The sequence below is a fragment of the Streptomyces sp. NPDC005017 genome (genome assembly GCF_042873115.1).
In the GTDB taxonomy this organism is placed as follows: Bacteria; Actinomycetota; Actinomycetes; order Streptomycetales; family Streptomycetaceae; genus Streptomyces.
In genome coordinates this window covers 1-115,343 of record NZ_JBIALD010000015.1, presented here as the reverse complement: position 1 = coordinate 115,343, position 115,343 = coordinate 1, and the positions used below count along the sequence as shown (strand labels likewise).

Below are 115,343 nucleotides of genomic sequence, written 5' to 3'. Positions count from 1 at the left end.
GGCGGCCAGCGCCATCGCCAGCATGAGCGCGGCGACCACGGGCCCGCGCCGCCCCGGCGGCCCGTCCTGGTGCGCTGTGTCGGTGGTCGCGGGTCTCTCGGTGCCCACGTGTCGTCCTCCCGGTTCGCCTCGCGGCGGTCGTTGCCCCTTGCACTCATCTGTTGGCCGACAGCTTCCCACTCGAGCCCGACGCGGCGGCAGGGCGGAGGCCGAGGGCGACCGGAGGACTACTCCGGCCCCCAGGAGAACTCCGCCGTGCGGCGGACTCCCCTAGGGGTATCTCCGTACTTCGGTGCGGGGAGGGTTCGTCCCGCCGGAGGACGAGACGGCGCGGGCCCCGTCCTTAACCTGGTCCTACGTCGACAGGGGCGGCCCACCACACCTTCGGGGGTGGGGTTTTCCCCCGGTGAAGACGGGGCCCGGCACCAGCGCGCCGGACCCCTCCCGGGGGCCAGACTCATCGGCGTAAGAGCGATTCCGGCCGGCCACCTCGGCACCGAGGGACCCGGACGACCGGCCAATGACCGACTTAGGAGACATACCGTGACTTCGGCTGTGACCATTCCCGGGCACAAGAGCACTGGAGGGCGTACGGCCGTCGCCGCGCGGGCGCGACAGGTCGTCAAGGCGTACGGGTCCGGCGAGACCCGGGTCGTCGCCCTGGACCACGTCGACGTGGACATCGCACGCGGGCAGTTCACCGCGATCATGGGCCCCTCGGGCTCCGGCAAGTCCACCCTGATGCACTGCCTGGCCGGGCTCGACACCGTGACGAGCGGTCAGATCTACGTGGACGACACGGAGATCACCGCCCTGAAGGACAAGAAGCTCACCCAGCTGCGCCGGGACCGGATCGGCTTCATCTTCCAGGCCTTCAACCTGCTGCCCACCCTGAACGCCCTCGAGAACATCACGCTCCCGATGGACATCGCCGGCCGCAGGCCCGACAAGGCCTGGCTGGACCGTGTGGTGGAGACCGTCGGCCTCGCGGGCCGGCTCAAGCACCGCCCCACCCAGCTCTCCGGCGGTCAGCAGCAGCGGGTCGCCGTGGCCCGCGCGCTCGCCGCCCGGCCCGAGATCATCTTCGGCGACGAGCCGACCGGAAACCTCGACTCGCGCGCCGGCGCCGAGGTCCTCGGCTTCCTGCGCCGCTCGGTCGACGAACTCGGCCAGACCATCGTCATGGTCACCCACGACCCCGTCGCCGCCTCCTACGCCGACCGCGTGCTCTACCTCGCCGACGGCCGGATCGTCGACGAGATGCACAACCCCACCGCCGACCAGGTGCTGGACCGCATGAAGGACTTCGACGCCCGGGGGCGTACGTCATGACCGTGCTCAGGACCTCGATGCGCAACTTCTTCGCGCACAAGGGAAGAATGGCCCTGTCCGCGGTGGCGGTCATGCTGTCGGTGGCGTTCGTGTGCGGCACGCTCGTGTTCACCGACACCATGAACACGACGTTCGACAAGCTGTTCGCCGCCACCTCCTCCGACGTCAGCGTCACCCCGAAGGGCGCCTCCGACACCGGCGAGACCACCGCCGACAACGGCAAGCCGCCGGTCATGCCGGCCTCCGTGGCCGACAAGGTCCGCACGGTCGACGGGGTGAAGTCGGCCGAGGGTGCCGTCTTCTCCACCTCCGTCACCGTCGTCGACGCCGGAAAGGACAGCCTCTCGCCGTCCAGCGGCGCCCCCACCATCGTCGGCAGCTGGAACGCCAACGAGGCCCGCACCATGAAGATCTCCTCCGGCACCGCGCCGGAGGGCGCCGGCCAGGTCATGGTCGACGCGGACACCGCCGACAAGCACGGCCTCGCGCTCGGCGACCCGATCTCCGTGATCACGGCCGTCGGCACGCACAGGGCGAAGATCTCCGGCATCGCCGACTTCACCGTCACCAACCCCGGCGCCGCGATCTTCTACCTCGACACCCCGACCGCCCAGCGGGCCCTCGTCGGCGAGAGGGACGTCTACACCAACATCAACGTCACCGCCGCGGCCGGCCTGAGCGACGAGCAGGTCAAGAAGAACATCGCGGCCGCCCTCGACGGTGACTACAAGGTGCAGACCGCCGAGGAGGTCGCCGACGCCAACGCCGCGGACGTCGGCGAGTTCATGAACGTCATCAAGTACGCCATGCTCGGTTTCGCCGGGATCGCGTTCCTGGTCGGCGTCTTCCTGATCATCAACACCTTCTCCATGCTGGTCGCCCAGCGCACCCGTGAGATCGGCCTGATGCGGGCCATCGGATCGAGCCGCAGGCAGGTCAACCGGTCCGTGCTCGTCGAGGCGCTGCTGCTCGGCGTCGTCGGCTCCGTCCTCGGCGCCGCCGCCGGTGTCGGACTCGCCATCGGGCTGATGAAGCTCATGGGCCTCATGGACATGAACCTGTCCACGGACGACCTGACCATCGCCTGGACCACCCCCGCGATCGGTCTCGCCCTCGGCGTCGTCGTCACCGTCCTCGCCGCCTACCTGCCGGCCCGCCGCGCGGGCAGGATCTCCCCGATGGCCGCCCTGCGCGACGCGGGCACCCCCGCCGACGGCAAGGCCGGCCTCGTCCGCGCCCTCATCGGTCTCGTCCTGACCGGCGCCGGCGCATTCGCCCTCTACCTCACCACCACCGTCGACAAGGCCGCCGAGGGCGCCCAGTTCCTCGGCCTCGGCATCGTCCTCAGCCTCATCGGCTTCGTGGTGATCGGCCCCGTCCTCGCCGGCGGCGTCGTACGGGTCCTCAGCGCCGTACTGCTGCGGATGTTCGGACCCGTCGGCCGCATGGCCGAGCGCAACGCCCTGCGCAACCCGCGCCGCACCGGCGCCACCGGCGCGGCCCTGATGATCGGTCTGGCCCTGGTCGCCTGTCTGTCCGTCGTCGGCTCCTCGATGGTCGCCTCCGCGACCGACGAGCTCGACAAGAGCGTCGGCACCGACTTCATCATCGGCAACGACAGGGGCCAGCTCCTCACCCCGCAGGCCGTGCAGGCCGTCAAGGACACACCGGGTCTGGCACACGTCACCGAGTACCGGACGCTGCAGGCCGACCTGCGCACACCGGACGGCAAGACCCTGAAGGACACCGGCCTCACCGCCGCCGACCCCACCTACGCCAAGGACCTGCGCGTCGAGACGGTCCAGGGCGACCTGGCCGACGCCTACCGGCCCGACTCGATGTCGGTCCACGAGAAGTTCGCGGAGGACCACGGCGTCCGCCTCGGCTCGAAGATCGCCGTCTCCTTCGGCGACGGCGACACCGCGCAGCTCACCGTCCGGGCCATCACCAGCTACGACGCCGTGATCGACAAGGGCTCCATGTACATGGCGATCACGACGGCCGCCGAGTACGTGCCGGCCGAGAGGATGCCGCTGGACCAGATCGTCTTCGCCGCGGCGAAGGACGGCCAGGAAGCCGCTGCCTACAAGGCGCTCAAGGCCTCCCTGGAGAACTACCCGCAATACCAGGTCCGAGACCAGACCGACTACAAGGAAGCCCTCAAGAACCAGGTCGGCCAGCTGCTCAACATGATCTACGGCCTGCTCGCCCTGGCGATCGTCGTCGCGATCCTCGGTGTCGTGAACACCCTCGCCCTGTCGGTGGTCGAGCGGACCCGGGAGATCGGCCTGATGCGAGCCATCGGCCTCTCGCGGCGCCAGCTGCGCCGGATGATCCGCCTGGAGTCGGTCGTCATCGCCCTCTTCGGCGCGCTGCTCGGCCTCGGCCTGGGCATGGGCTGGGGCGCCACCGCCCAGCAGCTCCTCGAACTGGAGGGCCTGAAGGTCCTGGAGATCCCGTGGCCGACGATCACGGCCGTCTTCATCGGCTCGGCCTTCGTCGGACTCTTCGCCGCCCTGGTCCCGGCCTTCCGTGCAGGCCGGATGAACGTCCTGAACGCCATCGCCACGGACTAGCCGCCCGCCGGCCACGAGCCACCGCACACGGGGGTTGCGGGGGAAGGGGCCCGGCCCGGAGTCACCTCGACTCCGGGCCGGGCCCTCGCCCCGTCGCACGCCGTCCAGGTGGGCGGGGAACTGCGTGAACCTCGCAACGGGCCCGCAGCCGCGGAGGTGCCCTTCAGGGGCGCGGGGAACTGCGCAAGAACGACACCGGACCCGCAGCCGCAGCCAACGCCCGGCCACCGCGGACGCACGCTTCAGGGGCGCGGGGAACTGCGCGAAACCCGCAACGGGCCCGCAGCCGCGGAGGTGCCCTTCAGGGGCGCGGGGAACTGCGCAAGAACGACACCGGACCCGCAGCCGCAGACAACGCCCGGCCACCGCGGACGCATGCTTCAGGGGCGCGGGGAACTGCGCGAACCCCCCAACGGACCCGCAGCCGCAGACGAAGCCCAGCCACCCACGGCGCCCGGCGACCTCAACACAAGGTGGGCCCGCCCCCGTCGACGTACTCTGGGAACCCCGGCCCGCCCCGCGCGTCGGGCCCTTCGTGTTGCCCACCCCGGACGGAAAGCCCCTCCATGAGCCTGCACGGTCTGCTCGACGCCGTCGTCAAGGACACCGCCCTCGCGGAAGCGATCAGCGCCGCCGCGGACGGCAACCGCATGCACACCGACCTCGTCGGCCCCCCGGCCACCCGCCCCTTCGCGGTGGCCGCCCTGGCCCGCGAGAGCGGCCGCACGGTCCTCGCCGTCACCGCCACCGGCCGCGAGGCGGAGGACCTCGCGGCGGCCCTGCGCTCGCTGCTGCCGCCGGACGGCGTCGTGGAGTACCCCTCCTGGGAGACGCTGCCGCACGAGCGGCTCAGCCCGCGCAGCGACACCGTCGGCCGCCGCCTGGCCGTGCTGCGCCGCCTCGCCCACCCCCGCGCCGACGACCCCGAGACCGGCCCGGTCTCCGTCGTCGTCGCCCCCGTGCGATCCGTGCTCCAGCCACAGGTCAAGGGGCTGGGCGACCTGGAGCCCGTCGCCCTGCGGACCGGGCAGAGCGCCGACCTGAACCAGGTCGTCGAGGCCCTCGCCGCAGCCGCCTACGCGCGCGTGGAACTCGTGGAGAAGCGCGGCGAGTTCGCCGTACGAGGCGGCATCCTCGACGTGTTCCCGCCCACCGAGGAACACCCCCTGCGCATCGAGTTCTGGGGCGACGACGTCGAGGAGGTCCGCTACTTCAAGGTCGCCGACCAGCGCTCCCTGGAGGTCGCCGAGCACGGCCTGTGGGCGCCGCCGTGCCGCGAACTGCTGCTGACCGACGACGTCCGCGCCCGCGCGCAGGCCCTCGCCGAACAGCACCCCGAACTCGGCGAACTGCTCGGCAGGATCGCCGAGGGCATCGCGGTGGAGGGCATGGAGTCCCTCGCGCCCGTCCTGGTCGACGACATGGAACTGCTGATCGACGTCCTGCCCAAGGGCGCCATGGCCGTCGTCTGCGACCCGGAGCGGGTGCGCACCCGGGCCGCTGACCTCGTGGCGACCAGCCAGGAGTTCCTCCAGGCGTCCTGGGCCGCCACCGCGGGCGGCGGCGAGGCGCCCATCGACGTGGGCGCGGCCTCCCTGTGGTCCATCGCGGACGTCCGCGACCGGGCCCGCGAGCTGGACATGATGTGGTGGTCGGTGTCGCCGTTCGCGGCGGACGTCGAGCTGGAGGCCGACACCCTCAAGCTCGGCATGCACGCCCCCGAGACCTACCGCGGCGACACCGCCAAGGCGCTCGCCGACACCAAGGGCTGGCTCGCCGACGGCTGGCGCACCGTCTTCGTCACCGAGGCCCACGGCCCGGCCGCCCGTACCGTCGAGGTGCTCGGCGGCGAGGGCGTCGCCGCCCGCCTGGAGACGGACCTCGGCGAGATCGAGCCGTCGGTCGTGCACGTGGCCTGCGGGTCCATCGACTACGGCTTCGTCCACCCCGCGCTGAAGGTCGCCGTCCTCACAGAGACCGACCTGTCCGGGCAGAAGGCCGCCGGCAAGGACGGCACCCGCATGCCCGCGCGGCGCCGCAAGACCATCGACCCGCTCACCCTGGAGCCGGGCGACCACATCGTCCACGAGCAGCACGGCGTCGGCCGCTACATCGAGATGGTCCAGCGCACCGTGCAGGGCGCCACCCGCGAGTACCTCGTCGTCGAGTACGCCCCCGCCAAGCGCGGCCAGCCCGGCGACCGCCTCTACATCCCCACCGACCAGCTGGAGCAGATCACCAAGTACGTCGGCGGCGAGGCCCCCACCCTGCACCGGCTCGGCGGCGCCGACTGGACCAAGACCAAGGCGCGCGCCAAGAAGGCGGTCAAAGAGATCGCCGCCGACCTGATCAAGCTCTACAGCGCCCGGATGGCCGCCCCCGGCCACGCCTTCGCCGGCGACTCGCCCTGGCAGCGGGAACTGGAGGACGCCTTCCCCTACGCGGAGACGCCCGACCAGCTGACCACGATCGCCGAGGTCAAGGAGGACATGGAGAAGTCGGTCCCGATGGACCGCCTGATCTGCGGCGACGTCGGCTACGGCAAGACCGAGATCGCGGTCCGCGCCGCCTTCAAGGCCGTCCAGGACGGCAAGCAGGTCGCCGTGCTGGTGCCGACCACGCTGCTGGTGCAGCAGCACTTCGGCACGTTCAGCGAGCGGTACGCGCAGTTCCCGGTGAGCGTGAAGGCGCTGTCCCGGTTCCAGACGGACAGCGAGGCGAAGGCCGTCCTGGAGGGCCTTCGCGAGGGCTCGGTGGACGTCGTCATCGGCACCCACCGGCTGTTCTCCTCCGAGACCAAGTTCAAGGACCTCGGCCTGGTCATCGTCGACGAGGAGCAGCGCTTCGGCGTCGAGCACAAGGAGCAGCTGAAGAAGCTGCGCGCCAACGTCGACGTCCTGACGATGTCCGCGACCCCCATCCCGCGCACCCTCGAGATGGCCGTGACCGGCATCCGTGAGATGTCCACGATCACCACGCCGCCGGAGGAACGGCACCCGGTGCTGACCTTCGTCGGGCCGTACGAGGAGAAGCAGATCGGTGCCGCTATCCGCCGCGAACTGCTGCGCGAGGGCCAGGTCTTCTACATCCACAACCGGGTGGAGTCCATCGACCGGGCGGCGGCGAGACTGCGCGAGATCGTCCCCGAGGCGCGGATCGCGACCGCCCACGGCCAGATGTCGGAGTCGGTGCTGGAGCAGGTCGTCGTCGACTTCTGGGAGAAGAAGTTCGACGTCCTCGTCTCCACGACGATCGTCGAGTCCGGCATCGACATCTCCAACGCCAACACCCTGATCGTGGAGCGCGGCGACACCTTCGGCCTGTCCCAGCTGCACCAGCTGCGCGGCCGTGTCGGCCGTGGCCGTGAGCGCGGCTACTCGTACTTCCTCTACCCGCCGGAGAAGCCGCTGACGGAGACCGCCCACGAGCGGCTCGCCACCATCGCCCAGCACACGGAGATGGGCGCGGGCATGTACGTGGCGATGAAGGACCTGGAGATCCGCGGCGCGGGCAACCTCCTCGGCGGCGAACAGTCGGGCCACATCGCGGGCGTCGGCTTCGACCTGTACGTCCGGATGGTCGGCGAGGCCGTCGCGGACTACCGGCGGCAGCTGGAGACGGGGGAGATCGAGGAGGAGCCGCCGCTGGAGGTCAAGATCGAGCTTCCCGTCGACGCGCACGTCCCCCACGACTACGCGCCCGGCGAGCGGCTGCGCCTCCAGGCCTACCGGGCCATCGCCTCCGCCAACTCGGAGGAGGACATCAAGGCCGTCCGCGAGGAACTCGTCGACCGCTACGGCAAGTTGCCCGAGCCGGTGGAGAACCTGCTGCTGGTGGCCGGGCTGCGGATGCTCGCACGGGCCTGCGGGGTCGGCGAGATCGTCCTTCAGGGCGCCAACATCCGTTTCGCGCCGGTGGAGTTGCGCGAGTCCCAGGAGCTGCGGCTGAAGCGGCTGTACCCCGGGTCCGTCATCAAGCCGGCCGCGCACCAGGTGCTGGTGCCGCGTCCGAAGACGGCGAAGGTGGGCGGGAAGCCGCTGGTCGGGCGGGAGTTGCTGGGCTGGGTGGGGGAGTTCCTGGCGGCGGTGCTGGGGTCGTAGGCGCGGGGCATGCGGGGCGGCGCGCCGGGCGGTGAGGGCGGTTGCCGGCCCGGGTGAGGCCGGGCCGCCGGGCCTCGCCGTGCTGTCCCCCGGCCCGCGGCGCACCGGCCGCCTCGCCGGGCCTCCGCCGTGCCGTCCCTCGGCCCCCGGCGCACCGGCCACCTCGCCGGCCTCCCCGGCGACCCGTGGATGGGTCGCGGTGCTGTCGTCCGGGCTGCTGCCGTCGGGGACGACGTCGGTGATCGGCAAGGCGGAGGGCCTGTCGGCAGGCCCGGGGGTCTGCCGGCCAGGCCCTGGTGCGCGCCGGGGGCGCGAGGGCGGCGGGGCGGCCGGGACCCGGGGCCGGGCCGTCCGGGCGCCGCCGGATGTGATCCGTGAGGCTCAGCCCCTACGGCTGCTGCCGCTGGTCGGGCGGGTTGTCGCGGTCCATGCCGAGCCTCTGCTCCATCTGCTGCTGAGCGGAGTCGATCTGGCTCTCGTGCTTGTTGCCCGTCCTCTCGTTGGCCTTGCGCTCGGCCATGTCGGACATGTCCTGGGCCTTGTCCTGGGCCGCCTTGTGGTGCTTGAACCTGTCGAAGATGCCCATCCAGAGCTCCTTCCGAGGGTGACTCAGAACCGACGATACGCTCGACTTGTCTGATATGTGCACTTAGGCCCTATATGGTCTGGACCTCTCGCCCGCTACCGTGGCGTGCAGACAAGGGTGTTCCAGGAGAGGGCGCGGAGTGGCACGTCCAAGGGGTGGTGTCGTCGGTGCGGCGGCGGTGGCGACGGCCGCCGTGCTGCTCGTCTCGGGGTGCGAGGGCCTCGGAGAGGGCGGGTCCTCCGCCGGATCAGGACCGGCAGCGCCGGACGGACGGGCCGTCACCCCGCTCAGGAACCCGGACGGCACGAAGGCCGGACTCGCGCCCGTGACCACCGGGCAGGACAAGACCGCCGCCCGCGAGCTCATCGAGGAGCTGCGCACCAAGGGGCGGGGGCCGAGGACGGGATACGAGCGCGACAGGTTCGGCTACGCGTGGATGGACACCGCGGAGGGGGTGCCACTGGCGAGGAACGGCTGCGACACCCGCAACGACCTGCTGCAACTCCACGGACGCAACGTCCGGTTCCGGTCCGGCTCCGACTGCGTGGTCGTCTCGATGGACCTGTACGACCCCTACACCGGCAAGGACATCGCCTGGAAGAAGGCGAGGGCCACCGAGGTGCAGATAGACCACGTGGTGCCGCTGTCGTACGCCTGGCAGATGGGCGCGGCCCGCTGGGACAAGGACAAGCGGGAGCAGTTGGCCAACGACGCACTGAACCTGCTCCCGGTCTCGGGGCGCACGAACTCCGCCAAGGGCGACTCGGGCCCGGCGTCCTGGCTGCCCCCGAACAAGGCGATCCGCTGCTCCTACGCCGTCCGCTTCGCGCAGGTGGCCCTCAAGTACGACCTCGCGGTGACGGCGGCCGACAGGACCATGATGCTCGAGCAGTGCGGGGCCTGAACCCCTAGGCCCGGCAGGCGGGTTCGGGGCGACAGCAAGCACCTCGACCCCCGCACGCCCATGGAGGAGTACGCGTTCCGGGTGCGCGCCGACGGTCTGCCGCACGACCCCCGGCTGCGGACGCCCGCCCGCGCGGGCGCCGCCGTGGAGTCGGTGGCGCCCGCGTCGATGACCGTGGCGGCCTCGCTGGAGGAGCGGCGCGGCCGGACCGGCCTGCCCTTCGGCACGGAGGGCGAGGTCCGGGTGCCGGACGCGCCGGCCCCGGTGCGCTGCTCGCCGGCACACGGGCACGCGGTGTACGTCGAGCCGAACGTCTGGACGCGGCGGGTGTTCTGACCCCTGCGCCGGACCTCAGCCCAGGTCGTCGAGGTCGAGGATCTCGCCCGCGGGCCTCTCGGCCGCGACCGGCTCGTCGTAGTCGCTGAAGAGGAGGCTGCCGGCCTCGTCGGCGGACCGGTTGTCGATCCGCAGGACGTACGGCGTGCCCTCGGTGGCGACGTAGAGGGTGGCGGTCTCCTTGCCGTCCTTCTCCTGGAGGGCCAGGGCCGGGCTGCCGCCGACGGTGGTGGTGGCGCCCCGGGTGGCGGAGGAGGTCTCGCCGCCCGTCCCGGTGTCGTCGCCCAGCAGGGTGTCGAGGTCGCAGAGGCCGCCGATCTCCGAGGCCTCGGAGTCCTCGGCCGTCGTCGTCCAGGTCCCGGCGAGCATGTCCACGGCCGCCTCGACGTCCTCCGCCGGCTCGCCCTTCATCTGGGCGCGCAGGAACGCCTCGTCGTAGCGCATGTAGACCGTGCCGCCGGTCTTGATCAGGTCGGTCCTCCCGCCGTCGGCGCTGAGCGTGCCGACGCAGTCGCCCTTCTTGTCCAGGGCGAGGTCGATGGTGAGCGGGCCGCCGGTGGTGTCGTCCCGCATGTCGCCCTTCACCCGTACCGACCGGGCGGCGGTGGTCGCCTCGAAGGCCTTGTCCACGATCTCGCCCGCGGAGAGCCCGGGGAACGGCTCCCTCGCGCGGGGCGCGGCCGTGGCGGACGACGGGGCGGCCTTGTCCGACTTGCCGGCCTGGTCGGTGTCGTCGCCGGAACAGCCGGTCAGGACGACGGCGGTCGTCGCGGCGAGGCAGAGAGCGGTGAGTGTGGTGCGGCGCATGGCTGTTCCTCGGGGGTGGTGGTGCGGGTGTGGGGTGGGGGTGAAGCGAGGGTGGGGTGGGGCGTGCGGTGCGGGGGTCGGGCGTGCGGGGTGGCGCGCGGTCTCGCCGTGCCCCGGGGTGAGGGCCGTGTGCACGGTCCGGCCGGGCGGGTCGGGGACGCTCCCGGACCCGCCCGGCCGGGTCAGGCCTTCTTCCAGTCCTGGCAGCCGGAGGTCTTGAAGTAGGCGTCCGAGGCGCTGATCGTCACGACGGCGCTGCCGGAGACGTTGTCGTTCGCGAGGATCGAGTCGATGGAGTGCTCGGCGTCCTTGGTGCGCTCCCAGTAGCACATGTCGTCCGTGTTGCCGGTGGACTTGTAGGTGCCCGGGGCGATGTCGACGCCGACCTTGAACATGCCGCCGTCGCCGGCCATCGACGTCGCCGCACTGCCGCCCTTCGCCTTCGGGTCGACGGCCTCCCAGTCGCCGCAGTCGCTGGACGTGAACAGCTTGTCGGTCGGCTTGACGGTGACATAGCTGGTACCGCTGACGTTGTCGTTCGCCAGCAGGGAGTCCACCTCGCCGGAGGCGTCCTTGGCGCGCTCCCAGTAGCACATGGCGTCGGTGTTGCCGGTGCTGCGGTAGGTGCCGGGCTTGATGTCGCCGCCGACCTGGTACTCGCCGTCGCCGTCGAGGGAGGGCTTCTTCTGCTCGGCGGCCCCGGCGCCGCCCGGCTTCTTGCCGGCGGAGACGGAGGTGCCCTTGTCGTCGCCCTTGGTGGACGAGCCGCCGGTGCCGCTCCCGTTGTCACCGGCGTTCGCCGAGACCGCGCCGATGACGACGACACCGACGACCGCACCCAGCGCGATCTTGCCCTTCATGCCCATGGCAGTTCCCCTCCCCGTAGCAGTGACCGCCTCTGATCGGGCAGCCGCTTGTTCGCTGGGTCAATAAGAGCATGCATTGTGAACCGAGTCAACATGGTTCACGGTGTTGAGTGTGTACACGTGCGTGAATGCGGCACTCTCGCTTATGGCTCGTGAATCGGTGGGTCTTGCCTACGTCGGTATGCTCGACGCCACACACGGGACGAGGAGAGCGCATGCCGGTGCAGGACAACGCGACCGAGGTGACCGCCGCCGGAATCGCACGGCTCGCCGGTGTCGGCCGCGCGGCCGTGAGCAACTGGCGCCGCCGCCACGCCGACTTCCCCAAGCCCGTCGGCGGCACCGAGACCAGCCCGTCCTTCGCCCTCGCCGAGGTCGAGGCCTGGCTGCGCCGCCAGGGCAAACTCGCCGAAGTGCCCCTGCGGGAACGCGTCTGGCAGCAGCTCGCCGGCCACCCCGAGGGCCCGGTCGCCGCACTCGCGCACGCGGGCTGCGCCCTGCTCCTCATCCACGACCGGCCCACCGTCTGGCTGGAGGTGAGCGCGGGCTCCGACGAACGCCTGGCGGCCATGCTGCCGGAGGCGCTGCGGCAGGTCCTGGTGGCGCGGTTCGGGGCGGGAGCGGGCAACGCGGGAGGCGGCGGCGCCGGTGGCAGCAGCTCAGGTGGCGGCGCTGTTGGCGGCGGCGCCGGTGGCGCGGAGGCGAACCCTCCCGGAGGCACACCCGGCGGCACCCCCGGGAGCGCGACAGGCGGCGTCGCTGTGAACACCCCGCCCTCCCGAGGAAGCGCGACAGGTGTTCACACCGGAGGAGCGACCGCATCGGGCGGCGACGACGCCCCGGCAGCCGGTGTGAACAGCGCCCGGCCTGTGAACAGCGGCCGACCCGTCAACACCGCGGGCGCCGTTCACATCCCCACCGGCCCCGAGATCCTCCCCTCCGCCCCACTCCTGCGCGGTGCGGCCGAACTGGCCGCCGAACTGGGCGCCCGGCAGACCTTCGAGTTCCTGCTCGGCCGCCACCTCGACGCCAACCCGCGCCAGTACACCCTCACCCCCGCCGAACTCGCCCGCCTCATGGCCGATCTGGCCGGCCCCGCCCGCACCGTCCTCGACCCGGCCTGCGGCACCGGCGCCCTGCTGCGCGCCGTGGCGGACCGCCCGGACCAGGAGCTGTACGCCCAGGACAGCGCACCCGAACTGGCGGCGCTCACCGCCCTGCGGCTCGCCCTGCACACCCACGCCGCCGTGCGCGGCGCCACGGGCGACACCCTGCGCGCCGACGCCTTCGCCGGGCTGCGCGCCGACGCCGTCGTCTGCCACCCGCCGTTCAACGAACGCAACTGGGGCCATGACGAACTCGCCTACGACCCGCGCTGGGAGTACGGCTTCCCCGCCCGCACCGAGTCCGAGCTGGCATGGGTCCAGCACGCGCTCGCCCGGCTGCGCGAGGGCGGCACCGCCGTGCTGCTGATGCCGCCCGCCGCCGCCTCCCGCCGTTCCGGCCGCCGGATCCGGGCCGACCTGCTGCGGCGCGGCGCGCTGCGCGCGGTCCTCGCCCTGCCCGTCGGCGCCGCGCCGCCCTACAACATCCCCCTGCACCTGTGGGTGCTGCACCGGCCCGGCCGCACGCCCGCGCAGCCCGAGGTGCTGCTCGCGGACGCCGGGCAGTTCGCCGGCGAGGGGCGGGGCGGCCCCGACTGGCGCGCGGTGCAGGACGCGGTGCTCGGCGCCTGGCGCGAGTTCGACCGCGACGGCACCGTCGAGGGCCGGCCCGGCGTGGCCCGTTCGGTGCCCGTCATCGAACTCCTCGACGACGACGTCGACCTGGCCCCCGCCCGCCACCTGCCGCCCCCGGCGGCGGCCGACGGCGCCGAGCAGCTCACCGCCGTACGCGAGCGCCTGGACGAGACCCTGCGCCTGACGGCCGACCTCACCCCCGCGGCGTCGGGCGCCGCGCAGTCCGCGCGCTGGCCGCTGACGACCGTCGGCGAACTCGCGCGCGGCGGCGCCGTCGCCCTGCGCACGGGCGGAAACGGCGGCCACGCGCGCGTGCCCGTCCTCACCGACCACGACGTGCTGGCCGGAACCGCGCCCTCCGGCACCCTGCCCGAGAGCGACGAGGAGGCCGTGCTGACCGAGCCCGGCGACGTGGTCGTGCCCGTGCTCGGGGGCGGCTCGGTGGCGCGCGTCGTCGACGAGGCGACCGCTGGCGCCGCCCTCGGGCGCAACCTTGCCCTGCTGCGCCCCGACCCCACGGCACTGGACCCCTGGTTCCTGGCCGGCTTCCTGCGCGGCACCGCCAACAACCGCCAGGCCAGCAGCTACGCCTCCACCGCCACCCGGCTCGACGTACGGCGGCTGCAGCTGCCCCGGCTCCCGCTGGACGAACAGCGGCGTTACGGCGCGCGGTTCCGCGCCCTGGACGAGTTCGAACGGGCGCTGCGGCTCGCCGGCCGACTCGGGGAACAGCTCGTGCGCGGGATGTACGACGGCCTGACGGACGGTTCGGTGACACCGGACTGAGACGCCGCGTCCCGGCGGACTCGATACGCCTGCGGCCGGCCCCCCACCCGGCCCCCGGCGGCCCCCGCGCGCACCACCCGCCCCACCCCGCCGCCGTACGACGTGATCAGCACGACAACGGTTCGGTACAACCCGGGACCGGTTGTCCTTGTCGGCCTATACGCTCGAAGCGACAATCACCGGACCGGCGTTGCCCGACGCCGGCCGCTTTCCGTAGGCCCGTCCCAGGGCACAGGCAAGGAGCTGTCATGCATGGCCACGGCTACACGCAGCCGTCGAGGCAGCCGCCCCCGACCGGGTGGCTGGTCTTTCTGCGCGTGCTGTTCGTGGCGATCTCGGTCCTCAGTCTCGGGTTCCTCACGTGGACGATGCTGCTGCGGCTGGCGATCGTCACGCGCAAGTCGCTGGACTGGGGCCTGTTCGTGGCCGTGCTGGCCGTCGACATCCTGGCGGTCGTGCTGCTCGGCACGGAGCCCGGCGAGGAGATCCACACGGCCGGCGGCTGGACCGGACTCGCCCTGCTGCTGGGCACGCTCGTGGTGGTGATCGCGTACTACCTCGCCGCGGACGTACGCCACTTCCACCAGCTGCGCTACGGCACCTACGGCACCCAGCCGTCGTACGGCTACCCGCCCGCGCCCGGGGGATACGCCCCGGGTACGGCCACCACCGTGCAGCACCCGCCCGTCACCCCGAGGACGCCGGGCCCGCAGCACACGCCGGTACCGAACCAGGGCCCGGTCCCGAACACCCACGGCGGCCCGCACACCCCGCCGCCGATGCCCGCCGCCCCGGCGCCCCCGGCGCACACCCCGCCGCCGATGCCCGCCGCCCCGGCGCCCCCGGCGCACACCCCGCCGGCCCAGCGCCCCGGACCGGCCCGGATCGACCAGGTGCGCGCCGAGCTCGACGAGCTCAGCAACTACCTGCGCAACCATGACGGCCAGGACGGCCGGCCCGAGGGCGGAAGGTGAACGTCACGGCAGGGCGAGTCGTCGCCGACCGCTATCAGCTGGCCACGCTCATCGGGCAGGGCGGCATGGGCCAGGTGTGGACGGCGTACGACCAGAGGCTCGACCGGCGCGTCGCGGTGAAGCTGCTGCGCCCCGACAAGGTGGCCGGCCAGGAGGCCGACGAGCTGCGCCGCCGCTTCGTGCGCGAGTGCCGGGTGACCGCCCAGGTCGACCACCCCGGCCTGGTGACGGTGCACGACGCGGGCAGCGAGGGCGAGGAGCTGTTCCTCGTCATGCAGTACGTCGACGGGGCCGACCTCTCCGACCATCTCGCCGAGCACGACCCCTATCCGTGGCGGTGGGCGGTGGCGGTCGCCGCGCAGTTGTGCGCCGTGCTGAGCGCCGTGCACGCCGTGCCGATCGTCCACCGCGACCTCAAGCCGCGCAACGTGATGGTGAAGCAGGACGGCACGGTCACCGTCCTCGACCTCGGCGTCGCCTCCGTCATGGACACCGACACCACGCGCCTCACGCACACCGGCTCGCCCATCGGATCACCCGCCTACATGGCGCCGGAGCAGGCGATGGGCGGAGCGGTCGGCCCGTACACGGACCTGTACGCGCTCGGTGTGCTGATGCACGAACTGCTCAGCGGGAACGTTCCGTTCGCCGGCTCCACCGCGCTCGGCGTGCTGCACCGCCACCTCTACGAGCCCCCGCTGCCGGTACGCCGGCTGCGCCCGGAGGTGCCCGAGGCGCTGGAGTCCCTCGTCCTGCGCCTGCTCGCGAAGGACCCGCAGCACCGGCCCGGCTCCGCGCAGGAGGTGTACGAGGAGCTCTCCTCGCTGCTGCCCCCGCGCGGCACGCCCACGGGCGCGCCCCTCGACCCCACACGCCCCTTCCTGCGCCCGCACGCCCCCTGGCCGGACCGTGCGCGCACGCCCGCGCCCCAGCCCGCCCCGGTCGCCCCCGTCGAGGAGCGGCCCGACGTCGCCCGCGCGGTCGACGAGGTCAAGCGGCTGCTCGGCGAGGGACGCATCACCCAGGCCGTCGACATCCTCGGCGCGATCCTGCCGGCCGCCGCCGAGCAGCACGGCGAGCACTCCCCGGTCGTCCGCACCCTGCGCAAGCAGTACGCCGCCACGCTGATGGACGACGGCCAGTACCGGCGCGCCCTGCCCGAGCTGCGCAGGCTCGCCGACGAACGCGCCGCCGAGGCCGGCCAGGCCGACCCGCAGTCCCTGCGCTACCGCTACGACGCCGCCCAGTGCCTGGAACAGCTCGGCGAACCGGCCGCCGCGCTCGCCGCCTACCGCGAGCTGCTGCCGTACTACGAGAACCAGTACGTCTCCGGCGACCCCGAGCTCGCCCACGACGTCCGCCGCCGCATCGGCCATCTGCTGCTCGCCCTCGGCGACCGGGGCGCCGCGCACGACACCCTCGTACGGCTGCTGCACGACGTGGAGCGGCTGCGCGGGCCCGGGCATCCGCTGGCCGCGGACGTCCGACGCACCCTCCAGTGGCTGGGGCAGGTGCGCGGCTGACGCGCACCCTCCGGGGGCCGGCACGGGCAACGGGGGCGCACCTCGCGTCCCTCGGAACACTCCCGTCCCGCACGCGCGCGTGCGGGACGGTGCCCGAAGTCCCGGTGAATCGTTGGTCGAATGGGTTGGCCAGAGCTGTGCCGCTGCCTACCATCGATCATCGCAAGACTTTGTGCACCGTCGCACAATCTCCTCGGGAGGTCTCCTTGCACCGCCGCCGTCGCACCGCGCTCGTCCTCACCGCAGCGATCGCCGCCGCGGCTCCTCTGCTCACCGCCTGCGGAAACGATGCGCACCCCGGCGCGGCCGCCGTCGTCGGAGGCCAGCGGATCACCGTCTCGCAGCTGGAGAACCGGGTCGAGGAGGTCCGTGACGCCCAGCGTGCGGCGGTGCCGGACGACGCGCAGTACGCCCAGGTCGTCGCCAGGACCGGCACGCTCACCCGCGACACCCTCCACGGCATGGTCCTCGACCAGGTCCTGCACCACGCCGCCGAGGACGCCGGCATCACCATCAGCCGCAAGGAGGTCCAGCAGATGCGGGCCGGCCTCGAACAACAGGCCGGCGGCGCCGACGCCCTGCGGACGGCCTGGCTGCAGCAGTACTCCGTCGCGCCGCAGCGCCTCGACGAGAACCTCCGGCTCCAGCTGGAGGCCCAGAAGCTCGCCGAGAAACTCGAAACGGACACCAGCCAGCCCGCCTTCTGGAAGGCCCTCTCCGAGGCCTCCGAGGAACTCGACATCGACCTGAACCCGCGCTACGGCACCTGGGACACCCAGAAGGTGGGCCGCGTCGACGCGAAGACACCGTGGGTGCGGGACGTCACGACCGGGGCCCAGCAGCCCGCGTGACCATGCCGGTGCCGGTGCCGGTGCCGGTGCCGGTGCCGGTGCCGGTGCCGGTGTGGGTGTGGGTGTGGGTGTGGGTGTCGAGGTCGATGCCGGTGTGGGTGTCGGTGGTGGCGGGCCGGGGTGTGGGCCCGCCGCCTGCCTGTCCGCCGGACCTCGGGCCCACACCCCGGCGTGATCGCCGCTCCACGCGGGCAGGCGGATGATGTGATGATCGCCCCCACCCTGTGGACAACGCCCGACACCGTCTCGACGGCTTGGGTTACGTTCGGATCGTGAACGCAACCAGCATCGAAGCCACCCCGGACCCCCGGGAGCCGCAGGAGTCCGAGGAGTACCCGAAGCCCGACGACGCCCCCGGCCGCATCGTCCTGCTCACCACCAGCCACCGGGTCGCCCCCGGCCTGCTGTCCTGGCCCGCCTGGCAGGCACTGCACTCCGCCGACGAGGTGCTGTGCGCGGACGGCGCCCATCCGCAGCTGCCGTATCTGCGCGAGGCGGGGATAGCCGTGGCCGAGGCGTCCCCGACCGCCGGGGAACTGGTGGACGCGTGCGTGGGCGGGCACACCGTGGTGGTCGTGGCGACCGGCGAGGGCGAACCGGCCCTCACCGACGGCCTCGCCCGCCTCGCCGGCTCCGGCCGGGTACGGATGCCCGAGCTGGAACTGCTCCCCGCCTCCTACGACCTGCCCGGAGCCCGGCTCCTCGACCTCGTGCAGGTCATGGACCGCATCCGCGCCGAGTGCCCCTGGTCGTCCCGGCAGACCCACGAGGGCCTGACGAAGTACGGCATAGAAGAGGCGTACGAGCTGGTCGAGGCGATCGAGGAGGGCGACCGCGACGAACTGCGCGAGGAACTCGGCGACGTCCTGCTCCAGGTCGTCTTCCACGCGCGGATCGCGGAGGAGCACCCCGAGGCCCCGTTCTCCATCGACGACGTGGCCGGCGGCATCGTCGCCAAGCTCATCCACCGCCACCCGCACGTCTTCGGCGACGAGACGGCCAGCACGCCCGAGGAGGTCAAGGAGCACTGGCTGCGCACCAAGGCCGTCGAGAAGCGCCGCACCTCCGTCACCGAGGGCATCCCGCTTCATCAGCCGGGCCTCGCCCTCGCCGCGAAGCTGTCCTCCCGGGCCCGCACCGCCGGACTGGACGTCCCCCTGCCCGGCACCGGCGCCATCGGTTACGAGCTGCTGGCTCTCGCGGTGCGCGCCGAGTCCGAGGGAGTCGACCCGGAGGCGGCCCTGAGAGCGGCGGCCCGCGCCTACCGTGACGCGATACGCGAGGCGGAGACGGTCGGCACACCGGCCGAGGGGGAGGACGGGCTCGAAGGGGAGGACTGACCACCCCACGGGAGCCCGGGCGTCGTGGGGGAGGACCGACGACCCGACGGGTGGGCCGGTCCGAGGGGAGGACCGACCCGATACCGTCGGTCGGTGACCAACCAGCCCCACCCCACCAGCCCCACACCCGACGGCACGGCCCCCGCCGCCCCCGAACTCTTCAGCTGGGAGTTCGCGGCCAACCCCTACCCCGCCTACGCCTGGCTCCGCGAGCACGCGCCCGTGCACCGCACGCGGCTGCCCAGCGGGGTGGAGGCCTGGCTGGTCACGCGGTACGCCGATGCCAAGCAGGCGCTGGCGGACGCGCGGCTGTCGAAGAACCCGGAGCATCACGACGAACCGGCGCACGCCAAGGGGAAGACCGGTATCCCCGGCGAGCGCAAGGCCGAGCTGATGACGCATCTGCTCAACATCGACCCACCGGACCACACCAGGCTCCGGCGGCTGGTGAGCAAGGCGTTCACACCGCGCCGGGTCGCGGAGTTCGCGCCGCGGGTGCAGGAACTGACCGACCAGCTGATCGACCGGTTCGCGGCGCGCGGCTCGGCCGACCTCATCCACGAGTTCGCCTTCCCCCTGCCCATCTACGCCATTTGCGACATGCTGGGCGTTCCGCGCGAGGACCAGGACGACTTCCGGGACTGGGCGGGCATGATGATCCGCCACGGCGGCGGGCCGCGCGGCGGGGTCGCGCGGTCGGTGAAGAAGATGCGCGGCTATCTCGCCGAGCTGATCCACCGCAAGCGGGAGGCGCTGCCGGAGACCGCGGAGGCGGGGGAGGACCTCATCTCCGGCCTCATCCGCGCCTCCGACCACGGGGAGCACCTCACCGAGAACGAGGCGGCGGCGATGGCGTTCATCCTGTTGTTCGCCGGGTTCGAGACCACCGTGAACCTCATCGGGAACGGGACGTACGCGCTGCTCACCCACCCCGGTGAGCGGGAGCGGCTGCAGCGGTCCCTCGCGGCGGGGGAGAGCGGTCTGCTCGCGACCGGGGTGGAGGAACTGCTGCGCTACGACGGCCCGGTGGAGCTGGCGACCTGGCGGTTCGCCACCCGGCCGCTGACGATCGGGGGGCAGGACATCGCGGCCGGCGACCCGGTGCTGGTGGTGCTGGCGGCGGCGGACCGCGACCCGGAGCGGTTCACCGACCCGGATCTGCTGGACCTCGCGCGCCGCGACAACCAGCACCTGGGATACGGGCACGGCATCCACTACTGCCTCGGCGCCCCGCTCGCCCGGCTGGAGGGGCAGACCGCGCTGGCCACCCTGCTCACCCGGCTGCCGGATCTGCGACTGGCCGCGGATCCGGAGGAGTTGCGCTGGCGCGGCGGCCTCATCATGCGGGGCCTGCGCACGCTGCCGGTCGAGTTCACGCCCGTGGACCCGCCGGAACCGGCAGACCAGATGCGCCAATCCCTATAGACCGGGGCAACCCGACCGTGCCGTTCTCCGTGTGGAACTGACGCGGGCAAAGGTGACACACCATCAACACTGTGATCTTCACGTGATCTGCGCGGCATGAACTTGTGACAAGTGATCGTCTGCCTATACGTTCACCCATCAGCGCGGCGCCTCGCAGTACCCGCCGCGCCGGTCGTTGCTGTCGCCCGAAAGGTCTCCGCATGCTCTCCGGGAACGGTCGTCACCGTCGCCCCCGTCAGGCTCCGGCTCTTGTCGTCGCGGCAGGAGTGACCGGCTCTGCCATCGCCATCCCGTTGCTGGGCGCCTCCGGCGCGAGCGCGGCGGACGCTTCCACCTGGGACCGGGTCGCGGAGTGCGAGACGGGAGGGGCCTGGAGCGCGAACGACGGGTACGGGCAGTACGGCGGGCTGAGGCTGAGCCAGCTCGACTGGGACAGCTACGGCGGGCTGGAGTACGCCCCGGGTCCCGACCAGGCGAGCCGGCGCCAGCAGATAGCCGTCGCCGAGCGCGTTCTCGCGGACCAGGGTGTCGCGGCGTGGCCGACGTGCGGTCCGCTCGTGGGACTCACGGCCGACTCGGGCGAGGCGGACGCCGGCACCGGTGCCGACGGGGACGATTCGGGACTTTCGGGATTGACCGACACTTCTGACTCGTCCGGTGCGTCGGGATCGGACTCGGACGGTGGCTCGGACGGTGACTCCGGCTCCTCGGAGGCCGGTTCGGGCAATTCCAGCAACTCGACCAAGTCGGACAGTTCCACCACTTCGGACTCCGACTCCGAGGCCGACGGGACCGCCTCCGCGTCCCCGAGCCCGTCTCGGGAGGCCGACGGCTCCGGGGCGGGTGACGCCGAGGATTCGGACAAGTCCGGCGAGAACGGTGGCTCTTCGGACAGTTCGGCCGGGGACGGTACCGGCCGGCATCGCGGCGCGAGCGCCGAGGAGGGCGCGGGCGCCGACGGCGAGGCGGCCGCCGAGGACGGCCGCGACGGCGACACGGCGGGCCGTCACGCCTCGCGCAGCGGCGCCGCCGCGCGTGACGCCGCCGACGGCGAGTACACCGTCCGGGAGGGCGACAGTCTCTGGGGCATCGCCGACTCCCTTGAGCTCCAGGGCGGATGGTCGGAGCTGTACGCCGGTAACCGCGAGACGGTCGGTGTCGATCCGAACCTCATCGTGCCCGGTCAGAAGCTTGCGGTAGGTATCGAACCGGGCGAAAAGTAGCGGGAGTTCACGTCACGGTTCGATGGCTAATGTCCGTTTTGGCGAAAGTGTGGGATGAGTCTCAGACGCCCTGATCGTCTTTGAAATTCCGCCAATCGCGTGTCTACGGTCGTGACCGCTCGCCAACGTGAGCCCCGGTCGCCGCAACGCCGAATCCTGCCAGTGGCGCCATCCGGGAACAGTCGTCGCGTAAGCGCCGTAGGCAGGAGCGGGGGACCCAAGGTAAGTGCCGGGCCCGGCAGTCGAGGTGACTCGACGCCGGAACCGGCTTGGGGTGAAGCCGCGCACCGAGGAGTGCGCGGCCGGGCAACTCAACCGGCCCGAACCCGACAGCTCACCTCGCAGGCGTCGGTGAGGGGATCCTCCATGCTGTTTTCCGGCAAGGGCAAGCACCGTCGTCCGTCCAAGGCCACTCGCGCCATCGCCATCGCCGGTGTGACCGGCGCCGCGGTCGCCGCCCCGCTGATCGCGGCCGGCGGCGCCTCCGCCGCCACGTCCTCCGAGTGGGACGCCGTCGCCCAGTGCGAGTCCGGCGGCAACTGGTCCATCAACACCGGCAACGGCTACTACGGCGGTCTCCAGTTCTCGGCCTCCACCTGGGCCGCCTACGGCGGCACGCAGTACGCCGCCACCGCCGACCAGGCGAGCAAGTCCCAGCAGATCCAGATCGCCGAGAAGGTCCTCGCGGGCCAGGGCAAGGGTGCCTGGCCGGTCTGCGGCGTCGGCCTGTCGAGCGCCGCGTACGACGGTGGCTCCGCCGCCCCGGCCGCCCCCGCGCAGCCGGAGTCGCAGCCGAGCACCAGCACCGACACTCGCTCGACCGAGCAGCAGAGCGCCTCCCGTTCGCAGGAGCGCCCCGCCGTCAAGAAGTCGGCCGCGAAGAAGACCGTCACCACCCCGACCGGCAAGAAGGTCAAGAAGGGTGACGGCGAGTACAAGGTCGTCAAGGGCGACAGCCTCAGCACCATCGCCGAGAAGCACAAGGTCAAGGGCGGCTGGCAGAAGCTGTTCAAGCTGAACCAGGACATCGTCGACGACGCGGACTTCATCTACCCGGGTCAGCAGCTGCACCTGAAGTAGTCCGCCGCGCGGCCGCCGCGGCCCGGCTCCCACCGGGCCCCGGCCGCACCCGGCCCCGGGCTGTCCCGGCCCCCACCGGACAGCCCGGACCGCCCCGGACCACTTTCGATCCCCCAGGGCCGCTCAAGCCCCCGGGCCTCCGGCCCCGGGACGTCCTCGGCGTCACGAGGTCACCCCGCCCCCACGGACCCGCCCCCCACGGACCCCCGGTCCGCGGAGTCGCCTCCGCCTCGCCTCCCCTCACCGGCCGTTCCGGCCCACGGGGTCGCCCGTCCCCACAGGCTTCCCGGCCTCACGGTGCCGCCCCCGTCCCCCATGCCCCCGCCCCGGCGCGTCTTCCCCCGTACGCGCCGGGGCGGAGTCATGTCCGGACACCTGTCCCGCCCGCAGGGCTCCCGTCCCCGACCCGCCCCACCACCCGCAACACCGCGCCCTCGCAGACCCACCTGGCAGACCCATGCCACCGACCCGCCCCACCACCCGCAACACCGCGCCCCCGCAGACCCACCCGGCAGACCCACGCCACCGACCCACCCCACCGCCACCAGCGACGGCCCCGAGCCACCCCTCGGTCGCCCACCTCCGCGGCCAGCCCCGTTTCCGCCAAGTTCGGAGACGTATCCGGGAACGCTTTTGTTCCGTTCAGAAACAATTTACTCTCGGTTCCGTCCACGTGATGAGCCATCGGCTGGCCGATCGGCCGGAGCCGGTTAGGCTCGTCTCGCAGAGCCACACCCGCGGCCTGCCCACCGCGTCACATCCATGAAGGAGATGCTCGTGCCGTCCATCGACGTCGTCGTAGCCCGGGAAATCCTGGACTCCCGAGGCAACCCCACGGTCGAGGTCGAGGTCGGCCTCGACGACGGCAGCACGGGTCGTGCCGCCGTTCCGTCCGGTGCCTCCACCGGTGCCTTCGAGGCCATCGAGCTCCGTGACGGCGACCCCAACCGCTACCTCGGCAAGGGCGTCGAGAAGGCCGTCCTCGCCGTGATCGAGCAGATCGGCCCGGAGCTCGTCGGCTACGACGCCACCGAGCAGCGCCTGATCGACCAGGCGATGTTCGACCTGGACGCCACCGACAACAAGGGCTCGCTCGGCGCCAACGCCATCCTCGGCGTCTCCCTCGCCGTCGCCCACGCCGCCTCCGAGGCCAGCGACCTGCCCCTCTTCCGCTACCTGGGCGGCCCGAACGCGCACCTGCTGCCCGTTCCGATGATGAACATCCTGAACGGCGGCTCGCACGCCGACTCCAACGTGGACATCCAGGAGTTCATGATCGCCCCCATCGGCGCGGAGTCCTTCTCCGAGGCCCTGCGCTGGGGCGCCGAGGTCTACCACACCCTCAAGAAGGTGCTGAAGACCAAGGGCCTGTCCACCGGCCTCGGCGACGAGGGCGGCTTCGCCCCGAACCTGGAGTCCAACCGCGCCGCCCTGGACCTCATCCTCGAGGCCATCAAGGAGGCCGGTTACACCCCCGGCGAGCAGATCGCCCTCGCCCTCGACGTGGCCGCGTCCGAGTTCTACAAGGACGGCGTCTACACCTTCGAGGGCAAGGAGCGCTCCGCCGCCGAGATGACCGAGTACTACGCCGAGCTCGTCGAGGCGTACCCGCTCGTCTCCATCGAGGACCCGCTGTTCGAGGACGACTGGGCCGGCTGGAAGATCATCACCGACAAGCTGGGCGACAAGGTCCAGATCGTCGGCGACGACCTCTTCGTCACCAACCCCGAGCGTCTCGCCCGCGGCATCGAGGAGGGCACCGCCAACGCCCTGCTCGTCAAGGTGAACCAGATCGGCTCGCTGACCGAGACCCTGGACGCCGTCGAGATGGCCCAGCGCAACGGCTTCAAGTGCATGATGTCCCACCGCTCCGGCGAGACCGAGGACGTCACCATCGCCGACCTCGCCGTCGCCGTGAACTGCGGACAGATCAAGACCGGCGCCCCGGCCCGCTCGGACCGCGTCGCCAAGTACAACCAGCTGCTGCGCATCGAGGAGATCCTCGACGACGCCGCGGTCTACGCCGGCCGCAGCGCCTTCCCGCGCTTCAAGGGCTGAGGCCCGCCCGGGCCGGCAGGCCCGACGCACGGCTGAGCCACCGCCTCCTGCGAGGCGTCGTACGTACGTCCCCGTACTCGGTCCCGTACCGTGTGCGGGGACGTACGCGCGTGAACGGGAGGCGGGCAAACATGGCCGTGAAGGACCGGGACCGGTTCTCCACCGCGACCCGGCTGCGGCTGCTCGGCGAGCAGACCGCGGCCCGTGTCTACCGCTCCCAGACCCGCCGCCAGGCCCGCCGCTCCCGGCTCACCGGCCGGGCCGCGCTGCTCGCCCTGGTCGTCTGCACCCTGGTGGTGGCGCTCGCCTACCCGATGCGGCAGTACGTCGCCCAGCGCGCCGAGATCGCCGACATGGAGCGGCAGCGGCAGCAGGCCCAGGAGCGGGTCGAGCAACTGCGCGACCTCAAGGCGCGCTGGCAGGACGACGCGTACGCCGAGCAGCAGATCCGGCAGCGGCTGCACTACGTGATGCCCGGCGAGACCGGGTACATCGTGGTCGACCCGGACGCGGCCAGGCAGTCCCGTGCCGACACGGGGGCGGCCGACCGCCCCTGGTACTCCAACGTCTGGGACGGCGTCGACAAGTCCGACGCCTCGGACCGTTGAACCGATGACGGTCCCGCGCCCCGGCCGTCGAACCGATGACGGTCCGGCGCCAGGACCGATGAACCGATAGCAGAAAGACACCTTCAGGCCTGATGGAAACGCCCCCGCCGACCACCCCCCGCACCGAGCCCACCGACGCGGACGTCGAGGCCTTCGAGCAGCAGCTCGGACGGCCGCCGCGCGGGCTGCGCGCCATCGCCCACCGCTGCCCGTGCGGTCAGCCGGACGTCGTGGAGACCGCCCCGCGGCTGCCCGACGGCACGCCCTTCCCGACGCTCTACTACCTGACGTGCCCCAAGGCCAACTCGGCCATCGGCACGCTGGAGGCGAGCGGTCTGATGAAGGAGATGACCGAGCGGCTCCGCACCGACGAGGAGCTGGCCGCGTCCTACCGTGCCGCGCACGAGGACTACATCCGGCGCCGCGACGAGATCGAGGAGCTGAAGAACTTCCCCAGCGCGGGCGGCATGCCGGACCGGGTCAAGTGCCTGCACGTCCTGGTCGCGCACTCGCTGGCGGCCGGCCCCGGGGTGAACCCGCTCGGCGACGAGGCCCTCGCGCTGCTGCCCGAGTGGTGGAGCAAGGGCGCCTGTGTGACGCCGCCCGGCTCGCCGTGCGGCGAGGGCGCGCTGACGGACGTGACGGTGGACGGCCGGTTCACCGCGCGGCCCCTGGACGAGGAGGACGGCAAATGACCCGTGTCGCCGCCATCGACTGCGGTACGAACTCCATCCGCCTGCTGGTCGCCGACGCGGACCCGGCGACCGGGGAACTGGTCGACCTGGACCGACGGATGACGATCGTGCGGCTCGGCCAGGGCGTCGACCGCACCGGTCGGCTGGCGCCGGAGGCGCTGGAGCGGACCTTCGCCGCCTGCCGCGAGTACGCGGCCGTGATCAAGGAGCACGGGGCCGAGCGGCTCCGGTTCGTGGCGACCTCCGCCTCCCGGGACGCGGAGAACCGCGACGACTTCGTGCGCGGGGTCCTGGACATCCTCGGCGTCGAGCCCGAGGTCATCACCGGCGACCAGGAGGCGGAGTTCTCCTTCACCGGGGCGACCAGGGAGCTGACGGGGCGCGCCGACCTGCGCCGGCCGTTCCTGGTGGTGGACATCGGCGGCGGCTCGACCGAGTTCGTCGTGGGTGAGGAGCACGTGCGCGCGGCGCGCTCGGTGGACATCGGCTGTGTGCGGATGACCGAGCGTCATCTGGCGCACGAGGGCCAGGTCACCGACCCGCCCGCCGAGGCGCAGATCACCGCCATGCGGGCCGACATCGAGGCCGCGCTCGACCTGGCGGAGGAGACCGTGCCGCTGCGCGAGGCGCACACGCTGGTGGGCCTGGCCGGGTCGGTGACGACCGTGTCGGCCATCGCCCAGCGGCTGCCCGAGTACGACTCGGCGGCCATCCACCACTCCCGGGTCTCCTACGACACCGTCCGCGAGATCACCGGGCGGCTGCTGGGCTCCACGCACGCCGAGCGGGCGGCGATCCCGTCCCTGCACCCGGGCCGGGTCGACGTGATCGCGGCGGGTGCGCTGGTGTTGCTGTCGGTCATGGAGCGGATCGGTGCCGCGGAGGTCGTGGTCAGCGAGCACGACATCCTCGACGGCATCGCCTGGTCGGTGGCCTGAAACCGGCGCTCACCAGGGCGTTTCTTACCGATCGGTAGTAATCGGCTGAGCATTCCGCGTACCGTATGAGCGCGTCCGGGGCCCCTTCAAGGGGCCCTTCGGGCCACCTCCGCGGAAAAGTTCGTGAAGTTCTTCACAAGGAATTCGACTCCGAGAGCCCCCGAAGGGCCTCCGATAGGCCGTTCCGGGGGCCCGGAGGGCCTTCGAATGCGAGACGGGGTCGTGTTCGGGGGTGATGGTCACCGGGGCGTCACGAGGGCCTCACGACGGCTCCCGAGGCCGGGAGAGCCAGCTCACGCGGCATTGACAACGGGTCGTAGCGGATCATCGTTCCCTGTCCGCAACGTGGCCTGGGTCACGTGGGTCGCGGAGTGTAACACAACCCCCGGAGAAGCTTGTGAAGGGGCGCACGAGCGACGGTCCAGGGGCGGGTGGATACTCGATGGCATGAGCACCACGGAGCGTCCCAGGATCCTCGTAGTAGGCGGTGGGTACGTAGGCCTGTACGCCGCTCGGCGCATCCTGAAGAAGATGCGCTACGGAGAGGCGACCGTCACGGTCGTCGACCCCCGGTCGTACATGACCTACCAGCCCTTCCTCCCCGAAACCGCCGCCGGCAGCATCTCCCCGCGCCACGTCGTCGTCCCGCTGCGACGCGTGCTGCCCAAGGCGGAGGTCCTCACCGGCCGGGTCACCAGCATCGACCAGGACCGCAAGGTCGCCTCGATCGCCCCGCTGGTCGGCGAGGCGTACGAGCTGCCCTTCGACTACCTGGTGATCGCCCTCGGCGCGGTCTCCCGCACCTTCCCGATCCCCGGCCTCGCCGAGCAGGGCATCGGCATGAAGGGCATCGAGGAGGCCATCGGCCTGCGCAACCACGTGCTGGAGCAGCTCGACAAGGCCGACTCCACCACCGACGAGGAGATCCGCCGCAAGGCGCTCACCTTCGTCTTCGTCGGCGGCGGCTTCGCCGGCGCGGAGACCATCGGTGAGGTCGAGGACATGGCCCGCGACGCGGCCAAGTACTACACCAGCGTCTCCCGCGAGGACATGCGCTTCATCCTCGTCGACGCCGCCGACAAGATCCTTCCCGAGGTCGGCCCCAAGCTCGGCCAGTACGGCAAGGAGCACCTGGAGAGCCGCGGTGTGGAGATCTACCTCTCCACTTCGATGGACTCCTGCGTCGACGGCCACGTGGTGCTGAAGAACGGGCTGGAGGTCGACTCCAACACGATCGTGTGGACCGCCGGCGTCAAGCCCAACCCGGCCCTCGCCCGCTTCGGTCTGCCGCTCGGCCCCCGCGGCCACGTCGACACCCGGACGACCCTCCAGGTCCAGGGCACCGACTACATCTGGGCCGCCGGCGACAACGCCCAGGTCCCGGACCTCGTCGGCCGCAAGGCCGGCAACGAGAACGCCTGGTGCCCGCCGAACGCCCAGCACGCGCTGCGCCAGGCCAAGGTCCTCGGCGACAACGTGATCTCCGGTATGCGGGGCTTCCCGCAGAAGGACTACGAGCACGCGAACAAGGGTGCGGTCGCCGGTCTCGGCCTGCACAAGGGCGTCGCGATGATCGTCATGGGCAAGATGAAGATCAAGCTCAAGGGCCGTCTCGCCTGGTACATGCACCGCGGTTACCACGGTCTGGCCATGCCGACCTTCAACCGCAAGATCCGTGTCTTCGCGGACTGGACGCTCGCCATGTTCCTCAAGCGCGAGGTCGTCTCCCTCGGCGCCCTGGAGACTCCCCGCGAGGAGTTCTACGAGGCCGCCAAGCCGGCTCCGGCCCTGGCCGCCGCCGCTCCGAAGACCGAGGAGAAGGCCAAGGCCTCCTGACCTCACGGTCGTCCCGAAGGGCCTCCCGCCATCCGTGGTGCGGGAGGCCCTTCGGCATACCGGGCACAAGGCGGCGAGCCGCGTACAACCCTCGCGCCCGCCCGGGTGTCTTCCTGGTGTTGCGCCGCAGTCGATCACCGTGCGGCCGTCCCGTCAGCAGGAGACACATGCTCATGCGCACCACCCCCCGCCCGCTCCGCGCCGCCCTCGTGGCGGCCGTCGCCGTAGCCGTCGCGGCCGGCGGGACACTGGCCCTCTCCACGGCCCCGGCGGCCGCGGCGCCCGCCAGGTTCGCCGACGACTTCAACGGCGACGGCTTCCGCGACTACGCGGCGCCCGGCTGGGGCGAGTTCACCGTCACCTACGGGACGGCCACCGGCCCCGGCACCGTGAAGAAGCGTTTCACCCAGAACAGCGCCGGCGTGCCCGGAACCGCCGGGGACGCGGGCGGGTACGCCGACGGCTTCGGCGAGGACCTCGCGGCGGCCGACCTCAACCGGGACGGCTACGCCGACCTCGCCGTCGCCGACAACTCCGAGAAGGTCGGCACCAAGGTCGCCGCGGGCGCGGTCACCATCATGTGGGGCGCGCCCTCCGGCCTCGGCACCAAGGCCACCCGCCTGAAGAACACCCCCGCCAGCTACTACGGGTTCGGCAACGAACTGGAGACCGGCGACTTCAACGGCGACGGCAAGCCCGACCTGGCCGTCGCTGACGGCGTCGACACGGTCTCCGTATACCGGGGCGGCTTCTCCACCACCGGCACCACCGGCCCCGTCACCAGGCACCGGCCGGACATCACCGTCACCCTGGAGCCCACCGGCCTCGTCGCCGGACGGGTCAACAAGGACGGCGCCACCGACCTGTACGTCCTCGGCCAGGGCTACCGCAACAACAGGATGACCCAGGACGCCTGGTTCCTGGCCGGAGGCCCCACCGTCAAGCGCGGCAGGATCACCGCGATCAACGGCACCCTCCCCGACTACGACCCGACCGGCGTCATCGCCGACTTCGACAGGAACGGCTACGGCGACCTCGCCGTCTCCGACACCCGCTACGGCAACGGCGCGGGCTCGGTGGTGGTCGTCCGCGGCACCTCGACCGGCCCCGGCACCAAGTACCGCCTCGCCCAGTCCACCGCGGGCGTGGCCACGGTCGCCGCGGCGAACGAGGGCTTCGGCAACGACCTCTCCGCGGGCGACACCAACCGCGACGGCTACCCGGACCTCGCCGTGTCGGTGCCCGAGGAGAAGGTCGGCACGGCCGCGCAGGCCGGCGGACTGCACATCCTGCGCGGCGGCCGGCAGGGCCTGACCGGCACCGGCTCGCAGTGGATCACCCGGGCCACGGCAGGCGTTCCGGGCAACCTCACGGCCTACGAGCGGTTCGGGTTCCACGTCCGCCTGCGCGACCTCGACCGCGACGGCGACGCCGACCTGTTCACGGGACCGGCCGACGCTCCGACCAGCCTGCTGCTGAAGGCGAGCGCCCAGGGCGTCTCCGGCGCCTCCACGCAGACGCTCCCCGTCGCGGCGACGTTCCCGCAGTAGCGGAAGGGGCCTCCCTGCGGAGGATTTGCCCGGATGTGACGCGCGTGGGGGACTGCGGGCCGGGGGCGCAGGTGTTTACGTGGTGTCAGACATTCCGGGACCGCGCTCCCCGCCGCACCCCTCCGCCGAGCCGGGGACGCCCCGATCGGAGGTGTGCGCCATGGCCGACGCCGCGCCGCGGCTTCAGAGCCTTCTCGAACAGGTGCTGGGAGTCCCCCTCCCGGTCCGAATCCGCGCCTGGGACGGTTCGCAGGCGGGCCCGCCGGACACACCGGTGCTGGTGGTCCGCAACCGCCGCGCGCTGCGCCGGCTGCTGTGGAAGCCCGGCGAACTCGGCCTGGCCCGCGCCTGGGTGGCCGGCGACCTGGAGGTCGAGGGCGACTTCTACGCCGTCCTCGACCTGGTCGCCGGCCTCGTCTGGGAGCGCGGGGAGAACACCCGCGGCGCCCTGGAGGCCCTGCGCGACCCCGGCGTACGGTCGGCCGTCGCCGGGCTGTTCCGGCTCGCCGGGCCCGGGCTGCCGCCCGCCCCGCCGCGCGAGGAGGTGCGCCGCCCCGGCCATCTGCACACCCGCCGCACCGACCGCCGCGCCATCAGCCACCACTACGACGTCGGCAACGACTTCTACGAACTCGTCCTCGGCCCCTCGATGGTGTACTCCTGCGCGTACTGGCGAGCCGCCGGGGAAGGGGCCACCCTGGAGGACGCCCAGCGCGACAAGCTCGAACTCGTCAGCCGCAAGCTCGGTCTGAGCCCCGGTCAGCGGCTGCTCGACGTCGGCTGCGGCTGGGGCTCGATGGCGATCCACGCCGCCCGGGAGCACGGCGTGAGCGTCGTCGGGGTCACCCTGTCCCAGGAACAGGCCGCCTACGCCCGCAAACGCGTCGCCGACGAGGGACTCACCGACCGCGTCGAGATCCGGGTGCAGGACTACCGGGACGTCGCCGACGGACCCTATGACGCGATCTCCTCCATCGGCATGGCCGAGCACGTCGGCGCCGAGAAGTACCTGGAGTACGCCCGGGAGCTGCACGCCCTCCTCAAGCCCGGCGGACGCCTGCTCAACCACCAGATCGCCCGCCGCCCGCAGGGCGACGAGGCCGCCTACCACGTCGACGCCTTCATCGACGCCTACGTCTTCCCCGACGGCGAGCTCCAGCCCGTCGGCGTCACCGTCACCCAGCTGGAACGGGCCGGGTTCGAGGTCCGCGACGTGGAGTCGCTGCGCGAGCACTACGCCCTCACCCTGCGCCGCTGGGTGACCAACCTGGAGACCGGCCTCGACCGCGCCGCGCGTCTGGCCGGGCCCGGCCGCGCCCGCGTCTGGCACCTCTACATGGCCGCCTGCGCGCTCGCCTTCGAGCACAACCGCATCGGCGTCAACCAGGTGCTCGCGGTGCGCGCCGCCGCCCCCGGCGACTCCGGCCTGCCGCTGCGCCCCCGCACCTGGCACTGACCTCCGCACACCGAAGGGGACCCACTCCACAGAACGGGTCCCCTTCCCCACGGCCGCCGCGGCTACTCGGACTTGATGGCCGTCAGCATGTTCAGACGGGCCGCGCGGCGGGCCGGCCACAGCGCGGCCAGCACCCCGACCACCCCGGCCAGCAGCAGGAACAGCCCCATCCGGCTCCAGGGCAGGACCAGTTCGTACGTCGCCATCCGGGTGCCCAGCAGCTCACCCGCGGCCCAGCCGAAGAACACGCCCAGACCGATGCCGAGCACGCCGCCGAACAGGGAGATCACCAGCGACTCCAGCCGGACCATCCGCTTCACGGCGCGGCGGTCCAGGCCGATCGCGCGGAGCATGCCGATCTCCTGGGAGCGCTCGAACACGGACATCGCCAGGGTGTTGATGACGCCGAGGACCGCGACGATCACGGCCATGGCCAGCAGGCCGTAGACCATGTTCAGGATCAGCGTGAACATCTTCGCGATCTCGTTGGAGATGTCCTGCTTGTCCTGGACGAGGATCGCCGGGTTGGCGCCGAGGGCCTTCTCCAGACGGTCCTTGACGGCATCCGAGGTGCCCTGCGACGTCTTCACCATGACCGTCATGTCACGGGGCTCGTCCTGGTGCGGGGCGAGCGCGGCGTTGTCCACCAGGATGCCGCTGATCATGTCGTTGCCCTGGTAGACGCCGGCCACCGTCAGCCGCTGCCGGGCGCCGTCCTCGTAGGCCACGGTGAAGGCCGAACCGGCCCGCCAGCCGTGCGACTTCGCGGTCTCGTCGTCGACCACCGCCTTCGCCCCGGAGACAGTGAAGGAGCCGCTTTCGACGGGGAGGTCGGTGAGCGAGCCGATGGCGGAGCCGGTGACACCGGTCAGGAACTCCGTCTCGCCGTCGATCCGGGAGGGGGAGTTGCGCATCGGGCTGGTGGCGCTGACGCCCTCGACCTTCCTCAGCCGCTCCTCGACGTCAGGGGCCATGTCGTTGCCGTTGGCCATGGTGACGACGTAGTCGGCCTTCAGGGAGGACGAGGCCATCTTGTCGATCGACTTCTGCAGACTGCCCGCCATCACGGTCATGCCGGTGATCAGGGTCAGGCCGATCATCAGCGCCGACGCCGTGGCGGCCGTACGGCGCGGGTTGCGCACCGAGTTCTGCCGGGCCAGCTTTCCTGAGACACCGAACACCCTCAGCAGCGGGGCGGCGGCCGCGATCAGCGGGCGCGACAGCAGCGGCGTCAGGACGAACACGCCGATGATCAGCAGCACCGCGCCGAGACCCATGGGGGCCTGGCCGTCGGAGCCGTCCATCGTCGTCGCGGTCAGAACGACCGCCACACCGGCCGCGGAGAACAGCGCGCCGAGGATGTTGCGCAGCACCAGCGACTTGGCGGTCGCCTTGGCGTGCACACTGCTCATCGCCGCCACCGGCGGGATCTTCGCGGCGCGGCGGCCGGGCAGCCACGCGGCCAGCATGGTGATCACGACACCGACCGCGAGGGCGGTGGCGACCGTGCCGGGGGAGACGACCAGCGGGCCGTCGGGGACGGTCGCGCCGAGGGTGCCCATCAGCGCGCGCAGCCCGGCGCCGATCCCGACGCCCGCGAGCAGTCCGGTCACACCGGCGACCGCGCCGACCACGAACGCCTCGATCAGCACCGACCGCGTGACCTGCCGCCGAGAGGCGCCGACCGCGCGCATCAGGGCCAGTTCCCTGGTGCGCTGGGCGACCAGCATGGTGAAGGTGTTGGCGATGATGAACGTGCCGACGAACAGGGCGATCCCGGCGAAGACCAGCAGGCCCTGCTTCAGCCCGCTCATCGAGGCGGAGATCATCTCCGCCTGCTCGTCGGCGAGCTGCCGCGCGGTCGTGGTCTCCACGAGGTCCTTCGGCAGGGCCTTGTCGAGGGCGGACTTCAGCGTGGCCTGGGAGGTGCCGGCGGCGGCCTTCACCTCGATCTGGTCGTAGGTGCCGGGCTTGCCGAACAGCCGCTGGGCGGTGGCCGTGTCGAACAGGGCGAGGCTGCCGCCCGCGGCGACGTTGCCGTCGTCGGTGGTGAAGATTCCGGTGACCTCCGGCGTGAGCACGGGCCCGTCGACGGAGAGCCGTACGGTGTCGCCGACCCGGTAGCCGGCGCGGTCGGCCGTGCGGGAGTCGAGCAGCACCTCGCCGGCGCCGTGCGGGGCGCGGCCCTCGGTCAGCGGGTAGCGCGCGTCGGGCCTGCCGGAGGCGTCCCAGTAGTTGCTGCCCTGGGACTGGAAGCCGCCGCCGACGAGTTTGCCGTCCTTGTCGGCGATGGCGGTGAAGCCGGTGACCACACCGGTGGCGGAGGCGGCGCCGGGTACCTCGGCACTGGCCCGCAGCAGGGCCTGCGTCAGCCGGGGCGTCTCGCCGACCCGGTCGCCGGAGGCCGCCCGGTGCTCGGGCGCGACGGCCACGTCGACCTGGTCGTACCCCTTGGCGGAGCTGTTCTGGAGGGCGCTGGAGAGGGTGTTGGTGAAGACGAGGGTCCCGGAGACGAAGGCGACGCCGAGCATCACGGCGAGCACGGTCATCAGGAGCCGGGCCTTGTGCGCGAGGACGTTGCGCAGGGCGGTGCGGAACATCAGGAGGTACGGCCCTTCGCGTCGAACTGCTTCATGAAGTCGAGGACCGTGTCGGCGCTCGGGTCGTACATCTCGTCCACGATGCGGCCGTCGGCGAGGAAGACGACGCGGTCGGCGTACCCGGCGGCGACCGGGTCGTGGGTGACCATCACGACCGTCTGGCCCAGCTCGCGCACGGAGTTGCGCAGGAAGCCGAGCACCTCGGCGCCGGAGCGGGAGTCGAGGTTTCCGGTGGGCTCGTCGCCGAAGACGATGTCGGGCCGGGAGGCGAGCGCGCGGGCGACCGCGACCCGCTGCTGCTGGCCGCCGGAGAGCTGCGAGGGCCGGTGTGAAAGCCGCCCCGACAGGCCGACCATCTCGATGACGGTGTCCAGCCACTGCTTGTCCGGCTTGCGGCCCGCGATGTCCATGGGGAGCGTGATGTTCTCCAGCGCGGTCAGCGTGGGCAGCAGGTTGAACGCCTGGAAGATGAAGCCGATCTTGTCCCGGCGCAGCTTGGTGAGCTGCCTGTCCTTCAGGGAGCCCAGTTCGGTGTCGCCGACGCGCACCGATCCGGAGGAGAAGCTGTCGAGGCCGGCCACGCAGTGCATCAGCGTGGACTTGCCGGAGCCGGAGGTGCCCATGATCGCGGTGAACTGGGCCTGGTGGAACTCGACGGAGACCCGGTCCAGGGCGACCACCTGGGTCTCGCCCTGTCCGTAGATCTTGGACAGCTCCGTGGCACGTGCGGCCACCGCGGTGGCGCGGTCGGCGAGAGGGGTCGTGGTCACGGGGAGGCGCTCCTGTCGGGACGGGATGTCGGGGGACGTGTCCATCGTCCCGGCGCGGGGAGCGCGTGGAGTCAGCCGCTGTTCCGGTTCCCGGGGCAGTCTGCGGTCGCACCGGGCGCCCGGCCGTCATACCTGGGGATGACGGTCGACCCCTACTCGAGAGCCGCCGCGGAGGCGGGCGCGGAACCGGCTCGAGTTCCACTCGAGTTCCGGTGGAGAACGACCGGAGGGTGAACGGAGCCCTGAGCCAGGCCCGACGGGGTTCTGACGGGGTCCTGACGGAGTGACGGTCCGGACCTCACAGACCCCATCGGTCGAGACGGTGAAATTCCGTCATTCCGCATGCACGGCACCCTGCCGCACGCAAGGCTATTGGCGAGTGCGGATGGCCCGTACCGTGGTCTGATGCTCACTCAGACATCAATAAAATAAGACAACATCGGGTCGTACGCCCGCTGTTCGGGGGACGCGTCCCGATAGGCTCGAACCTCGAAGCGGAGCCCAATGGCCTGCCCGGATGGTGGAATGCAGACACGGCGAGCTTAAACCTCGCTGCCCCTCGCGGGCGTACCGGTTCGAGTCCGGTTCCGGGCACCTCCGATGTCGATCCGCCCCCGTGAACGAACCTTCGTTCTATTCCCTCGAACACTCCGGGGCCGGGGGGCGCCCACTCCGGGGTCGGGGGTGCGATCCACTCCCGGGCCGGGGGCGCCCCGTCCTCGCGACGGAGAGGTGTCCCCCCGTCCTCGCGACAGGAGGCGCACCGTCCTCGAGGCGGGAGGTGTCCCGTCCTCCCGGCGGGGTCGGTCGTCCGACCGCCGCGGGTGCTCCTCCCCGCGGCCGGGGAGACGGTCTCCGGCCGGTTCCGGATGTGTACCGGGTTCGTCATGAGCACGCCCCGGCAGTGGCGGGAATCACCGGGCCGCGTAGCGTGTTGTGCAGCACAACAGGGGAAAGATCCTCCCCAAGCACTAGGGTCTTCCCTTTGCCTTTCCATTACTCTTGAGCCAAGGCCGCGCTGTGCGGCCATGGAGGAGTGAAATGAGGAGCAGCAACCCGGTCTTCTCGCGACGGGGGTTCAGCCGCGACAACGGCTACGCGGGCTTCAACACCGCGCCGCAGGCCGGGGCTGTCGGTACGCAGGGCAACCCGTACGCCCAGCCGGCGGGCGGCAACCCCTACGCGCAGAACCCTTACGCGCAGCAGGACCTTCAGTACGGCACCCCGCCGCAGGCCCCGGCCACCACCGGCCGTATGACGATGGACGACGTCGTCATGCGCACCGGACTCACGCTCGGCACCGTCACGCTCGGCGCCGTCCTCGCGTGGGTCCTGCTGCCGGTGTCGTCGACCAGCTACGGCCTCGCCATCGGCGCCGCGCTCATCGCGTTCGTGCTGGCGATGGTGCAGTCCTTCAAGCGCAAGGCCTCGCCCGCGCTGATCCTGGCGTACGCCGCCTTCGAGGGCGTCTTCCTCGGCGTGATCAGCGAGATGTTCAACAGCCGCTGGTCCGGCGCGCCCTTCCAGGCGGTGCTCGGCACCATGGCCGTCTCGGCCGCCACGCTCGTCGTCTACAAGGCGGGCTGGGTCCGGGTCACCGCGCGCTACGCCCGCATCGGCATGGCGATCGCCATGGCCTTCATCCTGGTCATGGCGGTCAACCTCCTGCTGGTCGTCTTCGGTGTCGCCGAGGACGGCGGACTGCGCAGCTTCGGCCCGCTCGGCGCGATCGTCGGCATCCTCGCCATCGTGCTCGGCGCCTTCTTCCTGACGCTCGACTTCAAGCAGATCGAGGACGGCATCGCCTACGGCGCGCCGCGCGAGGAGTCCTGGCTGGCCGCCTTCGGCCTGACCATGACGCTGGTGTGGATCTACGTCGAGATGCTGCGTCTGGTCGCCATCTTCAGCGGTGACGACTGATCAGCGGTGCCGCTGAGCACCTGATCGCCTGACGTGAAAGGGCCCCGGGGTCGTCCCGGGGCCCTTCGGCGTCTTCGTGCCGTCTCGGTGTGGTCCTGTCCGTCCTGCGCGCTCAGAGCAGTTTGCGCGCGGCCCTCCTCAGGTCGTACTCGTGGACGATCGCCTTGGCGTGGCCGTACGCGAGGTTGTACTCGTGGCGCAGCCAGCTGACCTTCTCCTCGAAGCGGAAGAGGGAGGGGCCTTCTTCGACGGTGCGCAGCCAGTCGGAGACCTCACGACCGGTGCAGTGCGGGATGCGGGCGAGCATGTTGCGGTGGGTCTCCTCGGAGAGGACGTGGGACATCGGCGCCTCCGGACGCAGGGGATGTAAGCCGGTCCTTCAGGTCACCGTGCCTGAGCGTTCGCGTGTTGGCAACAGTGCGCTCGCGTATTGGCAACTGTGCTGTCGCGGCGCGTAGTCTCGCGGGGTGGTTGATACGACGGGGCTCATCCAGGCCGTGGATCACTTCGCCGACCGGCTGAGGGCGGCACCGCAGAGCAGGCTGCAGCGCAGCGGCGCGGCGGAGGCCCTGCAGTTGGCGAGGTCCCTGGCCCGGTGGGCGCAGGAGCTTGAGGGGCTGGAGCCCCGGGACATGCCGGACGCGGGGATGTTCGCCGCCGCGGACCAGGTGACGGTCGCCGCGCGTGACCTCGCGGTGGTCCTGCACACCGACGACGAGGTCGCCTCGGCAGTGCGCCTGATCGAGGAGGCCCAGAAAAGAGCCGGCGTCTGACCACAGCCGCCCACTCCTCCAGCGGCGCGGGGAACTGCGCGAACCCCCGACGCCCGGCTCTCCCAGGGGCGCGGGGAACTGTGCGAAAACCCACGACGACCGGCGGCCGAACGACGGCACCAGCCCTCCCAGGGGCGCGGGGAACCGCGCGAAAACCCGACGACGGCCCGCGGCCGAATGACGACGCCCCGCTCTCTCAGGGGCGCGGGGAACCGCGCGAAAACCCGACGACGGCCCGCGGCCGAATGACGACGCCCCGCTCTCTCAGGGGCGCGGGGAACTGCGCGACAAGCCCACGACAGCCCGCGGCCGGACACGCACCGCCCTCGACGGGGCGCACGCGGTCACCCGCACCTCAGAGGGACGCTATGACCCGGTCGGCCAGGACGTACACGTTCTCCTCGCCACACACGAACGTGAGTGTGTACGCACCGGAGATCCCCGAGCCCCCCAGAAGGTGAGGCTTCTGCCCGGCCCCCAGGGCGGACGCCAACCGCTCCGCGGTCTCCTTGTGCCCCGGCGTCATGCACAGCGTCGTGCCGTCGGCGAAGACATAGACGTCGAGCGTGCCGAGCGGCCCCGGCCGGACGTCGGTCAGCTCGGTCTCGGAGGCGGCGAGGTCCTCCAGCGTGGTGAGGGTGCGCTCGTGGTCGTTGACCACGGGCGAGGCCACCGGGACGAAGTCCGGGTGGGAGGGGTGGCGGCGACGGGCCGCGGCCAGCTCCGGAGACTCCCCGGCGAACTCGTCGGCCTCGACGCCCGCCTCGGTCACCGGCTCCAGCGGCTCTATGCCCACGAAGTCCGACTGGCGGGGCAGGAACAGATCGTTGTCGGCCAGGCCCAGCAGCGAGGGCGCGTCGGAGGCGTCACGGGCCTCCTGCGCGGCCCAGAAGGCCCGGGCCTCGGCCAGCTCGCGCTCGCGCTCCTCGGCCAGCGCCTCGGCGACGGCGGCGCGTATCTCGTCGGCGTCGGCGCTGCCACGGGCGGCGGGCACGAGGGCGCGCACGGAGGCGCGGCCCTCAGCGAGCTCGGTGCGCAGGGCGGCGACCTGGCGACGCAGCCCCGCGAGGCTGCGCAGGACGGCGACGCCCACGGCGCCGGTGGCGGCCGTGGTGACCAGCAAGGCGATCGGCATGGCGCTCACTGACGTACTCCCGGTTCAAAGTCGACCCCCGACTTCCTACAACAGCTTGAAGGGCGGACTAACCAGCTGTCAGTGCGTAACGTCACGAAACGGACAGGTTCTTCAGTCCGGGGTCTGGTACGAAACGGCGCTGAGCTGCGGGTATCCCGTTCTGGAGGGAGATAGGTCACATCCTGAGGGAGATTGGATCACAAAACGGCCCGGAGTCCGAGGGGTTCTCGGAGTCCGGGCCGCCGCGTGACGGTGGGTGCCTTCGCGGTCACCCCGGGTCGGTCAGCTCAGGCGCTCGATGACCATCGCCATGCCCTGGCCGCCGCCCACGCACATGGTCTCCAGACCGAACTGCTTGTCGTGGAACTGCAGGGAGTTGATCAGCGTGCCGGTGATGCGGGCGCCGGTCATGCCGAAGGGGTGGCCGACGGCGATGGCGCCACCGTTGACGTTGACCTTGTCGAGGTCGATGCCGAGGTCGCGGTAGGAGGGGATCACCTGCGCGGCGAACGCCTCGTTGATCTCGACCAGGTCGATGTCGTCGACGGTCAGGCCGGCGCGGGTGAGGGCCTGCTTGGAGGCCTCGACCGGACCGAGGCCCATGATCTCCGGGGACAGGCCGGAGACGCCGGTGGAGACGATGCGGGCGAGCGGGGTCAGGCCGAGCTCGCGGGCCTTGGTGTCGGACATGATCACCAGGGCGGCGGCGCCGTCGTTGAGCGGGCAGCAGTTGCCGGCGGTGACCAGGCCGTCGGGGCGGAAGACCGGCTTCAGGCCCGAGACGCCCTCCAGGGTGACGCCCGCGCGGGGGCCGTCGTCCTGGGAGACGACCGTGCCGTCGGGGGTGGTCACCGGGGTGATCTCGCGCTCCCAGAAGCCCTTCTTGATGGCTTCCTCGGCGAGGTTCTGCGAGCGGACGCCGAACTCGTCCAGTTCCGCGCGGGTGATGCCCTTGAGGCGGGCGAGGTTCTCCGCGGTCTGGCCCATCGCGATGTAGGCGTCCGGCACGAGGCCGTCCTCGCGCGGGTCGTGCCAGGTGGAACCGGTCGACGCGGCGACGGCCTCGGTGCGGGCCTCGGCCTCGGCGAAGAACGGGTTGTGCGTGTCGGGCAGGCTGTCGGAGTTGCCCTTGACGAAGCTGGAGACCACCTCGACACCGGCCGAGATGAAGACGTCGCCCTCGCCGGCCTTGATGGCGTGCAGCGCCATGCGGGAGGTCTGGAGCGAGGAGGAGCAGTAGCGGGTGATCGTGCAGCCCGGCAGGTGGTCCATGCCCATCTGCACCGCGACGATCCGGCCCAGGTTGTTGCCCTGCTCGCCGCCGGGCAGACCGCAGCCGAGCATCAGGTCGTCGATGTCGCGCGGGTCCAGCTCGGGGACCTTGGCGAGGGCGGCCTGGATGATCGTGGCGGTGAGGTCGTCCGGGCGCAGGTCCTTGAGGGAGCCCTTGAAGGCGCGGCCGATGGGGGAGCGGGCGGCAGAGACGATCACGGCTTCGGGCATCACGGCTCCAGACGACGTCGGTAGGGCTTCCCGGGCGAAATTACCGGTACGTAGGCTGTCGGTCACCGGTATCGGTGTGTGATGAGGGCCTCTTTTCCAAGCGCTTGCTTAGGTGGGTGGGGGCGGCCGGCTGTGGGCGGGTGCGGGTTTGTGGGGGCGTTCGCGCAGTTCCCCGCGCCCCTCAGAGATCGCGCAGTTCCCCGCGCCCCTTCAAGGCTGCGCTGTTCCCCGCGTCCCTCAGGGATTGCGCAGGTCCCCGCACCCCCAGAAAGATCGCGCGGTTCCTCGCGCTCCTGAAGGGCTGCGCAGGTCCCCGCGCCCCTGGGGTGGCTGCAGCTGGGGCGTTATGACGGGTGGGCCGGGGTCTGTGACGGGGAGGGTTCTGGTTCCTGGACGCGGCGTCTGCGGCGGCGCTTGAGGAGGGCCCAGGGGCCGCGTGGGCCGGTCGGCATCGCCGCGGTGACCTCCGTGCCCGCCTCCGACGCCGCCTCGGCCGCGGCGCGGGCCACCGGCAGGAAGCCCTCGTTGCGGGACAGGTCCGGCCTCTCGTCCTCGGTCGGCCACAGGGCGAGGGCCGCGCAGACGGTCGGCAGCACCGCCATCGCGGCGGTGGCGTACCCCTCGGCGGACGGGTGGTAGTTGTCGGGGCCGAACAGCTCGCGCGGGTTGGCCGCGAACTCCGGGCCCAGCAGATCACCGAGCGACACGGTACGGCCGCCCTGCTCGACCACGCCGATCGTCTGGGCGGCCGCGAGCTGCCGCGAGGCGCGTTTCGCCAGCCAGCGCAGCGGCTGCTGCACCGGCTCCACCGAGCCCAGGTCGGGGCAGGTGCCGACCACCACCTCCGCGCCGGCCGTGCGCAGCCGCCGTACCGCCGTGGACAGGCAGCGCACCGAGCGGGTGGGCGGCATGCGATGGGTGACGTCGTTCGCGCCGATCATGATCACGCAGACGTCCGGGACCCGGTCCTGGTCGGCCAGCGCGAGCGCCACCTGCCGTTCCAGGTCGTCGGAGCAGGCGCCGGGCAGCGCGACGTTGCGCAATTGCACCGGCCGTTCGGCGACCGCGGCGAGACCGGACGCCAGCAGCGCGCCCGGCGTCTGCCCGCCGCGGCGCACACCCTGGCCCGCGGCCGTGGAGTCGCCCAGCATGGTCAGCCGCAGCGGCGGCTCACCGGGCACCGTATAGGAGGCGCCGTACAAGCCCTGCGCCTTCGGCACCTGGGGACTCACCCCGTTGCCCACATGCCGTCTCGCCAGCCGCATCTCCGCCAGCAGCAGCCCCACCACGGCCACGCCCGCCAGCCCCGCCCCGCCACCGCCGTAGGCCGCGCCGGCCGCGATGCGCCGGGCCACCCTCGCCCTCGACATCCTGGTCATGCGTTGCCGCCACCTCCTCGTACCCGTACAACCACTCCTTGCCCCGTACGGACCGTCGGTCAATCTCAACTGCGAGTGAACGACCCCGCGGGGCCGTAGGCTGGCGGAATATCCACGACCACAACTTTTTGCAGCATCCGGAGACAACGGTGCAATTCCACGACTCGATGATCAGCCTCGTCGGCAACACCCCGCTGCTGAGGCTCAACAGCGTGACCAGGGGCATCAAGGCGACCGTCCTTGCCAAGGTGGAGTACTTCAACCCCGGCGGATCCGTGAAGGACCGCATCGCCCTGCGCATGATCGAGGCCGCGGAGGAGAGCGGCGCGCTCAAGCCCGGCGGCACCATCGTCGAGCCGACCAGCGGCAACACCGGGGTCGGGCTCGCCATCGTGGCCCAGCAGAAGGGCTACAAGTGCATCTTCGTGTGCCCCGACAAGGTGAGCACCGACAAGATCAACGTGCTGCGCGCCTACGGGGCGGAGGTGGTCGTGTGCCCGACCGCCGTGGACCCGGAGCACCCGGACTCCTACTACAACGTCTCCGACCGTCTGGTGCGTGAGACGCCCGGCGCGTGGAAGCCCGACCAGTACTCCAACCCCAACAACCCGCTCTCCCACTACCACTCCACCGGCCCCGAGCTGTGGGAGCAGACGGCGGGGAAGATCACCCACTTCGTGGCGGGCGTCGGCACCGGCGGCACCATCTCCGGCACCGGCCGCTATCTGAAGGACGTCAGCGACGGCAAGGTCAAGGTCATCGGCGCCGACCCGGAGGGCTCGGTCTACTCCGGCGGCTCCGGCCGCCCCTACCTCGTCGAGGGCGTCGGCGAGGACTTCTGGCCGACCGCCTACGACCGCACGGTCGCCGACGAGATCGTCCCGGTGTCCGACAAGGACTCCTTCCAGATGACCCGCCGCCTCGCCAAGGAGGAGGGTCTGCTGGTGGGCGGCTCCTGCGGCATGGCCGTGGTGGCCGCGCTGGAGGTCGCCGAGCGGCTCACCGAGGACGACGTGGTCGTCGTACTGCTCCCGGACAGCGGCCGCGGCTACCTCAGCAAGATCTTCAACGACGAGTGGATGGCCGACTACGGCTTCCTGGAGGACGAGGGCCCGAGCGCCCGCGTCGCCGACGTGCTCAACGACAAGGAGCACGGCCACATGCCGTCCCTCGTCCACATGCACCCCGACGAAACGGTCGGCCAGGCCATCGAGGTGCTGCGCGAGTACGGCGTCTCCCAGATGCCGGTCGTCAAGCCCGGCGCCGGCCACCCCGACGTGATGGCCGCCGAGGTCGTCGGCTCCGTCGTCGAACGCGAGCTGCTGGACGCCCTGTTCAACAAGCGCGCCTCCCTCGACGACGCGCTGGAGCAGCACATGTCCTCGCCGCTGCCGCAGGTCGGCTCCGGCGAGCCGGTCGGCGACCTGATGGCGGTGCTCGGCAAGGCAGACGCGGCCATCGTCCTCGTCGAGGGCAAGCCGACCGGAGTGGTCAGCCGGCAGGACCTGCTGGCCTTCCTGGCCCAGACGGGCAAGTGACGGCGAACCTCCGGTGAACCGCCCGTGTCCACGGCGAACTTGCGGTGTCCTGCCGTGGGCACGGCTTCGCGGAAGTGGTACGAGCGTGTCACGTCCGCGCAGCACCCGCTTAACACGCGTCCGGCACATTAGTGGGTGTCGGCAGGGCGGGAGCGGCTCCCCGCCCGGGCCGACGCCGAACGGCGTCAAGGACCTCCGGAGCGGCTCCCGGACCTCCATCGACGCCATGGACGCGTACGCCTGGCCCTGACCCGGCCCGCGTCCCCCGCGGGGACCGCCGTCGTCCCGCCCCCCGGCAACGGGGGTGCGGCGGTCCCCGCCTATTTCGCGGCCCCCTTTGCGCCTGAACCGGCGCCGCTTTCGCGGACCTGGTTGCTCGCCGTCGGGGTTGCTCGATTGATGGCTGCGGTAGTGGGCGCTTTTCTGTTTTGACTTGGTGTCAGTCTTCCCAGTGGTCTTTGTCGTTGGACTTGCGGCGGCGTTGGAAGAGGCCCGGGTTCACCCGTACCGCCTGGACCACGTTCACGCCGACGATGCCCGTCCAGGCGATCAGCAGGCCCGACAGGTTGGCGATGCCGCCGCCGATCGCGGACAGCGGGACCGCCAGGACCAGCGAGACGATGCCGAAGCCGTAACGCTCGCCCCAGGAGTCGGTGTCCCCGGACGTCTGGCGGTTCCTCGCCGAGGCCATCTGCTGCTCGGCGAGCTGGCGCCGCACCCGGCGCTCCACCGCGCCGTCGATCCGCTGGTCGACCTTCTCCAGGAACGACTCGACCAGCGCGGAGTCGTACTCCTCGCCCAGCTCCCTGCGCGCGTGCAGGGTCGCGTCGAGTTCCTTCTTCAGGTCGGTGTCCCGCTCGTGCGTTCCGCTCATGCCTCCACGGTAGGAACCGGCGGGGTCCCGCGCAGTGGGGCTAGCCCCCGGGTTGCCCCTCCGGCGGGCCGGGGGTGGGAGGGGTCGGGACGGCACGGGCGTGCGGGGTCCCGGGGTGAGACGGCACTTGCCCGGCTGCATAGGAGCATGCAGAGTTCTTGGCAGCTGAATAGTCCGGACTCTGGAGGGGGAGCACGTCATGAGCGTGACCGACAGCCCTGCGGCCCGCCTGCAGTCGCTCTTCGAGGGGCACCGGCTCACGCCCACCCAGCGGCGCATCGCGCACAGCATGGTGCGGCGTGCCGCCGACGTGCCGTTCCTGTCCAGCGTGGAGCTGGCCGAGCTGGCCGGGGTCAGCCAGCCCTCCGTCACCCGCTTCGCCGTCGCCCTCGGCTTCGACGGCTACCCGGCGCTGCGGCGCCATCTGCGCGAGGTGGCCCCGGCCGAGCCGCCCACGGACACGGCCGTCGCCAACGGGTACCAGCAGGCCGTCGAGGCCGAGATCGAGAACCTGCGCCATCTCGCCGAGGCGCTCGCCGACCCGGAGCCGGTCGCCCGGGCGGGGCGGGTGCTCGCCGCGTCCCGCCCGCTGCCCGTGCTCGGCCTGCGCGCCGCCGCCGCGCAGGCCTACGGCTTCGCCTACTTCGCCGCCAAGGTGCATCCCGACGTACGGCTCCTCGACGAGGGCGGCACGATGATCCACGACCGGATCGACGGGGCCGTGCGGGCGGGGGCGAGTGCGCTGCTGTGCTTCGCGCTGCCGCGTCATCCGCGTGAGGTCGTCGACACCCTTGCCTATGCCCGTGGGGCCGGGCTGACCGTGGTGAGCGTCGCCGACTCGGCGTTCGCGCCCGTCGCCAAGGTGTCCGATCTGCTGCTGCCGGCCGCGGTCGGTACGGGGCTGGCCTTCGACACCGCGTGTGCGCCGATGTTGTTGGGGCGGATGCTGTTGGAGGCGATGTGTGACGATCTGCCGGAGGCGCAGGCGCGGCTGGAGGAGTTCGATGTGAAGGCTGCTGCGCAGGGGCTGTTCGTGGACTGAGGGGTGCCTTGCGAAGGCGGGCTTCGTGCGCCTTCCGGGCGGCGGGGCTTGTGCGCGTCGGGCGGCTGCGGGCCCGGTTGTGGCTGGTTGCGCAGTTCCCCGCGCCCCTAAGGGCAGGTTGTGGGGGGGGGTCTGCATGTTGGCCGGCTGCGGGCCCGTATGTGGTGGGTTGTGCGGTTCCCCGCGCCCCTCGGGGCAGATTGTGGGGGTCTGTGCGTGTTGGCCGGCTGCGGGCCCGGTTGTGGCTTGTCGCGCGGTTCCCCGCGCCTCTGGGGCGGTGGTGTGCGGTTTCTCGGGCGCTCAGGGCGGTGGTGTGCCCTTCCTCGCGCGGCTCGGGGACGGGGTGGGGGCCGCGGAACCACCCGCACCCGCCGGGGTGGGGGGTTCCGCGAGTTCTTCGGGGAACCCGCTGGCGGCGATGTGCCTTGGGTGCGGGTGGACCGGCCGTGCGGGGCCGGGTCAGACCTCCAGGGTCTCCTCGATCCTGCGCAGCTGGTGGCGTGCCATCGCCAGGTTGGCGCGCTTGCCGTCCAGCACGAGGTAGAGGAACAGGCCGTTGCCGGCGCGGCCGCTGAGCAGCCGGATCAGGTGGTACTGGTCGGTCAGCGTGATCAGGATGTCCTCGATCTCGGCCTTGAGGCCCAGGTGTTCCATCGTGCGCATCTTGGCGCGGATCACATCGGTGTTGCCGGCGGCGGCGACGTTCAGGTCGAAGCCCTTGTTGCCGCCCATGGTGCCGAGCGCCATTCCGCTGGTGTAGTCGACGAGCGCTACGCCCGTCGCGCCCTCGATGGAGGCGAGGCATTCCTTCAGCGCGGTCTCGGTGTTGGCCATGACGTGGTTCCTCTCAACGGTCCGTGATGTGTGCGGTGTCGGCGGTGGTCGTGGTGCGGGCCGGCGTGGTCCGGGTCGGGAGCCGCGCGGTGGACCTCGTGGTGGTCCGCGCGGCGGGCCGGGCGAGCGGTGCGGCCATGGCGGCGGCCACGAGGTCGCCGATGTGCGCGCCCGACCGGCGGCCCTCCAGATGCAGCCGGCCCACGCTCACCCCGTCCGGGGCGAGCAGGGTCAGTACGGCGGTGTCGCCCGCCGCGTAGGTGGCGATGTAGCCGTAGCGGCCGCGTACGAGCAGCTCGCGCAGGTCGCCCCGTCCGGTGGCGTCGGCGGTGCGTACGGCGACGCCCAGGGCGGCGGCCGTCAGCGCGGCGACGCCCTCCGGCTCCACGCCGGGTGTGTCGTGGGCGAGGACGAGTCCGTCCACACTCGCCGCGAGCGCGCCGGTCAGTTGCGGCATCCGGGCGCGCAGCCGCCGCAGCTCGTCGAGTATTTCGGCCTCGGCCGCCATCAGGTCTCTCCTCTCGCCGAGCGGTCGCTGCCGCTCAAAGGGCCTCCAGCGCATCCCTGAGCCTTTTCAGCAGGGTGATGTCGGGGTCGTCCGTAGGGGGCAGGGGCAGGGCCTGCCGGGGTTCGGGCGGGGGTGGCGGGACGCCCGCCGTGATCAGACCGACCGCGGCGAGCCGACGTACGTCCACCAGTGTGTGGAAGGTGTGCCGCCCCAGCGCGTGGGCTATCTGCGGCGCGGTGCGCACCCCGTCGACCAGGGCCAGCACCGCGCGCTGCCGTGCGGTGGCCCCGGCCCCGGGCACGGCCGCGTCCGTGCGCAGCAGGGGGGCGCTGTCGGCCCGGGGGTCGGGCCACAGGCTCTCCAGCAGCGAGCGGCGGCGCAGCGTCTCGCGTTCCAGCGCCGCCACGGACACCGGCCGGACGGTCCCGAGCCAGTGCCCGCTGCCGTAGCGGAAGCGGCCCGGGGAACGGCTCGGGCAGAGCGCGAAGTACCCGGCGTCGAACAGACTGCCGGTGTGGCACACCTCCAGCGCGCCCCGGCCCAGCCACCCGGCGTCGAGCAGCAGCCCGGCGGCGCCGTGCCGTTCGTCGGCCCGTTCGACCGCCTCGAGCCAGACCTCGGCCTCCAGCGTGCCGTGGGCCGGGAGCAGCACTCCGAGGCCGGGGGCGTACGGGCTCTCGGCGTGCACGACCTGACCGTCGGCGAGGTGCAGGCAGCCGTGCTCCCGCTCCAGGGTTCCGGTGGCCCGCTCCTCCGCCAGCCGGGTCAGCATCGGCGACAGCCCGCCGGCCTGCCGCCGGGCCGATCCCTCTCGCACCGGCAGCGGGGCCGGCCGCGCCGCTTCCTTCACCGTCATCCCAGCTCCAGCCGTCCGGCCATCTCGCCCAGCCTGATCCGGGCCAGCGCGAGGTTCCCCTCCGCGCGGCCGAGCCAGACGTGCAGGAACACGCTGCTGTCGAAGGAGGTCCGCAGGAACCGCAGCAGGTGGTAGCTGTCGCGGTTGCTGATGATCAGGTCCTCCACCGGAGGGCCGGCCGTGTCCTCGCCGCCCTGCTCGGTCTCGGGCGCGAACGCCCTCTGCTCGGCGGCCAGCCGGGCGACCTCGGCCGCCTCGGCGGCCGCCGCCTCGTGGTCACCGCCGGGGAACTCCCCGACCGTGCCGAGGGCCAGCCCGCTCGTCCAGTCGACCAGCGAGGCTCCCTTGGCGCCGGGCAGGCGCATGGCCTCCAGCAGACATTCGTCGATTCCGGGCACCCCGGTTCCCCTCCCACCCCGGTCCGGCTGAGTGAGGGAGAGGCTACGCACCGTGTGCGCCGCCGCGGAGGGATCCGGCATTTTCCGGTGGAACATGCGACGGGGGTACTAGGGTGGGTCAACTGGGCATGTGTTCATACCCCGTTGAACACCGTGCGCAGGGGCGCGTTCAACGGCGTTCCGACGTGAACCCCGTGGTGAGCGCGTCCGTGTGCGCTCCTCCCGACTCCGCCACGATCTCCGCGAGCGTCTGCGCCTCGCGTACGGTCGCGAAGACCACCGAGCCCGATGCGCCCGGCGCGAAGCCGTGGACGGCGGGCCGGGCCAGGGAGTTGTAGCCGTAGTGGTGGGCGAAGTAGTACGCGCCCGTGTCGAGGGCCGCGGCGAAGTCGCCCTGTTCCAGCCGGGGCAGGGCATGGCCGCTGGCCAGCAGGTCACCCGCGAAACAGGCGGGTCCCGCCACGTCCTGGACCAGCAAAGGGCCCTGCTTCGGGCGGCCCTCGGCGTCGTAGGCGGCGATGCGCAGCGGCCAGGAACCGGGCGCGTAGACCGTGCGGGTCGCCACCTGCACGCCCGCGTGCGTCACGGCGACGGGGCGCCCGCCCGCGGACTTGGTGTACTCCACGCGGGCCAGGATCGTGCCCTGCTCGGCGAGCAGGGCACGCCCGAACTCGGTGACCAGCCCGTAGCGCCCGTCGAACAGTCCGGGCACCGTCTCGCGCAGCAGCCGGGCGTACTGGGCGAAGGTCGGCGTCGTCACGTCGGAGGCGAAGTTCACGGGGAGGCCGCCGCCGATGTCGACGGTGTCGATCTGGCGCCGGCCGAGCGTCCGGTTGATCTCCTCCGCCAGGGCGTACGTCTCCGCCACACCCCGCGCCATCAGGGGCAGCGGGACGCCCTGCGAGCCGGTGTGCGTGTGCAGCCGGGTCAGCCAGGGCCGGTCCCGGCAGGCGCGGACCAGCCAGTCGCGGGCGCCCTCGTCGCGCAGCGCCACACCGAACTTCGAGGTGGCCGTCGCCGTCGACAGCGCCTCGATCGCCCCCGCGCCGACCTGCGGGTTGATCCGGATGCCGAACGGGGAGCGGCTCGGCGCGGACCGCAGCAGGGCGTCCACGCGGTCCAGCTCCTGCGGGTTGTCGGCGTTGACCGCGATGCCCAGCGCGAGCGCCTCGCGCAGTTCGTCCGGGGTCTTGGCGGGGGAGTCCAGCACCGTCCGCCGGGGCGGGACGCCGGCCGCGCGGGCCAGTGCCAGCTCGCCTGGGCTCGCCACCTCCGCGCCGACGCCCTCGGCGTGCAGCAGCCGCAGCACCGGCACCAGCGGTGTGGCCTTCACCGCGAAGGCGTGCAGCACGGGCGTCCCCGGCGCGACCACCGCGTCGAACGCCGCGCGCAACCCGGCCACGGACTCCCTGATCCCGGCCACGTCCAGCAGCGCCACCAGGGGTGCGCCGGGCCCGAGCAGCCCCTGCTCCACGGCGGCCCGCACGGCCCGGTCCCGCCTGCCCGCCCTCCGACGCCCGTCCGGGGTGGCGTCTGCGGCCGGGTCCGAGGGCCGCTCGCGACCCCTGTCATCGCCCATGGTCACCTCGCCCACGTGCCGTCGCCGTCTCCGTCGCCCCACATCTCCGCCCCCGCGCGGTCGGGGTTCATCTGCACCGGGGTCGGGCCGCGCAGATGGCCGGGTCTCCGCCCCCGCGCGCTCGGGGTCCATGCGTCCAGCCAAACACCCATGGCGCGGTCATGCCGTCAGCCGGGTGTATTGACTAGTTCTATTCAGAGGTTCAGGATGTGAATAACGGCAGAAACATTCCGCTGGGAGCAAGCCCAAGGAGGCAGACCATGTCAGGACCCCGCCCCGTACAGGCGCCGCGCGGTACGGAACTGAGCGCCCTGGGATGGCAGCAGGAGGCCGCCCTGCGCATGCTCCAGAACAACCTGGACCCCGAGGTCGCCGAGCACCCCGACAAGCTCGTCGTCTACGGCGGCACCGGCAAGGCCGCCCGCGACTGGCGCTCCTTCGACGCCATGGTCCGCACCCTGCGCACCCTCAAGCAGGACGAGACCATGCTGGTCCAGTCCGGCCGCCCGGTCGGCGTCATGCAGACCCACGAGTGGGCCCCGCGCGTCCTGATCGCCAACTCCAACCTCGTCGGCGACTGGGCCAACTGGGAGGAGTTCCGCCGCCTGGAGGCCCTCGGCCTGACCATGTACGGCCAGATGACCGCCGGCTCCTGGATCTACATCGGCACCCAGGGCATCCTCCAGGGCACCTACGAGACCTTCGCCGCCGTCGCCGCGAAGAAGTTCGGCGGCACCCTCGCCGGGACCATCACCCTCACCGCCGGCCTCGGCGGCATGGGCGGCGCCCAGCCCCTCGCCGTCACCATGAACGACGGCGTCGCCATCTGCATCGACTGCGACCCGCGCGCCATCGAGCGCCGCATCGAGCACCGCTACCTGGACGTGAAGGCCGACAGCCTCGCCCACGCGCTCCAGCTCGCCACCGAGGCCCGCGACCAGCGCAGGCCGCTGTCCATCGGCCTCCTGGGCAACGCCGCCGAGCTGCTCCCGCAGATGCTCGCCGAGGGCGCCCCGATCGACATCGTCACCGACCAGACCTCGGCCCACGACCCGCTGGCCTATCTGCCGGTCGGCGTTGCCTTCGAGGACATGGCCGACGCCGCGGCGAAGGACCCGGCCGGCTTCACCCAGCGGGCCCGCGAGTCCATGGCCCGGCACGTCGAGGCCATGGTCGGCTTCATGGACGCCGGCGCCGAGGTCTTCGACTACGGCAACTCCATCCGCGGCGAGGCCCAGCTGGCCGGCTACGACCGCGCCTTCGCCTTCCCCGGCTTCGTCCCCGCCTACATCCGCCCCCTGTTCTGCGAGGGCAAGGGCCCCTTCCGCTGGGCCGCCCTGTCCGGCGAGGCCTCCGACATCGCCAAGACCGACAAGGCGATCCTGGAGCTCTTCCCCGAGAACGAGTCCCTGCACCGCTGGATCAAGATGGCCGGCGAGCGCGTCCACTTCCAGGGCCTGCCCGCCCGCATCTGCTGGCTCGGCTACGGCGAGCGCGACAAGGCCGGCGAGCGCTTCAACGACATGGTCGCGAGCGGCGAACTGGCCGCCCCGCTGGCCATCGGCCGCGACCACCTCGACTGCGGCTCCGTCGCCTCCCCCTACCGCGAGACCGAGGCCATGCTCGACGGCTCCGACGCGATCGCCGACTGGCCGCTGCTCAACGCCATGGTCAACGTCGCCTCCGGCGCGAGCTGGGTCTCCCTCCACCACGGCGGCGGCGTCGGCATGGGCCGCTCCATCCACGCGGGCCAGGTGTCCGTGGCCGACGGCACGAAGCTGGCCGGCGAGAAGATCCGCCGCGTCCTCACCAACGACCCCGGCATGGGTGTCATCCGGCACGTGGACGCGGGCTACGACATCGCCGAGTCGGTCGCCGACGACAAGGGTGTGCGCGTGCCGATGCGTGAGGGTGACCAGGCGTGACGGCCAGCGAGGACGGGCACGGCAACTCTCCGGCGGGGGCGGATGTCCCGTCGCCGTCTGTGGGTTCGGCTGTGCCCGCCCGCCCGCAGTCTCGAAGTAGCTCGACCGGGGGGACCCCCATCGCCCTGCGGAACGTCCGCCCACAGCCTGTGGGCGGACGTTCCTTCCACGAGATGTGGGCGGAACTGCTCCCCATCGGGCGGCACGCCGAATCCGGCGGCTACCGGCGCCACGCCTGGACCGGTGCCGACGCCGACTGCCGGGCCTGGTTCGAGGAGCAGGCCCACGCCCGGGGGCTGGCCTACGAGGTCGACCGCAACGGCAACCAGTGGGCCTGGCTCGGCGACCCCACGGCCGGGGACGCCGTCGTCACGGGCTCGCACCTGGACTCCGTACCGGACGGCGGGGCCTTCGACGGCCCCCTCGGCGTGGTCTCCTCCTTCGCCGCGCTCGACGAACTGCGCGGCCGGGGAGCGGAGTTCACCAGGCCCCTCGCCATCACCAACTTCGGGGACGAGGAGGGCGCCCGCTTCGGGCTTGCCTGCGTCGGGTCCCGGCTCACCGCGGGAGAGCTGACCCCCGAGCAGGCCCACCGGCTCACCGACGGCGACGGGACCACCCTGCCCCGGGCCATGGAGGCCGCGGGCTACGACCCGGACGCCATCGGACCCGATCCCGAACGGCTCGCCCGCATCGGCGCGTTCGTCGAACTGCACGTCGAACAGGGCCGGGCGCTGGACCTCAGCGGGGACGCCGTCGGCATCGCCAGCGCCATCTGGCCGCACGGACGCTGGCGGTTCGACTTCCGGGGCGAGGCGAACCACGCCGGCACCACCCGGCTGGCGGATCGCCGGGACCCGATGCTGTCGTACGCCGAGACCGTGCTCGCCGCCCGCCGCGAGGCCGAACTCGCCGGAGCCGTCGCCACCTTCGGCAAGATCTCCGTCGAGCCCAACGGCGTCAACGCCATCCCCTCCCTGGTACGCGGCTGGCTGGACAGCCGAGCCGCCGACCAGGAGAGCCTCGACACCGTGGTGGACGGCATCCGGAAGGCCGCCCGGGAGTACGCCGCACGGCACGGCGTCGACCTCGCCGTGGTCCGGGAGTCCTTCACCCCCGTCGTCGAGTTCGACCACGCCCTGCGCGACGAACTGGGCCGCATCCTCGGCAAGGACACCGGCCTGACCGTCCCCGTCCTGGGCACCGGCGCGGGACACGACGCCGGAATCCTCTCCGGGCGCGTCCCGACCGCCATGCTGTTCGTGCGCAACCCCACGGGCGTCTCGCACTCCCCGGCCGAGCACGCGGCCGAGGCCGACTGCCTGGCCGGGGTGACCGCCCTCGCCGACGTACTGGAAGGACTGGCCTGCCGGTGACCAAGGGGACCTACTGGTTGGAGCACGCCTGGCTGGGCACCCATGTGGAGCCCGGCGTCGTCGTCGAGGTCGCGGGCGGCAGGATCGCCGCCGTCCGCACGGCTGTCAGCGCACCGCCCCCCGGCGTCGAGGTGCTGCGAGGGCTGACGATTCCAGGCCTGGCCAACAGTCATAGCCATGCTTTTCACCGGGCCCTGCGTGGCACGGTCCAGGCCGGAGGCACCCCTCCGGGACCGGCCAACGCGCACTGCCACGCCGGAACACCCCCGCTTTCGCGGGGACAAGACGGGGGAGGGGCGCCGGACTCGTTCTGGACGTGGCGCGAGGTGATGTATTCGGTTGCCGACAAGCTCACCCCCGACAGCTACCACTCGCTCGCGCGTGCGACCTACGCCGAGATGGCCCTGGCAGGCATCACCTCCGTCGGCGAGTTCCACTACGTCCACCACGCCCCCGGCGGCACCCCCTACGCCGATCCCAACGCCATGGGCGAGGCGCTGATCGCGGCCGCGGCCGAGGCGGGCATAAGGATCACCCTCCTCGACACCTGCTACCTCTCCTCCGGCTTCGGCGAGGAGCCGAACAGCCACCAGCGGCGCTTCTCCGACGGCACCGCCGAGGCCTGGGCCGAACGCTCTTCACTTCTCAAGGAACGCGACCACGCGCGGATCGGGGCGGCCGTCCACTCCGTACGGGCCGTGCCCGCAGCGCAGTTGGCGACCGTGGCGCGCTGGGCACAGGAGCGGCGGGCCCCGCTGCATGTGCACCTGTCCGAGCAGACCGCCGAGAACGACGCCTGCCAGGACGCCCACGGCTGCACACCCACCCAGCTCCTCGCCGAACACGGGGTGCTCGGGCCGCGCACCACCGGCGTCCACAACACACACCTCACCGACGAGGACATCGCCCTGCTCGGCGGTACCGGGACCGGCACCTGCATGTGCCCGACCACCGAACGCGACCTCGCCGACGGCATCGGCCCCGCCGTCGCCCTCCAGCGGCAGGGCTCCCCGCTCTCCCTCGGCTCCGACAGCCACGCCGTCATCGACCTGCTCGAAGAGGCACGCGCGATGGAGCTCAACGAGCGGCTGCGCACCCGCACCCGGGGCCACTGGACGGCCGCCGCCCTGCTGCGCGCCGCCACCGCCGACGGTCACGCCGCCCTCGGCTGGGACGAGGCCGGACGCATCGAGCAGGGCGCGCTCGCCGACCTCACCACCCTCGCGCTCGACACCGTCAGGACAGCGGGACCGCTGCCCGGGCTCGGCGCCGAGACAGCCGTATTCGCGGCGACCGCGGCCGACGTACGGCACACGGTCGTGGGCGGACGGCACGTCGTCCGGGACGGGGCGCACACGCTCGTGCCCGATGTGCCGCAGGCGCTGGCCGCGGCCGTCGCGGCACTGCGCGACTGATCCCCGCACCCGAAGCACACGCCCCTGCCCCCGCCCATGAGGACACGACGATGAGCAGCACCGTCATCACCAACATCGCCACGCTGGTCACCAACGACCCCTCCCTGGGTGACGGCTCACCCCTCGGCCTGATCCGCGACGCGGCCCTGGTCGTCGACGGCGACCGCGTCGCCTGGGCCGGTGGATCAAGCAAAGCACCCGCCACTGACAACCGGGTCGACGCCGGCGGCCGGGCCGTGGTCCCCGGCTTCGTCGACTCCCACTCGCACCTGGTCTTCGCGGGCGACCGCACCGAGGAGTTCAACGCCCGTATGTCCGGGCGGCCGTACAGCGCGGGCGGCATCCGCACCACCGTCGCCGCCACCCGCGCCGCGACCGACGCCGAGCTGGAGGCGAACCTCACCCGGCACCTCGCCGAGGCGCTGCGCCAGGGCACGACCACCTTCGAGACCAAGTCGGGCTACGGCCTCACCGTCGAGGACGAGGCCCGCGCGCTGCGCATCGCCGCCGCGCACACCGACGAGGTCACCTACCTCGGCGCCCACATCGTCTCCCCGGACTACGCCGACGACCCGGCCGGCTATGTCGCCCTGGTCACCGGCGAGATGCTGGACGCCTGCGCCCCGCACGCCCGCTGGATCGACGTGTTCTGCGAGAAGGGCGCCTTCGACGGCGACCAGGCCCGAGCGATCCTCACCGCCGGCAAGGCCCGCGGCCTGCACCCGCGCGTGCACGCCAACCAGCTCTCCCACGGCCCCGGCGTGCAGCTCGCCGTCGAGCTCGACGCGGCCAGCGCCGACCACTGCACCCACCTCACCGACGCGGACGTGGACGCCCTGGCCAACAGCCGTACGGTCGCGACCCTGCTGCCCGGCGCCGAGTTCTCCACCCGCGCGCAGTGGCCCGACGCCCGGCGCCTGCTCGACGCCGGGGTCACGGTCGCCCTGTCCACCGACTGCAACCCGGGCTCGTCGTACACCTCGTCCGTGCCGTTCTGCATCGCGCTCGCCGTACGGGACATGGGCATGACCCCCGACGAGGCGGTCTGGTCGGCCACCGCGGGCGGCGCCGCGGCCCTGCGCCGCGAGGACATCGGCCGCCTCGCCCCGGGCGCCCGCGCCGACCTGGCGTTCCTGGAAGCGCCCAGCCATGTCCACCTGGCCTACCGGCCGGGCGTGCCGCTGGTCGGCGAGGTGTGGCGCGGCGGCACCAGGACCGTCTGACCCGGCCTCCGCGAGACGCGACGCCGGGCCGGGACGCCCCTCAGCGGGCCCGGCCCGCCTGCCAGCGCTGCGCGGGCCTCTCGTCGTCGTCCCCGGTCCAGTCGAACCACAGACCGTCGTCCGAGCCGTACGCGGTCAGCGCCGTGTAGGGCGCGACGTACGGGCGGATCACGCCGTCGGAGGTCACCTCGAACATCAGGTTCCGGCCGTTGCTGCCGTAGACCGAGTCGCAGGTCCAGATGCCCGCGCCCCGGTCGTCCGAGCCGCGGCTGTCCAGGCAGAAGTCGTCGTCGGCGTACGCCTGGAGGACCTGGCGCTCCGCGTCGTACCGCCACAGCTGCGTGTCGGAGCCGGAACAGGGCGCCGCGATCACGTCGTTGCCCTTGTCGAACCAGCCGTCCGCGATGTCCAGGCAGCGTCCGGTGTCCTCGTTGACCACCTCGGCGTAGGTGCCGTTCGGCGCGTGCGGGGCCGGTGGCGGCGGGGGCGGCTTCGGCGCCGCGGTGGTCGGCCGCGGACGCGCGGAGGTGGGCGACGGGGTCGGCGTCGGCTTCGGCGACGGTGACGTGCGGGTCTTCGAGGGGGAGGGCGAGGGCGACGGGGTCACCGACACGGTCGTGGTCACCGTCACGGCGGGCACGGGCGGCGGTGTGTACCGGGTGTGCGCGGCGGCGTTCTGCGCGGGCGGGTCGCCGGGCGTGAGCAGGAACAGCAGCAGCGGCGTGAGCGCCACTCCCAGTGCCGCCGAGGCGAGCGCGAACCGCCGCGAGGCCGGCCAGGCCCGTGCCGCCTCCTCCACCGACCCCCGGCCCGCGGGGTCCTCCCCGGCCGGCGGCCTGGGACCGGCGGGCCTGGAACGGGTGGGCCCGGACACGGCCGGGCGCACCCCGGCCCCCGGCCCGGACACGGCCGCGGCGCCCCGGCCGGCGCCCGACGCGGCGCCGGAGGCCGTACGGGAGGGCGCGGTGGACGAGCGCCCCGGCCCGTTCCAGCCGCCGGAGCCGGAGCCGGAGCCGTCGTAGGAGGCGAGTGCGCCCGTCCCGGACGCGGCCCTGCGACTCGTGGTGTGCGTGGCGGTGTCCCGGCCGTCCCCGCCCGCGGAGGTCCCGGCCGCGGTGGCCGCACCGGAGGCGCCGACCGGGGCCTCGCCCGCGTACGCCGCGCCCGACCAGGGCAGCAGCCCCTCGGCCAGCGCCGCCCGCGGGGTGTCGCGCAGGGCGCACTGCTCCTCGTAGGCCATCGTGCAGTGCGGGCACCGCGTCATGTGCGTGGCGAGGTCGAGGCTGTGGCGGGGGGAGTCCGGGCGTACGGACTCCTCGATCAGGCGGCGGAAGTCCTGGCAGTGGGGGTCGTCGGAGTCGGCCAGGCGGCTGCGCAGGGCGGCTCCGGCCAGGGCGGGGAGGGTGCGCTCGACGCCCCAGGCCACGTCGGCACGGCTCATCCCGAGCAGCAGGGCGGTGCGCTCCTCGGTCTCCCGCTCGACGAGGCCGTACCAGATCAGGCCCTGGGTGCGCGGCGGCAGCGAGTGGAACGCCCTGAGCAGGGGCGGTACGGGCCCGTCCGGCCCGGCCGCGCCGAGCACGAGCCGCAGGGCGGGGTCGAGCCCGACCGCGCGCTCCTCGGCCGCCCACTGCCCGGCGACCTGCGCGGCGAGCAGAAGCAGCCGGTGGCGTACGGGTGTGCCGGAGTCGGTGCCCTGCGCGGTCTCGCGGGCCGCCGAGGTGAAGGCGTGGGCGGCGAGCTGGCGGGCGACGGCGTCGCTGACGGTGCTGAGGCGGGCGTAGGCGAGCACGGAGTCGCGGTGGCGGGCGCGCAGTTCGCGCAGGGCCGGGTACGCGGTCGTGCTGCCGGTGCGCAGCAGCTCCGTCAGCCGGGCGTCCGTGGCGCCCGAGTACTCGCTCTCGCTGTCAACGGCCCCGGCCTCATTGCCGGTTCCCTCGGCCCGCGCCATCACCAAGCCTCCTCGCGTCCCCGTCCCTGGTCCACACCCCGCCCATAACTGACTTACTGGCCAGTCTGTTTGGGGGTGCCCATAGTGGTGGACCCGATCGGGCGGGAAAAGAGGTTTCCCCGGGTAACCAGCGAGAACAAGGATGCGGTCCGGTAACGGCCACGACGGCGGTCCGACCGATCGAACCGCCCTCGGGGATCCGTACGGCACGAGGCTTCGAAGGACCCGTGACTCACGACCTCTCCGCGGTGCTGTCGCGCGAGCCCCGACACGGCGGGCCGGGACACGCGAGGCCCGACACGGGCGGGCCCGACGCGTGGGGCCCTGTGCGACAGCCCCGGACGCGTGAGGTCCGGGCGAGGAGCGCCCTCCGGCCGCCGGGGGGCTCAGTCCTCGGCCGTCAGGCCCTTGCGCAGCCGCCCCAGGGTCCGGGACAGCAGCCGGGACACGTGCATCTGCGAGATGCCCAGCTCCTCGCCGATCTCCGACTGGGTCATGCCCGCCACGAACCGCAGGGACAGGATCTTCCGGTCGCGCGGCGGCAGTTCGGCGATCAGCGGCTTCAGCGACTCGACGTACTCGATGCCTTCGAGCCCGTGGTCCTCGTAGCCGATGCGGTCGGCGAGCGCGCCCTCGGAGTCGTCCTCCTCGGGCTGGGCGTCCAGCGAGCTGGCGGTGTAGGCGTTGGAGGCGGCCATTCCCTCGACGACCTCGTCGTGGCTCAGCCCCAGGTGCTCGGCGAGTTCGGGCACCGTCGGCGCGCGGTCCAGCCGCTGGGCCAGTTCGTCACCGGCCCTGGCCAGGTCCAGCCGCAGCTCCTGGAGGCGGCGAGGGACGCGCACGGACCACGAGGTGTCGCGGAAGAAGCGCTTGATCTCGCCGATGATGGTCGGCATCGCGAAAGTGGGGAACTCGACGCCCCGGGTGAGCTCGAAGCGGTCGATCGCCTTGATCAGACCGATCGTGCCGACCTGGACGATGTCCTCCATCGGCTCGCTGCGCGAACGGAAGCGGGAGGCGGCGAACTTGACCAGCGCGAGGTTCAGCTCGACCAGCGTGTTGCGGACGTACGCGTGTTCGTGCGTGCCTTCCTCGAGGGACACCAGCCGCTCGAAGAGGGTCTTGGACAACGCCCGCGCGTCCATGGGTCCCACCTCGTCGTACGGGGGGATCTCCGGAAGACCGGCGAGCGCGTCCTCGCCCGCGTCGGTCGTGGGGGTGATGGGTTCCAGCTGTTCCGGAGCGGGTGTCGACGTCGCCGTAGCCGTAGAGGGGTGCGATGCGTCGAGCCGGGGTGACATGGTGTCCTCCATCATTCTCGGCATAGGCTGCCGAAGCCATTGGGTGCACTGCGGTGTGCGGCGCCTCCAAGGCCGGCCGTGTCGGTTGCGTGTCTCTACTAGCCCTACCCGCTTTCCGACGGCCACCGCAAGTGTGTTACGTGCGGGTATGTCCGCTTCATTGCGGTTGTTCAGGTGTCAGAGAGTGTGAGGAAGGCGTAGTGTTCGAGGGCGTCAATTCGGCAGCGACGACCTCGGGAGAGAGACGGCATGGACCACGGGACGGTCGGCAGTGCGCAGTCGGGCCGGCTTCTGGTGGAGGTGCGGCAGGAGGGCTCCAGTGCGGTCGTGACACCGGCGGGTGAGCTCGATCACCACACCGCCGACCTGTTGCGCGTACCTCTGGAAGAATGCCTCGAGCGGGGCCTGGGCCGGCTGGTCGTGGACTGCTCCCGGCTGGAGTTCTGCGACTCCACGGGACTGAACGTCCTGCTCGGCGCACGGCTGAAGGCCGAGGCCGCCGGAGGGGGTGTCCATCTCGCCGGAATGCTGCCCGTGGTCGCACGGGTGTTCGAGATCACCGGCGCGGACGCGGTCTTCACTGTCCATGACACGCTCGACGCGGCTCTGGCCGACGAGTCCGGCTGAGCCGGGGGGTACGGCTGGGCCGGAATATCCGGTCGGGCCGGAAAGTACGGGTGTTCCGCCGCGCCGCCCGGGCAGGAGACCCCTTGAACATGACGGCGGCAACCGCCCAGCTGCGGATTTCCTGTAGAGACTTCTGAATCGTGAACTGGTGAATCGGTGAGGTGAAGCGCTGATGAGCACCACCCGGCCGTACTCGCCGGGCTCCGAAGAGCCCAGCGGCGCTTCCGGCGCGCCCGCGGTGTCCGGTGAGCCCGGGGTCGTCGAGGACCGGCAGGTGCGCCGGCTGGCCTTCGAGGGGCAGGCCGGCGTCGTGCCGCTGGCCCGCGACTTCGCCCGTCAGGCGCTGTACGCGTGGGGCTGGCTGCCCGCCGCGTCCGCGGACCGGCGTGCCGTCGCGGAGGACGTGCTGCTCGTCGTGTCCGAGCTGGTCACCAACGCGTGTCTGCACGCGGAGGGGCCGGACGCGATGTGGATCGCCTGTGACGGCAAGGTGATCCGTGTCGAGGTGTCCGACAAGGGCACCGGCCAGCCCGCGCCCCGCACACCCCATCGCGCCGGGCGGCCCGGCGGGCACGGCATGTTCATCGTCCAACGCCTCTGCCTGGACTGGGGCGTCGTGCGCACATCCGGGGTGACGGGGAAGACGGTGTGGGCGGAGCTGGGGGCTCCGCTCTGACGGCTGCGGCGTAGCCGCCTGGGCGTGCGGTCATGCGGGCTGCGACGTAGCCGCCCCGGGGGTGCGGGCGGGCCGCGCGGCGCCCGTGTGCGCGGTCCTGCGGGCCGCACGGCGTCCGTGTGCGGGCGGTCCGGCGCCCTCCGCCTGGTCCTTGTGTGTGGCGCGCCCCCGGCCCCTTCCGTGCGCATGGACGGGCGGCCCGGCGCCGCCTCACGTCCCCGAGTGCGCTTCTCTTCCCTCTTGTTGCCCGTGGGCGTACCTTGACGGCCGATCTGATGCTCCGTCAGGAATGGGGGTACGCCCATGTCGTACCGGAAGGGAATCGTCGCGGTCCTGGCCGGATCGGCGGTGCTGGTGGGCGCTCCCGGGGCCCGGGCCGAGGTCGTCGACGTCAACTACCAGTGCAAGACGCCGATCGGGGACAAGAGCGCGGTGTCGCCGATCGACATCAAGGGCGTGCGGAGCGGCGACGGCTACAGGATCACCATGTCCTGGCAGAAGGGCGTCTCGTCCAGCCCCGTCGAGCTGGGCAAGGGGGCGATGAACCCCAGCGCGACCGTCGTGGTCGGCGGCGCCGACAGCGGGAGCCTCACCGTGACCGGCCCGGCCAACCAGGCGGCGATCCCCGCCGACACCCCTATCAAGGTCAACGACCTGAGCGGCACGTACACCCCGCGCAAGTCCGGCAAGGTCACCTTCACCGCGGGCGTCCTCACCATCAAGGCCCTCGGTACGACGACCACCTGCACCCCCACCAACAGCCCCGGCCCCTCCCTGATCCTCGACGTCAAGGCGGCGGGCGCGGGCGGCCCGGACACCGGGGGCGATCCGCCGGCCGGCGGCGACCCGGGAGCCGGACTCCCGCAGACGGGCCCGGCGGACTCCGCCGTCGCCCTCGGCATCCTCGGCGGCACGGTCCTGCTCACCGGCGCGGCGGGCACCCTGTGGCTGACCCGGCGGCGCGGGACGGCACGAGCCGGCCGCTGAAGGCACGCGTCGGCCGGGGCCCTGGTCGTCGTACAGCGACGCAGGCGGCGTAGGCCCGGGGAGGTGGCGCGATGAGGGCGAGGGTCCTGGTGCTGGCGCTGGTCGCCGCCCTGCTGGTGCCGGCCGGGCTCGCCCGGGCGGCCGGGGAACCCGCCGTGCGGCTGTCCAGGGCCCAGGCGGGCACGGGCGGTTCGGTCACCGTGCACGGCAGCGGCTGGCGGCCGCGCGCCCTGCTGATGATCCTGATCTGCGGGCAGTCCGTGCCCTTCCGGGGCGTGCCCGGGGGCACCAACTCCTGTGCCAACGCCGACGGCAGGGCCGTGACCACGGACGCCGACGGGCGGTTCAGGCGCGAACTGCCCGTCGCCGAACCGCCCGTGCCCTGCCCGTGCGTGGTGCACGTGGCGACGGCGACGGGGGCGAGGGCACAGGCCGACGCGGTCTTCCAGGTCGCCGGGCACGCCGTCGAGCCGCTGCCCGCGCAGCCCGGCGGGGCCCGGCCGGCGGCCCTCACGGACGCCCGGCTCGACGGCTCCGACGGGCTGCTGACCTGGTTCGGGGCGCCGCCCGCCCGCACCCTGGTCCTCACCGTCGGCAACGTCGGCACCTCGGCCCTGCGGGACCCGGTCTTCCAGGTCGGCACCGCGCACGGGGTGTTCGCGCCGCGGTGGGAGGAGCGGCAGTGGCGCGGTACGATCCCGCCCGGCGGCCGCGCGAGGGTCGGACTGCCCGTCGAACTGCCCGCCGGGGCGCACGGCGACTACACCGTCTCGCTGAAGTACGGCGGCAGGGTGATGGCCGAGCAGCCCTGGGCGGTGGGCCGCCCGTGGGGCGTGACCCTGTTCTGGATCCTGGTCTGCCTGGTGGTGCCGGCCGCGGTGTTCCGCGCCGGAATGACCCTGGTGGACCATCTGCGGCCGCGTGGGGCCGCCCCTCGGCGCCTGCGCCTGCGTCTGCCCGCCGTGGCCCTGCGGCTGCCCCTTACGAGGACATCCGGCGGCCGGGGGTCCCCGGCGCCCCCGCCCCTGCCCTGGTTCACCCCGGACGCCGATCCGGGCGCACTCTCCGCACCGCACGACGACCGGCTCCCCGGCAGAGAGGCAAGCCCGTGAAGGAGCGAAGGAGAGCCACGCCGGCCGGCCGGGGGCTCGCCCCCATGACCGGGGCGGGCGTGCTGCTGGCCCTGTCCGCCGTGCCCGCGCGGGCCGTCGCGGTCTCGTACGCCACCGAGTGAGTGCCCCCGGCGATCTCGGGTCTGCCGCCGGTCCACGGCACCACCGAGGCGGAGATCACCGCCCCGGCCACGGCGGCGGTGGGCGGGGAGGCCGAGGTGGTGTGGACGTTCGTCCGGGCCGCCTCGAAGAACCCGGAGGGAGGCGGTTTCTCGACAGGCGGTACGACGACCACCCCGGCGGCGGCCTGGCGGACACAGGCTCGGGAACCCACGGCCCCCTCAAGGCCCTGGCCTGGCAGCAGCCACGACCTTCCCCCTGGGCACAGCGATCCTCACAACCATGCCGCCCCGCAAACGCCCTGAGGGCACGGGGAACTGCGCAACAAACCAGGACGCAACCGCCCTCAGGGGCGCGGGGAACTGCGCGACAAACCACGATGGGCCCGCACCCGCCCACGCACAGAACGCGCACGGCGACACAGCTGCCCCGCCCGCACGGCGACACCCGCAGACAACCGCCCCCAGGGGCGCGGGGAACTGCGCGACAAACCACGACGGACCCGCACCCGCCCACGCACAGAACGCACAGAACGCACAGAACGCACAGAACGCACAGAACGCACAGAACGCACAGAACGCGCAGAGCCGCGAAAGGGCCGCCGTATCCCCCTCGGATACGGCGGCCCTCGGCACAGGCGAGCCCGGACTAGCGAACGCTGCCCATGAGCTCCTTGACCTTGTTGCGGTACATCCATACCGCGACACCGGCGACCACGGCCAGAGTCGCCTCCAGCGCGACGATGCCCGTCTTGTTGAGGTCGACCCCGGCGATGGACAGCAGACCGGTCGTGGCGTCACCCGCGGTGACGGCCAGGAACCAGACACCCATCATCTGCGAGGCGTACTTCGCGGGCGCCATCTTCGTCGTGACCGACAGACCGACCGGCGAGAGCAGCAGCTCACCCACGGTCTGCACGAAGTAGATCGCCACCAGCCACATCGCGGCCGCCTTGTGACCGCCCTCGGCGATCGACAGCGGGGCGAGGAAGAGGAAGAAGGACGCGCCGACCAGGACCAGACCCGAGGCGAACTTCACGATCGTGCTCGGCTCCTTGCCGCGCCGGTTCAGCGCCAGCCAGAACCAGGCGAAGACCGGGGCCAGCGCCATGATCAGGACCGGGTTGACCGACTGGTACCAGGAGACCGGGAACTCCCAGCCGAACACGGTGTTCTCGGCGGAGGAGTCGGCGAAGATCGACAGGGTCGAGCCGCCCTGGTCGTAGATCATCCAGAAGACGGCGGCGGCGACGAAGAACCAGATGTACGCCGACATCGACTTCTGCTCGGTGCGGTCGAGGTCCTTGTCGCGCTTGATGTTGACCAGCACCAGCACCGGGATGATCACGCCGAGCAGGGTCAGCGGGACCAGGATCCAGTTCAGGGTGTAGGAGCCGGAGAAGCCGACGATGGCGTAGAAGACCACGGCGATACCGGCCCAGACGGCGGCCTTGCGCAGCGTGGACGCCTTCTCCTGGGCGGACAGCGGCTTCGGCACGACGCTGGAGCGCTCGGCCAGGTTGCGGCTGCCCAGCAGGAACTGACCGAGGCCCAGGGCCATGCCGAGCGCGGCGAGGGCGAAGCCCAGGTGCCAGTTGACGTTCTCGCCGATGGTGCCGATGACCAGCGGGGCGGCGAAGGCACCGAGGTTGATGCCCATGTAGAAGACCGTGAAGCCACCGTCGCGGCGCGGGTCGTCCGGGCCGTCGTAGAGGTGGCCGACCATCGTGGAGATGTTGGCCTTCAGCAGACCCGAGCCGATGGCGACCAGGCCGAGACCGGCGTAGAAGGTGCCGGAGGCGGGGAGGGCCAGGGTGAGGTGGCCGAGCATGATGACAGCGCCGGCGACGGCGACGGTCTTGCGCGGGCCCCAGACCCGGTCGCCGAACCAGCCGCCGGGCATCGCCAGCAGGTAGACCAGCGAGACGTACACGGAGTAGATCGCCGTGGCCGTGGCCGCGTCGAGGTGCAGGCCGCCCGGGGCGACGAGGTACAGCGGGAGCAGTGCCCTCATGCCGTAGTAGGAGAACCGCTCCCACATCTCGGTCATGAAGAGGGTGGCCAGGCCGCGGGGGTGGCCGAGGAAGGTCTTCTCGGAACCGGGGGTGCCCGGACGGACCGAGTCCTTCGTCAGGCTGGACGCCATGGGTCGTTCCTTGCTGGTTCGGGACGCGCGGGGTGGAGCGTTGCGCGCCCGGTGGGGCGGCCGGCACCGGCGTGATCGGCCCGTCCGCCCCTACGCCCAGGGGGAGTCCGCCCCGGATCACGGGACGGTGGACGGCGACCACCGGGATCCACGCCTCTCGCGCGTTGTCGCGTGATGAGGCCCGGCCACAGGTCATTCCTTTCAGGGCCGGCGGGGGCCGGCCCGCACACAAAAGAGACCCTCGGCGTCGAATGTGGAGCCAAAGGTTTCTGCGGTGCTACAGGCGTTGAATCACCATACGGCAGTCCAGTGCCTGAAATGGAAGGACTTGAGATATGGATCACAGGTGATCAAGGAACCATGGAGCCCAATTCGAATGCGATCAGACGGATCCGAGCCTCAATCATAGGTTCGTACCAAGGTTATGAAAGGAGTGAACCCGTCATTGCGGTACAGATCCAAAGGTAAGAATCCGCCGTGGCGATCTCACCTCGGGGCCGCGACCAGGCGGACTACCATCAGGTCATGACCCGTGTACTGCTCGCCGAGGACGACGCGTCCATCTCGGAGCCCCTGGCCCGCGCGCTGCGCCGGGAGGGGTACGAGGTCGAGGTGCGTGAGGACGGCCCCACCGCGCTGGACGCGGGTATCCAGGGCGGTATCGACCTGGTCGTCCTGGACCTCGGACTGCCCGGCATGGACGGCCTGGAGGTCGCCCGTCGGCTGCGTGCCGAGGGGCAGACCGTGCCGATCCTGATCCTCACCGCGCGGGCCGACGAGGTGGACACGGTCGTCGGGCTGGACGCGGGGGCGGACGACTACGTCACCAAGCCGTTCCGGCTCGCCGAACTGCTCGCCCGGGTCCGGGCGCTGCTGCGGCGCGGTTCCGCGGAGCCGCAGCAGCCGCCGGCGACGCATGGTGTGCGGATCGACGTGGAGTCGCACCGGGCGTGGATGGGCGAGGAGGAACTCCAGCTCACGGCGAAGGAGTTCGATCTGCTGCGGGTGCTCGTGCGGGACGCGGGGCGGGTGGTCACGCGGGATCAGCTGATGCGTGAGGTGTGGGACACGACGTGGTGGTCGTCGACCAAGACGCTCGACATGCATATCTCGTGGCTGCGGAAGAAGCTGGGGGATGACGCGGCCAACCCTCGGTACATCGCCACTGTGCGGGGTGTCGGGTTCCGCTTCGAGAAGAGCTGAGTGCCGCCGGCGGTTGAAGCGTGCCCACCCCCGGGCCGCGGCCGTCCCCTGCTCCCGCTCCCCACAGCCGTTCGCGCAGTTCCCCGCGCCCCTGACGGTGCTTCCTGCAGTCGTTCGGCTGCGGGCGGTGGTGGGCTGTTCGCGCAGTCCCCCGCGCCCCTGATGTGGCGGCCGTCGGCTGTCGGCTGCGGCCTGTCGCGCCCGCGCGGCGGTAGCCGCGGATCGGCTGCCCGACGCGCCGGCAGCCCAACCCCCTAGGGGCGCGGGGAACTGCGCGACCGGCCGACCACGACCCGCACCCGTTCGACGACCGCACCCCAAGGGGCGCGGGGAACTGCGCGACCAGCCCACGAGGACCCGCGGTCGAACGGCGGCAGCAAGCGCTGAAGGGCGCGGGGAACCGCGCGATCTGCCACAAGCGGGCCGCACTCGATCGACGGCCTTGCCCCGGAGGGGGGCGCGGCGATCGAGGGGACCGTGTTGGCAGACTGGGAGTCGTGAAGCCGCTCCCGGAGGACCCGTGCGCCGTCGCCTGATCCAGTCCACCCTCGCCGTCGTACTCGTCGTCATCGCCGTCTTCGGCGTATCCCTGGTGATCGTCGAGACACGGACGATCACCACCACCGCCCAGGAGCGGGTGAACTCCGAGGCCGTACGCCTCGCCGGCATCGTCGACGGCCGCATCCTCGGCGACGAGCAGATCTCCGCGGAGATCCTGCGCGAACAGGTCGGCGACGACCGCTTCGCGGTGATCCGCATCCCCGGCCGGGAGGTCATCGAGATCGGCGACGAGCCCGACGGCGACGTCATCGAGCACACCGCGCGCGGCGAGGAGGGCGAGACGGTCACCGTCCAGGAGCCCCGCTCACGGATCACCCGCGAGGTCGGCCGGACCCTGCTGATCATCGGCGCGGTGGCCCTGCTGGCCGTCATCGCCGCGGTCCTGCTCGCCCTGCGCCAGGCGGGCCGCCTCGCCTCCCCGCTCACCGACCTCGCGGAGACCGCCGAACGCCTCGGCTCCGGCGACCCGCGCCCCCGTCACAAGCGCTACGGCGTCCCCGAACTGGACCGCGTCGCCGACGTACTGGACGCCTCGGCCGAGCGCATCGGCCGCATGCTCACCGCCGAGCGGCGGCTGGCCGCCGACGCCTCCCACCAGCTGCGCACCCCGCTCACCGCGCTGTCGATGCGGCTGGAGGAGATCACCCTCACGGACGACCCGGAGACGGTGAAGGAGGAGGCGACCATCGCGCTGACCCAGGTGGAGCGCCTCACGGACGTCGTGGAGCGGCTGCTGACCAACGCCCGCGACCCCCGCACCGGCTCCGCCGTCACCTTCGACCTCGACGAGGTCATCCAGCAGCAGCTCGCCGAGTGGCGCCCCGCGTACCGGGGCGTGGGCCGCGCCATCGTCAGCTCCGGCAAACGGCACCTCCAGGCGGTCGGCACCCCGGGCGCGGTCGCGCAGGTGCTGGCCGCGCTGATCGAGAACTCCCTGATGCACGGCGGCGGCACCGTCGCCCTGCGCACCAGGGTCACCGGCAACCAGGCCGTGATCGAGGTCACCGACGAGGGCCCGGGCGTCCCGGCCGACCTCGGCGCGCGCATCTTCGAGCGGGCCATCAGCGGCCGCAACTCCACCGGTATCGGCCTGGCCGTGGCCCGGGACCTCGCCGAGGCCGACGGGGGCCGCCTGGAGATGCTCCAGGCCCAGCCGCCGGTCTTCGGCCTGTTCCTGTCCCGCACGGCTCCGTCGAAGACCGAGGAGAAGGCGCCCACAGTGCGCTGAGCGCGGGCGGTCCGGAGCCGGAACAGCCCCCGAGCCCCTCAGACCCGCTGCTTGACCCGCTGCCGTCCCGACCGCGTCTCGCCCGCGGAGCGGTGGGCGGCCCCGCCCGAGCGGGCCCCGGGGGTGCCGGGCGACCCGGCGGCGGTGACCTGCTGCGGCGCGGCCGTCTCCTGCGGCAGGGCCTTGAAGACCCAACTGCGGTAGGACCAGAAGCGGAACAGGGTGGCGACGCCGATGCCGAGGAACTTGAAGACGTTGCTCTGCAGCGGACTGTCCCAGCCGAACCCGTACGTCGCCGCGTACAGCACACCGTTCTCGATGACCAGCCCGATCGCGCTGAACACGATGAACAGGGTCATCTCACGGGTACGGCCGCTCTTGTCGCGGTCACGGTAGGTGAAGTACCGGAACCCGATGTAGTTGAAGACGATCGCCACGACCGTGGCGATGACGCTGGCGCGCACCACCTGGAGGTCGGTGACGCTGCGCACCAGGTTGAACACGGCGAGGTTGACGAGCAGCCCCGCACCGCCGACCGCGCCGAACTTCGCGACCTCCCGGAGCAGGTGGTCGATGCGCAGCCGCAACGCGCCGGGCGGCGCCGAGTGAAGCCCCGAGGAACCACGTCCCATGGCGTTGTAGGCCCCGTCCGTCGGAAATCGTCAACGCAATCATGCTAACCACCCCCCTTTCGTGATCGCCCGCGACCGAGCACACAGGTCGGTCACAGGACCCGCGCGAGGAGCGGAATCCGGCCGTCCCCGCGCGCCGGATACCCTGGGGGCGTGACGTTCCCGGTAGTCGGCATGGTCGGCGGGGGCCAGCTCGCTCGTATGACACACGAAGCAGGCATCCCGCTCGGCATCAGGTTCAAGCTCCTCAGTGACACCCCTCAGGATTCCGCGGCGCAGGTCGTCAGCGATGTCGTCGTCGGCGACTATCGCGACCTGGACACGCTGCGTGACTTCGCGCGCGGGTGCGATGTGATCACCTTCGATCACGAACACGTTCCCACCGAGCATCTGCGGGCCCTGGAGGCGGACGGCATCCCCGTGCGCCCCGGCCCCGACGCGCTGGTGCACGCCCAGGACAAGGGGGTGATGCGTGCGAAGCTCGACGCGATCGGTGTGCCCTGTCCACGGCACCGGATCGTCGCCGACCCGCGGGACGTGGCCGCGTTCGCGGCGGAGGGCGACGGCTTCCCGGTGGTCCTGAAGACCGTCCGCGGCGGCTACGACGGCAAGGGCGTGTGGGTGGTGGACTCCGCCGAGGAGGCCGCCGAGCCCTTCAGGGCGGGTGTCCCGGTCCTCGCCGAGGAGAAGGTCGACTACGTCCGTGAGCTGGCCGCCAACGTGGTCCGCTCGCCGCACGGCCAGGCGGTCGCCTACCCGGTCGTGGAGTCCCGCCAGGTCGACGGCGTCTGCGACACGGTCATCGCGCCGGCCCCGGACCTGGACGAGGCGCTCGCGCTGAAGGCCGAGGAGATGGCGCTCAGCATCGCCAAGGAGCTGGGAGTCGTCGGCCATCTCGCCGTCGAGCTGTTCCAGACCCGCGACGGCCGCATCCTCGTCAACGAGCTGGCGATGCGCCCCCACAACTCCGGTCACTGGACCCAGGACGGCGCGGTCACCAGCCAGTTCGCCAACCATGTCCGCGCGGTCCTGGACCTCCCGCTGGGCGACCCGCGCCCCCGCGCGCGCTGGACGGTCATGGCGAACGTCCTCGGCGGCGACTTCCCCGACATGTACTCCGCGTACCTGCACTGCATGGCCCGCGACCCCAAGCTCAAGATCCACATGTACGGCAAGGACGTGAAGCCCGGCCGCAAGGTCGGTCACGTCAACACCTACGGCGACGAGCTGGACGACGTGCTGGAGCGCGCGCGTCACGCCGCCGACTACCTGAGAGGCACCATCACCGAATGAGCCCTGTTGTTGGCATCGTCATGGGGTCGGACAGCGACTGGCCGGTCATGGAGGCCGCGGCCCAGGCCCTCGACGAGTTCGAGATCGACTACGAGGTCGACGTCGTCTCCGCCCACCGCATGCCGCGCGAGATGATCGCGTACGGCGAGAACGCCGCGGACCGGGGCCTGAAGGCGATCATCGCCGGGGCGGGCGGCGCCGCGCACCTGCCGGGCATGCTCGCCTCCGTCACCCCGCTGCCGGTCATCGGTGTGCCGGTGCCGCTGAAGTACCTCGACGGCATGGACTCGCTGCTGTCGATCGTGCAGATGCCGGCGGGTGTGCCGGTGGCGACCGTGTCGGTGGCCGGTGCCCGCAACGCCGGTCTGCTGGCCGCCCGCATGCTCGCCGCCCACGACGAGGACCTGCTGGCGAAGATGCGCGAGTTCCAGCAGGAGCTGAACGACCAGGCCACCGAGAAGGGCAAGCGCCTGCGCGCCAAGGCCGAGGGGTCCGGCGGCGGCTTCGGCTTCGGGAAGTGACCGAGATGACCGCCCTGGAGGCAGTGCGGGAACTCCTCGCCGAGTTCCCGGTCGTCGACGGCCACAACGACCTGCCGTGGGCCCTGCGCGAACAGGTCCGCTACGACCTCGCCGCCCGGGACATCGCCGTACGGCAGGACGCCCATCTGCACACCGACCTGCCCCGGCTGCGCGAGGGCGGGGTCGGCGCGCAGTACTGGTCCGTGTACGTGCGCACGGACCTGCCCGACCCGGTCACTGCCACGCTGGAGCAGATCGACTGCGTACGGCAGCTGATCGACCGTCATCCGGCGCAGCTGCGGGCCGCGTTCACGGCCGCGGACATGGAGTCGGCGCGCCGCGAGGGCCGGATCGCCTCGCTGATGGGGGCCGAGGGCGGGCACTCCATCGACAACTCGCTGGGCACACTGCGCGGTCTGTACGCGCTGGGCGTGCGGTACCTGACGCTCACCCACAACGACAACGTCGCCTGGGCGGACTCCGCGACGGACGAGCCGAACGTGGGCGGGCTCTCCGCGTTCGGCCGTGAGGTCGTGCGGGAGATGAACCGCCTCGGCATGCTGGTGGACCTCTCCCATGTGGCCGCGACGACCATGCGGGACGCGCTGGACAGATCCACGGCCCCGGTGATCTTCTCCCACTCCTCCGCGCGGGCCGTGTGCGACCATCCGCGCAACGTCCCCGACGACGTCCTGGAGCGGCTGCCCGGCAACGGAGGCATGGCGATGGTGACGTTCGTGCCGAAGTTCGTGCTCCAGGCCGCGGTCGACTGGACGGCCGCCGCCGACGACAACATGCGCGCCCACGGCTTCCACCACCTCGACACCACCCCGGAGGCGATGAAGGTCCACGCGGCCTTCGAGGAGCGGCGTCCGCGCCCGGTCGCCACGGTGTCGACGGTCGCCGACCATCTCGACCACATGCGCGAGGTCGCGGGTGTCGACCATCTCGGCATCGGCGGCGACTACGACGGCACGGCCTTCACCCCCGAGGGCCTCGGTGACGTGTCCAGTTACCCGCGTCTGCTCGCCGAGCTCCACGACCGGGGCTGGTCGAACTCCGACCTCGCCAAGCTGACCTGGCAGAACGCGGTCCGGGTACTGGACGCCGCGGAGGACGTGGCCCGCCATCTCCGGGCCACCTGCTCCCCGTCCAACGCGACGATCGAGTCGCTCGACGGCTGACCGACGTCCCCGGGCGGGGCGGCCGGTGTCCCCGGCCGCCCCGCCCCGCGGCGGTCCTGAAGCGCGGCGGCGGGCGTACCCCCGAACGCCCCGCCCACCAGGAAGGCCCCGGACGTCCGTGCGACGGTGACGGTACGGCGGGCCACGCCGTGATCCCGACGTACGGAGACCGCCATGGCCGACCTCCAGGACGAACTGCACCCCGGCACCGGGATCGCCGCGCTGCCCCTCGCGGAGCCGTTCGACGAACTGGTCGAAGAGCCGTCCGTCAGCGTCCCCGAGGGAGCGCAGCCGCTGGAACAGGCGCACGCCCTGCTGGCCTCCCACCCCGTCGCCGACGGCTACAGCGGCCTGCCCTGGGCGCTGCGGCATCTGCCCTGGTACGACCTCCAGCTCGGGGAGAGCGCGGTCGACACGGATGTGCCGCGGCTGCGGGAAGGCCGGGTCGGGGCGTTGTTCTGGTCGCTGCGACTGCCCGAGGGGCTGGCGGCCGACCGGGCCGTGGGCGCCACCCTGGACCAGCTCGACCTGGTGCGCTCGGTCATCGCCGCGCACCCCGAGGGCCTGCGCCTGACCCGCAGCGCCGGGCAGTTCATCGACGCCCGCCACTGCGGCCGCGTCGCCGTCCTGCTCGGTCCGGCCACGGCCGCCGCGCTGGACGACTCCCTGGCCATCCTGCGCGTCCTGCACCGGCTCGGGGTGCGCGTCCTCACCCTCAGCGGCACCTCCTGGGCCAGTGAGGCCGGTCTGACCCGGTTCGGCGAGGAGGTCGTGCGCGAGATGAACCGGCTCGGGGTCCTCGCCGACCTCTCCGGCGCCTCCGAGGCCACCGTCGCCCGGACGATCGCCCTGTCCAGGACGCCGGTGCTGTGCACCCGCTCCGCCGCCCGCGCGCTGCGCCCCCACCCCTCCAACCTGCCCGACGACCTGCTCGCCGAGCTGGGGGCGGCGAAGGGCCTGTGCATGGTGCCGCTGACGGCCGAGCAGACCGGGCCGACCGTGCGGGACGTCGCCGACCATCTCGACCACGTCCGTGAGATCGCCGGGCCCGAGTGCGTGGGGCTGTCCGGCACCTACGACTCCGGCTCCGCCCACCCCCAGGACCTCGGCGACCCCTCCGGGTACCCGCGGCTCGTCGCCGAGCTGTTCCAGCGCGGCTGGCCCGCGGCCGACATCGCGTTGCTGACCTGGGGCAACGTCCAGCGCGTACTGCGCACCGCCGACTCCGCGGCCCGCGCCGCACAGCATCGCCGTGAGCCGTCGACGGCCAGGATCGCCGAGCTGGACGGCTGACCGCGGGCTCCCGCGCGGCCGGGCGGTTCAGCTCGCGCAGAGACAGAACGGGTGGCCCGCCGGGTCGGCGTACACCCGCCAGCCGCGCGTCCGGTCCTCCGTGTCCAGCGGCCGGGCGCCCAGGGCGAGCACCTCCCGCTCGGCCGCGTCCAGGTCGGGGACGTTCAGATCCAGGTGGAACTGCTGCGAGTGATCGGCGGCCGGCCACCTCGGCGGCACGAACCCCGGTGCCGCCTGGAACGCCAGCGACTGGCCGCCCGGCACCTTCACGTCCACCCACTCGCCCTCGCCCTCGACGCTGCCGCCCAGAACAGCGGCGTAGAACGCGGCGAGCCCGGCCGGATCGGGGCAGTCCAGGACGACGACACCCAGTTCGGCGACAGCCATGACTCCTCCTCGGGAATACGGGGTTACTGCTAGGCGCTGGTAACCGGTAACCGTTACCCCATGCTCCCTCATAAGGGGTAACGTCGCAAGGGAGTATCGGGAGGTAGCGTGCAGCCATGAGCGAGAGATCACCCGCGCCCGGAGGCCTCGCCCTGATCGAGTCCCTGGTCAACACGCTGGACATCGAGTCGGGCGCCGACGCCCTCGACACGGCGGACGGCCGGGCGCGGCTCGGGCTCACCGAGGAGGAACTGCCCCGCGCGCGGGACCTGCGTGAATCGCTGCGGGCGACCCTCCTCGCCCATGCCGGCCACCCGCCGCACGGCACGGTTACCCCGCTCGGCACCCTGCTCACGGGCGCCCCGCTCCTGCTCACCGTCGACGCCGGGGACGGCTCGGCCCGGCTCGCCCCGGCCGACGAAGGACCCCTGCTCTCACGGGTCGCCGCGGCGGTCGCCGAGGCCCTGGTCGCCGGCACCTGGACCCGCCTCAAGGCATGCGAGTCGGACACCTGCCACTGGGCGTACTACGACCGCAGCCCGGCCGGCCGCGGCCGCTGGTGCTCGATGCAGGTGTGCGGAGCCCGCGCGAAGATGCGGCGGTACCGGGCGAAATAGGGGCTGTTGCTCAGGTGGAAAGGGAGAGCATCCGTCGGCCCACCCCGCTCGGCGGCGGCATGATCCGAACGGCGGCCCCCGACCACCGGAACGCAAAGGATCCGTGAGCCGCGTAACGTTCACCGGCCGCGGCGGGGGTGTGTGGGGCAGAATGCGGGAAGACGCCGGTTCGGCCGACTGAGCCTCGGCCGAACCGGCGTCGCCACTTCCGCGCGCGGAACTCAGGCCGTGGGGCGTCCCATCGCCCGGTACGTCCACCCGGCCCGCCGCCACAGCTCCGGATCCAGGGCGTTGCGCCCGTCCAGGATCACCCGCTGCTTCGCCGCCTCGCCCAGCGCGGCCGGGTCCAGCTCGCGGAACTCCCGCCACTCGGTCAGATGCAGCACGACGTCCGCCCCGCGCACCGCCTCCATCGCCGTGTCGGCGTAGCCCAGGGTCGGGAACAGCCGCCGGGCGTTGGCCATGCCCTTGGGGTCGTAGACGGTCACCTGGCCGCCCTGGAGGTGTATCTGCCCGGCGACGTTGAGCGCGGGCGAGTCCCGTACGTCGTCGGAGTCCGGCTTGAAGCTGGCGCCGAGCACCGCCACGCGCCGGCCCAGGAACGAGCCGCCGCCGAGCGCCTCGCGGGCCATCTCCACCATCTGGCCGCGCCGGCGCATGTTGATCGAGTCGATCTCGCGCAGGAAGGTCAGCGCCTGGTCGGCGCCCAGCTCGCCCGCGCGGGCCATGAACGCCCGGATGTCCTTCGGCAGGCAGCCGCCGCCGAAGCCGATCCCGGCGCGCAGGAACTTCCTCCCGATGCGGTCGTCGTGGCCGATGGCCTCGGCCAGCTGGACGACGTCGCCGCCCGCGGCCTCGCACACCTCGGCCATGGCGTTGATGAAGGAGATCTTGGTGGCGAGGAAGGAGTTCGCGGAGGTCTTCACCAGCTCGGCCGTCGGGAAGTCGGTCACCACGAACGGGGTGCCCTCGCCGACCGGCGTCGCGTACACCTCGCGCAGCAGCTTCTCGGCGCGCTCGCTGCGTACGCCGACCACGATCCGGTCCGGGCGCAGGGTGTCCTGCACCGCGAAGCCCTCGCGCAGGAACTCCGGGTTCCAGGCGACCTCGGCGTCCGCCCCGGCCGGCGCGTGCTCGGCCACGTAGGCGGCCAGGCGCTCGGCGGAGCCCACCGGCACGGTCGACTTGCCGACCACCAGCGCGGGGCCGGTCAGATGCGGGGCCAGCGAGGCGAAGGCGGCGTCGACGTAGGACATGTCACAGGCGTAGTCGCCGTGCCGCTGCGGAGTGTTCACACAGACGAAGTGCACATCGCCGAACGCGGCCGCCTCGGCGTAGTCGGTGGTGAAGCGCAGCCGCCCGGACGAGCCCTCGATCCCGGCCACGTGCTTGCGGAGCAGCTCCCCGAGGCCCGGCTCGTACATCGGCACCTCGCCCCGCCGCAGCAGGTCGATCTTCTCCTCGACGACGTCGAGACCCAGCACCTCGAAGCCCAGCTCGGCCATGGCCGCGGCGTGGGTGGCGCCGAGATAGCCGGTGCCGATCACGGTGATCTTCAGGGCCATGGACGCTCCAGGAGTACGGCGAACGGTGATGCGGTGCCCGAGCATAGCCGGGGCTCGGGAAGCCCATTCAGCGGGCACTTTTCCCGCTGTCGCCTACCTCACGTATCCGCCGCGCGAAAGGACGCACTAAAATTGAGTTACTTAACGGTAGTTAGCGTCAGTAGCGTCATTGGAGCGTGAGAGACCTTGGCCGGATCGGCTGACTTCGACCTGTACCGCCCGTCCGAGGAGCACGACATGCTCCGCGACGCCGTCCGCTCCCTGGCCGAGGCGAAGATCGCCCCGTTCGCCGCCGCGGTGGACGAGGAGGCCCGCTTCCCGCAGGAGGCGCACGACGCGCTGGTCGCGAACGACCTGCACGCCGTCCACGTGCCCGAGTCCTACGGCGGCGCGGGCGCCGACGCGCTCGCCACGGTCATCGTGATCGAGGAGGTGGCGCGTGTGTGCTGCTCGTCCTCCCTGATCCCGGCCGTGAACAAGCTGGGCTCCCTGCCGGTGATCCTGTCCGGCTCCGAGGACCTGAAGAAGAAGTACATGACCCCGCTCGCCAAGGGCGACGGCATGTTCTCCTACTGCCTGTCCGAGCCCGAGGCGGGCTCCGACGCGGCCGGCATGAAGACCCGCGCGGTCCGCGACGGCGACCACTGGATCCTCAACGGCGTCAAGCGCTGGATCACCAACGCCGGCGTCTCCGAGTACTACACCGTGATGGCGGTCACCGACCCGGAGAAGCGCTCGAAGGGCATCTCCGCGTTCGTCGTGGAGAAGGGCGACGAGGGCGTCTCCTTCGGCGCGCCGGAGAAGAAGCTCGGCATCAAGGGCTCCCCGACCCGCGAGGTCTACTTCGACAACGTCCGCATCCCCGCCGACCGCATGATCGGCGAGGAGGGCACCGGCTTCGCCACCGCGATGAAGACGCTGGACCACACCCGCATCACCATCGCCGCGCAGGCCCTCGGTGTCGCCCAGGGCGCCCTCGACTACGCCAAGGGCTACGTCAAGGAGCGCAAGCAGTTCGGCAAGCCGATCGCCGACTTCCAGGGCATCCAGTTCATGCTCGCGGACATGGCCATGAAGATCTCGGCCGCCCGCGCGCTGACCTACCAGGCCGCCGCCGCCTCCGAGCGCGGCGACGCCGACCTGACCTACCTCGGCGCGGCCGCCAAGTGCTTCGCCTCCGACGTCGCGATGGAGGTCACCACCGACGCCGTCCAGCTCCTCGGCGGCTACGGCTACACCCGCGACTACCCGGTCGAGCGCATGATGCGCGACGCCAAGATCACCCAGATTTACGAAGGTACGAATCAGGTCCAGCGGATCGTCATGGCCCGCAACCTGCCGTAACCCGGAAGCACCTGCCGACAGCCCCCGCCCGGAACCCCCGGCCGGGGGCTGTCGCATGCCCGTCGGCGCTCCCGCGCCCCGGTCCGGGCACAGGGCAGGATCGGCCAAGTGGCCGACGGCCGCGGCTGATTGTGTCTAGGTTGAGGGCGCGATCCGATCGTTCCCCACCAAGGAGACCCACCTCATGTCCGACCCCCTCCCCTCCCACGACGAAGGCGTCGGCCGGGTGAACCGCCTGCGTACGGACGTGTCCCACTCGGCGCGGATCTGGAACTACTGGCTGGGCGGCAAGGACAACTACCCGGTGGACCAGGAGGTCGGTGACCAGATCCTGTCGTTCGTGCCGGAGCTGCCGCGCTCGGCCGTCGCCGACCGGGCGTTCCTCGCCCGCGCGGTGCGGCATCTGGCCGGCGAGGTGGGCGTGCGGCAGTTCCTGGACATCGGCACCGGGCTGCCGACCGCCGAGAACACCCACGAGGTCGCCCAGCGCGTCGACCCCTCCTGCCGGATCGTCTACGTCGACAACGACCCGCTCGTGCTGAACCACGCCCACGCGCTGCTCACCAGCACCCGCGAGGGAGCCACCGACTACATCGAGGCCGACGTCAACGACCCCGAGGCCATCCTGCGCGGGGCCGCCGCGACACTGGACCTCCAGCGCCCGGTGGCGGTCACCATGCTGGGCATCCTCAACTTCGTCATGGACACCGGCGAGGCCGCCCGCATCGTCCACCGGCTGCTGGACGCCCTGCCCTCCGGCAGTCACCTCGCGATATCGCACCCCACGACCGAGGTCGACGGCGAGGCCATGACCCAGGCCGTCGAGTACTGGAACAGCCAGGGCTCCGCGCCCATGACCCTGCGCACCCGCGACGACCTCGCCCGCTTCTTCGACCACGTCGACCTGCTGGAGCCCGGCATCGTCAGCTGCTCCCGCTGGCGGCCCGAGCCGGGCGCCGAGCCGGTCCAGGTCACCCACTTCGCGGGCGTGGGGCGCAAGCCGTGAGCCCGGCCGGCCCCCCGACGGCCACGGCGTTCGACACCGCGGAGCGGCGGATGTGGGCCGGGCGCGCCGAGGCCTACGGCTCGACCTTCGCCCGGCTGTGCGCGCACCCGGTGCCGGAGCTGCTGGACGCGGCGGGCGTCGGCGCTGGGACGTACGTCCTGGACGTCGGCACCGGTACGGGCACGGCGGCCCTGGCCGCCCGGCAACGCGGCGCCCGGGTAAGGGCGGTGGACGCCGAGCCCGCGATGGCGGCGGCGGCCCGCGCCCGGGGCATCCCCGCCGAGGTCGCCGCGCTGCCCGAACTGCCCTTCGCGGACGGCGAGTTCGACGCGGTCGTCGGCAACTTCGTGCTCAACCACGTAGGCCGCCCGCGCACCGCCCTCGCCGAACTGCGCCGCGTGCTCAGGCCCGGCGGGCGCCTCGCCCTCACTCTGTGGAGCACCGGGCGGCAGGCGGGCATGGAGCTGTACGGCCGCGCGCTGGAGGCCGCCGGTGTGGTGCCGCCGCCCGGTCTGCCGCGTCTGGAGGCCGCGGAGGACTTCACGCGCACCCCGGACGGTGTCGCCGCCCTGCTCGCGGAGGCGGGCTTCACCGGCGCCGCCTGCGCCGAGACCCGCTTCGAGCACCGCGCGGGCGTCGAGGAGTGGTGGGCCGCCGCGACCTCGGGCCTCGCCACGATCGGCCTGATCGTCACCGCCCAGGACACCGCGACCGTCGCCCGCGTCCGCGCGGAGTACGGCCGGATCGCCGCGGCCGGATACACCGACGCCCGCGGCGAACTGTCCCTGGAACACGGGGCGCTGCTCGCGCGGGCGACGGCGTAGGGCGGGTCCTCTGCCGGACCGGTCACCGGTCCGTCAGGGCGTCTTCCGGGTCAGTCGCCCGACACCGTGACCGTCTCGTCGTTCTTCAGCTGGCTCACCAGCGTCTTGACCTTGTCCTTGTCCCACAGCAGGTTGCCGCCCGTGGAGCCCGCCAGCGGAATGTTCATGGACTTGCCGTCGCCGCCGCTGACGCCCTTCATCGCCCAGAACATGTCGGCCAGGTCGAACAGCCCCATGTCCTCGTCGACGATGAGGGAGTCCAGGCCCGCGCCCATGGTCGGGTAGAGCTTGAAGGGGTTGAGGACGGTGCTCGGCGTCGCGACCTGGCTCGCCAGGGCGGACAGGAACTTCTGCTGGTTCTTGGTGCGGTCCAGGTCGGAGCGGGCGAACGCGTAGCGGGTGCGGACGAAGGCGAGTGACTCCTCGCCGTTCAGCGTCTGCCTGCCCGCCTCGAAGTCCGCGCCGGAGTTCTTGTCCTTGAAGGCCTTCGGGATGTCGATCTCGACGCCGCCGACCGCGTCCACGATGTTCGCGAAGCCGGCGAAGCCGATCTCGACGTAGTGGTCGATGTGCAGGCCGGTGTTGAACTCAACCGTGCGCACCAGCAGTTCGGGCCCGTCCTCGGCGTACGCGGCGTTCAGCTTCACGTGCCGGCCGGTGCCCGGGTAGGTCTTGCCGGACTCCGAGCCCTTGAAGCTGGGGATCTCCACGTCCGAGTCACGCGGCAGGGAGATCAGCGTCGGGGCGCCGTCGCCGGTGTGCAGGATCATCATCGAGTCCGTGCGCTTGCCCTCGGAGGACCCGGTGTGCAGCTTCTTCTTCTGCTCGGCGGTCATGCCCGCGCGGCTGTCGGAGCCGACGATGAGGTAGTTCGTGCCCTCGCCCGCCTCCGGCCGCTCGATGACCTTGGACAGGTCGACCTCGCGGTTGAGCTTGGAGTCGGCCCAGAAGTAGGTGCCGACCGCCGTGACGAACAACACCGTGGTGACGGTGATCGCGGTCCACTTGATCCGGCGCCGCCAGTCGGGCCGCGGCCGGCCGCCGTCGGAGTAGCCGTCCCCGCCTCCGCCGGGACCGCCGCCGTACACCTGGCCGGTGTTGTAGCCGCTGTCGTAACCGTAGCCGTCACCGCCGTCCACGTACGACGGCTGCTGCGGAACCCCTCCGTGCTGCGGCGGTGCCTGGTGGCCGCCCCCGCCGGGGCCGCGCCGGACCTGTCGCATCACACGGGCGCCCTCGGGCTGCGCACCGGCGCTGCCGCGACCGTAGGCGGGGCCGCGTCTGCCGCGGTTGTCGTCGGACCATCCCTCGGGCCAATCGTTCATGCGCCCCAGTGTGCCGGTCGAAGGCGTGTGCTTTACAAGGGTGAGCGGAAAACAGGGGCAGTGCTGTTGCCAATCTGACACAAAGCCCCCACCTGCCGGTTCGGCATAAGGTGGAGGCCATGACAGACCAGCCCAGCAACGCCGACATGGGCGATACGGACATTCCCGGCAAGCCGACCTCGGCCTCCCGTACGACGCTCAGCCACATCATGACCCACAACGACACGAACCTGCTGGGCACGGTGCACGGCGGCGTGATCATGAAGCTGGTCGACGACGCGGCGGGTGCGGTGGCCGGACGGCACAGCGGCGGACCCGCCGTCACGGCGTCCATGGACGAGATGGTCTTCCTGGAGCCGGTCCGCGTCGGTGACCTCGTGCATGTGAAGGCCCAGGTCAACTGGACGGGGCGGACCTCCATGGAGGTCGGCGTGCGCGTCCTCGCCGAGCGTTGGAACGAGTCCACGCCCGCCACCCAGGTCGGCTCCGCCTATCTGGTCTTCGCCGCGGTCGACGCCGACGGCAAGCCGCGCTCGGTACCGCAGGTGCTCCCCGAGACCGAGCGCGACAAGCGCCGCTACCAGGAGGCCCAGATCCGCCGCACCCACCGGCTCTCCCGTCGGCGCGCGATCAGGGAACTGCGCGAGAAGCGCGCGGCCGAGGGCTACGAGGACTGACCCGGGCCGCACGCGACTCCCTAGGCCCTGTCGTCGAACTCCCGCCCGCCCCGCGACGCCGTGCACGCTCCCCCACTTCGTGGGAGGCGCCCCCACTCGCCGCACCGGGCACCAGCCCGAGTGCGTCCGGTACGAGGGCTTGCACCCGGCACTCCCCCGGAGGGGGGGACCCCCAGAGCACGCACCTGACGCCGCGGGGCCGCCCTCCGGGCGACGACGGGAGTCTGACGACAGGACCTAGGGGCACCCCACCTCGTCGCCCCGCACCACCCCGAACTCGCCCTGCCGGACGTTCTCCGCGCGGACCTTGCGCACCTTCTCGAAGTCCGCGCCGACCACCACCTTCAGCGTCGCCCCCTGCCCCTTCACCGCGCGCAGCTCGCTGCCGGGCAGGGCCGCGGCGAGGGACTTGGCCGAGCGGTCCCAGCGGGGGTCGTGGGCGACGACGGTACGGCGGTTCGTCGGCCGGGCCGCGTTGGTGGGCTGCCGGGTCGTGCGGAAGCCGGTCGCGGCGAGGGCGGCGTCGACGCGGCGGCCCAGGCCGGCGGTGCGGGTGCCGTTCTCCACCTGGACCCGGATCTGCTGCGGGGCAACGGGGACCCGGACCGCGGTGTCGCGCGGGCGGTGGGCCGCGAGCGGCCGGTCCTCGCGCAGCGCCCGGAACAGCCTGGCCGACTTCACCGGGTCCCATTTCAGGGTGGAGCCGATGCCCTTGACCACATGGCCCATCTTCCCGATGGGGACCGTGGCGAACTCCGAGGACGAGGGGGAGAAGCCGCGCATCGCCCGCCCCAGGTCCAGGAGTTCGTCGGTGCCGAACCCCTTGTCCGCGCGGACCGAGCCGAGCACGGCCCGGGTCACGTCCCGGAACTTCAGCGGGTTCAGCAGGACGCCCGAGGAGGTCGCGCGTTCCACCAGCGCCGCGAGGAACCGCTGCTGGCGCTGCATCCGGCCGAGGTCGGAGGCACCGTCGACATGGCGGGCGCGGACGTACTGGAGGGCCTGGCCGCCCTTGAGGTCGTGCGGGCCCGCGGGCAGGTCCAGGCCGGTGTAGGAGTCCTTCAGCGGGTCGCTGGTGCAGATGCGGACGCCGCCGAGGACGTCGACGGTCTTCATGAAGCTGGTGAAGTCGACCTCCAGATAGTGGTCGATCTTCACACGCGTCATGTGCTCGACCGTCCGCACGGTCAGCTGGGGCCCGCCCTCGGCGTAGGCGGCGTTCAGCTTGACGGGGTGCGCGTGATGCCGCTCACCCGTGGTCCGGTCGACGTGCGCGGGCAGCTCGGCGTAGGAGTCGCGGGGGAGGGAGACCACGCTCGCCCGCTCCCGGTCCTCGGAGATGTGCAGGATCATGACCGTGTCGGTGCAGTGGCAGGGCGCGCCGCCCAGGCGGTACTTGCGGCGCTCGGCCTTCGAGATCCGGTCGCGGCCGTCGGTGCCGACCAGCAGCACGTTCATGCCGTGCCCGGCCTGCGGCCGGTTCTTCATGTCCTTGAACGGGTCCACACGCGCGATGTCCGCGTCGAGGCTGGTGACGAGCGCGTGCCCGATGCCGGCGGAGGCCAGCACCACCACCGACAGGCTGGTCACCATCCGCATGGCCCAGCGGGGCCGTCTGGCCCGCGGCGCGGGCCGTGGGACGCGGCGGGACAGCCGCGGTCGGGGCTGGGGCCGGCCGGGGGACCTGGGCGGCGTGGGCAAGGGAACACCTCCGGGCGAGGCCGTACGCGGGAGCCGTGAGCACCGTAGGCCGATACGATCTCCACTCCGGCGCAGCGCCACGGCCGGGGCACCCGGTGTCCCCCGTTCGCGGTAACGTGAGCACCGATGAACGCCAAGCCCGACGTGCAGCTCCCCGCCGTTTCCGTGATCATGCCGGTCCTCAACGAGGAACGGCATCTGCGCGGCTCCGTCCAGGCGATCCTCGCGCAGGAGTACGCCGGTGAGATGGAGGTCGTGATCGCCCTCGGTCCGTCCACGGACCGTACGGACGAGATCGCGGCCGAACTGGTGCGCGAGGACCCGCGCGTGCACACCGTGCCCAACCCCACCGGACGCACGCCCGCCGCCCTGAACGCCGCGATCAAGGCCTCCCGGCACCCGGTCGTCGTCCGCGTCGACGGGCACGGCATGCTCTCGCCGGACTACATCGCGACCGCCGTACGGCTCCTGGAGGAGACCGGCGCGCAGAACGTCGGCGGGATCATGCACGCCGAGGGCGAGAACGACTGGGAGCACGCGGTCGCGGCCGCGATGACCTCGAAGATCGGCGTCGGCAACGCCGCCTTCCACACCGGCGGCCAGGCCGGGCCCGCCGAGACGGTCTACCTCGGCGTCTTCCGCCGCGAGGCCCTGGAGCAGCAGGGCGGCTACAACGAGGAGTTCATCCGCGCCCAGGACTGGGAGCTGAACTTCCGCATCCGTGAGGCGGGCGGCCTGATCTGGTTCTCGCCGGAGCTGCGGGTGTCCTACCGGCCGCGCCCGAGCGTGAAGGCGCTGGCCAGGCAGTACAAGGACTACGGCCGCTGGCGCCATGTCGTCGCCCGCTACCACTCGGGCTCCATCAACCTGCGCTACCTCGCCCCGCCGACGGCGGTCTGCGCCATCGCGGCGGGCCTGGTCGTGGGCGTGGCCCTCACTCCCTGGGGCCTGGTGATCCCGGGCGGCTACCTCGCCGCGATCACCGCGGGCTCGCTCCCCGCGGGCGGCGGCCTGCCGCTCAGGGCCCGCCTCCGGATCCCGCTCGCCCTCGCCACCATGCACATGTCCTGGGGCTGGGGATTCCTGACCAGCCCGAAGGCACTGGCCCGCAAGGTAATCGCCTCGCGGCGGCCGGCGGTGCTCGCCGAGCGCTGAACGCGAACGAGCGAACCGGCCCTCGGACGGACCCGGTTCGCTCGTCGTCTCCCGCGGAATCTCCCCCGGACCGGCCGTCCCGGGACTGCACGGCCCAGGGCCCTTTTGATGGGCCCTGGTCGCCCGCGCCGGCCCTCGTCACCAGCTGAACGCCGGGTTCACGTGCATACAGGCCCCGTCGTCCGCGCCGTTGAGGGCCTCGGCGGTGTCGGGCAGCTTGTCGCTGCGGGCCGGCGCCTTGTACACGGTGCCCTCGCGCCAGTCGGCGCCCACGACCAGGGTGACCCCACTGACGTCCGTCGAGCGCCGCACCGAGCTCAGCGGGATCTTCAGGGCGCGCGCCACCGCCTGGGCGTCGCCCTCCAGGTCGGCGCTCGGGAACCGCACCACCGTGACCTTCTCGGCCGGGGGCGTCTGCGGATCGGGCACCGCGCCGGTGAAGCCCGCCTCGGTGAGCAGTCCCGCCACCTCCGTGGCCCGCCTGTTGGCCGGGCCCAGCACATCGGTGCGCGTGCCGTTCTGGACCTGGACGGCGATCTCGGCGTCCGGCGCTGCCGGGTCGCCGGAGACCGGCTCCGTCGCCTTTTTCTTCTTCCGGCCCTTGCCGTCCAGCGCGATGTCCTCGCGCACCAGCCGGAACAGCTGCTCGGCGTCCTCGGTCGGCTCCACGCGCGCGCCCACATAGCGGTTGGGCATCGTCGTCATGGTGACCCGATCCGGCGCCACCGCCCGCAGTTCGTTGCTGAGGTCGTAGAGCTTCTTGACGCTGTTGAGGCCGGGGTCGACGGTGAGCGCCCGGGTGGCTTCCTCGGCGAGCCTGCGCAGCTTGTTGGGGCTGCCCAGGGTCGCGTTCGTGCGCAGCTCGCGGACCAGGGAGTTCATGTACATGTGCTGGGCCTTGGCGCGCTCGAGGTCGCTGCCGTCGCCGAAGCCGTAGCGGGTGCGCAGCCACTGGAGGGCCTGCTCGCCCTTGACCGGGTGGGTGCCCTCCTCCAACTCCAGGCCGGAGCCGTGGCCCTGGCTGTCCCGGGAGCGGATGTTGGCGTCCACGCACACCGGGACGCCGCCTATCGCGTCGGCCATCGACACCACACCGGCGAAGTCGACCATGACGAAGTGGTCGATATGGATGCCGGTGAGCTCCTGCCAGGTGGCCACCGTGCAGCCCGGACCGCCGTTGCTGAGGCTCAGGTTGGTCATGTCGCGGCCGTTGCTCGCCTCGTAGACCTGGCCGTCGTCGGGGTCGGTGCACCTGGGTATCTGCACGAGCGTGTCGCGCGGCATGCTGATGACCGACATGTTCGAGCGGTCGGCGGACAGGTGCAGCAGCATCTGCACGTCCGCGCGCGGCGGGCTGCCGAACGTCTCCCTGGCGCCGCCGAGTTTCTGGTTCTCCTCGGTGTCGCGCGCGTCGGAGCCTATGAGCAGGATGTTCAGCGGTGTCTGCCCGGCGGCGTTCGGTGTGGGCGCGGCGACGTCGCTGTCACCGAGGTTGAGGTGGTCCTCTTTGATGTTGTCGTTCAGGTGCCGGTAGTACAGGTACCCGGCGCCGGCCGTGCCCACGACGAGCAGGGCCACGGCGCCCGCCGTCCAGCGCAGGACACGGCCCCCGAGCCGCGGGGCGCGCCGGGCGCGACGCCCGGCGTGCAGGGCCTCGGCCTGTGGGCCGGGCTCCTCGTCCGTGCCCGGCGGGTTCCCCTGTGCGGTTCCGGCCGTGGTCCGGCCGGCGTGCGCACCGTCCTCGTCAGCGTGCCGGACCCGTTGCAGGGTCCCCTCCCCTTGCACACTGCTCTGCGTCATTTCCCGTCCTCCCCACCCTCGCGGCCATCGAACGGGCCTGTCATGCGTCGGGTAAGACGCGTGACAGGCCCGTCTGGTCGCCTGCGGCGCTCAACTTCTCGGCCGGGGCCGTCTCAGCTGGCGCACTGAACCTTGTCCGCCGTGGTCTTGTCTTTCACGTCGATCTTCGCCTGACCGGTCAGCGGGATCCCCGCCCCCTTGAAGTCCTTGCCCAGGGTCAGGGTCATCGTCGGCAGGCCCTGGGAGTTGGTCACGCTCTCGCCCGGCTTCATCGCCGCGCCGGACAGCCCCATGATCGCGGCGAGCGCGCGGGCCTGGTCGGCCTGGTCGGGGGCGTACTCCAGCGTGGTCCTCGCCAGGTCGGCGGGCGCGTTGCCCCCGTTCTCCGACTTGGTGACGCTCTCCTCCAACTGGAGCCAGTTGAGCGTCTTCTGCGCGGCGCCGGAGGCCGCACCGCCGTTGAGCACCTGCACCCGCACCTCGGAGGCGGGCGCCCTGGTGCCCTTCAGCCGGGCAGCGAGGGCCGCGCTCTCCTGCTTCTTCTTCTGCTTGACCTCGGTCAGGGAGACGTCGTTCTTGATCGCGTCGAAGATCGGTGGCGCCAGGGTCTCGTTGAGGACGACCGTCACCTTCACCGTCTCGTCGGGGTTGTCGACCACCGGGACCGTCGTGAAGGAGAGGTTCTTCATCGGCACCTTCTTCATCTCGAGGGCGATGTCCTTGAGAGTGCCGACGTCGCCGATGGCCTTGTCGACGGTCAGTGCCTCGGTGGCCGCCTCCGCCAGCTTCACCAGCTTCGTCGGGCTGGTCAGCGTGTCGCCGGAGGACATCTTGCGCATCAGGGACGCCAGGAACTGCTGCTGCACCTTGATGCGGTCCAGGTCGCCCTCGTTGCCCCAGGCGTGCCGGGTGCGGACGAACGCCAGCGCCTGCTCGCCCTCGATGGTCGAGGGACCGGCGGGGAGCTTCAGACGCGACTTGGGGTCGTCGACGGCCTTCTCGACGCACACGTCGACGCCGTCCACGGCCGTGGTCAGGGTCTTGATGGCGTTGAAGTCGGCCATCATGAAGTGGTCCGGCTTGACGCCCGTCAGCTGCTCGACCGTACGCATGGTGCAGCCCGCGTCCCGCCCGCCGACACCCAGGCTGTAGCCGAAGCGGTCGTGGATGCCCGGGATCGTCTCGAAGGAGCCGTCCTCCTGCTTCGTCTCGCAGTCCGGGATGTCCACCTTCATGTCGCGCGGGATGCTCAGCACCGTCGCGTTCGTCCGGTCCTTGGCCACGTGCAGCAGCAGCGTGGTGTCGGCGTGGCCCGTCGAGTTGTCCTTGTCGCCGTAGCCCTCGTTGCCCTCGCCGGTGCGCTTGTCCGTACCGATCAGCAGGATGTTGAAGGCCTCGTCCTTGCTGAAGTCGCTCGCGGCCGCGTCACCGACGTCCTGCGTGTTGACGTTGCCCTCGAGGTGCTTGAGGTAGAGGTACCCCGCGGTGCCGACGGCGACCAGGACCAGCGCCATGGAGCCGCCGGTCCACATCAGGATCTTCTTGCCCCTGGGCTTCTTGGCCGGCCGCCGCCCGCGCCGCCCCGGCGGCTCCTCGGGCGTCGTACGGCGCCTGCGCGGCGGCGGGACCTCACGGCCCGGCGCACCCTCGCGCCCCGGGGTCCCGGGCGCGGTGCGGCCGCCCGGCGCGGCCGTCCTGGAAGGGGCGGTGCCCTGTGCGGCACGGCGCGCGGCCGCCCGCGGTCCGGGCACTCCCGACTGCGCTGCGGAATTGGCCAGTCGCAGTTCGTATTCGCCGGTGTTCGGATTGAGCACCCACTGGTCTGCGGGATCGATGTTGTCCGCCCGCCCACGGCCTTGCGCGTCCACGGTTGTCCGAATCCTCCGTCGGGGCCACGCGGCGTCTTCCCCCTCAAAGACGCTCGGCTCTCGTACAAACAGTGCGCGACCCCGGACCACGACCGGTCGGGTCGCAGGGCCGGGGGCACCGGAGCGCTCACACTATCCGCCCAGTTCAGCGTGGAGCCACGGCGGTGACAAATTCCACGCCCATACAACCGGGCAATCCACCCCAATTCTTTGAACGCGCGTTCGTCCGGGCCGGACTACTTGGGTATGGCTTTACTTGCAGCCGTCCTCGGCGGCGGTGTTTCCGCGGAACGTGGGGGCGGGCGAACTGCTGTCTTCCTTGTACTCAGGGTGATCGTACGACTGCGAATCCGAATCTTCCTTTGCCGCGGAATCCCCCGGAACTTCCCCGGAGACGTTGATCGGCGCGTCCGTACGCAGCCGGGCGAAGAGTTTCTCCGCGGCCGGCTCCACGAGCTGGTCGCGATTGGCGTTGTAGACGTACGACTCCCGCGGGACGGTCAGGAACTGCACGCGTTCCATGGGGATGTGGCGCACACGGCGTACGAGTTCGTACAAACCGCGCAGACTCGCCAGCGAGGGGTCCGTCGTCAACGAGGACGTGGCCGCGTCGAGCACCGGATAGAGCTTGACCGGATTCAGCAGTACGTCGTTGCTGCGCACCTTGTTGACGAGCGCGCCGAGGAAGCGCTGCTGGCGGTCCATGCGGTCGGTGTCGCTGCCGTTGCCGAGGGACTTGCGGGCCCGGACGTAGCCGAGGGCCTGCTCTCCGTTCAGCCGCACGCGCCCGGCGGGCAGCCGCAGCTTGGCCGCCTTGTCCCGGATGGGCTCCGCCAGGCAGATCTCGACGCCGTCGACGGCGTCGACCATCTTCTTGAAGCCGCTGAAGTCCACCACGACGTGGTGGTCGATCCGGATCCCGGTCAGCTTCTCGACCGTGCGGATCGTGCAGGCCGAGCCGCCCGTCTCGAAGGCGTAGTTGAACATCGCGAACATCGGCTCGGTGCGGGTGCCGTCCGGTTTGCGGCAGCTCGGCACGTCCACCATCAGGTCCCTCGGCAGCGACACCGCGGTCGCGCTGCGCCGGTCCGCCGACAGATGCAGCAGGATCGTGGTGTCCGAGCGCTCGGTGCCCGAGTCCCGCCCGTATCTGCGGTTCCCGCTGCCGGAACGCGAGTCCGACCCGATCAGCAGCAGGTTCTGCGCGCCCTCGACCAGCGCGGTGGGGCGCTCCTTCTCGTAGCGCGCGAGCTCGGCCGCGGCGGCCTCGTCGGGCGTGATGTTCCCGTCGAGCTTCGCGTACACGACCGCTCCCGCGACCGCGGCCCCCACGAGGACGACCGTCACGCCGATCGTGGTGCCCCGCACCCAGTGCCTGCGCCGCCGACGCGCGAGCCCCCGCCCCGACGCCGCCGCCCCGGCCCCGACCGCCCCCTGCCTCCCGGAAACCCGACCCGTGCTCTCGCTCACGTCTGAGTCCCCCTCACGGCGTCCGGGCGTCTCGTCCTGCGCTTACGACGATGCCGTGGATGGCGGTGGGGTGGGGGGTGGGGGTGGGCCGAACGGGGGACGGGGGCGGGGCTGACCTGCGGGTTCGCGCGGCGGGGTGGAGGCGGGCGCTGGCCTGGCCGGGCTGGGTTCGCCGGGTGCGGGTGCGGGGCCGGGTGTGGGGCCGGCCGGGCCCGGTTCTCCTACCGTGCCGTCGCCGTGACCCGCTCGCTCTCGATGCGCTTGGTCAGCGTGTCCTCCGAGGCCTGGTCCAGATGCCGGCACAGCACGACCGAGCCGCCGGAGGCCAGCGGCCCGTACAGCCCCGCGCTCAGCCCCTCCCACGTGTCGTACGGCAGCGCCGACAGGAGCCGGGAGCCGGGGCCGGTCAGGCCGAGCGGTGCCGCCTCGGCGCGGGCCCGCTCCACGACCTCGGCGCCGGTCAGTTCCGCCCCGGCCACGACCAGCGCGGGCTCCTCGGGGTCCACGGGTGCGTACGCGGCGAAGCGGTCGCCGAAGGTCGGCACCTCGACGGCGTAGTCCTCGTAGCCCGCCGGAGGTCCGCCGGTGAAACGCCGGCCCAGCGGTGCCAGCGACAGCGCGTAGCGCTCCCCGGAGCAGGCGAGGCCCTCGTCGAAACGGTCCGGACCCGCCACGACGTGGTCCGCCCGCGCCGGATCCCCGCCGACGTCCGCGACCACACCCACCGAGGAACAGGCCAGCAGCCACACCGCCGTCTGCCAGTGCGCGGGCAGCAGGAGCGCCACCCTCTCGCCCGGCTGCGCGGACATCCCGTCCTGGAGAAGGTTCGAGGTCTTGGCCACCCAATTGGCGAACGTGGCCACGGACAGTTCGACGCGTTCGCCGGTCGCGTCGTCGTAGAAGGTCACCAGCGGTCGCGCGGGGTCCTCGGCGAGCGCGGAACGCAGCAGGTCGGCAGGGGTGCGGTCGGTCGCATTCACCCGCGCAAGCGTACGCGTGCCGACGCGCCCGCGCCGGAGCGCCATGCCACCGGTTCGGCCCAGCGCGTGCCACCGGTTCGGCCCAGTGGCGGCCGACGGTCCGTCAAGTCATCGATGGACAGATTTGTACGGCTATGTCCAGGATCAGGGGCATGCGTGGATTCCTAGCCTCTTCGATCGGCGTCACCTGTGCGGCCGCTCTGGCCCTGCCGCTGACCCTGCCCGCCGCCACGGCGTCGGCCCGCCCCGCGCCGGCCGCGGAGCAGGCCGCCGACGCCTCCGCCGCGGTTCCCGGACAGACCCAGTCCCTGCCCCTGGTCCCGCTCACCGTCGACCGTGCCCTCGGCTCCACCGCCGTACAGGGCCTGACCCGCCGCGACGTACGCCACTTCTCCCTCGTCGGCGTCGTATGGGACGACCCGGACGCCGAACTGCACGGCCGCGTCCAGGTCCGCACCCGCGGCTCCACCACGGGGAAGTGGTCCGGCTGGCAGGACGTCGAGACCCACAACCACGAACACGCCGCCGACCCCGACACCGCCGAGCGCGCCGCCGGCCGGGTCCGCGGCGCCACCGCCCCGCTGTGGGTGGGCGATTCCGACGGCGTGGAGGTCCGGGTCCGGGCCGTCGCCGAGTCACGCGTCGAGGAGACAGGCCGCGGTGCCCGCACCGCCACCGCGGAGGCCGTGCTGCCGTCGGGTCTGCGACTCGAACTCGTCGATCCGGGACGGGCCGCGGACGTGCCGGCCGCCCGGCCCGCGCTGGGCGCCCGCCCCGCCCCGGGTTCCGTCCCCGGCACGGGGGCCGCCCCCGCCGGCGCCGTCTCCGCGGACTCGCCGCGTACCGGCTCGCTCGGGGCCGGCACCGTCGCCGCCTCCGCAGCCAACTCCGCCCTCGCGCCGCTCGGTGCCATGGAACTGCCCGCGCTCGGCCGTGCCGCGACACTGCGCGAACTCGCCCTGCTGCGCGAGGGGCGGGCGCAGGCCCAGCCCAAGATCGGGCCGCGGCCGCGTATCGTCACCCGGCGCGGCTGGGGCGCGGACGAGTCACTGCGCGAGAAGAAGTTCGTCTACACCAAGTCGGTCAAGGCGGCCTTCGTGCACCACACGGCGTCCGGGAACAAGTACCTGTGCTCCCAGGTGCCGTCCGTCATCCGCAGTATCTACCGCTACCACGTCAAGAGCATGGGATGGCGGGACATCGGCTACAACTTCCTCGTCGACAAGTGCGGAAACATCTACGAGGGCCGTGCCGGTGGGGTGGCGAAGGCCGTCCTCGGCGCCCACACTCTCGGTTTCAACACCAACAGCATGGGGATCGCCGTGCTCGGCACGTTCAACACCTCCAAGCCGTCGGCCTCCGCGGTGACCGCCATCGCGAAACTGACGGCCTGGAAGCTCGGCATCTACGGGATGGACCCGCGCGCCAAGACCTCCCTCAAGTCGGGCGGTGGGAATCTCTACAAAAAAGGCAAGAACGTGCGACTGAACGTGATCTCCGGTCATCGGGACGGCTTCGCCACACAGTGCCCCGGCGGGCTGCTGTACGGCAGGCTCGGCACCGCCCGGACGGACGCGGCCCGCCTCCAGGGCCGCTGACCGCCCGGGCGGGGAGTGAGCCGTCAGCCGGGAGCACGTTCGGGGGCACGTTCGGGGGCTTCGTCACCGCCGTCGGGGGGAAGGGACGCGACACCGCCGGCAGTCGAGAGCGCCAGACGACGGGCTGCACACACTGGCCGGCCGAACGAGAGTTCGGCCGGTCCCGGCAGGAAGCGGAGACGACACGTGACAGAAGCGATCCTCCTGGTCGGCGGCAAGGGCACGCGACTGCGTCCGCTCACGGTGTACACACCGAAGCCGATGGTCAGGGCGGCGGGGGTGCCGTTCCTCACGCACCAGTTGGCGCGGGCGAGGGCGGCAGGGGTCGAACACATCGTGCTCGCGACGTCCTATCTGTCGGACGTCTTCCAGCCGTACTTCGGCGACGGCTCGGCGCTCGGCCTGCACATCGAGTACGTCACCGAGGACGAACCCCTCGGGACGGGCGGAGCCATCCGGAACGTGGCCTCCCGGCTGCACTCCGGGCCCGACGATCCGGTGCTCGTCTTCAACGGCGACATCCTGACCGGGCTCGACATCCGGGCGCTGGTCTCCACCCACGCCCGCTCCGGCGCGGACGTCTCCCTGCACCTGACGCAGGTGACCGACCCCCGCGCGTACGGGCTCGTCCCCACCGACGAGGCCGGGCGGGTCCTCGCCTTCCTGGAGAAGCCGCAGACGCCCGAGGAGATCGTCACCGACCAGATCAACGCGGGGGCGTACGTCTTCCGTCGCTCCGTCATCGACTCGATCCCCTCGGGGCGGCCGGTGTCGGTGGAGCGGGAGACGTTCCCGGATCTGCTGGCGGCCGGGGCGCATCTCCAGGGCATGGTCGACAGTACTTACTGGCTGGATCTGGGGACCCCGGCCGCGTTCGTCCGCGGGTCCGCCGACCTGGTCCTGGGGCGGGCGCCGTCTCCGGCCGTGCCCGGGCGGTGCGGTGACCGGCTGGTCCTGCCCACGGCGACGGTGGCGCCCGACGCGAAGCTGGCCGGGGGGACGGTGGTGGGCGAGGGGGCGTTGGTCGCGGAGGGGGCGCGGGTGTTCGGCTCGACGATCCTGCCCGGGGCGGTCATCGAGCCCGGCGCGGTCATCACGGACTCCCTCATCGGCAACCGCGCCCGCGTGGGCACGCGGTCCGTCCTCTCCGGCACGGTGATCGGCGACGGGGCGGTGATCGGCGCCGACAACGAACTGCGCGAGGGGGCGCGGGTGTGGTGCGACGCCCGAATCCCAGCGGCGTCGCTCCGCTTCTCGTCGGATCAGTAGCGCGTTACGTGGGTGGGTGTGTGGGTGGTGCGGGGCCGGGGCGGGGGTGTCCGTCCTCGGTCCGCCGAACCAGTTACTCACGGGGGTTCTGGTGTCTGACGGCGGCCGCTGCGGGCGGACACCCCCCGCCCCGTCCCCTCCCCGCCGTACGCGGCTTCCCGTCGCCCGTCGCCGCGGGCATGCGTGCCGCCAGGGGCGGCACGGGTGGGCGTGGCGGCACCTCGTCGCGCCGAGTTGCGCACCGCCCCCACCTCAGCAACCGCCGGGCGGTACGTCGCTGACGCCGAGCTGCGAAACGCCCCTGCCCCAGCCTCCGCCCACGGTTACTTTCCTGACGCCGAGTCGCGCAGCGCCCCGCGGACACGGACCGTCAGAGCCGCCCGATGTCACCGCGTGGCATACGAGGCGCCCGCCGCGCAGGAGTACGCCCGCTGAGAAGAATCAGCCGGGCGGCCCGATGCCGCTGCCCGGCATACGGCTCGAGCAGCCGCAACATCGCGTCGTCGTCGGCGTAACGATCCCCCGCCAGGGCCCACCCCACGATCCCGGGCAGATGAAGATCCCCCACGGTCACGGCATCGGGCGCCCCATGACTGCGCTGCACGGTCTCCGCGGAGGTCCAGGGCCCGATCCCGGGCACGACCTCCAGCCGGGCCCGCGCCGCCTCGGGCGTCATCGACACGGCCTCTTCCAGCCGCGAGGCCACGCGAACCGCCCGCAGGATCGTCGACGCGCGTTTGTCGTCGACACCGGCGCGATGCCACTCCCAGGAGGGAATCAGCGCCCACGTCCGGGCCGCGGGCATCACCCACAGCCGCCCACCCGCCGCGGGCCCCGGCGCCGGCTCCCCGAACTTCCGCACCAGCAGCCGCCACGCCCGGTACGCCTCGTCGACCGTGACCTTCTGCTCGAGGACCGACGGGATCAGCGACTCCAGCACCAGCCCGGTCCGGGTCAGCCGCAGCCCGGGCCGCCGGTGCCGCGCCACGGCCAGCAGCCGGTGGCGTGGAGCGAAGGCGTCCGGGTCGTCGGCTGAGCCGAGCAGTTCGGGGAGCCCGCCGAGGAGCCAGTCCGCCCCCGGCCCCCACGCCTCGCCCCGCACCTCACCGCCGCCGCACGCGGAGACCCGCAGCGTCCCCGGCCCGGCGGGCGTGCGGCTGGCGCGCCAGACCGAGCCGTCGGGCAGGGCGCGGAACGTCGGGTCGGCAGGACCCCGGCGCAGCGGTCCGAGGACCAGCCCGAGATCGACGGGGCCGGCGGGGACGTACGTCCGCACCCGTCCGGGTCCCGCCGCCGGCCTCGGCACACCGCCGGGTACGGCGACATGGCCCCCGCGCACCGTCGTACGCGTGGGGCGTGGAGCGAAGCGTCCAGCCACGAGTGGTCCCTGGGAAGCCGGTCAGGTTCTTCGAGCGTACGAGCCCCGGCACGGCGGCGGGGGCCACTCGGGCATCGAGGTGCGCCACATGTCAGCGCACCTCGATGAACGCCCCCGCGTCCCGGTCCGCGCGCGGGCGGGGCGCCTCGGCGGGGTGGCCGACGGCGACCGCGCCCATGGGGTCCCAGTCCTCCGGCAGTTCGAGGACCTCGCGCACCACGTCACGGCAGAACATGGTGGATGACACCCAGGCCGAGCCCAGCCGCTCGCCGGCCAGGGCGACGAGGAAGTTCTGCACGCCGGCGCCCGTGGCGACCACGAACATCTCCCGTTCGGCCCCGTCGCGGCGGGCGTCGCCGTAGGTGTGGGAGCCGTCCATCACGAGGCAGGGGACGACGAGGTAGGGCGCGTTGCGCAGGACGTCGCCACGGCGGACGCGCCGGGCGATGGACTCCTCGGTCCTGCCGTCCCGGCGCAGATCGGCGATCCAGGCGTCGCGCATCGCGTCGAGCAGGCGGGTGCGGGACCCGGCGGACTCGAGGAGGACGAAGCGCCAGGGGGTGGTGTGGTGGGGCGCGGGCGCGGTGACCGCCGCCGCGACGGCCCGTCTCACCGAGCCGGGGTCGACCGGGTCGTCGGTGAACGCCCGGACGGTACGGCGCTGGGCGACCGCCTCACGGATCGCCTCCGAGGTGCCGAGCCGGAACATGTCGTCCCGGGCGTCCCTGACGAGGGCCCGGGCGCCGGTCGCGGTCTCGCCGGTCACGTGCGACAGGCCGCGGACGACGGCCACCGGCATGCCGGTCGCCTTGCCCTTGACCAGATCGCCGGCCGCGGCCAGTTCGTCGGCCGTGGCCACGACGGTCGCGGCGAGGGGGTTGCCGTGGGCGTCGGTTTCCCCGCGCAGGTCGTCCAGGACGTGCACTCCGGCGGCGCCGATCGCCACGTCCGTGAGCCCCGCGCGCCAGGGTCGCCCGAACGTGTCGGTGACGACGACCCCGACGTCGACGCCGAGGATCTCGCGCAGGCCCTCACGGATCGCGCGGGCGGATCCGTCGGGGTCCTCGGGGAGCAACAGGACCGTGCCGGAGGCGGTGTTGGAGGCGTCCACCCCGGCGGCGGCCATGATCAGGCCCTGGCGGTTCTCGACGATCCGCAGCGGTCCGCGGCGGGCCACGACCCGGACGGTCTCGGCGTCGATCGCGGCCTCACGGCCGGCCGCCTCGACGATCCGCCCCTCCGCCTTGGAGACGATCTTGGACGTGACGAGCAGCACGTCCCCGTCGGCCAGGTCCGGCGCGGCGGCGGCGATCATCTTGGCGAGGTCGTCGCCGGGCACGACCTCGGGCAGTCCGGGCACGGCCCAGACGCGGTAGCCCCGCGCGGACGCCCCGGTCATACGGTCCGCACCTCCTCGGCCAGCGCCAGTGCCTCGCGGGCCATCCGCGCGGTCGCGTCGACGTCGGTCATCATCAGCGGTACGGACCTGCAGCGGATGCCGGCCGCCTCGACACGCTCCACGGAGGCCGCGTCCACGGTGTCCACGAGCCAGCCGTCCAGCAGGCCCGAGCCGTAGTGCTCGGCGACCGCGGCGGCCGTGGACTCCACGCCGACGGCCGCGAGCACCTTGTCGGCCATGCCGCGCACGGGCGCGTCCCCGACGATGGGGGAGAGGCCGACCACGGGTACGCCCGCCTCGGCGATCGCCTCCCGGATGCCGGGCACCGCGAGGATCGTGCCGATCGAGACGACGGGGTTGGACGGCGGGAAGAGGATGACGTCCGCCGCCGCGAGGGCCTCCAGGACGCCGGGCGCGGGCTTGGCCTGTTCCGCGCCGACCGGCACGATCGCCTCGGCGGCCACCGACGCGCGCAGCCGGACCCAGTACTCCTGGAAGTGGATCGCCTTGCGCTCGCCGGAGCCGCTGTCGGGCAGCGTGACGGCCACATGGGTCTCCACGCGGTCGTCGGTCATCGGGATCAGCCGGACCCCGGGCCGCCACCGGTCGCACAGCGCCTCGGTGACCGCGCTCAGGGGGTAGCCGGCGCCCAGCATCTGGGTCCGCACGATGTGCGTGGCGAAGTCCCGGTCGCCCAGTCCGAACCACTCGGGGCCCACGCCGTACGCCCCGAGCTCCTCCTTGAGGTGGAAGGTCTCGTCGGAACGGCCCCAGCCCTGTTCCTCGTCGATGCCGCCGCCGAGGGTGTACATCACCGTGTCGAGGTCCGGGCAGACCTTCAGCCCGAACAGGTGGATGTCGTCCCCGGTGTTGCCGATGACCGTGATGTCCGCGTCCGGTGCAGCCTGCTTCAGACCGCGCAGGAACCGGGCACCGCCGATGCCGCCTGCCAGAACCACAATGCGCATGGGGCAAGTCTCGCAGGCGGGTCCGACAACGCGTCAGGCGGTCACGGGGCGCGCCTCGCAGTGGGGGGCCGTGTGCATCGGCATCTCGGTCAGGCCCGGGTGGTAGATGTGCAGGCTGACCGCGGGCTCCAGGGCGTCGTTGACGACCTCGTGGACGTAGCCCGGGGCGAACACCCGCTGGGTGCCGGCCGTCAGCGCGCGCGTGGCGCGCCCGCTGCGCTCGGTCAGGGTGCCGTCCAGGACGGTCAGCACACCGGAGGAGCGGCCGTGGTCGTGCAGTCCGCTGCCCTGGCCGGGCACCCAGGACAGCAGCCACACCTCGTAGCCGGGGCCGGTGCGCAGCCGGTGGTACCAGCGGCTGGTGGCGTCGTACTCGACGAGGTGCTCCCACTGGGAGCGGTCGGCGGCGATGGAGCGGGCGAGTCCGACGAACTCGGCGACGGTGGCAGGGTGCTCGCGGGCCGGCTGGAGCAGGTGCTGCACTTCGAGGATGTCGCCGGCGATCTGGAGGTCGCTGTCGCTGTTCATGGGTGGGGTGTTCCTCGGGGGAAGTGGGGGATGGCTGGGTGTCGCGGACCGTCCGCCCGGGTCGCGGGGGACAGGGGAGCCCGGGGTCCGGGCGGCGGGAACAGGCAGCCGGGTCGCGGTGGACTCAGGGTGCGGCCGGAGCGCTCTTCGGGCTCAACAACCGGGACAACAGCAACAGCTACGGCGAACGAGGGCAGCACCGAGGGACCCGGCGGCGCGGGTCGGGGTGAGTGCCAAGTTCGCGAGCATGCCCACAAGGACAGCGGTTCACACCATGACTGTCAACTCGACGCCCGGCATGTGGGACATGTTTCACCTCATCCGGTTCATCTGTGTGGTGAAAGGTTTGTTCAACCGCCGGCCGGGACACATGGCGCACAACCGGGCGCTCGGGTCTCGTTGCGATCCCGTGATCCCGTTGTGATCCGGTTCGCTTCGGCGCGCGTGCCGGAACGAGATCGAACGCACGGGCGTCCTTCTCCGTACAGGTCTGTGCGGGGCCGGAGGCCCTCGGGATCCCTGTCCCTGTGTCAAGGTATATGGCGATTTGAACACTTTCCGCATGGCCTTGGTTCCGCAGAGTGAATAAGGGGCCCAATAGCAGATCTCGGCTTGACTCGCCCGGAGCAGCACACTTGTAATTTCACTCGTGTCGTTCAGCCGGAATCGGTAACGGCTACATCACGGGGACGCGAAAGACAGACGAGGGGCGCACATGACCGAGCTGGTGCAGCAACTGCTGGTCGACGACGCGGACGAGGAACTCGGCTGGCAGGAGCGCGCGCTGTGCGCCCAGACCGACCCCGAGTCCTTCTTTCCCGAGAAGGGCGGCTCCACCCGCGAGGCCAAGAAGGTCTGCCTCGCCTGTGAGGTCCGCTCCGAGTGCCTCGAGTACGCCCTCGCCAACGACGAGCGCTTCGGCATCTGGGGCGGTCTGTCCGAGCGTGAGCGCCGACGCCTCAAGAAGGCCGCCATCTGAACGAACGTACGAAATGCGGACCCAACGGCCCGTCGCAAGTGGGTTGTCCACAGGCGGCGGGCCGCTGCCATGCCCAGCCGATAGTGTGGTCGCTCGTCCGAGACGCCCCGCCGTCCCCTCAGCACCAGAGGAGGCGCGGGCGCGTCCACCGCAGTCCAGCGAACCGGGGCCCGTACCTCGATGTCCGTGCACAGCCACACGGCGGCGCAGAACGGCGCCGCCACACCAGAGTTCCCGCGCCATGTCGTGACCGCGGTGATCGTCTCCCACGACGGTGCCCGCTGGCTGCCCGACGCGCTCGCCGGGCTGCTCGGCCAGGAGCGCCCCGTCCAGTACGTCATGGCCGCCGACACCGGCAGCGCCGACGACTCCGCGCGGCTGGTCACCGACGCCCTCGGCCCCGACCGCGTCCTCCACCTCGCCCGCCGCACCGGCTTCGGCCAGGCCGTCGAGGAGGCCCACCGCACGGCCCCCCACCTCTCTCCCGAGGACCTGCCCTATCTGAAGCGGCCCAGCGGCTGGGACCCCGTCACGCGCACCTGGCGCGACGACGCCTACGACCTGCCCGAGCTGCCCCACGGCGAACCCGTCGAGTGGCTGTGGCTGCTGCACGACGACTGCGCCCCCGAACCCGACGCGCTCTCCCACCTGCTGCGCGTCGTGGAGAACGAACGCGAGCTCGGCCGCGACGACGTCGCCGTGGTCGGCCCCAAGCTGCGCGGCTGGTACGACAGGCGCCAGCTCCTCGAGGTCGGCGTCTCCATCGCCAACTCCGGCCGCCGCTGGACCGGCCTGGACCGCCGCGAGCAGGACCAGGGCCAGCACGACCACGTCCGGTCCGTGCTGTCCGTGTCCACCGCCGGCATGCTGATCCGCCGCGACGTCTTCGAACAGCTCGGCGGCTTCGACCGGCGTCTGCCCCTGATGCGCGACGACGTCGACCTGTGCTGGCGCGCCCACTCCGCCGGCCACCGCGTCCTCATCGCCCCCGACGCCGTCGTCCGGCACGCCGAGGCCGCCTCCCGCGAACGCCGCGCCGTCGACTGCGCAGGACGCGCCACCGCCTCCCCGCACAAGGTCGACAAGGCCGGCGCCGTCTACACCCTGCTGGTCAACACCCGCACCGCGACGCTGCCCTGGGTCCTGCTCCGGCTCGTCCTCGGCACCCTGCTGCGCACCCTCGCCTACCTCGTCGGCAAGGTCCCCGGCCAGGCCGTCGACGAGATCCGCGGACTGCTCGGCGTGCTGCTGCGGCCCGAGCGGATCATCGCCGGGCGGCGCCGCCGGGGCCGCCCGCAGATCGACAAGGGCGAGCTCGGACAGCTCTTCCCGCCGCCGGGCGCGACCGTCCGCGTCACCGTCGAACAGGTCGCGGGCAACTTCTTCGGCAACACCGACGCCGAGGCGCCCTCCGGCGCCGGACGGCACGGCGGCGCGGTGGAGTCCGGACCAGGCGGCGACGACGCCGACTTCCTCCAGGTCGAGCAGTTCGCCCGCCTCAAGCGACTGGCGCGCAAGCCCGCGCCGGTGCTGTTCCTGGTCCTGCTGCTCGCCTCGCTCGCCGCCTGCCGCGGACTCCTCGGCACCGGCGCCCTCGCCGGCGGCGCCCTGCTGCCCGCGCCCGCCACCGCCGCCGACCTCTGGTCGCGCTACCTGGACGCCTGGCACCCCGTCGGCGCCGGCGGCACCCCCACCGCGCCGCCCTACCTGGCGATCGTGGCCATGCTGGCCACCGTGCTGTTCGGCTCCACCGGACTCGCCGTCACCGTCCTGCTGGTCGCCTCGGTGCCCCTGGCCGGCCTCAGCGCCTACTTCGCCTCCCGCCCGCTGGTCACCTCCCGCCTGCTGCGCGCCTGGGCCGCCGTCGCCTACGCCTTCCTGCCCGCCGTCACCGGCGCCCTGGCCGGCGGCCGCCTCGGCACCGCCGTCCTCGCCGTCCTGCTGCCGCTCATCGCCCGCGCGGGCGTCGCGGCCGCCGGCCTCGCGAACGCCTCGGGCGCCCGCGGCAGCTGGCGCGCCACCTGGGCGTACGCGCTGCTGCTGACGATCGCCACGGCGTTCACCCCGCTGGTGTGGCCCGCGGCCCTCCTCCTCGGCATCGCCCTGCTCGCCGTGCGCCGCGGCGAGCTCACCGCCTACGGTCCGCGCTTCGCCGTCCAGCTCGGCACGCCCCTGCTGATCCTGGCGCCCTGGTCGCTGACGCTGCTGCCGTTCGGGTTCTTCACCGAGGCCGGCCTCGACTACGGAGCCTCCTCCGCGTCCGCGCTCGACCTGCTCGCCGCCAGCCCCGGCGGACCGGGCACCATGGACGGGCTGATGCTCATCGGCATCGTCCTCGCCGCGCTCGCCGCCCTGCTGCGCGCCGAGCGCCGCCCCGCCATCCTCACCGCCTGGGCCGTCGCCCTGGCCGGCCTCCTGCTCGCCGTCCTGTCCAACCGCTCCACCTGGGCGGGCCCGGCCACCCTCGTCTACGGCCTCGCCCTCCTCGCCGCCGCCGTCCTCGGCGCCGACGGGGCACGCGCCCGCGTGGCCGAGCAGAACTTCGGCTGGCGCCAGCCCGTCGCCGCGCTGATCGCCTTCGCCTCCGCCGCGGGCCCGCTGCTGGTCGCCGCCGGCTGGATGATCCGTGGCGCCGACGGCCCCCTGGAGCGGTGGCCCGACGCCCTTCAGGTGCCCGCGTTCGTCGCCGAGGACGGCCCCGGCTGCTCCCAGCCGCGCACCCTCGTCCTCGACAGCACGTCCGCCGTACACGTCGACTACACCCTGGTCCGCGGCTCCGGAGCCCGCCTCGGCGACGCCGAACTCGCCGCCGCCGCCGGGCGCGACGTCCGCCTGGACAAGGTCGTCGCCAACCTCGTCGCGGGCTCCGGCGCCGACCAGGCCACCCAGCTCGGCGACTTCGCCGTCTGCTACGTCCTCGTCCACAAGGGCGCGCCCCGCGAGATCGCCCGCGTCCTGGACTCCACGCCCGGCCTGACCCGGCTCAGCGAGAAGGACGGCGGCGCCCTGTGGCGGGTCGAGCGCGAGGTCGCGCGGGCCATGATCGTCCAGGCCGGGGCCACCGACCCCGTGCCCGTCAAGGCCGGCCCGGTCGAGATCCACACCACCCTCCCGGCCGGCCCCGAGGGCCGCGTCCTTCGCCTGGCGGACAGCGCCGCCGACGGCTGGGCCGCCACCCTCGACGGCGCCCCGCTCACCCGCACCACCGTGGACGGCTGGGCCCAGGGCTTCGAACTCCCCGCCGCCGGCGGCCGCCTGGACGTCATTTACGACGACCCCGCCGGCCACACCGCCTGGCTGTGGACGCAGGGCTTCCTGGCCCTCGTGCTCGTCGTGCTCGCCCTGCCCGGCCGCCGCCGCGACGTCGACGACGACCTGCCCGAGGAGACACCGATCCCCGCCCAGGCCACCGCCGGAGAGGGCCGCCGCGCCCGCCGCCTGCGCGCCCAGGCGGAGGCCGAAGAGGCCGCCCGGCCCGACGAGTTCGCCGCCCCCGCGCCGGAACAGCCCCCGGCCGCCGTCCCGCAGCAGCAGTCCTACGACACCTGGAACACCGCGGACCAGTACGCGGGCCACGCCGACCAGTACCAGGCGGGCACCTACGACGGCGCCTACCAGGCCGACCCGTACCAGTCGGGTCAGTACGACCCGTACGCCTACGGAGGGACCGCGCAGACCGCGCCGTACGACCGGACGTACACCCAGGGCTACGACATGGCGTACGACCCGGCGCACCAGGACCACCCGCACCAGGACCACCAGCACACCGACGGCAGTGAGCGCCCCGACGGGAGCCAGCAGTGAACCGCACGACCCTGTCCCTGATCGCCGCCACGGCCGCGCTCGCCGCCGTCACCGGCCTGGGCGCGCTCACCGCCCCCGACGCCTCCGGCTCGGACAGCCCGCGGGCGGCCGAGTACCTGCCCGTGGAGCGCACCAGCCTGCTGTGCCCGCCGCCCAGCACCTCCGACCTCGCCGAGACGACGTACACCTCGTTCACGCCCACCACCGAGGGCACCGGCAAGGACGGCAAGGCCGACCTGGTGCCCGCCACCGGCGACCAGGGCGGCAAGAGCGCGAAGAAGCCCCCCAAGGCCGCCGTGAAGCCCGCGGAGCCGGGCACACCCGTCAGCGGCGACACCTCCGGCGCCCAGTCGCCCGCGCTGATCGGCACCGCCGAGGGCAACACCGCGCCCGGCTGGACCGTCCAGCAGACCACCGAGGTCGGCGCGGGCACCGGCCGCGGCCTCCAGGGCGTCAACTGCACCGCCCCCGACACCGAGTTCTGGTTCCCGGGCGCCAGCACCGGCGAGGGCCGCACCGACTACGTCCACCTCACCAACCCCGACGACTCCGCGGCCGTCGTCGACATCCGGCTGTACGGCGAGGACGGCCTGCTGGAGTCCACGGTCGCCGAGGGCATCACGGTCAAGCCGAAGTCCACCGAACCGGTCCTGCTGTCCACCCTCACCGACGGCTCGCACCCCGACGTCACCGTGCACGTCGTCGTGCGCAGCGGCCGCGTCGGCGCCGCGATGCTCGCCCTGGACGACAAGCTCGGCGGCGACTGGCTGGCAGCGTCCGCCGACCCCGCCGACACCCTCGTCCTGCCCGGCATCCCCGCGGACGCCACGTCCGTGCGCCTGGTGGCCTTCACCCCGGGCGGCACCGACGCCGACCTCAAGGTCCGTCTCGCCTCCCCGTCCGGCCTGATCACGCCCGCCGGACAGGAGACGCTGCATGTGAAGTCGGGCATGACCAGCGCGGTCGACCTCGGCGACCTCACGCGCGGGGAGGCCGGTTCGCTGGTGCTGAGCCCGACGGACCGCTCGGTGCCCGTCGTCGCCGCCGTACAGGTCGTGCGCGGCAAGGGCGACGAGCGGGAGACGGGGTTCATCGCAGCGGCCCGGCCGGTCGGCACGCGCGCCAGCGCCGTCGACAACACCGCCAAGGGCGCCACCCTGTCGCTCACCGCGCCGGCAGGGGCCGCCGAGGTCAAGGTGACCGCCTCGGCCGGCACCGGGGGCGGCACGGCCGTGACGGAGACGTTCCGGCTCAAGGCCGGGACCACGCAGAACGTGAAGCTGCCGGTGCCGAGCGGCCTGAAGGGCACCTTCGCCCTCACCGTCGAGCCGGTGTCGGGCGGCCCGGTGTTCGCCTCCCGCACCCTGGAGGCGGACCAGGACGACGTCGCAGCGTTCACCGTGCAGACCCTGCCGGACGACCGCGGCACGGTCGCCGTGCCGGACGCGCAGCAGGACCTGTCGGTGCTCCAGCGCTGACTCCGGCGGGGACGGACGCCGTGTCAGTCCTCGCCGTAGCGCGGATCCACCGTCTCCGGGGTCAGCCCCAGCAGTTCGGCGACCTGCTCGACGACGACCTCGTGCACCAGGGCGGCGCGCTCGTCGCGCCCCTTGGTGCGGATCTCCACGGGCCGCCGGTAGACCACCACGCGCGCGGGACGTCCCTCGCGCGCCGGAATCGTGCCGCCCAGCGGGACCGGCTCGTCCTGCCAGGCGTCACCCGGCCCGGTGAGTCGCGGCACCTCCAAGACGAGGAAGTCGATGTCGGAGAGCTGCGGCCAGTGCCGCTCCAGGCGTTCCACGGAGTCCTGCACCAGATCGGCGAAGATCTCGGCCCGGCTCGCGGCGAGCGGCACCTGCGGCGGCGCGATCGGGCCACGCATGCCTCGGCCGTGCCGGTCACGACGGCGGGGCCCGGGGCCGGTGGCACGGGGCGGTACGGGGGTGTCCATCACTGACGAAGCCTAGTCCCCGCCTCTCGCGTGCGCCCCGCGCCCACGCCCCGCGCGGGACGGCATCCGGCCACCCGACAGAGCGTGTCGCAGGTTGACCGTTCCAGCCAAGCTTGGGCTCGATTCTGTATCTCCACCGGACGGTCGAACTCAGGCCAAATAGCGCGGTTTGTGCCGAGAGGTGACCGGGCGCCAGGTCCGGAGTTCCCCGGAATGGGTGTGTCCGTGCAGGTCAGCGGGGTATGACAAGGGGGGTTCGGGGGACCTTCCGCAACACGACACGGGGGAGTGACCTGGTGGAGAGTCGTCGCGGCCCGCTCAAGAGTGCGGTACCGTCCAACGTCGTGAGCCCTGTACGTCGCTGTTCGCGCACCGCCTGCGGCCGACCCGCCGTCGCGACGCTGACGTACGTCTACGCCGACTCGACCGCGGTCCTCGGCCCGCTCGCCACCTACGCCGAACCCCACTGCTACGACCTGTGCGCCGAGCACTCCGAGCGCCTCACCGCCCCGCGCGGCTGGGAGGTCGTCCGGCTGCTCGACGGCTCCGCCCCGGCCCGCCCCAGCGGTGACGACCTGGAGGCCCTGGCCAACGCGGTGCGCGAGGCCGCCCGCCCGCAGGAACGCGCCGCCCAGGCCGGCGGCCGCGCCGCGGACCCCATGGAGGTCGCCCGCCGCGGCCACCTGCGTATCCTGCGCTCGCCCGACAACTGACACGGTTCCCTCGCCTCGGGGCCCGTCGTGCGCCCGGCCGCCCTCGCGGCCGACGCCTCTCCGGCGACCGTGCCGCCCCCGGCCGTCCGCGCAACCTCCGTACCCCCGCCCCCACTTCGGCCGCGACGGCCCCATCGCGCCCCGGCCCCGGCCGACGCCCCTCCGTCCACGCACCGGAGCGAACGGCGGACATCCGTGCGGTACGGGTAGTTTGGGGTGACCGACAGGACTTTCAGAAGGGTTGGCCGTGGCTGCTGATCTGTCGCAGATCGTGAAGGCGTACGACGTACGCGGGGTCGTCCCCGACCAGTGGGACGAGTCGCTCGCCGAACTCCTCGGCGCCGCCTTCGCCCGTGTGACCGGCGCGGACGCGATCGTGATCGGACACGACATGCGCCCCTCGTCCCCGGGACTCGCGGGCGCGTTCGCCCGGGGCGCGGCCGCGCTCGGCGTCGACGTCACCGAGATCGGCCTGTGCTCCACGGACCAGCTCTACTACGCGTCCGGCGCGCTGGACCTGCCCGGCGCGATGTTCACCGCCTCGCACAACCCCGCGCAGTACAACGGCATCAAGATGTGCCGCGCGGGCGCCGCCCCGATCGGCCAGGACACCGGCCTCACCGAGATCCGTGAACTCGTCGGGGGCTGGCGCGAATCGGGCGCCCCCGCCCCGGCCGCCACGCCGGGAACCGTGACCCGGCGCGAGACGTTGGAGGACTACGCGGCCCATCTGCGCTCGCTCGTCGACCTGACCTCCATCCGCCCCCTGAAGGTCGTCGTCGACGCGGGCAACGGCATGGGCGGCCACACCGTACCCACCGTCTTCGAGGGCCTGCCGCTGGACCTGGTGCCGATGTACTTCGAGCTGGACGGCACCTTCCCCAACCACGAGGCCAACCCGCTGGACCCGGCCAACATCGTCGACCTCCAGGCGCGCGTGCGCGAGGAGGGCGCCGACCTCGGCCTCGCCTTCGACGGCGACGCCGACCGCTGCTTCGTCGTGGACCAGAACGGCGACCCGGTCTCCCCGTCCGCCATCACCGCCCTGGTGGCCGCGCGCGAGCTCGCCCGCCACGGCGGGGAGGGCACGGTCATCCACAACCTGATCACCTCCTGGACCGTCCCCGAGGTCGTGCGGGAGAACGGCGGCACGCCCGCCCGCACCCGCGTCGGCCACTCCTTCATCAAGGCGGAGATGGCCCGCACCGGCGCGATCTTCGGCGGCGAGCACTCCGCGCACTACTACTTCAAGGACTTCTGGAACGCCGACACGGGCATGCTGGCCGCCCTGCACGTCCTCGCCGCCCTCGGCGGCCAGGAGGGCCCCCTGTCCGGCCTCGTCGCCGAGTACGACCGCTACGTCGGCTCCGGCGAGATCAACTCCACCGTCGCCGACCAGGGCGGGCGTATCGCCGCGGTCCGCTCCGCGTTCGAGGGGCAGGACGGGATCACCCTCGACGAGCTCGACGGGCTCACCGTCTCCTCCGCCGACTGGTGGTTCAACGTCCGGCCGTCCAACACGGAGCCGCTGCTGCGGCTGAACGCGGAGGCGCGGGACGCGGCGACGATGGCGAAGGTGCGGGACGAGGCGTTGGCGATCATCCGCGGGTAGAGCTGCGCGGCTGGGCGGGACTCGTCGGGCTGGTGCGTGTGCGCGGGTGCGGGTTTGTCGTGGCTTGTCGCGCAGTTCCCCGCGCCCCTAGGGGGTGCTGTGCTGCTTGTGCGTGGGTGCGGGGCGTTGTCGGCTGGTAGCGCAGTTCCCCGCGCCCCCAGGGGCGGCTGGTCGCGCTGCTCCCATCCCTCCCTGGGGGGAAGGGTAGGTCGGTGTATCTCCGCGTGGCATCTCCTACGGCGGTACGCTGACCAGGCACGTACGCATCGCCAGCCGCACCCCGAAGGGACGCCCCCATGCCGCTCGAAGCCGGCCTTCTGGAGATCCTCGCCTGCCCGGCCTGCCACGCGCCCCTCAAGGAGCAGGGCGCGGAGCTGATCTGCACCGGCCAGGACTGCGGTCTGGCGTACCCGGTCCGCGACGGCATCCCCGTGCTCCTCGTCGACGAGGCCCGCCGCCCCGCGTAACCCGCGTCGCACCCTCGTACGCCCCACTCGGCCCCCGCAAAGGCCCGCGCAAGCACCCCGCACCGACCCGGCGACCGGAGGCTTCCGCCCATGCTCGACGAATCGCTGCTCGACACCCCGGATGCCCTCGCGGAGGCCGACCGGCGCGCCCTGCTGCGCGGTGCCGCCGAAGCGGGCGCCCGGGTCCGCACCGCCGCCCGGCACGCCGCCGAGGCCGGCGTGGGCGAACTCAAACCGGACGGCCGCCCGCGCGGCGTCCTCATCGCGGGGCCGGGCCTCGCCGCCATCTGCGTCGCCGACCTGCTCGGCACGCTGGCCGGCCCCGGCAGCCCCGTCACCCGGCTGGCCCCCACCGGCGTCGCCCCCGCCGCGGGCGCCCTGCGCTGGGAACTGCCCGGCTGGGCGGGCTCCGTCGACCTGCTGCTGATCACCACCCCCGACGGCACCGAACCTGGCCTGTCGCTGCTCGCCGAGCAGGCCTACCGGCGCGGCTGCACCGTCGTAGCCGTGGCACCCGCCGGCACCCCGCTCGCCGACGCCGTGGCCAAGGCGCACGGCATGTTCATGCCGCTCGCGACCGCGCCCTACGAGGCGGACGAACCGCTCGCGGCCTCCGCCCCCGGCGTCCTGTGGGCCCTGCTCACCCCGCTGCTGGCCCTGCTGGACCGCGTCGGCCTGGTCACCGCACCCGCCGAGTCCCTGGAGAAGGTCGCCGACCGCCTCGACCACATCGCCGAACGCTGCGGCCCGGCCATCGCGACGTACAGCAACCCCGCCAAGACGCTCGCCGCCGAACTCGCCGACGCGCTTCCGGTGATCTGGACCGAGGGCGACTCCGCCGGGCCGGCCGGCCGCCGTTTCGCCTCCGCGCTCGCCGAACTCGCCGGCCGCCCCGCCCTCGTCTGGGAGCTCCCCGAGGCGCTCGCCGCGCACAGCGCCCTGCTCGCCGGCCCGCTCGCCGCCAGCGCCGACCCCGACGACTTCTTCCGCGACCGTGTCGACGAGGCGCCCGCGCTGCACGCGCGCGTGGTGCTGCTGCGCGACCGTCCGATCGGCGGCCTCACCGCCGCCCCCGCCGCCCGCGAGCTGGCCCTGAGCCACGACACGCCGATCAGCGAGCTGGAACCCGAGACCGGGGACGAGCTGGAGACCCTCGCGGAACTGATCGCCATCACGGATTTCGCCGCCGTTTACCTGGCGCTCGCCTCGGGAGCCTGATGTAGCCAGGGACGCCCTGACCGTCGTACGCGGAGACGAACCCGCGTCGTACGCAGAGAGAGCAGCAGACAGCGATGGACCGCCTCGACAACACCGTTCGCCCCTACGCCTGGGGCTCCACCACCGCGATCCCCGGGCTGCTCGGCGTCGAGCCGACCGGTGAGCCCCAGGCGGAGATGTGGCTGGGCGCCCACCCCGGCGCGCCCTCGCGCACCGCGCGCGGCACGCTCGCCGAGGTCGTCGAGGCGGACCCGGAGCGCGAGCTGGGGCAGGCGGCGGTCGCCAAGTTCGGCCCCCGCCTGCCGTTCCTGCTCAAGATCCTCGCCGCCGGCGCCCCACTCTCCCTCCAGGTGCACCCGAACCTGGCGCAGGCCGAGGAGGGCTACGCGGAGGAGGAACGGCGCGGCGTCCCCGTCGACGCCCCGCACCGCAACTACAAGGACGCCAACCACAAGCCCGAACTGATCTGCGCCCTCACCGAGTTCGACGGTCTGTGCGGCTTCCGCGACCCGGTCGAGACCGCCGACCTCATCGCCGGCCTCGGCGTCGACTCCCTCAAGCCCTACGTCGACCTGCTGCACGCCCACCCCGAGGAAGCCGCCCTGCGCGAGGTCCTCACCGCGATCCTCACCGCCGACCCCGAGGAGATGCACCGCACGGTCGCCGAGGCCACCGCCGCCTGCACCCGCCTCGGCGGCGCCTACGCGCCCTACGCCGACCTCGCCCACCACTTCCCGGGCGACCCCGGCGTCATCGCCGCCATGCTGCTCAACCACGTCCGCCTCCAGCCCGGCGAGGCCCTCTACCTCGGCGCGGGCATCCCGCACGCCTATCTGGACGGGCTCGGCGTCGAGATCATGGCCAACTCCGACAACGTCCTGCGGTGCGGCCTGACGCCCAAACACGTCGACGTCCCCGAACTCCTGCGCGTCGTCCGCTTCGAGGCCGCCGACGCCGGAGTCCTGCGCCCGGAGGCCGCCCCGGACGGCGAGGAGGTCTACGAGACCCCCATCGACGAGTTCCGGCTCTCGCGGTACGTCCTCCCGCCCGCCGGCGCCGCCCACGACCTCACCCGCGCCACCCCGCAGATCCTGCTCTGCACGGCCGGCACCGTGAGCGTCGGCGAGCACGAACTCGGCCCCGGCGCCTCCGTCTTCGTCCCTGCGGGCGAAAAGACCGACGTGTCCGGTACCGGAACGCTCTTCCGGGCCACCGTCGTCGCCTGAACGGACGTCATCCACAGCCTGGCGCCCCCCTGTCGCCCGGTGCTGCAACAATGACCCACCGGCAAAGGACGGGCAAAGCCGGGGGCCATGCCCCGGACGGCGTACGAAGGGACAACGCGAACACATGAGCGCGTCAGGCGGAACCAAGGCGATCGTGGCGGCACTCGCCGCCAACCTCGCGATCGCGGTATCGAAGTTCGTGGCGTTCGCCTTCAGTGGCTCGTCCTCGATGCTCGCCGAAGGCGTCCACTCGCTCGCCGACTCCGGCAACCAGGCACTGCTCCTGGTCGGCGGCAAGCGGGCCCAGCGCGAGGCCACCCCGCAGCACCCCTTCGGCTACGGGCGCGAGCGCTACATCTACGCCTTCCTCGTCTCGATCATCCTGTTCTCCGTCGGCGGCATGTTCGCCCTCTACGAGGGCTACGAGAAGATCAAGCACCCGCACGAGATCGAGCACTGGTACTGGCCGGTCGGCGTCCTCGTCTTCGCGATCATCGCCGAGACGTTCTCCTTCCGCACCGCCATCAAGGAGTCGAACGGCCTGCGCGGCAACCTCTCCTGGAAGGAGTTCGTCCGTCGGGCCAAGGCCCCCGAGCTGCCCGTCGTCCTCCTGGAGGACCTGGGCGCGCTCGTCGGCCTGATCCTCGCCCTCGGCGGTGTCGGCCTCGCCCTGCTCACCGGCGACGGAGTCTGGGACGGCATCGGCACCGTCTGCATCGGCGTCCTGCTCGTGCTGATCGCCGTCGTCCTCGCCATCGAGACCAAGTCCCTGCTGCTCGGCGAGTCCGCCGGTACCGAGGAGACCGAGAAGATCGCGGCCGCCGTCGTCGACGGCGACACCGTCACCGGCCTCATCCACATGCGCACCCTGCACCTCGGCCCAGAGGAGCTCCTGGTCGCCGCCAAGATCGCGGTACGGCACGACAACACCGCCACCGAGATCGCCCGCGCCATCGACGCCGCCGAGGACCGCATCCGCGAGGCCGTCCCGATCGCCCGCGTGATCTACCTCGAACCCGACATCTACAGCGCGGCCGAAGCAGCCAAGGGCCCGGACCGCGAGGCGACTCCGGGCGGCCCGGCCCCGACCGCCGGCCACTGAGGCGGCATCCCCGCCGCAACCTCCGCCAGCAGCACGGGCCCGCCGGTCTCCCCGGCGGGCCCGTCGCCGTTCCCGCTCACACGCCGAGAGGACCCACCGGCCACGGCGGCTCGGGGAGCGCGCCCCGCCGACGGACCTGCCGCGCGCCCGCGGCGGCCACCAGGCCCGCGAGCCCGAGGGCCAGCCCGACCAGGCCGAGCACGATCAGCGCCACGGGCGCCCTCCAGCCGTCCACCACCCGGCCCCGCACCGCGGCCACCGGCACCGTGCCGCCCTGTCCGCCCTGATAGAACCGCGAGTCGTTCGAGTTCGACCGGCGATCACCCAGCACGAACAGCCGCCCCTCGGGCACCTGCACTACGTACGGCTCGTTCACCCCGCCAGGCCCCCTGCCGTCCACGATCCCGTCGGCCACGTACGGCTCCTCCAGCGGCCGGCCGTCCACCAGCAGCCGCTGCCCCGCCCCCGTACCCGCGCAGCACTCGACACGGTCGCCGCCGACACCGATGACCCGCTTGACCACCAGCGCGTCGAAGCCCTGCACCTCCGGCGCCGAGAAGAGCACCACATCGCCCCGGCGGACCTCGTTCCCGTCCACCGACTCGTCGACGACCACCTTGTCGCCCACGGCGTACGTCGGCGTCATGGACTCGCCCTCCACCACGACCCTCTCCCGGCCCGCCCGCGCCCCCAGCACACTGCCTGCCACCAGCAGCAGACCCAGCACACCCAGCACCCACCCGGCCACCGACAGCCTGCGTGCCAGCTCCATGAATCCCACCCCTTCGCGCCCGCGTACGGCCGCCGACAGTAGCGCCCCGCCTACGGCACACCACTGGAGAACGGCCAGGGGGCGGGCGGTGGACGGGAAGCGTTCGGCCAGTGATCGGCCGGATGTCGCCGGAGGCGGACTGGGGGCGGCCGGGTCCACCGGTGTAGCTTGGGATGGAGCCAGACGTCGCTGCTGATGGCGGTCGGGCGGTCCCCAGTGGATCGTCCGAGGGAGAGAGGGCCTCCGACGGACTGCGCTGCGCGCACGCGGGCAACCGTGTCCTCCCGGGCACCCCTGTGTCCGCCGCCGCGCAGATCAGCCCTACCCACCTCGCCCCAATCCCGAGGAGCAGCTCGCAATGACGACTGTCGACAACCGACAGGACTTCAAGGTCGCCGACCTCTCGCTCGCCGAGTTCGGCCGCAAGGAGATCACCCTCGCCGAGCACGAGATGCCCGGCCTGATGTCGATCCGCAAGGAATTCGCCGCCGCCCAGCCGCTGGCCGGCGCCCGCATCATGGGCTCCCTGCACATGACCGTGCAGACCGCCGTCCTCATCGAGACCCTGGTCGCCCTCGGCGCCGAGGTCCGCTGGGTGTCCTGCAACATCTTCTCCACCCAGGACCACGCGGCCGCCGCCGTCGCCGTCGGCCCGAACGGCACGCCCGACAACCCGCAGGGCATTCCGGTCTTCGCCTGGAAGGGCGAGACCCTGGAGGAGTACTGGTGGTGCACGGAGCAGGCCCTGACCTGGCCGAACAGCCCCACCGGCGGCCCGAACATGATCCTCGACGACGGCGGTGACGCCACCCTCCTCGTCCACAAGGGCGTCCAGTACGAGAAGGAGGGCAAGGTCCCGGCGGTCGACACCGCCGAGAACGAGGAGCACCGGGTCATCCTCGAGCTCCTCCACCGCACCATCACCGACGGCTCGCAGAAGTGGACCCAGCTGGCGTCCGAGATCCGCGGCGTCACCGAGGAGACCACGACGGGCGTCCACCGCCTGTACGAGATGCAGCGCGACGGCGAACTCCTCTTCCCGGCGATCAACGTCAACGACGCCGTCACCAAGTCGAAGTTCGACAACAAGTACGGCTGCCGCCACTCCCTGATCGACGGCATCAACCGTGCCACCGACACCCTGATCGGCGGCAAGACCGCGGTCGTCTTCGGTTACGGCGACGTCGGCAAGGGCTGCGCCGAGTCCCTGCGCGGCCAGGGCGCCCGCGTCATCGTCACCGAGATCGACCCCATCTGCGCCCTCCAGGCCGCGATGGACGGCTACCAGGTCACGACCCTCGACGAGGTCGTCGACAAGGCCGACATCTTCATCACCACGACCGGCAACAAGGACATCATCATGGCCGCCGACATGGCCAAGATGAAGCACCAGGCCATCGTCGGGAACATCGGCCACTTCGACAACGAGATCGACATGGCCGGCCTCGCCAAGGTCCCCGGCATCGTCAAGGACGAGGTCAAGCCGCAGGTCCACACCTGGAAGTTCCCCGACGGCAAGGTGATCATCGTCCTGTCCGAGGGCCGCCTGCTGAACCTGGGCAACGCCACCGGTCACCCGTCCTTCGTGATGTCCAACTCCTTCGCGGACCAGACGCTGGCCCAGATCGAGCTGTTCACCAAGCAGGCCGAGTACCCGATCGGCGTGTACACCCTGCCCAAGCACCTGGACGAGAAGGTCGCCCGCCTCCACCTGGACGCGCTGGGCGTCAAGCTCACCACGCTGCGCCCGGAGCAGGCCTCGTACATCGGCGTCCAGGTCGAGGGCCCGTACAAGTCGGACCACTACCGCTACTGAGCCGGACCGCCGCCGCTTCCGCCCGAGGGCGGCAGCCCGGCAGCCCGGCCCGCCGCGGTGCGCGTCCCGTCACTGACGCGTACCGCAGCGCCCGGTCCTTCGAGGCAGGCCCCCGCACCCCCGTGCCGGGGGCCTGCCCCATGTCCGGACCGGTTTCTCGCCGAGGCTTCCGGGACGACTCGCCCCACGAGACCTCCGGACCAGCCCGTCAGAACCCAGGACCTCCATGCCCCGCGGCCGCTATTCGCTCCACGATCCGCACGACCACACCCCCCTCGCCGTCGAGCACTTCCACTGCGCGCCCGGCCCCTCGGGCTGGCGCTATGTCTCCCAGCTGACCACGCCCTCGGGCGACCACCACGGCTCCGTCGATCTGGCCCTCGACGAACTGGGCCGCCCCATCCGGCTGGAGCTTCACGCGGGAAGCTGGCAGGTGCGCGGCGCCGCGATCGACGGCGTCACCTGGGTCCGCACGGACCCCACCGGAACCCATGCCACCGAAGGCAATGTGCGCGCCCACGCCTTCACCGGCACGTCCCCCGCGTTCCTCGTGGCCACGGCCCGTCTCCTGCGCCTCACCCCCTCCGGACACGCCACCCGCGTACGTCTGGTCGCCTTCACCGACCCGGTCCTCGCCCCGCTCACCGTGGACCAGTCCTGGGCCTTGGTGAACAGCGAAGCACACGCCACTGACAACGGCCCTCTGACCGTGGACGAGTACCAGGTCACAGCCCTGGACACGGGGGAGCAGCACGCCGTTCACCTCGCCGGGGACGTGGTGCTCGCGGCGCCGGGGATCGAACTCGAGGACCTCGACACACCGCCGTCGCGGTTCGACCGGCCGGAGGCCGAGGACGGCGCGGGCTTCGACGAAGGGCCGGAATTCGGCTGACCCCCGGACCGCGCCGAGCCCTCGGGGCCTGCTCGGTCCGCCGAGCCGCGCCGGATCACGCGAGTCGCGCCGGGTTACACCGGGTCACGCCGGAGGCGCGAAGCCTCCGGCCGGCCGGTCGCTCGACGGCGTGTCCCGCGGGACCGCGCCCGGCTCGGCCTGCGACGAGGCCGGAGCGGACGTCACGGGGGCCGGAGCCGTGGGAGAAGCAGCAGAGGGGTTCACCGGCGTCGGAGCCGTGGGAGAAGCAGAGGCGCTCACCGGCGTCGGAGCGACAAAGCCACCCACCCCGTTCGGCCGCGCGGCCACAGCCCCGGCCCCCTTGCCGTACGCCCGCTGCACCTCGCGCACCTGCCGTTCCTGGAGCACCGCGGCCAGATAGGCGGCGGGCGGAACGCCCGGAGGCAGCGGCGAGCCCGTCCGGGCCGCGAGGTCGGACGCGAGCCGCTCGGCCATCGTCCAGCCGACCTGCGGATCCAGCTGCTGCATACGGGTCAGGTACTGGCGGACGGCCAGCCACAGCGCATCGGGCACCGCGGAGAGGTCGAGCGCCGAGAAACGCCCCGACAGCCAGGGCGGAGGCGGCGGCACGAACGAACTCCGCGACGCGGGCACCCGTTCACGCACCACCAGCGTCCCGGCGAAGACGTCCCCGAGCCGCCGGCCACGCGCCGACATGAGCGAGGCGATACAGGCGACCACGCCGAAGGTCATGAGGATCTCGACCACGCCCACCGCACCCCGCACCAGCGCGTGCCGGAACCGGATGGGCCCGCCGTCGTCCCGAACGACCCGCAGACCGCACGCCATCTTCCCGAGCGAGCGCCCGTGGCTCAGCGTCTCGACCGCGATCGGCGCGCCCACCAGCACCAGGACGAACGTCGCGATGGACACGGCCATCTGCGCCGCGTCGTCCAAGGACGCGGTGGACATCGCCAGGCCGATCGACACAGTCGTGTAGACGAGCCCTGCCACCACCAGGTCCAGCAGCACGGCCAGCGTCCTGCTCGGCAGTTTCGCCGGGCGCACCTCCAGTGCCACCGCCTCGCCCGTCACCAGCTCACTCACGCCCGCCGTCCTTCCCCGCTCTGCCCTGAGAACCGTCAGTCTGCCAAGCTGAGGGCGCATCGCGCCGCAGTGCGACAAGCTGACATCCGCGACGAGCCCGCCGACAAGCCGAGGAGCAGGCACACCGATGGACCTCGATGTCTTCGTCTCCGCCCACCGCGCGGAGTGGGACCGTCTGGACGCCCTCCTCGGGCGTCGGCGCAGCCTCACCGGAGCCGAGGTCGACGAACTGGTCGCTCTGTACCAGCGCACCGCGACCCATCTGTCGCTGATCCAGTCCAGCGCACCCGACCCGCAGCTCACCGGACGCCTCAGCCAGCTCGTGGCACGCGCGCGCAGCGCCGTGACAGGGACCCGGCGCGCCTCATGGCGTGACGTCACAACGTTCCTCACCCACGGCTTCCCGGCCGCGGTCTACCGCTCACGCCACTGGTGGGTGCCCACAGCGCTGATCTCCACCCTTGTCGCCGCGCTCCTGGGCTGGTGGATCGGTGCCCACCCAGAGGTGCAGGCGGCCATCGGCGCCCCCAGCGAGCTGCGCGACCTCACCCGCCCCGGCGGGCAGTACGAGACCTACTACTCCAGCCACCCCGCGACGTCCTTCGCCGCACAGGTGTGGACGAACAACGCCCAGGCGGCCGCGATGTGCCTGGTGCTGGGCATCTTCCTGGGCCTGCCCGTCCTGTGGATCCTCTTCCTGAACATGCTCAACCTGGGCGTCGGCATCGGCCTCATGTCGTCCGTCGGCCGGCTGGACGTCTTCCTCGGCCTCGTCCTTCCGCACGGCCTGCTGGAACTGACCGCCGTCTTCGTCGCCGCCGGCACCGGTCTGCGCCTCGGCTGGACTGTGATCGACCCAGGTCCCCGTACCCGCCGCACCGCACTCGCGGAGGAGGGCCGCGCAGCCGTGGGCATGGCCATCGGCCTGGCACTCGTTCTGTTCGTGTCGGGAGCCATCGAAGGCTTCGTCACCCCCTCCGGCCTGCCCACCTGGGCCCGCATCGCGATCGGCATCGCCGCCGAACTGGCCTTTCTCGCCTACGTCTACGTCCTCGGCGGCCGGGCGTCCCGCGACGGCGCCACCGGTGACGTCGATGCCGCCGAGCGCAGCGCAACCGTGCCGACCGCCGCCTGATGTGCGGACAGGTCTGCTGAGCTGCTAGTGTCCTCTTCGTCCCGCAGAAACCGTTGACACGGGTTCTGCCGGGAGGTAGATTTGAACAGTTGCCTGGACTGGACAAGATCCGGTCGGCGACAGGTTACAATCTACGAAGCTTCTTGAAACGTCGATCGCATCGATATCAACGAAGCCACCCCCCGATGAATCGGAAATGGATGGCCGGTCAGTCCGGTCCAAAACTTCTGATAAAGTCGGGATCGCCGGAAAGGGAAACGCGGAAGCGGGAACCCGGAAAGCACCGAGGAAATCGGGTCGGAAAAGGATCTGATAGAGTCGGAAACGCAAGACCGAAGGGAAGCGCCCGGAGGAAAGCCCGAGAGGGTGAGTACAAAGGAAGCGTCCGTTCCTTGAGAACTCAACAGCGTGCCAAAAGTCAACGCCAGATATGTTGATACCCCGTCTCCGGCCCTCGGCCGGGGCGAGGTTCCTTTGAAACAACACAGCGAGGACGCTGTGTGCGGGGAGATCATTCCTCTTCCCGCACCGCTCTCGTGGTGTTCGACCGGACTTACCGGTAGACATTCACGGAGAGTTTGATCCTGGCTCAGGACGAACGCTGGCGGCGTGCTTAACACATGCAAGTCGAACGATGAAGCCCTTCGGGGTGGATTAG

94 protein-coding genes, 1 tRNA gene, 1 rRNA gene, 1 pseudogene and 1 riboswitch (1 of these 98 running past the window's edge) are annotated in these 115,343 nt (G+C 72.3%); of the genes and pseudogenes, 61 read left to right on the top strand and 36 right to left on the bottom strand.

All coding sequences use genetic code 11. From position 1 onward, the window contains the following. On the bottom strand, positions 1–108 hold the start of the coding sequence (locus ACFYR0_RS23165; protein WP_389331112.1) for an MFS transporter. 1,461 nt of this gene lie to the left of the window's left edge; only the first 108 of its 1,569 coding nucleotides appear in the window; its start codon is at positions 106–108; the stop codon falls past the left edge of the window. A gap of 435 nt (positions 109–543) precedes the next feature. On the opposite strand from ACFYR0_RS23165, the gene ACFYR0_RS23160 reads away from it, so the two are divergent. The 3 genes from ACFYR0_RS23160 (at position 544) to mfd (ending at position 8,008) form a co-directional block, all read left to right on the top strand. Next, a complete protein-coding gene (locus ACFYR0_RS23160) occupies positions 544–1,332 on the top strand; it encodes an ABC transporter ATP-binding protein (RefSeq protein ID WP_389331109.1) in 789 nt (262 codons plus the stop codon). Continuing rightward, entirely contained in the window at positions 1,329–3,908 is a 2,580-nt protein-coding gene (locus tag ACFYR0_RS23155; protein WP_389331106.1) for an ABC transporter permease, read from the top strand. The genes ACFYR0_RS23160 and ACFYR0_RS23155 overlap by 4 nt, the downstream gene beginning before the upstream one ends. Before the next feature lie 566 nt (positions 3,909–4,474). Next, positions 4,475–8,008: a transcription-repair coupling factor gene (gene mfd, locus ACFYR0_RS23150; protein WP_389331103.1), complete on the top strand. Its 3,534-nt coding sequence runs from the start codon at positions 4,475–4,477 to the stop codon at positions 8,006–8,008. A gap of 388 nt (positions 8,009–8,396) precedes the next feature. Here mfd and ACFYR0_RS23145 read toward each other — a convergent pair whose 3' ends face one another. Next, a complete protein-coding gene (locus ACFYR0_RS23145; protein ID WP_389331100.1) occupies positions 8,397–8,594 on the bottom strand; it encodes an antitoxin in 198 nt (65 codons plus the stop codon). Between the two features lie 139 nt (positions 8,595–8,733). On the opposite strand from ACFYR0_RS23145, the gene ACFYR0_RS23140 reads away from it, so the two are divergent. Further along, positions 8,734–9,498: an HNH endonuclease family protein gene (locus ACFYR0_RS23140; protein WP_389331097.1), complete on the top strand. Its 765-nt coding sequence runs from the start codon at positions 8,734–8,736 to the stop codon at positions 9,496–9,498. A 21-nt stretch (positions 9,499–9,519) separates the two neighbouring features. Beyond that, a pseudogene (locus ACFYR0_RS23135) lies at positions 9,520–9,834 on the top strand (N-acetyltransferase); the annotation flags it as partial. A 15-nt stretch (positions 9,835–9,849) separates the two neighbouring features. On the opposite strand, the gene ACFYR0_RS23130 reads toward ACFYR0_RS23135, so the two are convergent. Continuing rightward, a complete protein-coding gene (locus ACFYR0_RS23130) occupies positions 9,850–10,641 on the bottom strand; it encodes a hypothetical protein (RefSeq protein ID WP_389331095.1) in 792 nt (263 codons plus the stop codon). Positions 10,642–10,823: 182 nt separating this feature from the next. Beyond that, positions 10,824–11,507, bottom strand: coding sequence for a hypothetical protein (locus ACFYR0_RS23125; protein WP_389331092.1), 684 nt, complete (start codon positions 11,505–11,507; stop codon positions 10,824–10,826). A gap of 215 nt (positions 11,508–11,722) precedes the next feature. On the opposite strand from ACFYR0_RS23125, the gene ACFYR0_RS23120 reads away from it, so the two are divergent. The 4 genes from ACFYR0_RS23120 (at position 11,723) to ACFYR0_RS23105 (ending at position 17,380) form a co-directional block, all read left to right on the top strand. After that, positions 11,723–14,032: an N-6 DNA methylase gene (locus ACFYR0_RS23120; RefSeq protein ID WP_389331089.1), complete on the top strand. Its 2,310-nt coding sequence runs from the start codon at positions 11,723–11,725 to the stop codon at positions 14,030–14,032. 248 nt (positions 14,033–14,280) lie between these two features. Then, positions 14,281–15,006, top strand: coding sequence for a hypothetical protein (locus ACFYR0_RS23115; RefSeq protein WP_389331086.1), 726 nt, complete (start codon positions 14,281–14,283; stop codon positions 15,004–15,006). Between the two features lie 38 nt (positions 15,007–15,044). Further along, positions 15,045–16,529 carry a protein kinase gene (locus ACFYR0_RS23110; RefSeq protein ID WP_389331362.1) on the top strand — a complete coding sequence of 495 codons (1,485 nt, stop codon included), beginning with the start codon at positions 15,045–15,047 and terminating at the stop codon, positions 16,527–16,529. A gap of 206 nt (positions 16,530–16,735) precedes the next feature. Further along, the gene (locus ACFYR0_RS23105) at positions 16,736–17,380 is read left to right on the top strand and encodes a SurA N-terminal domain-containing protein (RefSeq protein ID WP_389331083.1); all 645 of its coding nucleotides are present in this window, start codon (positions 16,736–16,738) and stop codon (positions 17,378–17,380) included. Here the strand turns inward: ACFYR0_RS23105 and ACFYR0_RS23100 are convergent. Next, entirely contained in the window at positions 17,352–17,543 is a 192-nt protein-coding gene (locus tag ACFYR0_RS23100; protein WP_389331080.1) for a hypothetical protein, read from the bottom strand. The two genes, ACFYR0_RS23105 and ACFYR0_RS23100, sit on opposite strands and share 29 nt — an antisense overlap. Positions 17,544–17,652: 109 nt before the next feature. On the opposite strand from ACFYR0_RS23100, the gene ACFYR0_RS23095 reads away from it, so the two are divergent. The 11 genes from ACFYR0_RS23095 to ACFYR0_RS23045 all read left to right on the top strand — a co-directional run bounded on the left by ACFYR0_RS23095 (position 17,653) and on the right by ACFYR0_RS23045 (position 31,589). Continuing rightward, on the top strand, positions 17,653–18,720 hold the full coding sequence (locus ACFYR0_RS23095) for a nucleoside triphosphate pyrophosphohydrolase (protein ID WP_389331077.1): 1,068 nt from the start codon (positions 17,653–17,655) through the stop codon (positions 18,718–18,720). A 93-nt stretch (positions 18,721–18,813) separates the two neighbouring features. After that, on the top strand, positions 18,814–20,145 hold the full coding sequence (locus ACFYR0_RS23090; RefSeq protein ID WP_389331074.1) for a cytochrome P450: 1,332 nt from the start codon (positions 18,814–18,816) through the stop codon (positions 20,143–20,145). Positions 20,146–20,411: 266 nt separating this feature from the next. Continuing rightward, positions 20,412–21,368, top strand: a complete 957-nt coding sequence (locus ACFYR0_RS23085; RefSeq protein WP_389331071.1) for a transglycosylase family protein — start codon at positions 20,412–20,414, stop codon at positions 21,366–21,368. A gap of 184 nt (positions 21,369–21,552) precedes the next feature. Next, a riboswitch (cyclic di-AMP (ydaO/yuaA leader) is annotated at positions 21,553–21,731 on the top strand. Between the two features lie 3 nt (positions 21,732–21,734). Next, positions 21,735–22,448, top strand: a complete 714-nt coding sequence (locus ACFYR0_RS23080) for a transglycosylase family protein (RefSeq protein WP_389331068.1) — start codon at positions 21,735–21,737, stop codon at positions 22,446–22,448. Between the two features lie 771 nt (positions 22,449–23,219). Further along, entirely contained in the window at positions 23,220–24,506 is a 1,287-nt protein-coding gene (gene eno / locus ACFYR0_RS23075; RefSeq protein WP_386379163.1) for a phosphopyruvate hydratase, read from the top strand. A 131-nt stretch (positions 24,507–24,637) separates the two neighbouring features. Then, entirely contained in the window at positions 24,638–25,114 is a 477-nt protein-coding gene (locus ACFYR0_RS23070; RefSeq protein WP_389331065.1) for a septum formation initiator family protein, read from the top strand. Positions 25,115–25,206: 92 nt separating this feature from the next. Further along, entirely contained in the window at positions 25,207–25,809 is a 603-nt protein-coding gene (locus ACFYR0_RS23065; protein WP_389331062.1) for a DUF501 domain-containing protein, read from the top strand. Further along, positions 25,806–26,747 (top strand): exopolyphosphatase, encoded by a 942-nt coding sequence (locus ACFYR0_RS23060; protein WP_389331059.1) that lies wholly within the window; start codon positions 25,806–25,808, stop codon positions 26,745–26,747. The genes ACFYR0_RS23065 and ACFYR0_RS23060 overlap by 4 nt, the downstream gene beginning before the upstream one ends. Positions 26,748–27,194: 447 nt before the next feature. Beyond that, entirely contained in the window at positions 27,195–28,583 is a 1,389-nt protein-coding gene (locus ACFYR0_RS23055; RefSeq protein WP_389331057.1) for an NAD(P)/FAD-dependent oxidoreductase, read from the top strand. A 173-nt stretch (positions 28,584–28,756) separates the two neighbouring features. Beyond that, positions 28,757–30,133 (top strand): FG-GAP and VCBS repeat-containing protein, encoded by a 1,377-nt coding sequence (locus ACFYR0_RS23050; protein ID WP_389331054.1) that lies wholly within the window; start codon positions 28,757–28,759, stop codon positions 30,131–30,133. Positions 30,134–30,293: 160 nt separating this feature from the next. Continuing rightward, positions 30,294–31,589 carry a class I SAM-dependent methyltransferase gene (locus ACFYR0_RS23045; RefSeq protein ID WP_389331051.1) on the top strand — a complete coding sequence of 432 codons (1,296 nt, stop codon included), beginning with the start codon at positions 30,294–30,296 and terminating at the stop codon, positions 31,587–31,589. Positions 31,590–31,651: 62 nt separating this feature from the next. On the opposite strand, the gene ACFYR0_RS23040 is transcribed toward ACFYR0_RS23045, so the two are convergent. Both ACFYR0_RS23040 and ACFYR0_RS23035 read right to left on the bottom strand, forming a co-directional pair. Next, positions 31,652–34,189 (bottom strand): ABC transporter permease, encoded by a 2,538-nt coding sequence (locus ACFYR0_RS23040; RefSeq protein WP_389331048.1) that lies wholly within the window; start codon positions 34,187–34,189, stop codon positions 31,652–31,654. Next, positions 34,189–34,959 (bottom strand): ABC transporter ATP-binding protein, encoded by a 771-nt coding sequence (locus tag ACFYR0_RS23035; RefSeq protein ID WP_389331045.1) that lies wholly within the window; start codon positions 34,957–34,959, stop codon positions 34,189–34,191. The genes ACFYR0_RS23040 and ACFYR0_RS23035 overlap by 1 nt, the downstream gene beginning before the upstream one ends. A gap of 511 nt (positions 34,960–35,470) precedes the next feature. On the opposite strand from ACFYR0_RS23035, the gene ACFYR0_RS23030 reads away from it, so the two are divergent. Then, a tRNA-Leu gene (locus tag ACFYR0_RS23030) sits at positions 35,471–35,553 on the top strand. A gap of 447 nt (positions 35,554–36,000) precedes the next feature. Further along, positions 36,001–36,879 (top strand): Bax inhibitor-1/YccA family protein, encoded by an 879-nt coding sequence (locus ACFYR0_RS23025; protein ID WP_386379089.1) that lies wholly within the window; start codon positions 36,001–36,003, stop codon positions 36,877–36,879. Between the two features lie 112 nt (positions 36,880–36,991). Here ACFYR0_RS23025 and ACFYR0_RS23020 read toward each other — a convergent pair whose 3' ends face one another. Further along, positions 36,992–37,222, bottom strand: coding sequence for a DUF4287 domain-containing protein (locus ACFYR0_RS23020; protein WP_356690941.1), 231 nt, complete (start codon positions 37,220–37,222; stop codon positions 36,992–36,994). Between the two features lie 124 nt (positions 37,223–37,346). Here ACFYR0_RS23020 and ACFYR0_RS23015 point away from each other — a divergent pair, with 124 nt between their 5' ends. Then, positions 37,347–37,652, top strand: a complete 306-nt coding sequence (locus ACFYR0_RS23015) for a hypothetical protein (RefSeq protein ID WP_389331042.1) — start codon at positions 37,347–37,349, stop codon at positions 37,650–37,652. Positions 37,653–38,007: 355 nt separating this feature from the next. Here the strand turns inward: ACFYR0_RS23015 and ACFYR0_RS23010 are convergent, their stop codons facing one another. The 3 genes from ACFYR0_RS23010 to ACFYR0_RS23000 all read right to left on the bottom strand — a co-directional run bounded on the left by ACFYR0_RS23010 (position 38,008) and on the right by ACFYR0_RS23000 (position 41,669). After that, the gene (locus tag ACFYR0_RS23010; RefSeq protein WP_389331359.1) at positions 38,008–38,787 is read right to left on the bottom strand and encodes a hypothetical protein; all 780 of its coding nucleotides are present in this window, start codon (positions 38,785–38,787) and stop codon (positions 38,008–38,010) included. A gap of 282 nt (positions 38,788–39,069) precedes the next feature. Further along, positions 39,070–40,290 carry an acetyl-CoA C-acetyltransferase gene (locus tag ACFYR0_RS23005; protein WP_389331039.1) on the bottom strand — a complete coding sequence of 407 codons (1,221 nt, stop codon included), beginning with the start codon at positions 40,288–40,290 and terminating at the stop codon, positions 39,070–39,072. Between the two features lie 344 nt (positions 40,291–40,634). Beyond that, complete coding sequence (locus ACFYR0_RS23000; RefSeq protein ID WP_389331036.1) at positions 40,635–41,669, bottom strand: SGNH/GDSL hydrolase family protein; 1,035 nt, start codon at positions 41,667–41,669, stop codon at positions 40,635–40,637. 149 nt (positions 41,670–41,818) lie between these two features. Between ACFYR0_RS23000 and ACFYR0_RS22995 the strand changes: the two genes are divergently transcribed. Beyond that, positions 41,819–43,207, top strand: a complete 1,389-nt coding sequence (locus ACFYR0_RS22995) for a cystathionine beta-synthase (protein WP_389331033.1) — start codon at positions 41,819–41,821, stop codon at positions 43,205–43,207. A gap of 439 nt (positions 43,208–43,646) precedes the next feature. Here ACFYR0_RS22995 and ACFYR0_RS22990 read toward each other — a convergent pair whose 3' ends face one another. Continuing rightward, positions 43,647–44,081 carry a hypothetical protein gene (locus ACFYR0_RS22990; RefSeq protein ID WP_389331030.1) on the bottom strand — a complete coding sequence of 145 codons (435 nt, stop codon included), beginning with the start codon at positions 44,079–44,081 and terminating at the stop codon, positions 43,647–43,649. A gap of 199 nt (positions 44,082–44,280) precedes the next feature. Between ACFYR0_RS22990 and ACFYR0_RS22985 the strand changes: the two genes are divergently transcribed. Further along, complete coding sequence (locus ACFYR0_RS22985; protein ID WP_389331027.1) at positions 44,281–45,123, top strand: MurR/RpiR family transcriptional regulator; 843 nt, start codon at positions 44,281–44,283, stop codon at positions 45,121–45,123. A gap of 459 nt (positions 45,124–45,582) precedes the next feature. On the opposite strand, the gene ACFYR0_RS22980 is transcribed toward ACFYR0_RS22985, so the two are convergent. The 5 genes from ACFYR0_RS22980 to ACFYR0_RS22960 form a co-directional block, all read right to left on the bottom strand. Continuing rightward, positions 45,583–45,957 carry a hypothetical protein gene (locus ACFYR0_RS22980; RefSeq protein ID WP_389331024.1) on the bottom strand — a complete coding sequence of 125 codons (375 nt, stop codon included), beginning with the start codon at positions 45,955–45,957 and terminating at the stop codon, positions 45,583–45,585. Positions 45,958–45,970: 13 nt separating this feature from the next. Next, on the bottom strand, positions 45,971–46,465 hold the full coding sequence (locus ACFYR0_RS22975) for a roadblock/LC7 domain-containing protein (protein WP_389331021.1): 495 nt from the start codon (positions 46,463–46,465) through the stop codon (positions 45,971–45,973). A gap of 34 nt (positions 46,466–46,499) precedes the next feature. Continuing rightward, positions 46,500–47,321: a transcriptional regulator gene (locus ACFYR0_RS22970; RefSeq protein ID WP_389331018.1), complete on the bottom strand. Its 822-nt coding sequence runs from the start codon at positions 47,319–47,321 to the stop codon at positions 46,500–46,502. Beyond that, the gene (locus ACFYR0_RS22965; RefSeq protein ID WP_389331015.1) at positions 47,318–47,719 is read right to left on the bottom strand and encodes a hypothetical protein; all 402 of its coding nucleotides are present in this window, start codon (positions 47,717–47,719) and stop codon (positions 47,318–47,320) included. The genes ACFYR0_RS22970 and ACFYR0_RS22965 overlap by 4 nt, the downstream gene beginning before the upstream one ends. 169 nt (positions 47,720–47,888) lie before the next feature. Next, positions 47,889–49,298: a diaminopimelate decarboxylase gene (locus tag ACFYR0_RS22960; RefSeq protein ID WP_389331012.1), complete on the bottom strand. Its 1,410-nt coding sequence runs from the start codon at positions 49,296–49,298 to the stop codon at positions 47,889–47,891. Between the two features lie 260 nt (positions 49,299–49,558). Between ACFYR0_RS22960 and hutU the strand changes: the two genes are divergently transcribed. The 4 genes from hutU to hutI all read left to right on the top strand — a co-directional run bounded on the left by hutU (position 49,559) and on the right by hutI (position 55,237). Next, positions 49,559–51,223 (top strand): urocanate hydratase, encoded by a 1,665-nt coding sequence (gene hutU / locus ACFYR0_RS22955; protein WP_389331009.1) that lies wholly within the window; start codon positions 49,559–49,561, stop codon positions 51,221–51,223. A 173-nt stretch (positions 51,224–51,396) separates the two neighbouring features. After that, positions 51,397–52,599 (top strand): allantoate amidohydrolase, encoded by a 1,203-nt coding sequence (locus tag ACFYR0_RS22950; RefSeq protein ID WP_389331356.1) that lies wholly within the window; start codon positions 51,397–51,399, stop codon positions 52,597–52,599. Next, complete coding sequence (locus tag ACFYR0_RS22945; RefSeq protein ID WP_389331006.1) at positions 52,596–54,014, top strand: formimidoylglutamate deiminase; 1,419 nt, start codon at positions 52,596–52,598, stop codon at positions 54,012–54,014. The genes ACFYR0_RS22950 and ACFYR0_RS22945 overlap by 4 nt, the downstream gene beginning before the upstream one ends. Before the next feature lie 50 nt (positions 54,015–54,064). Beyond that, positions 54,065–55,237 (top strand): imidazolonepropionase, encoded by a 1,173-nt coding sequence (gene hutI / locus ACFYR0_RS22940; protein WP_389331003.1) that lies wholly within the window; start codon positions 54,065–54,067, stop codon positions 55,235–55,237. A gap of 40 nt (positions 55,238–55,277) precedes the next feature. On the opposite strand, the gene ACFYR0_RS22935 is transcribed toward hutI, so the two are convergent. Continuing rightward, positions 55,278–57,188 carry a ricin-type beta-trefoil lectin domain protein gene (locus ACFYR0_RS22935; RefSeq protein WP_389331000.1) on the bottom strand — a complete coding sequence of 637 codons (1,911 nt, stop codon included), beginning with the start codon at positions 57,186–57,188 and terminating at the stop codon, positions 55,278–55,280. Positions 57,189–57,574: 386 nt separating this feature from the next. After that, positions 57,575–58,489, bottom strand: a complete 915-nt coding sequence (locus tag ACFYR0_RS22930; protein ID WP_389330997.1) for an RNA polymerase sigma factor SigF — start codon at positions 58,487–58,489, stop codon at positions 57,575–57,577. Between the two features lie 249 nt (positions 58,490–58,738). On the opposite strand from ACFYR0_RS22930, the gene ACFYR0_RS22925 reads away from it, so the two are divergent. From ACFYR0_RS22925 to ACFYR0_RS22905, 5 genes are all read left to right on the top strand, one after another. After that, the gene (locus ACFYR0_RS22925) at positions 58,739–59,116 is read left to right on the top strand and encodes an STAS domain-containing protein (protein WP_386379108.1); all 378 of its coding nucleotides are present in this window, start codon (positions 58,739–58,741) and stop codon (positions 59,114–59,116) included. A gap of 172 nt (positions 59,117–59,288) precedes the next feature. Further along, positions 59,289–59,792: an ATP-binding protein gene (locus ACFYR0_RS22920; protein ID WP_389330994.1), complete on the top strand. Its 504-nt coding sequence runs from the start codon at positions 59,289–59,291 to the stop codon at positions 59,790–59,792. A 303-nt stretch (positions 59,793–60,095) separates the two neighbouring features. Continuing rightward, complete coding sequence (locus tag ACFYR0_RS22915) at positions 60,096–60,779, top strand: LPXTG cell wall anchor domain-containing protein (protein ID WP_389330991.1); 684 nt, start codon at positions 60,096–60,098, stop codon at positions 60,777–60,779. 71 nt (positions 60,780–60,850) lie between these two features. After that, entirely contained in the window at positions 60,851–61,891 is a 1,041-nt protein-coding gene (locus tag ACFYR0_RS22910) for a hypothetical protein (protein ID WP_389330989.1), read from the top strand. After that, positions 61,888–62,013, top strand: coding sequence for a hypothetical protein (locus ACFYR0_RS22905; RefSeq protein WP_389330986.1), 126 nt, complete (start codon positions 61,888–61,890; stop codon positions 62,011–62,013). The genes ACFYR0_RS22910 and ACFYR0_RS22905 overlap by 4 nt, the downstream gene beginning before the upstream one ends. Before the next feature lie 646 nt (positions 62,014–62,659). On the opposite strand, the gene ACFYR0_RS22900 is transcribed toward ACFYR0_RS22905, so the two are convergent. Next, entirely contained in the window at positions 62,660–64,156 is a 1,497-nt protein-coding gene (locus tag ACFYR0_RS22900) for an oligopeptide:H+ symporter (protein WP_389330983.1), read from the bottom strand. 525 nt (positions 64,157–64,681) lie between these two features. Between ACFYR0_RS22900 and ACFYR0_RS22895 the strand changes: the two genes are divergently transcribed. Together ACFYR0_RS22895 and ACFYR0_RS22890 are read left to right on the top strand one after the other, a co-directional pair. Then, the gene (locus ACFYR0_RS22895) at positions 64,682–65,359 is read left to right on the top strand and encodes a response regulator transcription factor (RefSeq protein ID WP_386379116.1); all 678 of its coding nucleotides are present in this window, start codon (positions 64,682–64,684) and stop codon (positions 65,357–65,359) included. Positions 65,360–65,879: 520 nt separating this feature from the next. Then, complete coding sequence (locus ACFYR0_RS22890; RefSeq protein WP_389330980.1) at positions 65,880–67,148, top strand: ATP-binding protein; 1,269 nt, start codon at positions 65,880–65,882, stop codon at positions 67,146–67,148. Positions 67,149–67,186: 38 nt separating this feature from the next. Here the strand turns inward: ACFYR0_RS22890 and ACFYR0_RS22885 are convergent, their stop codons facing one another. After that, positions 67,187–67,780, bottom strand: a complete 594-nt coding sequence (locus tag ACFYR0_RS22885) for a GtrA family protein (protein WP_389330977.1) — start codon at positions 67,778–67,780, stop codon at positions 67,187–67,189. 153 nt (positions 67,781–67,933) lie between these two features. Between ACFYR0_RS22885 and ACFYR0_RS22880 the strand changes: the two genes are divergently transcribed. From ACFYR0_RS22880 to ACFYR0_RS22865, 4 genes are all read left to right on the top strand, one after another. After that, a complete protein-coding gene (locus ACFYR0_RS22880) occupies positions 67,934–69,073 on the top strand; it encodes a 5-(carboxyamino)imidazole ribonucleotide synthase (RefSeq protein ID WP_389330974.1) in 1,140 nt (379 codons plus the stop codon). Beyond that, complete coding sequence (gene purE / locus ACFYR0_RS22875; RefSeq protein ID WP_386379121.1) at positions 69,070–69,594, top strand: 5-(carboxyamino)imidazole ribonucleotide mutase; 525 nt, start codon at positions 69,070–69,072, stop codon at positions 69,592–69,594. Before ACFYR0_RS22880 ends, purE begins: the two co-directional genes overlap by 4 nt. A 5-nt stretch (positions 69,595–69,599) precedes the next feature. Further along, positions 69,600–70,778 (top strand): dipeptidase, encoded by a 1,179-nt coding sequence (locus ACFYR0_RS22870; RefSeq protein WP_389331353.1) that lies wholly within the window; start codon positions 69,600–69,602, stop codon positions 70,776–70,778. Positions 70,779–70,952: 174 nt separating this feature from the next. After that, entirely contained in the window at positions 70,953–72,071 is a 1,119-nt protein-coding gene (locus ACFYR0_RS22865; RefSeq protein WP_389330971.1) for a dipeptidase, read from the top strand. A 27-nt stretch (positions 72,072–72,098) separates the two neighbouring features. On the opposite strand, the gene ACFYR0_RS22860 is transcribed toward ACFYR0_RS22865, so the two are convergent. Continuing rightward, positions 72,099–72,458: a VOC family protein gene (locus ACFYR0_RS22860; RefSeq protein ID WP_386379123.1), complete on the bottom strand. Its 360-nt coding sequence runs from the start codon at positions 72,456–72,458 to the stop codon at positions 72,099–72,101. A gap of 116 nt (positions 72,459–72,574) precedes the next feature. On the opposite strand from ACFYR0_RS22860, the gene ACFYR0_RS22855 reads away from it, so the two are divergent. Further along, positions 72,575–73,075, top strand: a complete 501-nt coding sequence (locus tag ACFYR0_RS22855) for a CGNR zinc finger domain-containing protein (RefSeq protein WP_389330969.1) — start codon at positions 72,575–72,577, stop codon at positions 73,073–73,075. A gap of 221 nt (positions 73,076–73,296) precedes the next feature. Here the strand turns inward: ACFYR0_RS22855 and ACFYR0_RS22850 are convergent, their stop codons facing one another. Next, complete coding sequence (locus ACFYR0_RS22850) at positions 73,297–74,640, bottom strand: UDP-glucose dehydrogenase family protein (RefSeq protein ID WP_389330967.1); 1,344 nt, start codon at positions 74,638–74,640, stop codon at positions 73,297–73,299. A 186-nt stretch (positions 74,641–74,826) separates the two neighbouring features. Between ACFYR0_RS22850 and ACFYR0_RS22845 the strand changes: the two genes are divergently transcribed. From ACFYR0_RS22845 to ACFYR0_RS22835, 3 genes are all read left to right on the top strand, one after another. Beyond that, positions 74,827–75,984, top strand: a complete 1,158-nt coding sequence (locus ACFYR0_RS22845) for an acyl-CoA dehydrogenase (RefSeq protein ID WP_389330964.1) — start codon at positions 74,827–74,829, stop codon at positions 75,982–75,984. A 184-nt stretch (positions 75,985–76,168) separates the two neighbouring features. After that, positions 76,169–76,990 (top strand): SAM-dependent methyltransferase, encoded by an 822-nt coding sequence (locus ACFYR0_RS22840; protein ID WP_389330961.1) that lies wholly within the window; start codon positions 76,169–76,171, stop codon positions 76,988–76,990. 50 nt (positions 76,991–77,040) lie between these two features. Further along, a complete protein-coding gene (locus tag ACFYR0_RS22835; protein WP_389331350.1) occupies positions 77,041–77,814 on the top strand; it encodes a class I SAM-dependent methyltransferase in 774 nt (257 codons plus the stop codon). A 50-nt stretch (positions 77,815–77,864) separates the two neighbouring features. Here the strand turns inward: ACFYR0_RS22835 and ACFYR0_RS22830 are convergent, their stop codons facing one another. After that, on the bottom strand, positions 77,865–79,139 hold the full coding sequence (locus ACFYR0_RS22830) for an LCP family protein (protein ID WP_389330958.1): 1,275 nt from the start codon (positions 79,137–79,139) through the stop codon (positions 77,865–77,867). A gap of 119 nt (positions 79,140–79,258) precedes the next feature. On the opposite strand from ACFYR0_RS22830, the gene ACFYR0_RS22825 reads away from it, so the two are divergent. Beyond that, positions 79,259–79,816 carry an acyl-CoA thioesterase gene (locus ACFYR0_RS22825; RefSeq protein WP_389330956.1) on the top strand — a complete coding sequence of 186 codons (558 nt, stop codon included), beginning with the start codon at positions 79,259–79,261 and terminating at the stop codon, positions 79,814–79,816. Positions 79,817–80,053: 237 nt separating this feature from the next. Here ACFYR0_RS22825 and ACFYR0_RS22820 read toward each other — a convergent pair whose 3' ends face one another. Further along, complete coding sequence (locus tag ACFYR0_RS22820; RefSeq protein ID WP_389330953.1) at positions 80,054–81,415, bottom strand: LCP family protein; 1,362 nt, start codon at positions 81,413–81,415, stop codon at positions 80,054–80,056. Positions 81,416–81,643: 228 nt separating this feature from the next. Here ACFYR0_RS22820 and ACFYR0_RS22815 point away from each other — a divergent pair, with 228 nt between their 5' ends. Next, complete coding sequence (locus ACFYR0_RS22815) at positions 81,644–82,672, top strand: glycosyltransferase family 2 protein (protein WP_389330950.1); 1,029 nt, start codon at positions 81,644–81,646, stop codon at positions 82,670–82,672. Positions 82,673–82,810: 138 nt separating this feature from the next. Here ACFYR0_RS22815 and ACFYR0_RS22810 read toward each other — a convergent pair whose 3' ends face one another. From ACFYR0_RS22810 to ACFYR0_RS22795, 4 genes are all read right to left on the bottom strand, one after another. Continuing rightward, entirely contained in the window at positions 82,811–84,472 is a 1,662-nt protein-coding gene (locus ACFYR0_RS22810) for an LCP family protein (RefSeq protein ID WP_389330947.1), read from the bottom strand. A 113-nt stretch (positions 84,473–84,585) separates the two neighbouring features. After that, positions 84,586–86,340, bottom strand: a complete 1,755-nt coding sequence (locus ACFYR0_RS22805) for an LCP family protein (RefSeq protein ID WP_389330944.1) — start codon at positions 86,338–86,340, stop codon at positions 84,586–84,588. Between the two features lie 252 nt (positions 86,341–86,592). Continuing rightward, complete coding sequence (locus ACFYR0_RS22800; RefSeq protein ID WP_389330941.1) at positions 86,593–87,708, bottom strand: LCP family protein; 1,116 nt, start codon at positions 87,706–87,708, stop codon at positions 86,593–86,595. Between the two features lie 323 nt (positions 87,709–88,031). Beyond that, on the bottom strand, positions 88,032–88,790 hold the full coding sequence (locus tag ACFYR0_RS22795) for a TIGR03089 family protein (RefSeq protein WP_389330938.1): 759 nt from the start codon (positions 88,788–88,790) through the stop codon (positions 88,032–88,034). Positions 88,791–88,942: 152 nt separating this feature from the next. Between ACFYR0_RS22795 and ACFYR0_RS22790 the strand changes: the two genes are divergently transcribed. Both ACFYR0_RS22790 and ACFYR0_RS22785 read left to right on the top strand, forming a co-directional pair. Then, positions 88,943–90,388: an N-acetylmuramoyl-L-alanine amidase gene (locus tag ACFYR0_RS22790; protein WP_389330935.1), complete on the top strand. Its 1,446-nt coding sequence runs from the start codon at positions 88,943–88,945 to the stop codon at positions 90,386–90,388. 186 nt (positions 90,389–90,574) lie between these two features. Beyond that, complete coding sequence (locus tag ACFYR0_RS22785; RefSeq protein ID WP_389330932.1) at positions 90,575–91,657, top strand: sugar phosphate nucleotidyltransferase; 1,083 nt, start codon at positions 90,575–90,577, stop codon at positions 91,655–91,657. 370 nt (positions 91,658–92,027) lie between these two features. Here the strand turns inward: ACFYR0_RS22785 and ACFYR0_RS22780 are convergent, their stop codons facing one another. The 4 genes from ACFYR0_RS22780 to ACFYR0_RS22765 form a co-directional block, all read right to left on the bottom strand. Further along, on the bottom strand, positions 92,028–93,035 hold the full coding sequence (locus tag ACFYR0_RS22780) for a DNA-3-methyladenine glycosylase family protein (RefSeq protein WP_389330929.1): 1,008 nt from the start codon (positions 93,033–93,035) through the stop codon (positions 92,028–92,030). Between the two features lie 91 nt (positions 93,036–93,126). Then, the gene (locus ACFYR0_RS22775; protein ID WP_389330926.1) at positions 93,127–94,434 is read right to left on the bottom strand and encodes a coenzyme F420-0:L-glutamate ligase; all 1,308 of its coding nucleotides are present in this window, start codon (positions 94,432–94,434) and stop codon (positions 93,127–93,129) included. Continuing rightward, entirely contained in the window at positions 94,431–95,402 is a 972-nt protein-coding gene (cofD, locus tag ACFYR0_RS22770) for a 2-phospho-L-lactate transferase (protein WP_389330923.1), read from the bottom strand. Before cofD ends, ACFYR0_RS22775 begins: the two co-directional genes overlap by 4 nt. A gap of 33 nt (positions 95,403–95,435) precedes the next feature. Beyond that, on the bottom strand, positions 95,436–95,930 hold the full coding sequence (locus tag ACFYR0_RS22765) for a cysteine dioxygenase (protein ID WP_389330920.1): 495 nt from the start codon (positions 95,928–95,930) through the stop codon (positions 95,436–95,438). A gap of 715 nt (positions 95,931–96,645) precedes the next feature. Here ACFYR0_RS22765 and ACFYR0_RS22760 point away from each other — a divergent pair. The 3 genes from ACFYR0_RS22760 (at position 96,646) to ACFYR0_RS22750 (ending at position 102,191) form a co-directional block, all read left to right on the top strand. Further along, positions 96,646–96,909, top strand: coding sequence for a WhiB family transcriptional regulator (locus ACFYR0_RS22760; RefSeq protein ID WP_010986447.1), 264 nt, complete (start codon positions 96,646–96,648; stop codon positions 96,907–96,909). 180 nt (positions 96,910–97,089) lie between these two features. Further along, a complete protein-coding gene (locus ACFYR0_RS22755) occupies positions 97,090–100,713 on the top strand; it encodes a glycosyltransferase (RefSeq protein WP_389330916.1) in 3,624 nt (1,207 codons plus the stop codon). Beyond that, complete coding sequence (locus ACFYR0_RS22750) at positions 100,710–102,191, top strand: DUF5719 family protein (protein ID WP_389330913.1); 1,482 nt, start codon at positions 100,710–100,712, stop codon at positions 102,189–102,191. Before ACFYR0_RS22755 ends, ACFYR0_RS22750 begins: the two co-directional genes overlap by 4 nt. A gap of 23 nt (positions 102,192–102,214) precedes the next feature. Here ACFYR0_RS22750 and ACFYR0_RS22745 read toward each other — a convergent pair whose 3' ends face one another. Next, positions 102,215–102,664 carry a metallopeptidase family protein gene (locus ACFYR0_RS22745; RefSeq protein ID WP_389331348.1) on the bottom strand — a complete coding sequence of 150 codons (450 nt, stop codon included), beginning with the start codon at positions 102,662–102,664 and terminating at the stop codon, positions 102,215–102,217. Positions 102,665–102,960: 296 nt separating this feature from the next. On the opposite strand from ACFYR0_RS22745, the gene ACFYR0_RS22740 reads away from it, so the two are divergent. From ACFYR0_RS22740 to ACFYR0_RS22715, 6 genes are all read left to right on the top strand, one after another. Next, positions 102,961–103,377, top strand: a complete 417-nt coding sequence (locus ACFYR0_RS22740) for a DUF3499 domain-containing protein (protein WP_389330910.1) — start codon at positions 102,961–102,963, stop codon at positions 103,375–103,377. Between the two features lie 247 nt (positions 103,378–103,624). Next, positions 103,625–104,989, top strand: a complete 1,365-nt coding sequence (locus ACFYR0_RS22735) for a phosphomannomutase/phosphoglucomutase (protein WP_389330907.1) — start codon at positions 103,625–103,627, stop codon at positions 104,987–104,989. Between the two features lie 296 nt (positions 104,990–105,285). Next, the gene (locus tag ACFYR0_RS22730) at positions 105,286–105,456 is read left to right on the top strand and encodes a Trm112 family protein (RefSeq protein WP_389330904.1); all 171 of its coding nucleotides are present in this window, start codon (positions 105,286–105,288) and stop codon (positions 105,454–105,456) included. Positions 105,457–105,546: 90 nt separating this feature from the next. Continuing rightward, on the top strand, positions 105,547–106,674 hold the full coding sequence (locus ACFYR0_RS22725; protein ID WP_389330901.1) for an SIS domain-containing protein: 1,128 nt from the start codon (positions 105,547–105,549) through the stop codon (positions 106,672–106,674). 74 nt (positions 106,675–106,748) lie between these two features. Continuing rightward, a complete protein-coding gene (gene manA / locus ACFYR0_RS22720) occupies positions 106,749–107,900 on the top strand; it encodes a mannose-6-phosphate isomerase, class I (protein ID WP_389330898.1) in 1,152 nt (383 codons plus the stop codon). 124 nt (positions 107,901–108,024) lie between these two features. After that, positions 108,025–109,002: a cation diffusion facilitator family transporter gene (locus ACFYR0_RS22715; RefSeq protein WP_389330895.1), complete on the top strand. Its 978-nt coding sequence runs from the start codon at positions 108,025–108,027 to the stop codon at positions 109,000–109,002. A gap of 76 nt (positions 109,003–109,078) precedes the next feature. On the opposite strand, the gene lepB is transcribed toward ACFYR0_RS22715, so the two are convergent. Next, entirely contained in the window at positions 109,079–109,774 is a 696-nt protein-coding gene (gene lepB / locus ACFYR0_RS22710) for a signal peptidase I (RefSeq protein ID WP_389330892.1), read from the bottom strand. Positions 109,775–110,132: 358 nt separating this feature from the next. Here lepB and ahcY point away from each other — a divergent pair, with 358 nt between their 5' ends. Both ahcY and ACFYR0_RS22700 read left to right on the top strand, forming a co-directional pair. Then, a complete protein-coding gene (ahcY, locus tag ACFYR0_RS22705; RefSeq protein WP_386379152.1) occupies positions 110,133–111,590 on the top strand; it encodes an adenosylhomocysteinase in 1,458 nt (485 codons plus the stop codon). A 226-nt stretch (positions 111,591–111,816) separates the two neighbouring features. Then, positions 111,817–112,482, top strand: coding sequence for a hypothetical protein (locus ACFYR0_RS22700; protein WP_389330889.1), 666 nt, complete (start codon positions 111,817–111,819; stop codon positions 112,480–112,482). 84 nt (positions 112,483–112,566) lie between these two features. On the opposite strand, the gene ACFYR0_RS22695 is transcribed toward ACFYR0_RS22700, so the two are convergent. Next, positions 112,567–113,550 carry an RDD family protein gene (locus ACFYR0_RS22695; protein ID WP_389330886.1) on the bottom strand — a complete coding sequence of 328 codons (984 nt, stop codon included), beginning with the start codon at positions 113,548–113,550 and terminating at the stop codon, positions 112,567–112,569. Positions 113,551–113,677: 127 nt separating this feature from the next. Here ACFYR0_RS22695 and ACFYR0_RS22690 point away from each other — a divergent pair, with 127 nt between their 5' ends. Together ACFYR0_RS22690 and ACFYR0_RS22685 are read left to right on the top strand one after the other, a co-directional pair. Next, positions 113,678–114,685, top strand: coding sequence for a stage II sporulation protein M (locus ACFYR0_RS22690; protein ID WP_389330883.1), 1,008 nt, complete (start codon positions 113,678–113,680; stop codon positions 114,683–114,685). Positions 114,686–115,251: 566 nt separating this feature from the next. Next, positions 115,252–115,343, top strand: a 16S ribosomal RNA gene (locus ACFYR0_RS22685); the annotation flags it as partial.

What these genes read in the sequence shown, in the direction of transcription:
- ACFYR0_RS22825 (WP_389330956.1), top strand. Translation starts at nt 79,259, where the DNA reads ATGACAGACCAGCCCAGCAACGCCGACATGGGCGATACGGACATTCCC.
- ACFYR0_RS23060 (WP_389331059.1), top strand. Translation starts at nt 25,806, where the DNA reads ATGACCCGTGTCGCCGCCATCGACTGCGGTACGAACTCCATCCGCCTG.
- ACFYR0_RS22755 (WP_389330916.1), top strand. Translation starts at nt 97,090, where the DNA reads ATGTCCGTGCACAGCCACACGGCGGCGCAGAACGGCGCCGCCACACCA.
- ACFYR0_RS22935 (WP_389331000.1), bottom strand. Translation starts at nt 57,188, where the DNA reads ATGGCGCGGGCCGAGGGAACCGGCAATGAGGCCGGGGCCGTTGACAGC.
- ACFYR0_RS22975 (WP_389331021.1), bottom strand. Translation starts at nt 46,465, where the DNA reads ATGGCGGCCGAGGCCGAAATACTCGACGAGCTGCGGCGGCTGCGCGCC.
- lepB (WP_389330892.1), bottom strand. Translation starts at nt 109,774, where the DNA reads ATGGAGCTGGCACGCAGGCTGTCGGTGGCCGGGTGGGTGCTGGGTGTG.
- manA (WP_389330898.1), top strand. Translation starts at nt 106,749, where the DNA reads ATGGACCGCCTCGACAACACCGTTCGCCCCTACGCCTGGGGCTCCACC.
- ACFYR0_RS23125 (WP_389331092.1), bottom strand. Translation starts at nt 11,507, where the DNA reads ATGGGCATGAAGGGCAAGATCGCGCTGGGTGCGGTCGTCGGTGTCGTC.
- ACFYR0_RS22910 (WP_389330989.1), top strand. Translation starts at nt 60,851, where the DNA reads ATGAGGGCGAGGGTCCTGGTGCTGGCGCTGGTCGCCGCCCTGCTGGTG.
- ACFYR0_RS22715 (WP_389330895.1), top strand. Translation starts at nt 108,025, where the DNA reads ATGAGCGCGTCAGGCGGAACCAAGGCGATCGTGGCGGCACTCGCCGCC.
- ACFYR0_RS22690 (WP_389330883.1), top strand. Translation starts at nt 113,678, where the DNA reads ATGGACCTCGATGTCTTCGTCTCCGCCCACCGCGCGGAGTGGGACCGT.
- ACFYR0_RS22865 (WP_389330971.1), top strand. Translation starts at nt 70,953, where the DNA reads ATGGCCGACCTCCAGGACGAACTGCACCCCGGCACCGGGATCGCCGCG.
- ACFYR0_RS23145 (WP_389331100.1), bottom strand. Translation starts at nt 8,594, where the DNA reads ATGGGCATCTTCGACAGGTTCAAGCACCACAAGGCGGCCCAGGACAAG.
- ACFYR0_RS22925 (WP_386379108.1), top strand. Translation starts at nt 58,739, where the DNA reads ATGGACCACGGGACGGTCGGCAGTGCGCAGTCGGGCCGGCTTCTGGTG.
- ACFYR0_RS23130 (WP_389331095.1), bottom strand. Translation starts at nt 10,641, where the DNA reads ATGCGCCGCACCACACTCACCGCTCTCTGCCTCGCCGCGACGACCGCC.
- ACFYR0_RS22885 (WP_389330977.1), bottom strand. Translation starts at nt 67,780, where the DNA reads ATGGGACGTGGTTCCTCGGGGCTTCACTCGGCGCCGCCCGGCGCGTTG.
- ACFYR0_RS22980 (WP_389331024.1), bottom strand. Translation starts at nt 45,957, where the DNA reads ATGGCCAACACCGAGACCGCGCTGAAGGAATGCCTCGCCTCCATCGAG.
- ACFYR0_RS23120 (WP_389331089.1), top strand. Translation starts at nt 11,723, where the DNA reads ATGCCGGTGCAGGACAACGCGACCGAGGTGACCGCCGCCGGAATCGCA.
- ACFYR0_RS22830 (WP_389330958.1), bottom strand. Translation starts at nt 79,139, where the DNA reads ATGAACGATTGGCCCGAGGGATGGTCCGACGACAACCGCGGCAGACGC.
- ACFYR0_RS22730 (WP_389330904.1), top strand. Translation starts at nt 105,286, where the DNA reads ATGCCGCTCGAAGCCGGCCTTCTGGAGATCCTCGCCTGCCCGGCCTGC.
- ACFYR0_RS22810 (WP_389330947.1), bottom strand. Translation starts at nt 84,472, where the DNA reads ATGACGCAGAGCAGTGTGCAAGGGGAGGGGACCCTGCAACGGGTCCGG.
- ACFYR0_RS22950 (WP_389331356.1), top strand. Translation starts at nt 51,397, where the DNA reads ATGTGGGCGGAACTGCTCCCCATCGGGCGGCACGCCGAATCCGGCGGC.
- ACFYR0_RS22850 (WP_389330967.1), bottom strand. Translation starts at nt 74,640, where the DNA reads ATGGCCCTGAAGATCACCGTGATCGGCACCGGCTATCTCGGCGCCACC.
- ACFYR0_RS23115 (WP_389331086.1), top strand. Translation starts at nt 14,281, where the DNA reads ATGCATGGCCACGGCTACACGCAGCCGTCGAGGCAGCCGCCCCCGACC.
- ACFYR0_RS22860 (WP_386379123.1), bottom strand. Translation starts at nt 72,458, where the DNA reads ATGGCTGTCGCCGAACTGGGTGTCGTCGTCCTGGACTGCCCCGATCCG.
- ACFYR0_RS22790 (WP_389330935.1), top strand. Translation starts at nt 88,943, where the DNA reads ATGCGTGGATTCCTAGCCTCTTCGATCGGCGTCACCTGTGCGGCCGCT.
- ACFYR0_RS22990 (WP_389331030.1), bottom strand. Translation starts at nt 44,081, where the DNA reads ATGAGCGGAACGCACGAGCGGGACACCGACCTGAAGAAGGAACTCGAC.
- ACFYR0_RS22840 (WP_389330961.1), top strand. Translation starts at nt 76,169, where the DNA reads ATGTCCGACCCCCTCCCCTCCCACGACGAAGGCGTCGGCCGGGTGAAC.
- ACFYR0_RS22985 (WP_389331027.1), top strand. Translation starts at nt 44,281, where the DNA reads ATGAGCGTGACCGACAGCCCTGCGGCCCGCCTGCAGTCGCTCTTCGAG.
- ACFYR0_RS22725 (WP_389330901.1), top strand. Translation starts at nt 105,547, where the DNA reads ATGCTCGACGAATCGCTGCTCGACACCCCGGATGCCCTCGCGGAGGCC.
- ACFYR0_RS23020 (WP_356690941.1), bottom strand. Translation starts at nt 37,222, where the DNA reads ATGTCCCACGTCCTCTCCGAGGAGACCCACCGCAACATGCTCGCCCGC.
- ACFYR0_RS23010 (WP_389331359.1), bottom strand. Translation starts at nt 38,787, where the DNA reads ATGCCGATCGCCTTGCTGGTCACCACGGCCGCCACCGGCGCCGTGGGC.
- ACFYR0_RS22700 (WP_389330889.1), top strand. Translation starts at nt 111,817, where the DNA reads ATGCCCCGCGGCCGCTATTCGCTCCACGATCCGCACGACCACACCCCC.
- ACFYR0_RS22820 (WP_389330953.1), bottom strand. Translation starts at nt 81,415, where the DNA reads ATGCGGATGGTGACCAGCCTGTCGGTGGTGGTGCTGGCCTCCGCCGGC.
- ACFYR0_RS22855 (WP_389330969.1), top strand. Translation starts at nt 72,575, where the DNA reads ATGAGCGAGAGATCACCCGCGCCCGGAGGCCTCGCCCTGATCGAGTCC.
- ACFYR0_RS23000 (WP_389331036.1), bottom strand. Translation starts at nt 41,669, where the DNA reads ATGACCAGGATGTCGAGGGCGAGGGTGGCCCGGCGCATCGCGGCCGGC.
- ACFYR0_RS23080 (WP_389331068.1), top strand. Translation starts at nt 21,735, where the DNA reads ATGCTGTTTTCCGGCAAGGGCAAGCACCGTCGTCCGTCCAAGGCCACT.
- eno (WP_386379163.1), top strand. Translation starts at nt 23,220, where the DNA reads ATGCTCGTGCCGTCCATCGACGTCGTCGTAGCCCGGGAAATCCTGGAC.
- hutU (WP_389331009.1), top strand. Translation starts at nt 49,559, where the DNA reads ATGTCAGGACCCCGCCCCGTACAGGCGCCGCGCGGTACGGAACTGAGC.
- ACFYR0_RS22970 (WP_389331018.1), bottom strand. Translation starts at nt 47,321, where the DNA reads ATGACGGTGAAGGAAGCGGCGCGGCCGGCCCCGCTGCCGGTGCGAGAG.
- hutI (WP_389331003.1), top strand. Translation starts at nt 54,065, where the DNA reads ATGAGCAGCACCGTCATCACCAACATCGCCACGCTGGTCACCAACGAC.
- ACFYR0_RS22915 (WP_389330991.1), top strand. Translation starts at nt 60,096, where the DNA reads ATGTCGTACCGGAAGGGAATCGTCGCGGTCCTGGCCGGATCGGCGGTG.
- ACFYR0_RS22775 (WP_389330926.1), bottom strand. Translation starts at nt 94,434, where the DNA reads ATGACCGGGGCGTCCGCGCGGGGCTACCGCGTCTGGGCCGTGCCCGGA.
- ACFYR0_RS22960 (WP_389331012.1), bottom strand. Translation starts at nt 49,298, where the DNA reads ATGGGCGATGACAGGGGTCGCGAGCGGCCCTCGGACCCGGCCGCAGAC.
- ACFYR0_RS23025 (WP_386379089.1), top strand. Translation starts at nt 36,001, where the DNA reads ATGAGGAGCAGCAACCCGGTCTTCTCGCGACGGGGGTTCAGCCGCGAC.
- ACFYR0_RS22835 (WP_389331350.1), top strand. Translation starts at nt 77,041, where the DNA reads ATGTGGGCCGGGCGCGCCGAGGCCTACGGCTCGACCTTCGCCCGGCTG.
- ACFYR0_RS22930 (WP_389330997.1), bottom strand. Translation starts at nt 58,489, where the DNA reads ATGTCACCCCGGCTCGACGCATCGCACCCCTCTACGGCTACGGCGACG.
- purE (WP_386379121.1), top strand. Translation starts at nt 69,070, where the DNA reads ATGAGCCCTGTTGTTGGCATCGTCATGGGGTCGGACAGCGACTGGCCG.
- ACFYR0_RS22900 (WP_389330983.1), bottom strand. Translation starts at nt 64,156, where the DNA reads ATGGCGTCCAGCCTGACGAAGGACTCGGTCCGTCCGGGCACCCCCGGT.
- ACFYR0_RS22920 (WP_389330994.1), top strand. Translation starts at nt 59,289, where the DNA reads ATGAGCACCACCCGGCCGTACTCGCCGGGCTCCGAAGAGCCCAGCGGC.
- ACFYR0_RS22745 (WP_389331348.1), bottom strand. Translation starts at nt 102,664, where the DNA reads ATGGACACCCCCGTACCGCCCCGTGCCACCGGCCCCGGGCCCCGCCGT.
- ACFYR0_RS22870 (WP_389331353.1), top strand. Translation starts at nt 69,600, where the DNA reads ATGACCGCCCTGGAGGCAGTGCGGGAACTCCTCGCCGAGTTCCCGGTC.
- ACFYR0_RS23040 (WP_389331048.1), bottom strand. Translation starts at nt 34,189, where the DNA reads ATGTTCCGCACCGCCCTGCGCAACGTCCTCGCGCACAAGGCCCGGCTC.
- ACFYR0_RS23055 (WP_389331057.1), top strand. Translation starts at nt 27,195, where the DNA reads ATGAGCACCACGGAGCGTCCCAGGATCCTCGTAGTAGGCGGTGGGTAC.
- ACFYR0_RS23070 (WP_389331065.1), top strand. Translation starts at nt 24,638, where the DNA reads ATGGCCGTGAAGGACCGGGACCGGTTCTCCACCGCGACCCGGCTGCGG.
- ACFYR0_RS22895 (WP_386379116.1), top strand. Translation starts at nt 64,682, where the DNA reads ATGACCCGTGTACTGCTCGCCGAGGACGACGCGTCCATCTCGGAGCCC.
- ACFYR0_RS23050 (WP_389331054.1), top strand. Translation starts at nt 28,757, where the DNA reads ATGCGCACCACCCCCCGCCCGCTCCGCGCCGCCCTCGTGGCGGCCGTC.
- ahcY (WP_386379152.1), top strand. Translation starts at nt 110,133, where the DNA reads ATGACGACTGTCGACAACCGACAGGACTTCAAGGTCGCCGACCTCTCG.
- ACFYR0_RS23045 (WP_389331051.1), top strand. Translation starts at nt 30,294, where the DNA reads ATGGCCGACGCCGCGCCGCGGCTTCAGAGCCTTCTCGAACAGGTGCTG.
- mfd (WP_389331103.1), top strand. Translation starts at nt 4,475, where the DNA reads ATGAGCCTGCACGGTCTGCTCGACGCCGTCGTCAAGGACACCGCCCTC.
- ACFYR0_RS22765 (WP_389330920.1), bottom strand. Translation starts at nt 95,930, where the DNA reads ATGAACAGCGACAGCGACCTCCAGATCGCCGGCGACATCCTCGAAGTG.
- ACFYR0_RS23005 (WP_389331039.1), bottom strand. Translation starts at nt 40,290, where the DNA reads ATGCCCGAAGCCGTGATCGTCTCTGCCGCCCGCTCCCCCATCGGCCGC.
- ACFYR0_RS22815 (WP_389330950.1), top strand. Translation starts at nt 81,644, where the DNA reads ATGAACGCCAAGCCCGACGTGCAGCTCCCCGCCGTTTCCGTGATCATG.
- ACFYR0_RS22760 (WP_010986447.1), top strand. Translation starts at nt 96,646, where the DNA reads ATGACCGAGCTGGTGCAGCAACTGCTGGTCGACGACGCGGACGAGGAA.
- ACFYR0_RS23065 (WP_389331062.1), top strand. Translation starts at nt 25,207, where the DNA reads ATGGAAACGCCCCCGCCGACCACCCCCCGCACCGAGCCCACCGACGCG.
- ACFYR0_RS23155 (WP_389331106.1), top strand. Translation starts at nt 1,329, where the DNA reads ATGACCGTGCTCAGGACCTCGATGCGCAACTTCTTCGCGCACAAGGGA.
- cofD (WP_389330923.1), bottom strand. Translation starts at nt 95,402, where the DNA reads ATGCGCATTGTGGTTCTGGCAGGCGGCATCGGCGGTGCCCGGTTCCTG.